Source organism: Campylobacter concisus (assembly GCF_003048985.1).
GTDB classification, from domain to species: Bacteria; Campylobacterota; Campylobacteria; order Campylobacterales; family Campylobacteraceae; genus Campylobacter_A; species Campylobacter_A concisus_AY.
This window is the reverse complement of record NZ_PIRS01000005.1, coordinates 1-115343: the sequence shown is the minus strand read 5'-3', so window position 1 is coordinate 115343 and position 115343 is coordinate 1. Positions and strand designations below refer to the sequence as shown.

The 115343-nt window shown below is 39.2% G+C and carries 106 protein-coding genes, 2 tRNA genes and 1 pseudogene (1 of these 109 running past the window's edge); 58 read left to right on the top strand and 51 right to left on the bottom strand.

The annotated features are described in order from the left end of the window. Positions 1 to 608, bottom strand: partial view of a 3-oxoacyl-ACP reductase FabG gene (gene fabG / locus CVS91_RS04905; protein WP_107830695.1) — the 5' portion only. The gene continues 136 nt to the left of window position 1, outside the view; the window shows 608 of its 744 coding nt (coding positions 1-608); the start codon lies at positions 606 to 608; its stop codon lies off the left edge, out of view. A 36-nt stretch (positions 609 to 644) separates the two neighbouring features. Further along, the gene (gpmI, locus tag CVS91_RS04900; RefSeq protein WP_107830693.1) at positions 645 to 2108 is read right to left on the bottom strand and encodes a 2,3-bisphosphoglycerate-independent phosphoglycerate mutase; all 1464 of its coding nucleotides are present in this window, start codon (positions 2106 to 2108) and stop codon (positions 645 to 647) included. Between the two features lie 79 nt (positions 2109 to 2187). On the opposite strand from gpmI, the gene mraY reads away from it, so the two are divergent. The 12 genes from mraY to CVS91_RS04840 all read left to right on the top strand — a co-directional run bounded on the left by mraY (position 2188) and on the right by CVS91_RS04840 (position 22014). Continuing rightward, positions 2188 to 3252: a phospho-N-acetylmuramoyl-pentapeptide-transferase gene (gene mraY / locus CVS91_RS04895; RefSeq protein WP_107830692.1), complete on the top strand. Its 1065-nt coding sequence runs from the start codon at positions 2188 to 2190 to the stop codon at positions 3250 to 3252. A gap of 3 nt (positions 3253 to 3255) precedes the next feature. Beyond that, entirely contained in the window at positions 3256 to 3771 is a 516-nt protein-coding gene (locus CVS91_RS04890; protein ID WP_107830690.1) for a hypothetical protein, read from the top strand. A 4-nt stretch (positions 3772 to 3775) separates the two neighbouring features. Further along, positions 3776 to 4993, top strand: a complete 1218-nt coding sequence (murD, locus tag CVS91_RS04885; protein WP_107830688.1) for a UDP-N-acetylmuramoyl-L-alanine--D-glutamate ligase — start codon at positions 3776 to 3778, stop codon at positions 4991 to 4993. Positions 4994 to 5116: 123 nt separating this feature from the next. Further along, complete coding sequence (locus CVS91_RS04880) at positions 5117 to 10417, top strand: hypothetical protein (RefSeq protein ID WP_107830686.1); 5301 nt, start codon at positions 5117 to 5119, stop codon at positions 10415 to 10417. Between the two features lie 373 nt (positions 10418 to 10790). Next, entirely contained in the window at positions 10791 to 15473 is a 4683-nt protein-coding gene (locus CVS91_RS04875; RefSeq protein WP_107830684.1) for a hypothetical protein, read from the top strand. Positions 15474 to 15589: 116 nt separating this feature from the next. Further along, positions 15590 to 15665, top strand: a tRNA-Phe gene (locus CVS91_RS04870). Between the two features lie 31 nt (positions 15666 to 15696). Then, a tRNA-Ser gene (locus CVS91_RS04865) sits at positions 15697 to 15787 on the top strand. Between the two features lie 147 nt (positions 15788 to 15934). Then, entirely contained in the window at positions 15935 to 17218 is a 1284-nt protein-coding gene (locus CVS91_RS04860; protein WP_199906233.1) for a tyrosine-type recombinase/integrase, read from the top strand. A 66-nt stretch (positions 17219 to 17284) separates the two neighbouring features. Beyond that, positions 17285 to 18919 (top strand): phage integrase SAM-like domain-containing protein, encoded by a 1635-nt coding sequence (locus CVS91_RS04855; protein WP_107830682.1) that lies wholly within the window; start codon positions 17285 to 17287, stop codon positions 18917 to 18919. Continuing rightward, a complete protein-coding gene (locus CVS91_RS04850; protein ID WP_107830679.1) occupies positions 18916 to 19380 on the top strand; it encodes a hypothetical protein in 465 nt (154 codons plus the stop codon). The genes CVS91_RS04855 and CVS91_RS04850 overlap by 4 nt, the downstream gene beginning before the upstream one ends. 96 nt (positions 19381 to 19476) lie before the next feature. After that, on the top strand, positions 19477 to 20028 hold the full coding sequence (locus tag CVS91_RS04845) for a zinc ribbon domain-containing protein (protein WP_107830677.1): 552 nt from the start codon (positions 19477 to 19479) through the stop codon (positions 20026 to 20028). 12 nt (positions 20029 to 20040) lie between these two features. Further along, positions 20041 to 22014: a double zinc ribbon domain-containing protein gene (locus CVS91_RS04840; RefSeq protein WP_107830675.1), complete on the top strand. Its 1974-nt coding sequence runs from the start codon at positions 20041 to 20043 to the stop codon at positions 22012 to 22014. Positions 22015 to 22052: 38 nt separating this feature from the next. Here CVS91_RS04840 and CVS91_RS04835 read toward each other — a convergent pair whose 3' ends face one another. The 4 genes from CVS91_RS04835 to CVS91_RS04820 form a co-directional block, all read right to left on the bottom strand. Then, positions 22053 to 23606, bottom strand: coding sequence for a TraM recognition domain-containing protein (locus tag CVS91_RS04835; RefSeq protein ID WP_107830673.1), 1554 nt, complete (start codon positions 23604 to 23606; stop codon positions 22053 to 22055). A 1-nt stretch (position 23607) separates the two neighbouring features. Beyond that, positions 23608 to 24165 carry a ClpP family protease gene (locus CVS91_RS04830; RefSeq protein WP_107830671.1) on the bottom strand — a complete coding sequence of 186 codons (558 nt, stop codon included), beginning with the start codon at positions 24163 to 24165 and terminating at the stop codon, positions 23608 to 23610. 96 nt (positions 24166 to 24261) lie between these two features. Then, on the bottom strand, positions 24262 to 25548 hold the full coding sequence (locus CVS91_RS04825) for a hypothetical protein (protein ID WP_107830669.1): 1287 nt from the start codon (positions 25546 to 25548) through the stop codon (positions 24262 to 24264). Positions 25549 to 25900: 352 nt separating this feature from the next. Then, positions 25901 to 26332 (bottom strand): hypothetical protein, encoded by a 432-nt coding sequence (locus CVS91_RS04820; protein ID WP_002941319.1) that lies wholly within the window; start codon positions 26330 to 26332, stop codon positions 25901 to 25903. A 199-nt stretch (positions 26333 to 26531) separates the two neighbouring features. On the opposite strand from CVS91_RS04820, the gene CVS91_RS04815 reads away from it, so the two are divergent. The 6 genes from CVS91_RS04815 (at position 26532) to CVS91_RS04790 (ending at position 32894) form a co-directional block, all read left to right on the top strand. After that, a complete protein-coding gene (locus CVS91_RS04815; protein ID WP_103634384.1) occupies positions 26532 to 27014 on the top strand; it encodes a DUF1566 domain-containing protein in 483 nt (160 codons plus the stop codon). A gap of 29 nt (positions 27015 to 27043) precedes the next feature. After that, positions 27044 to 27496, top strand: a complete 453-nt coding sequence (locus tag CVS91_RS10680; RefSeq protein ID WP_103634383.1) for a DUF1566 domain-containing protein — start codon at positions 27044 to 27046, stop codon at positions 27494 to 27496. Positions 27497 to 27744: 248 nt separating this feature from the next. Further along, complete coding sequence (locus CVS91_RS04805; RefSeq protein WP_159071395.1) at positions 27745 to 28158, top strand: DUF1566 domain-containing protein; 414 nt, start codon at positions 27745 to 27747, stop codon at positions 28156 to 28158. A gap of 99 nt (positions 28159 to 28257) precedes the next feature. Continuing rightward, positions 28258 to 29874, top strand: coding sequence for an McrB family protein (locus CVS91_RS04800; RefSeq protein ID WP_103615036.1), 1617 nt, complete (start codon positions 28258 to 28260; stop codon positions 29872 to 29874). A 4-nt stretch (positions 29875 to 29878) separates the two neighbouring features. Continuing rightward, entirely contained in the window at positions 29879 to 31141 is a 1263-nt protein-coding gene (locus CVS91_RS04795; RefSeq protein WP_107830667.1) for a 5-methylcytosine restriction system specificity protein McrC, read from the top strand. A 514-nt stretch (positions 31142 to 31655) separates the two neighbouring features. Then, the gene (locus tag CVS91_RS04790; protein WP_107830665.1) at positions 31656 to 32894 is read left to right on the top strand and encodes a hypothetical protein; all 1239 of its coding nucleotides are present in this window, start codon (positions 31656 to 31658) and stop codon (positions 32892 to 32894) included. Between the two features lie 21 nt (positions 32895 to 32915). On the opposite strand, the gene CVS91_RS04785 is transcribed toward CVS91_RS04790, so the two are convergent. From CVS91_RS04785 to tupA, 4 genes are all read right to left on the bottom strand, one after another. Then, complete coding sequence (locus tag CVS91_RS04785) at positions 32916 to 33203, bottom strand: type II toxin-antitoxin system RelE/ParE family toxin (RefSeq protein WP_103571949.1); 288 nt, start codon at positions 33201 to 33203, stop codon at positions 32916 to 32918. Further along, positions 33204 to 33455, bottom strand: coding sequence for a hypothetical protein (locus CVS91_RS04780; protein ID WP_103571950.1), 252 nt, complete (start codon positions 33453 to 33455; stop codon positions 33204 to 33206). 775 nt (positions 33456 to 34230) lie between these two features. Beyond that, complete coding sequence (locus CVS91_RS10675) at positions 34231 to 36474, bottom strand: molybdopterin oxidoreductase family protein (RefSeq protein ID WP_413784154.1); 2244 nt, start codon at positions 36472 to 36474, stop codon at positions 34231 to 34233. A 260-nt stretch (positions 36475 to 36734) separates the two neighbouring features. Continuing rightward, a complete protein-coding gene (tupA, locus tag CVS91_RS04765) occupies positions 36735 to 37553 on the bottom strand; it encodes a tungstate ABC transporter substrate-binding protein TupA (RefSeq protein WP_002941321.1) in 819 nt (272 codons plus the stop codon). Between the two features lie 75 nt (positions 37554 to 37628). On the opposite strand from tupA, the gene tupB reads away from it, so the two are divergent. The 10 genes from tupB to CVS91_RS04715 all read left to right on the top strand — a co-directional run bounded on the left by tupB (position 37629) and on the right by CVS91_RS04715 (position 47248). Beyond that, positions 37629 to 38321: a tungstate ABC transporter permease TupB gene (gene tupB / locus CVS91_RS04760; protein ID WP_107830661.1), complete on the top strand. Its 693-nt coding sequence runs from the start codon at positions 37629 to 37631 to the stop codon at positions 38319 to 38321. 9 nt (positions 38322 to 38330) lie between these two features. Continuing rightward, positions 38331 to 39284 (top strand): tungstate ABC transporter ATP-binding protein TupC, encoded by a 954-nt coding sequence (gene tupC / locus CVS91_RS04755; RefSeq protein ID WP_107830659.1) that lies wholly within the window; start codon positions 38331 to 38333, stop codon positions 39282 to 39284. Between the two features lie 245 nt (positions 39285 to 39529). After that, entirely contained in the window at positions 39530 to 40225 is a 696-nt protein-coding gene (locus CVS91_RS04750; RefSeq protein ID WP_107796917.1) for a molecular chaperone, read from the top strand. Next, positions 40215 to 40388 (top strand): twin-arginine translocation signal domain-containing protein, encoded by a 174-nt coding sequence (locus CVS91_RS04745; protein ID WP_002941238.1) that lies wholly within the window; start codon positions 40215 to 40217, stop codon positions 40386 to 40388. Before CVS91_RS04750 ends, CVS91_RS04745 begins: the two co-directional genes overlap by 11 nt. Positions 40389 to 40418: 30 nt before the next feature. Further along, positions 40419 to 43241, top strand: coding sequence for a formate dehydrogenase subunit alpha (locus CVS91_RS04740; protein WP_107830657.1), 2823 nt, complete (start codon positions 40419 to 40421; stop codon positions 43239 to 43241). 1 nt (position 43242) lies between these two features. Beyond that, positions 43243 to 43884: a formate dehydrogenase FDH3 subunit beta gene (fdh3B, locus tag CVS91_RS04735; protein WP_021087450.1), complete on the top strand. Its 642-nt coding sequence runs from the start codon at positions 43243 to 43245 to the stop codon at positions 43882 to 43884. Positions 43885 to 44103: 219 nt separating this feature from the next. Next, entirely contained in the window at positions 44104 to 44886 is a 783-nt protein-coding gene (gene fdhD, locus CVS91_RS04730) for a formate dehydrogenase accessory sulfurtransferase FdhD (RefSeq protein ID WP_107830655.1), read from the top strand. Beyond that, complete coding sequence (locus tag CVS91_RS04725; RefSeq protein WP_107830653.1) at positions 44879 to 45634, top strand: winged helix-turn-helix domain-containing protein; 756 nt, start codon at positions 44879 to 44881, stop codon at positions 45632 to 45634. The genes fdhD and CVS91_RS04725 overlap by 8 nt, the downstream gene beginning before the upstream one ends. 12 nt (positions 45635 to 45646) lie before the next feature. Continuing rightward, positions 45647 to 45835 carry a hypothetical protein gene (locus CVS91_RS04720; protein WP_002941192.1) on the top strand — a complete coding sequence of 63 codons (189 nt, stop codon included), beginning with the start codon at positions 45647 to 45649 and terminating at the stop codon, positions 45833 to 45835. Positions 45836 to 45922: 87 nt separating this feature from the next. Further along, a complete protein-coding gene (locus CVS91_RS04715) occupies positions 45923 to 47248 on the top strand; it encodes an aminotransferase class V-fold PLP-dependent enzyme (RefSeq protein ID WP_107830651.1) in 1326 nt (441 codons plus the stop codon). A 669-nt stretch (positions 47249 to 47917) separates the two neighbouring features. Here the strand turns inward: CVS91_RS04715 and hisG are convergent. From hisG to CVS91_RS04690, 5 genes are read right to left on the bottom strand one after another with little or no spacing between them, the layout of a single operon-like run. Beyond that, the gene (gene hisG / locus CVS91_RS04710; protein WP_107830649.1) at positions 47918 to 48532 is read right to left on the bottom strand and encodes an ATP phosphoribosyltransferase; all 615 of its coding nucleotides are present in this window, start codon (positions 48530 to 48532) and stop codon (positions 47918 to 47920) included. Beyond that, positions 48529 to 49158, bottom strand: coding sequence for a type III pantothenate kinase (locus CVS91_RS04705; protein ID WP_107830647.1), 630 nt, complete (start codon positions 49156 to 49158; stop codon positions 48529 to 48531). The genes hisG and CVS91_RS04705 overlap by 4 nt, the downstream gene beginning before the upstream one ends. Further along, positions 49145 to 49477, bottom strand: a complete 333-nt coding sequence (locus CVS91_RS04700) for a hypothetical protein (RefSeq protein ID WP_107830645.1) — start codon at positions 49475 to 49477, stop codon at positions 49145 to 49147. Before CVS91_RS04700 ends, CVS91_RS04705 begins: the two co-directional genes overlap by 14 nt. After that, complete coding sequence (locus tag CVS91_RS04695) at positions 49474 to 50481, bottom strand: L-seryl-tRNA selenium transferase (protein WP_103589950.1); 1008 nt, start codon at positions 50479 to 50481, stop codon at positions 49474 to 49476. Before CVS91_RS04695 ends, CVS91_RS04700 begins: the two co-directional genes overlap by 4 nt. Continuing rightward, complete coding sequence (locus CVS91_RS04690; RefSeq protein WP_107830643.1) at positions 50481 to 51044, bottom strand: hypothetical protein; 564 nt, start codon at positions 51042 to 51044, stop codon at positions 50481 to 50483. The genes CVS91_RS04695 and CVS91_RS04690 overlap by 1 nt, the downstream gene beginning before the upstream one ends. A 124-nt stretch (positions 51045 to 51168) precedes the next feature. Here CVS91_RS04690 and gatC point away from each other — a divergent pair, with 124 nt between their 5' ends. From gatC to CVS91_RS04640, 10 genes are read left to right on the top strand one after another with little or no spacing between them, the layout of a single operon-like run. Then, positions 51169 to 51456: an Asp-tRNA(Asn)/Glu-tRNA(Gln) amidotransferase subunit GatC gene (gene gatC / locus CVS91_RS04685; RefSeq protein WP_021085025.1), complete on the top strand. Its 288-nt coding sequence runs from the start codon at positions 51169 to 51171 to the stop codon at positions 51454 to 51456. A gap of 3 nt (positions 51457 to 51459) precedes the next feature. After that, entirely contained in the window at positions 51460 to 52593 is a 1134-nt protein-coding gene (locus tag CVS91_RS04680) for a type IV pilus twitching motility protein PilT (RefSeq protein WP_107830641.1), read from the top strand. Further along, positions 52593 to 53204 (top strand): CvpA family protein, encoded by a 612-nt coding sequence (locus tag CVS91_RS04675; RefSeq protein ID WP_103642469.1) that lies wholly within the window; start codon positions 52593 to 52595, stop codon positions 53202 to 53204. Before CVS91_RS04680 ends, CVS91_RS04675 begins: the two co-directional genes overlap by 1 nt. A gap of 1 nt (position 53205) precedes the next feature. Continuing rightward, on the top strand, positions 53206 to 53673 hold the full coding sequence (locus tag CVS91_RS04670) for a Fur family transcriptional regulator (RefSeq protein WP_002941362.1): 468 nt from the start codon (positions 53206 to 53208) through the stop codon (positions 53671 to 53673). A gap of 4 nt (positions 53674 to 53677) precedes the next feature. Next, a complete protein-coding gene (lysS, locus tag CVS91_RS04665; protein ID WP_234409671.1) occupies positions 53678 to 55186 on the top strand; it encodes a lysine--tRNA ligase in 1509 nt (502 codons plus the stop codon). Continuing rightward, positions 55183 to 56427, top strand: coding sequence for a serine hydroxymethyltransferase (locus CVS91_RS04660; RefSeq protein WP_107830637.1), 1245 nt, complete (start codon positions 55183 to 55185; stop codon positions 56425 to 56427). Before lysS ends, CVS91_RS04660 begins: the two co-directional genes overlap by 4 nt. Next, positions 56427 to 56969 carry a DUF1882 domain-containing protein gene (locus tag CVS91_RS04655; protein WP_021087453.1) on the top strand — a complete coding sequence of 181 codons (543 nt, stop codon included), beginning with the start codon at positions 56427 to 56429 and terminating at the stop codon, positions 56967 to 56969. Before CVS91_RS04660 ends, CVS91_RS04655 begins: the two co-directional genes overlap by 1 nt. A 9-nt stretch (positions 56970 to 56978) precedes the next feature. Then, positions 56979 to 57872 (top strand): SPOR domain-containing protein, encoded by an 894-nt coding sequence (locus tag CVS91_RS04650; RefSeq protein ID WP_107830635.1) that lies wholly within the window; start codon positions 56979 to 56981, stop codon positions 57870 to 57872. Next, entirely contained in the window at positions 57869 to 58657 is a 789-nt protein-coding gene (locus tag CVS91_RS04645; protein WP_107830632.1) for a shikimate dehydrogenase, read from the top strand. Before CVS91_RS04650 ends, CVS91_RS04645 begins: the two co-directional genes overlap by 4 nt. Positions 58658 to 58684: 27 nt before the next feature. After that, positions 58685 to 59281, top strand: coding sequence for a hypothetical protein (locus CVS91_RS04640; RefSeq protein WP_107830630.1), 597 nt, complete (start codon positions 58685 to 58687; stop codon positions 59279 to 59281). A gap of 57 nt (positions 59282 to 59338) precedes the next feature. Here the strand turns inward: CVS91_RS04640 and CVS91_RS04635 are convergent, their stop codons facing one another. From CVS91_RS04635 to gltX, 7 genes are all read right to left on the bottom strand, one after another. Beyond that, a complete protein-coding gene (locus CVS91_RS04635; RefSeq protein WP_021087507.1) occupies positions 59339 to 61174 on the bottom strand; it encodes an aryl-sulfate sulfotransferase in 1836 nt (611 codons plus the stop codon). 285 nt (positions 61175 to 61459) lie between these two features. Next, entirely contained in the window at positions 61460 to 62134 is a 675-nt protein-coding gene (locus CVS91_RS04630; protein ID WP_103594850.1) for an MqnA/MqnD/SBP family protein, read from the bottom strand. Beyond that, on the bottom strand, positions 62131 to 62403 hold the full coding sequence (locus CVS91_RS04625) for a barstar family protein (RefSeq protein WP_103594849.1): 273 nt from the start codon (positions 62401 to 62403) through the stop codon (positions 62131 to 62133). The genes CVS91_RS04630 and CVS91_RS04625 overlap by 4 nt, the downstream gene beginning before the upstream one ends. Beyond that, positions 62400 to 62906 carry a ribonuclease domain-containing protein gene (locus CVS91_RS04620; RefSeq protein WP_004317681.1) on the bottom strand — a complete coding sequence of 169 codons (507 nt, stop codon included), beginning with the start codon at positions 62904 to 62906 and terminating at the stop codon, positions 62400 to 62402. The genes CVS91_RS04625 and CVS91_RS04620 overlap by 4 nt, the downstream gene beginning before the upstream one ends. A gap of 9 nt (positions 62907 to 62915) precedes the next feature. Continuing rightward, positions 62916 to 63542, bottom strand: coding sequence for a uracil phosphoribosyltransferase (upp, locus tag CVS91_RS04615; RefSeq protein ID WP_103592841.1), 627 nt, complete (start codon positions 63540 to 63542; stop codon positions 62916 to 62918). Between the two features lie 90 nt (positions 63543 to 63632). Further along, positions 63633 to 64886, bottom strand: coding sequence for a malic enzyme-like NAD(P)-binding protein (locus CVS91_RS04610; protein ID WP_107830628.1), 1254 nt, complete (start codon positions 64884 to 64886; stop codon positions 63633 to 63635). Then, the gene (gltX, locus tag CVS91_RS04605) at positions 64883 to 66262 is read right to left on the bottom strand and encodes a glutamate--tRNA ligase (protein ID WP_012140345.1); all 1380 of its coding nucleotides are present in this window, start codon (positions 66260 to 66262) and stop codon (positions 64883 to 64885) included. The genes CVS91_RS04610 and gltX overlap by 4 nt, the downstream gene beginning before the upstream one ends. 70 nt (positions 66263 to 66332) lie before the next feature. On the opposite strand from gltX, the gene CVS91_RS04600 reads away from it, so the two are divergent. Continuing rightward, positions 66333 to 67163 carry a peptidylprolyl isomerase gene (locus tag CVS91_RS04600; RefSeq protein WP_021088961.1) on the top strand — a complete coding sequence of 277 codons (831 nt, stop codon included), beginning with the start codon at positions 66333 to 66335 and terminating at the stop codon, positions 67161 to 67163. Positions 67164 to 67253: 90 nt separating this feature from the next. Here CVS91_RS04600 and CVS91_RS04595 read toward each other — a convergent pair whose 3' ends face one another. The 15 genes from CVS91_RS04595 to ileS form a co-directional block, all read right to left on the bottom strand. Continuing rightward, complete coding sequence (locus CVS91_RS04595) at positions 67254 to 67409, bottom strand: hypothetical protein (protein WP_234409668.1); 156 nt, start codon at positions 67407 to 67409, stop codon at positions 67254 to 67256. Between the two features lie 116 nt (positions 67410 to 67525). Continuing rightward, on the bottom strand, positions 67526 to 68617 hold the full coding sequence (gene dapE, locus CVS91_RS04590) for a succinyl-diaminopimelate desuccinylase (RefSeq protein ID WP_107830626.1): 1092 nt from the start codon (positions 68615 to 68617) through the stop codon (positions 67526 to 67528). Continuing rightward, complete coding sequence (locus CVS91_RS04585) at positions 68617 to 70527, bottom strand: EAL domain-containing protein (RefSeq protein WP_107830624.1); 1911 nt, start codon at positions 70525 to 70527, stop codon at positions 68617 to 68619. Before CVS91_RS04585 ends, dapE begins: the two co-directional genes overlap by 1 nt. A 90-nt stretch (positions 70528 to 70617) precedes the next feature. Beyond that, positions 70618 to 72822, bottom strand: a complete 2205-nt coding sequence (locus CVS91_RS04580; protein ID WP_107830622.1) for an endonuclease MutS2 — start codon at positions 72820 to 72822, stop codon at positions 70618 to 70620. After that, positions 72819 to 73163: a hypothetical protein gene (locus tag CVS91_RS04575; RefSeq protein ID WP_103594844.1), complete on the bottom strand. Its 345-nt coding sequence runs from the start codon at positions 73161 to 73163 to the stop codon at positions 72819 to 72821. Before CVS91_RS04575 ends, CVS91_RS04580 begins: the two co-directional genes overlap by 4 nt. Next, entirely contained in the window at positions 73157 to 73474 is a 318-nt protein-coding gene (locus tag CVS91_RS04570; protein WP_103575430.1) for a hypothetical protein, read from the bottom strand. The genes CVS91_RS04575 and CVS91_RS04570 overlap by 7 nt, the downstream gene beginning before the upstream one ends. Then, positions 73474 to 74781 (bottom strand): UDP-N-acetylmuramate--L-alanine ligase, encoded by a 1308-nt coding sequence (gene murC, locus CVS91_RS04565; RefSeq protein WP_103594890.1) that lies wholly within the window; start codon positions 74779 to 74781, stop codon positions 73474 to 73476. Before murC ends, CVS91_RS04570 begins: the two co-directional genes overlap by 1 nt. A gap of 86 nt (positions 74782 to 74867) precedes the next feature. Beyond that, complete coding sequence (locus CVS91_RS04560) at positions 74868 to 75221, bottom strand: MmcQ/YjbR family DNA-binding protein (RefSeq protein WP_103594843.1); 354 nt, start codon at positions 75219 to 75221, stop codon at positions 74868 to 74870. 3 nt (positions 75222 to 75224) lie between these two features. After that, on the bottom strand, positions 75225 to 75785 hold the full coding sequence (locus CVS91_RS04555) for a DNA-3-methyladenine glycosylase I (protein ID WP_107830620.1): 561 nt from the start codon (positions 75783 to 75785) through the stop codon (positions 75225 to 75227). Continuing rightward, positions 75782 to 76576 carry a carbon-nitrogen hydrolase family protein gene (locus CVS91_RS04550; protein WP_035143506.1) on the bottom strand — a complete coding sequence of 265 codons (795 nt, stop codon included), beginning with the start codon at positions 76574 to 76576 and terminating at the stop codon, positions 75782 to 75784. Before CVS91_RS04550 ends, CVS91_RS04555 begins: the two co-directional genes overlap by 4 nt. After that, positions 76569 to 76760, bottom strand: coding sequence for an exodeoxyribonuclease VII small subunit (gene xseB / locus CVS91_RS04545; RefSeq protein ID WP_004317712.1), 192 nt, complete (start codon positions 76758 to 76760; stop codon positions 76569 to 76571). Before xseB ends, CVS91_RS04550 begins: the two co-directional genes overlap by 8 nt. Positions 76761 to 76763: 3 nt before the next feature. Then, positions 76764 to 77870 carry a homoserine O-acetyltransferase MetX gene (gene metX, locus CVS91_RS04540; RefSeq protein WP_107830618.1) on the bottom strand — a complete coding sequence of 369 codons (1107 nt, stop codon included), beginning with the start codon at positions 77868 to 77870 and terminating at the stop codon, positions 76764 to 76766. Further along, positions 77870 to 79318, bottom strand: coding sequence for an IMP dehydrogenase (guaB, locus tag CVS91_RS04535; RefSeq protein WP_103611664.1), 1449 nt, complete (start codon positions 79316 to 79318; stop codon positions 77870 to 77872). Before guaB ends, metX begins: the two co-directional genes overlap by 1 nt. A 4-nt stretch (positions 79319 to 79322) precedes the next feature. After that, positions 79323 to 80681, bottom strand: coding sequence for an Asp-tRNA(Asn)/Glu-tRNA(Gln) amidotransferase subunit GatA (gene gatA, locus CVS91_RS04530; protein WP_107830616.1), 1359 nt, complete (start codon positions 80679 to 80681; stop codon positions 79323 to 79325). Positions 80682 to 80780: 99 nt separating this feature from the next. Further along, on the bottom strand, positions 80781 to 83537 hold the full coding sequence (gene ileS / locus CVS91_RS04525) for an isoleucine--tRNA ligase (protein WP_107830614.1): 2757 nt from the start codon (positions 83535 to 83537) through the stop codon (positions 80781 to 80783). A gap of 96 nt (positions 83538 to 83633) precedes the next feature. Here ileS and CVS91_RS04520 point away from each other — a divergent pair, with 96 nt between their 5' ends. The 3 genes from CVS91_RS04520 to CVS91_RS04515 all read left to right on the top strand — a co-directional run bounded on the left by CVS91_RS04520 (position 83634) and on the right by CVS91_RS04515 (position 86105). Further along, the gene (locus tag CVS91_RS04520; RefSeq protein ID WP_107830612.1) at positions 83634 to 84731 is read left to right on the top strand and encodes a CinA family protein; all 1098 of its coding nucleotides are present in this window, start codon (positions 83634 to 83636) and stop codon (positions 84729 to 84731) included. 122 nt (positions 84732 to 84853) lie between these two features. Further along, entirely contained in the window at positions 84854 to 85030 is a 177-nt protein-coding gene (locus CVS91_RS10445) for a hypothetical protein (protein ID WP_234409667.1), read from the top strand. Between the two features lie 25 nt (positions 85031 to 85055). Then, the gene (locus CVS91_RS04515; RefSeq protein ID WP_234409666.1) at positions 85056 to 86105 is read left to right on the top strand and encodes a polysaccharide lyase family 1 protein; all 1050 of its coding nucleotides are present in this window, start codon (positions 85056 to 85058) and stop codon (positions 86103 to 86105) included. A 76-nt stretch (positions 86106 to 86181) separates the two neighbouring features. On the opposite strand, the gene CVS91_RS04510 is transcribed toward CVS91_RS04515, so the two are convergent. The 5 genes from CVS91_RS04510 to CVS91_RS04490 all read right to left on the bottom strand — a co-directional run bounded on the left by CVS91_RS04510 (position 86182) and on the right by CVS91_RS04490 (position 89906). Continuing rightward, entirely contained in the window at positions 86182 to 86865 is a 684-nt protein-coding gene (locus CVS91_RS04510; RefSeq protein WP_107830610.1) for an ABC transporter substrate-binding protein, read from the bottom strand. Positions 86866 to 87571: 706 nt separating this feature from the next. Then, positions 87572 to 88408, bottom strand: a complete 837-nt coding sequence (locus CVS91_RS04505) for a TPM domain-containing protein (protein ID WP_107830608.1) — start codon at positions 88406 to 88408, stop codon at positions 87572 to 87574. After that, complete coding sequence (locus CVS91_RS04500; RefSeq protein ID WP_234409665.1) at positions 88408 to 88977, bottom strand: LemA family protein; 570 nt, start codon at positions 88975 to 88977, stop codon at positions 88408 to 88410. Before CVS91_RS04500 ends, CVS91_RS04505 begins: the two co-directional genes overlap by 1 nt. 119 nt (positions 88978 to 89096) lie before the next feature. Further along, entirely contained in the window at positions 89097 to 89537 is a 441-nt protein-coding gene (locus CVS91_RS04495) for a hypothetical protein (protein ID WP_107830604.1), read from the bottom strand. Further along, the gene (locus CVS91_RS04490) at positions 89538 to 89906 is read right to left on the bottom strand and encodes an L-arabinose ABC transporter (RefSeq protein ID WP_199906232.1); all 369 of its coding nucleotides are present in this window, start codon (positions 89904 to 89906) and stop codon (positions 89538 to 89540) included. 84 nt (positions 89907 to 89990) lie between these two features. Here CVS91_RS04490 and CVS91_RS04485 point away from each other — a divergent pair, with 84 nt between their 5' ends. Continuing rightward, positions 89991 to 90512, top strand: a complete 522-nt coding sequence (locus CVS91_RS04485) for an ATP/GTP-binding protein (RefSeq protein ID WP_107830602.1) — start codon at positions 89991 to 89993, stop codon at positions 90510 to 90512. Positions 90513 to 90531: 19 nt separating this feature from the next. Here CVS91_RS04485 and CVS91_RS04480 read toward each other — a convergent pair whose 3' ends face one another. After that, entirely contained in the window at positions 90532 to 91272 is a 741-nt protein-coding gene (locus CVS91_RS04480) for an EI24 domain-containing protein (protein ID WP_107830600.1), read from the bottom strand. After that, positions 91269 to 91964: a dUTP diphosphatase gene (locus tag CVS91_RS04475; RefSeq protein WP_009294967.1), complete on the bottom strand. Its 696-nt coding sequence runs from the start codon at positions 91962 to 91964 to the stop codon at positions 91269 to 91271. Before CVS91_RS04475 ends, CVS91_RS04480 begins: the two co-directional genes overlap by 4 nt. Before the next feature lie 129 nt (positions 91965 to 92093). On the opposite strand from CVS91_RS04475, the gene CVS91_RS04470 reads away from it, so the two are divergent. Then, complete coding sequence (locus tag CVS91_RS04470) at positions 92094 to 92282, top strand: hypothetical protein (RefSeq protein ID WP_002940779.1); 189 nt, start codon at positions 92094 to 92096, stop codon at positions 92280 to 92282. Here CVS91_RS04470 and CVS91_RS04465 read toward each other — a convergent pair. Then, positions 92279 to 94654 carry a putative bifunctional diguanylate cyclase/phosphodiesterase gene (locus tag CVS91_RS04465; protein WP_107830598.1) on the bottom strand — a complete coding sequence of 792 codons (2376 nt, stop codon included), beginning with the start codon at positions 94652 to 94654 and terminating at the stop codon, positions 92279 to 92281. The genes CVS91_RS04470 and CVS91_RS04465 overlap by 4 nt on opposite strands. A gap of 65 nt (positions 94655 to 94719) precedes the next feature. Between CVS91_RS04465 and CVS91_RS04460 the strand changes: the two genes are divergently transcribed. Further along, positions 94720 to 95259, top strand: coding sequence for a hypothetical protein (locus CVS91_RS04460; protein WP_107830596.1), 540 nt, complete (start codon positions 94720 to 94722; stop codon positions 95257 to 95259). A 139-nt stretch (positions 95260 to 95398) separates the two neighbouring features. Here CVS91_RS04460 and CVS91_RS04455 read toward each other — a convergent pair whose 3' ends face one another. Next, positions 95399 to 96934, bottom strand: coding sequence for a putative bifunctional diguanylate cyclase/phosphodiesterase (locus tag CVS91_RS04455; RefSeq protein ID WP_234409664.1), 1536 nt, complete (start codon positions 96932 to 96934; stop codon positions 95399 to 95401). Positions 96935 to 97724: 790 nt separating this feature from the next. Continuing rightward, positions 97725 to 99569, bottom strand: a complete 1845-nt coding sequence (gene ciaB / locus CVS91_RS04450; RefSeq protein WP_107830594.1) for an invasion protein CiaB — start codon at positions 99567 to 99569, stop codon at positions 97725 to 97727. Between the two features lie 90 nt (positions 99570 to 99659). Here ciaB and CVS91_RS04445 point away from each other — a divergent pair, with 90 nt between their 5' ends. Beyond that, positions 99660 to 100073, top strand: coding sequence for an acyl-CoA thioesterase (locus CVS91_RS04445; protein ID WP_012140406.1), 414 nt, complete (start codon positions 99660 to 99662; stop codon positions 100071 to 100073). A 149-nt stretch (positions 100074 to 100222) separates the two neighbouring features. Beyond that, on the top strand, positions 100223 to 100861 hold the full coding sequence (locus CVS91_RS04440; RefSeq protein ID WP_107830592.1) for a Crp/Fnr family transcriptional regulator: 639 nt from the start codon (positions 100223 to 100225) through the stop codon (positions 100859 to 100861). A 7-nt stretch (positions 100862 to 100868) separates the two neighbouring features. Here CVS91_RS04440 and CVS91_RS04435 read toward each other — a convergent pair whose 3' ends face one another. From CVS91_RS04435 to CVS91_RS04425, 3 genes are read right to left on the bottom strand one after another with little or no spacing between them, the layout of a single operon-like run. After that, on the bottom strand, positions 100869 to 101336 hold the full coding sequence (locus CVS91_RS04435; RefSeq protein WP_012140408.1) for a hypothetical protein: 468 nt from the start codon (positions 101334 to 101336) through the stop codon (positions 100869 to 100871). An 11-nt stretch (positions 101337 to 101347) separates the two neighbouring features. Beyond that, positions 101348 to 101782, bottom strand: coding sequence for a molybdopterin synthase catalytic subunit (locus tag CVS91_RS04430; RefSeq protein ID WP_012140409.1), 435 nt, complete (start codon positions 101780 to 101782; stop codon positions 101348 to 101350). 1 nt (position 101783) lies between these two features. Continuing rightward, positions 101784 to 102005, bottom strand: a complete 222-nt coding sequence (locus CVS91_RS04425) for a MoaD/ThiS family protein (protein ID WP_107830590.1) — start codon at positions 102003 to 102005, stop codon at positions 101784 to 101786. Positions 102006 to 102089: 84 nt separating this feature from the next. On the opposite strand from CVS91_RS04425, the gene nspC reads away from it, so the two are divergent. Further along, entirely contained in the window at positions 102090 to 103229 is a 1140-nt protein-coding gene (gene nspC, locus CVS91_RS04420) for a carboxynorspermidine decarboxylase (protein ID WP_107830588.1), read from the top strand. 333 nt (positions 103230 to 103562) lie between these two features. On the opposite strand, the gene CVS91_RS04415 is transcribed toward nspC, so the two are convergent. Then, a complete protein-coding gene (locus CVS91_RS04415; RefSeq protein ID WP_107830586.1) occupies positions 103563 to 104159 on the bottom strand; it encodes a DJ-1/PfpI family protein in 597 nt (198 codons plus the stop codon). Positions 104160 to 104393: 234 nt separating this feature from the next. On the opposite strand from CVS91_RS04415, the gene CVS91_RS04410 reads away from it, so the two are divergent. The 10 genes and pseudogenes from CVS91_RS04410 to CVS91_RS04365 all read left to right on the top strand — a co-directional run. Then, a complete protein-coding gene (locus CVS91_RS04410) occupies positions 104394 to 105341 on the top strand; it encodes a formate dehydrogenase subunit gamma (RefSeq protein WP_107830584.1) in 948 nt (315 codons plus the stop codon). A gap of 146 nt (positions 105342 to 105487) precedes the next feature. Continuing rightward, on the top strand, positions 105488 to 106090 hold the full coding sequence (gene yedF / locus CVS91_RS04405; protein ID WP_107830582.1) for a sulfurtransferase-like selenium metabolism protein YedF: 603 nt from the start codon (positions 105488 to 105490) through the stop codon (positions 106088 to 106090). Continuing rightward, complete coding sequence (gene selD, locus CVS91_RS04400; RefSeq protein WP_107830580.1) at positions 106087 to 107109, top strand: selenide, water dikinase SelD; 1023 nt, start codon at positions 106087 to 106089, stop codon at positions 107107 to 107109. The genes yedF and selD overlap by 4 nt, the downstream gene beginning before the upstream one ends. 111 nt (positions 107110 to 107220) lie before the next feature. Continuing rightward, entirely contained in the window at positions 107221 to 107841 is a 621-nt protein-coding gene (locus tag CVS91_RS04395; RefSeq protein ID WP_107830578.1) for an NAD(P)H-dependent oxidoreductase, read from the top strand. Positions 107842 to 107961: 120 nt separating this feature from the next. Then, on the top strand, positions 107962 to 112014 hold the full coding sequence (locus tag CVS91_RS04390; protein WP_234409663.1) for a diguanylate cyclase domain-containing protein: 4053 nt from the start codon (positions 107962 to 107964) through the stop codon (positions 112012 to 112014). Next, entirely contained in the window at positions 112007 to 112867 is an 861-nt protein-coding gene (locus tag CVS91_RS04385) for an ATP phosphoribosyltransferase regulatory subunit (protein WP_107830574.1), read from the top strand. Before CVS91_RS04390 ends, CVS91_RS04385 begins: the two co-directional genes overlap by 8 nt. A 2-nt stretch (positions 112868 to 112869) precedes the next feature. After that, positions 112870 to 114120 carry an adenylosuccinate synthase gene (locus tag CVS91_RS04380; protein WP_012140419.1) on the top strand — a complete coding sequence of 417 codons (1251 nt, stop codon included), beginning with the start codon at positions 112870 to 112872 and terminating at the stop codon, positions 114118 to 114120. Then, positions 114117 to 114539, top strand: coding sequence for a flagellar export protein FliJ (locus CVS91_RS04375; protein ID WP_021086090.1), 423 nt, complete (start codon positions 114117 to 114119; stop codon positions 114537 to 114539). Before CVS91_RS04380 ends, CVS91_RS04375 begins: the two co-directional genes overlap by 4 nt. Beyond that, a complete protein-coding gene (locus CVS91_RS04370) occupies positions 114539 to 115102 on the top strand; it encodes a MotE family protein (RefSeq protein ID WP_009295375.1) in 564 nt (187 codons plus the stop codon). Before CVS91_RS04375 ends, CVS91_RS04370 begins: the two co-directional genes overlap by 1 nt. Before the next feature lie 98 nt (positions 115103 to 115200). Continuing rightward, positions 115201 to 115343, top strand: a pseudogene (locus CVS91_RS04365) (hypothetical protein); the annotation flags it as partial.

The window sequence follows — 115343 nt, the reverse complement described above, 5'->3', positions numbered from 1 at the left end:
GTTTTTTTAACCTCATCACTTAGTCCATGCGTCATATCAGTCTCGATAAAGCCAGGAGTTACGCTGTTAAAGCGGATATTTCTACTTGCGCCCTCTTTTGCAAAGCTCTTGCTCATAGCGATTAGTCCGCCCTTGCTGGCTGAATAATTCACCTGTCCTGCATTTCCCATCTCGCCAACGATAGATGCGACATTTACGACCGCTCCAAAGCGCTTTTTACTCATCACTTTTAAAGCCTCTCTACATCCTATGAAAGCTGAAGTTAAATTTGCATTTATCACATCTGTAAATTCGCTAGTTTTCATGCGAAGCGCTAGCTTGTCATTTGTGATACCAGCGTTATTTACAAGGTAGCTTAGCTCGCCGTCGCTATCAATTATCAAATTTATACCTTTTATAAACTCATCTTCGTCTGTCGCGTCAAATTTTATCACCGCAGCCTTGCCGCCATTTTGCTCGATCTCAGCCTGCAAAGCGTCTGCTATCTCAGGCTTTGAGCGGTAGTTTATCCACACCTTTAAGCCCATATTTGCAAGTGTCTTTGCGATCTGTGCGCCAATACCTCTGCTTGCACCTGTTATTAGCACGTTTTTTCCGCTAAATTTCATAGATTCTCCTTATAAATTTTGCTTATATTATCAAATTTAAAATAACGCCTCGTCCATTTCAGCTGGAATTTCAAGCCCCATGAGCTTTAAAACACTAGGCGCGATGTTGTTTAGGCCGCCATTTTTTAGCTCCTTAACCCCATCAGCCATCACAAAGCAAAAGACGTCATAAGTTGTGTGGTTTGTCAGTAGCTCGCCGCTACTATCACGCATCTCTTCGCAGTTTCCGTGATCGCTCGTGATGATCATGGCGTAGTTTTTCTCTTTTGCTTTAGCATAAATTTCTCCAAGAGCCATATCCACTGCTTCGACTGCTTTTATAGCAGCTTCGTAGTTGCCAGTGTGCCCCACCATATCGCCATTTGCGAAATTTACCACGATAAAGTCTTGCTCATCCTCCATGCCCTTTAGCACAGCCTTGCAAACCTCCGCAGCGCTCATCTCTGGCTTTTCGTCGTAGGTTTTGACCTTTGGACTAGGGATTAGCACCCTAGTTTCGTTGCTGGCTAGCTCCTCGACGCCACCATTAAAGAAAAATGTTACGTGGGCGTATTTTTCAGTCTCAGCCGTGTGAAGTTGCCTTAGTCCAGCAGCTGCTATGACCTCGCTTAGAGTGTTTTTTATCTTTTCATTTTTAAAGAGCACTTCAAATTTAAAATTTGCGTCGTATTCGGTCATGGTGATTAAATTTTTAATAGCAAAAGGTCGCTCAAACTCGCTAAATTTCTCCTCGCCCAAAGCCTCGCAAATCTCTCTTGCTCTATCATTTCTAAAATTTATAAAGATCACACCGTCATCTTTGCCTATGCCTTTAAAGCCATTAAAGCTTGCTGGCTTTACAAACTCGTCAGTCACGCCCTCGTCGTAGCTTTTTTGCAGATACTCGCTTGGTGCTAGATCGCTTAAATTTGCCCCATTTACTAGGCTATCATAGGCCTCTTTTACGCGCTCCCAGCGTTTATCTCTATCCATCGCGTAAAATCTCCCACAAACGGTTGCTACCTTAAATTTAGCCTCCAAGCTTTTTATAAAATTTACGCCACTATTTGGGCTAACGTCGCGCCCGTCGGTGATAGCGTGGGCAAAAACTTCGCAGCCATTTTTACTAGCAAGCTCGCACATGCCATCAAAATGCTCTAAGTGAGAGTGCACGCCACCGTCGCTATATAGCCCCATGACGTGAATTTTTTTGCACTTTTTAAAAAGAGCTTTTAGCGCTTCATTTTCTGCTATTGAGCCGTCATCAAAGCTGCGTGAAATTTTGACCAAATTTTGATATAAAACTCGACCGCTTCCTATGCACATGTGCCCTACTTCGCTATTTCCCATCTGCCCCTCAGGTAGCCCCACAGCGTTTCCAGAAGTTTTTATGAGTGAGTTTGGAATTTCTTTAAAAAATTTATCGTAGTTTGGCTTTTTGGCCGCCTCAAATGCATTAAATTTGCCATTTTTGTTATATCCAATGCCATCAGTTATTATAAGTATAGTTTTTTGAGCCATTTTTAAATTTTATCCTTAAATTTAGATAATTTTTAAGGCCATTATACTAAAATTGCTTTTTTTTAAAATAAAGGCCCCTATGTTTTACTATATCTATGAAATTTTAAATTTTAATATCTTTCAATACATCACCGTTCGCGCTGGCATCGCGTTTTTCATATCATTTATCTTGACAGCTTATCTGATGCCTAAATTTATCGCTTGGGCAAAGGCAAAAAACGCCGCCCAGCCTATCTACGAGCTCGCGCCACAAACTCACCAAAAAAAGGCAAAAACGCCAACCATGGGCGGACTTATCTTTGTCTTTACAGCCGTGATCGCCACGATCATCTGCGCTAGGCTTGATAACGCTTTCGTGCTAGCCTCGCTCTTTTGCCTAGTTTGTTTCACTTTGCTTGGCTACAAGGATGATTACAGCAAAATTTTAGGTGCTAAAAACCACGCCGGCCTAAGCCCAAAGGCAAAGCTCCTTTTTCAGTTTCTAATCGCCTTTTTGCTCGCAGCGTTTTTATACATCAGCAAAGAGCTAAATACCGAGTTTTACCTGCCATTTTACAAGCAGCCGATCTTTGATATGAAAATTTTTGCCATTTTCTTTTGGACGCTTGTCATCGTCGCAGCCTCAAATGCGGTAAATTTAACAGACGGACTTGACGGGTTAGCCGCGGTGCCATCGATATTTTCACTTCTAACTCTTGGCGTTTTTGCCTACATCTGCGGTCACGCCGTCTTTAGCTCGTACCTGCTTTTACCAAAGATCGCAGGCGTTGGCGAGAGCGTCGTCGTAGCCTCTGCGCTCATTGGCTCGCTCATGGGCTTTTTGTGGTTTAACTGCCATCCGGCCGAGGTCTTTATGGGCGATAGCGGCAGCCTAAGTGTTGGTGCGTATATCGGCTTTATGGGCGTTGCGACCAAAAACGAAATTTTGCTCATCATCATCGGCCTCATCTTTGTCGTTGAGACGCTAAGCGTCATCTTGCAGGTGGGTAGCTTTAAAATTTTTAAACGCAGAATTTTCTTAATGGCGCCTATACATCACCATTTTGAGATAAAGGGCTGGGCGGAAAATAAGATCATCGTGCGCTTTTGGATCATCGCGCTTTTAGCAAATTTGATCGCACTAACGGCACTAAAGATCAGGTAGATCATGCGAGCGCAGATAGAGCCTGACTTTGAGAGTGCTAGAAAAAAATATGATGAAATTTTGGAGCAAATTTTAGCCTACACCGACTATTGCGACGAATTTGGCGATGAGGATGGCGAAGAGTACCGCAAAGTAGCCGATCGTTTAGCTAAGATAAGCGGCAAAGATATGAGTAAATTTAGCCTGCATGAGTGGTGGGAGGCCGAGGGCGCTGAAAATCTCGCCTTTGACATCGCTTTGCCAGAGCCAAAAGTAGTGCCTGATATAACAAAAGACGAGCTTAGGCAGATCATAGAGCGTATGTTGGCACCTGTGCCTGAATTTGATGATGATTTTTTAGAGGCATTTTATGTAAGAGTGACATTTGCTTGCAAGGGTGCTTATTTTGCAGAGTTTTTAAAGCTAAATTTTGCCAAAACATTTAGCTTTGAGCTCTTTGAGCGCCGCGAGATAGAGGGCGTGATGCGTGAGCTAAGTGCTAACGAGATAGTAGAAATTTTATGGGGCAAAAGAGGATAAAAGTATGAGAAAATCACTATTTGGCTATGGTGGCACGACAAAGGCGATCGCTAAAAACTTCGTAAATGACGGACTTTGGGATATCTACGATGATAAATTTAGCGAAATTTCTAAGGACGAGTTTGGCAACGCTCTTTTGCCAGTTAGCGAATTTGACCCAGCAAAAAGCGGCCTAGAGATACCAAGCCCTGGCATACCGCCTCACCACGAGCTTGTCAAAAAAGCTAAAAATTTAGTTAGCGAATATGACTATTTTTATGAAATTTATAAGGCGCATCTGCCATTTAACGTCTGGATAAGCGGCACAAACGGCAAGACGACGACCACAAAGATGATGCAGCACCTGCTAGAGAGCAAAGGCTCAGTCATGGGCGGTAACGTCGGCATCGCGCTAGCAATTTTAAACCCACACGCTAAAATTTGGATACTTGAGACTAGTTCATTTACGCTGCACTACACAAAGCACGCAACGCCTGGCATCTACGTGCTTTTGCCGATCACTCCAGATCATCTAAGCTGGCATGGCAACATGAGCGAGTACGAAAAGGCAAAGCTTAAGCCGCTTGCTAGCATGAGCGAAACAAGCGTAGCTATCGTGCCTGAAATTTACGCTAAAACGCCCACAAAAGCCAAGGTGATCACCTATAAAGATGAGAGCGACTTGGCTAAATTTTGCGGCGTAAATTTGGGCGATATAGCCTTTAAAACGCCGTTTTTACTTGACGCGCTGCTAGCACTGGCGGTGGAGAAAATTTTATTTGACCGCTGTGACGTTGAGCTTTTAAACACCTTTGTTATTGAAGCAAACAAGCTCGAAGAATTTACTGATAAGATGGGTCGAACCTGGGTAAATGACACAAAAGCGACCAACATAGACGCCAGCATTCAAGCCGTAAAACGCTATAAAGATCACTTCATGCACCTGATCTTAGGCGGCGATGACAAGGGCGTTAGCATGGATGAGCTATTTGAAAATTTAAAGGGTCTTAAAGTCAAAATTTACGCCATCGGCTCAAATAGTGACAAACTTATGAATTTAGCTGCTAAATTTAACGTGCCTGCCCTAAAATGCGACTTTTTACAAAACGCTGTAAATGAGATAAGCAAAGAGCTAAAAAATGGCGAGATAGCGCTTCTAAGCCCAGCAGCTGCGAGCCTTGATCAGTTTAAGAGCTACGCCGAACGAGGAGATAAATTTAAAGAGTTCATAAGGGCTCTTTAGCAGCTTTTAAAAAAAATCACTCTTGTTATTTTTTTAGTTTAGATAAAAATTTATTTTTTCTTATATAAAAATTTAGTAAATTTTTCCGATATTACAATACACATATTTTACAGGGATGAAAAAATGCCAAATTTTGACGCCATAAGGATCGGCGTTATCAAAAAGATCAAAGGTGAAGCCATCGCCATAAGCAGGGACGGCACTATGAGGGTGCTACACAAAGGCGATGAAATTTACCTTGGTGATGATATAAAAACGAGCGAAAACTCGAACCTTACCATTGTTTTTGATGACGGCGAAAAGGCTTATGTCGGCTTTAGTTCGGTATTTCACACTATAAATGTCTTTGCCGAGCATAAAGGCGAGCTAGTCATCCCAAAAAACGCAAACATCCTTGAAAATCACAAAGAACACGCAAATGACGATGATCAAATCTCCCATCAAGAGCCATCTTCTCACGGCTCATCACCGCACTATTTCGCCTCTGCTAGCAGTGGTGGCATCAAATTTGAACTAGGTGGTCACTACTCAAATATCTACGACTTTTACACGGGTTTGCGCGCTCTTGAAGCTAGGCATGACGAGGTCAAATGGCCAGTTGGCGAGGCTAAGATCGGCGGGGTCTCTTACGCTGGATTTGGCGCGCAAAACCTAAATTTTACACCGCCAGAGCCAAACATCGTGCTAAATTTCAACCTCACAAGCGATACTGGCGAGAAAAAGGGCTTTTTAGGAGGAGCACAGCTAAACTCACTACCAAAAACTCCTGATGGCAAGAAGATCATCACAAGCATAGGTGTTGATATCCCAGACGTTGCTAAAAATGGCGACATCATCACGATAAAGACAAACATGAAAGGCGGTGGCAAAACTAGCAACTACAAAGTAAATACGATAACAAACGAGCTAATCCCAGTTGATAGCACCGGCACGCCCACTGGAGCGCCTCCTATACCTATCGTAAATGGCAAAGCAGAGATCACTGGGGTTGAAATTTTAAACCATGGCAAAACAACCGTGACAAGCTCATACACCACTGGTGGCAAGACATTTACCGCGCCGCCAACTACTTATGAGTTAAATGACACACCAGCCACCTCAAAAGTGACAGCCACGCTTGATCTTGATAAAAATGGCGACGGCGTGATAGATGCGACCGAGCTAGGATATGGCAGCGGCACGCAAACTAGCGGTATGAAATTTGTAGTGCCTGATGAGCTTAGCACTGGAGATAAGATCACGTTTAAGCTAAATGAGCCGGGCAAGCCGCCAGTTGAAAAGAAATTTACGCTAGATAAAGAAAATGGCACGGCAACTGACGAGGATGGCAACACCTATACATTTACGACCGATGAAAATGGCACAGTTAGCTTTAGCGTGCCAAACATCGCAAACATCACAGCAGGAAGCAGCATAGAAACTGGCGTAGTTGATAAATTTGGCAACGTCTCAGCCACAAGCACTACGCCAAGCAGCAATGTAAGTGACACCGTAAAAGTAACGCTAACAGCCGATAAAAACGGCGATGGGCTGATAAGTAGCGACGAGATAGGAGATGGCACTTCAAAGGTTGAGATAAATTTACCTCGCACTATAAAGCCAAAAGAGAGCGTCACTATAAATATAGGTGGCTCGCCAAAAGAATTTGTCGTAAGCGATGATGGCACAAGCGTTTATGATAAAAATAACCCAAGCGTAGTAGTGCCAATAGTTAATGGCAAATTTGAAGTGCCGGGCGTAAGCGTACCAGTAGCACCTGGCTCAAGTGTATCTATAAATACAACGGTTAATGACGAGCATGGCACGCCAAAACCAAATGGCGCAAGCAACCAAACCACCCCAAGCGTCGTAGTAGCTCCTCCTGTAAAATCAGCCAAGATAAGCTTTGATAGTGACTTGGGCTCTAGCAATAGAACACCAGATGGCAAGATAGACACTTCAGAAAACAGATACAATGACGGCGATCCAACAAAAACTGAGGCATCTATAAAAATCCCAAGCGTGATAAAAGAAGGCGATAAGATAGCCATCGATGTCACCAACCCAGACGGCAGTAAAACGCACAAGGTCTACACATACACTAATGGCAAGATAATCGCCCCTGATCACAATGAAGTGCCACTAAATGATGGTAAATTTAAGATCACAGTGCCAATAGAGCATGGCAAAACCACAAGCATAACGACGACCATGATGGACAAGGCTGGCAACAAAGGCGAGAGCGATACAAATGAGATAAAATTTAGCGACAGCCCAGTGGCTAAATTTGTCAAAGACGCTGACGGAGATGGGCTCATAGATGACACCACCGGAGCTATAACGACCTCTGATGTAAAGGTCTATCTCCCAAGTAGCGCAGTGCCAAAAGACGAGCTAAAGATAAGCATCCTAAACCCACTTACTAACAAACAATCAACCGTAAGCTACATCTTAGACGATGATGGCGTACATATGATAAATAAAAAAGATCCAAGCGATATAAAAGTGATAAGTGACGGCGCCATCACCATACCAGACGTGACGGTAAGTAGCAAGCGCCCGACCTTAGTCGATGCGACCCTTATAAAAGATGATGGAAGCGCAATATCAGGCACTTCAAGTGGTAGGCTATTTGCCTTTGGTGTGCTTGACTATATAGACGATGTAAAGCTTGTTACAAAGATAGATAATGCCGATATCCACTCTGCAAAATACCTAAACGAAGAGGACTACGAGCATATCATCTCGACAAGCCAGTATGAGTCAAATTCTACCCAAAAGATAAACTATAGCATCGCTCTTACTAATGACGAACAGCCATACATTAAATTTGGTATAAATAAGCCTGACACCACAAGTGACGGTAAAGGCTACGTGCTAATCGAGATAAAAGACGAAAATGGAAATATAAGTGATAGCTTTATAGCCAAGATCGAAAACAATACCGTCATAGCAGACTTTGAAAAGGTTGGCAAAAAGCTAGATAGAACGCACCATATCATAGACGCCACCTACGTGGGGACTGACGGCGTGCCTCAAAGAGATGATAACCTAACTATCACGGTCGATCTTGACTCAAAGCCTGACAAACTAATAGAATCTGACTTTGACAATATAAAAAACAGCTCCGGTAGCTACGCTATAAATTTTAGCGGCAAAGGCGAAGCTGCAAACAATCCAAACGATGAAAAATCAAAAGATGTAGAGGTCATAGACGCTGAGACATCTGAGAAGACGACACTTACACTTGATAGAAATTTAAGCTACTCTGGAAGCTTTAACGTAGCGCAAAATACTGGCAGCAAAAACTACATAGTAGAAAGACTAGATGATGCAGGAAATTTAGCCGTTCAAACCGTGACTATGGTGGCAAACAAAGGGCTTGACGTTGATATGTGGTTTTTTGACTGCACAAATACAGAATTTTGGTCATACGATCCAGCAGTTACGACTGGTCCAAGAGCGGATAATATCTCCCCAGGAGGGTATGGATACCACGTAGCAAATCACTACGAGGCATGGACCAAATGGGCAGGAACTGGCGTAAGTGCAACTACAACTTATAATGAGCTTTCTTTTCAAGGAGGCAAAGACTGGAAGCTAAAATCAACAAGACCACACGCAGGTGAGCTAAACACAAACGATATAGCAAAAGTAGGACACTCTCCAGAAGCAAGCGATACCGATCACACTGGGGCGCATTATAATCTAAACAAGACAGGAAACTACGTCCTTGAGGAGGCGGAGCCTATAGGAACTGATCTGATCATGAAAATGAAAGGTTGGATATACATAAAAGAAGATGGCCAATACAACATAGCAGCAAAGCACTTTCAAGATATGGTAGATGTAAAAATAGCAGATGAAAGTTTTGGAAAGTGGGCATATTGGTTTGGCTCAGGAGACAATGGCCCTCACGGAGGCAATCATATTTATAATCTAAAAAAAGGATTTTATAGGATAGAGGTTGATTATGTTGATAGGACGCAAGATACATTTTTAGACATAATGATAAAGAAAAGGTCACAAAATGCTAGCGACTATAAAATCATAGGCTCACAAGGAAGCGGCACGCACCTTTTTAGTGATAGCTATGTAAAAGCCCTACATGATAAAGGATATGTTAGCGATGAAAAAGATGGTCTTATAGCTGGTAAAAAGGGATATAGAAGTTTAGTAAATCAAGAAAAAGATAGTAGCAAGCCAGCAAAATATTTTGGTGATGATACTGATGATTTTAACAGAGTGATACATCTCAAACACAATAACGATAGCCTTGAAGGTAGCAACCTAAACGATGTATTTATCTATAATGGCAAGAATATAGACGCAAAAGGTGGCGTTGATAAGCTGATATTTGTTGAAGATACAAAATTAGAAAAGGTGAGTAATCTAAACGATAATCTAAAAAGCTTCGAACGCTTGCAACTAGGCACAGAAAACCAAGCTGTTTCAATATCATTTAACACAAAAAATGTTCTTGACATAATAGACTCTAGAACAACAAAGATAACAGAAGGCGAATACTCAACCCTAACAACCGTATCTGGCACTGAAAGCATAAATACAGTTTTAAAGATACTAGGAGATAGCAACGATATCGTAAAACTAATAAACGATGGCACAAATAAATTTGAATTAGCAACAAACGAAGAGGTGACTTTACTAAACTGGAAGCATAGCAAAGCTATAGGTGGTAGCTACAACAAAGTAGAAACTAACGGTAACGGACATGTAAGAGAATTTCAGCCAGATCCGGCACATAACCCAGATGTATGGAAAACATATAAAGATGCAAGCGGTAAGCCGATCATCGACTCCTACGACACTCCGGTAAATCACGTCTATAAAGGCACATACACTGATGGAGCTAGCACAAAAACATTTTTCGTTGAGATAGATAAAAATATCAAGATCACTCACGAGGGAGATGATCAAGACAATACATTTACCTACGAAGGCAACAAGATAGATGCAAAAGGTGGCGTTGATACGCTCATCTTTACTGAAAATATCGATCTTAGCAGGGTGGCTGATCTAAACGATAAACTAAAGAGCTTTGAAACTTTACAGCTTGGTAGCAAGAGCACTCAGGCGGTCTCGATAGGACTAGACGCCAAAAGCGTGCTTGATATCATAGACGCACAAGTAACAGATGGCGGGCTAAAAAGCATAAATACCGTGCTAAAGATCAAAGGTGACAATAACGACAAAGTAGCACTAGATGGCAAAGGCACTATCTTCGCGCAAGCTACAGACAGCGAAGTAGCGGCACTAAATTTAAAGCATAGCGCTTTAGGCGATACACACAACCAAGTAGCAGTTGATGGTAGTGGTCACGCAGTAAATCAAGTCTATAAAGGCGTATATGGCAGCGGAGCTGGCGCACAAACATTTTTTATCGAGATAGATAAAGATGTAAGTGTAGTAAATTTGGTGCATTAGATCTTTTAAATTTAAAGAAATTTCTGTTACTCCTTAGCTTAATGGACTTTTAAGCTAAAATCATAAATTTTAATTTTTATACTCTAAAATCCTCTTTTTTGTGCTATTTAGCTTAAATTTCATAAACATCCCTAGAAATAATGCTTCACACATAATAATTTTTATCACATACTAAAATAAATTTTTACTATAAAAAATATCTATAAATAACCTAAAATAAGGCAAATAAAACTAAATTTAATCAATTATAAATATATCAAAGCCTTTATATAAAACTTAAATAAAATAATTAATCTTAAAACTATAAACTTTTAAAGGAATTTGTCGATATAAAATAAACTTTAAAAATTTAGAAATATCACAAAGGGATAAAATGCATATCGTAGCCTTAAAAATAGCCATCGTCAAACAAATAGTAGGCGAAGTCATAGCCATCTCGCCAGACGGGAGCACAAGAGTGCTTCACAAAGGCGATGAGATATTTTTAGGCGATATCATAAAAACAGCAATCGATGCCAAAGTAAGGATAGTTTTTGATGATGGCGAGGTTGCGAACATCGGCTTTAACTCTACTTTTAGGACAACAAATGTCTTTGCCGAGCAAAACGGCGAGCTTGTCATCCCTGGCTTACAAAAAGATGAAAAAGATGCAAAACATGAAGATAGCGAACATGAGAGCAACATCCACCACGGCGGATCAAATTTATCTAGCCAAGCATCGCTAAATAACGCAGGTTTTAGCAAAAGCGGTCACTATACAAATATCTTTGACAACGTAAAGCACGCACTACGTGAGATCATAAATTCTGAAAAGTTTTTTAACGCCCCAGTCTCAACCATAAAAGGTGCGCCAGCACAAGCCACAAAACCAAGTGTGCCATTTATCGATAATGTCCCTAAATTTTTCCTCGATGCCGATACAAACAAAGATGGCCTTTTAGATAAAAACGAAATTTTAGCTTCGCCTGAAACTACAAAAAATAACAATAAATTTTACACTCCTGTGGTTGTCACTTTGCCACCAGCTGCTAAAGATGGCGACATCATAAAGATAAAAAGTGGCTCGCAAACTCTAAAATACAAGATCGATCTTACAAGTAGCGAACTCATTCAAGTAGATGATAACGGATCTCCAGTGCCAGCGCCCACTTCAACCCCAACAGCACCTACCTTCATCTCAGTGCCACTTACTAATGGCAAAGCAAAGATCCCAGATGTCGAGATACCAAATGGCAAACCTATAGATATCGCTGTAAATTTAGTTGATAAAAACGGACACGAAAGTGGTTCAAATTTAAAGGTTGAAACAAACGACGTCCCACCAGCATCAAAAGTAAGCGCGACACTTAGCATAGACAAAAATGGCGACGGCGTGATAGATGCTACCGAAATGGGCGTAGGAGAGGACTCTGTAAAAACTGACGTGAAATTTCTAGTGCCTGACGATATGAAAAGTGGCGACAAGATCAAGTCTATAGTCACAGACGCAAACGGAGACACGGTTACTAAAATTTATACCATAAACAAAGAAAACAACACTGCCACTGACGAAGCTGGCAATGTTTATCCACTAAAACCAAATGGCAAAGGAGCTATGGAATTTGACGTGCCAAATGGTGCCACTATCACGCCAGGCACTGAGATCAAAACTCAGTTTATAGACCGCTTTGGCAACGAAGGCGTGATCAAACAAAAGCCAAACACCATAAGCAACAAAGCCGAAGCGACACTAAGCGCTGATACCAATAACGATGGCGTTATCAGCAAGTCCGAGCTAAAAAATAGCGAATCAAGCGTAGATATCCACTTGCCAAACACTATGAAGCCAGGCGAGAGCGTAACAGTCACCATAGATACAGGCAGTGGCACACCAACACCAAAAAAATTTATCCTAAGCCCTGATAAAAAAAGCGTCTATGACCCAAATGATCCAAGCCATACACTTATACCTATCCAAAATGGTAAATTTGAAGTCCCAGATGTAAAGATACCTATCAGCGAGGGCACAAATGCCACTATAAAAACTGAAATCACCAAAAACAATGGCTCAGTAGAATCCAACGAAAATACCGCAGCTACCGACATCACACCACCTGCAAGATCAGCCAAGATAGAATTTAGCAAAAACCTCCCAAACGTAGATGGCAAGAGCGATAACAAGCTTGATACATTTGAAAATGGCTACGGCAACGACAGCGATAAAACTGAAGTAACCATAAGTATCCCAACTCAAAGCAAACCAAACGAAAAGATAAGAGTAGCCATCACAAATCCAGATGGAAAGATAGAAACAAAAGAATTTACTATCGGCGAAAATGGCAAAATCATCGCACCTGATGGCAACGAGATAGACGCAAGCAGTGGGAAATTTAAGATCAACGTGCCTATCAAAAATGGTGCAAAAACTAGCATAGACACAACAGTTATCGATCAGTTTGGTAACGAAGGCGCAACTGACAGCCAGTTTATAGTATTTGACGACAAGCCAAAGGCTAAATTTATAAAAGACATAGATGGCGACGGACTGATAGACGGCACAAACGGCGTCACCATCACAGGTTCAGATGTCCTAGCCTCTATCCCAAGCACAGCTAAAGTAGGCGACGAGCTAAAAGTCTCTGTGCTAAATCCAAATACAAACAAACAAGAGATAAAAACCTACATCATAAAAGAGGCAAAACCAGGCGAAACTCTAACCACATACGAGAAAAAGCCAGACCCAGACATCGAGTATGAAGCCAAAACCAAAACACTTACAGATGAATACATCAAAGTAGTAAATAAAGATGACCCAACAGATACTCAGCTAGTAAATGGCAGTCGTTTCTTGCTCAAAGACGTGCCAGTAAATACCAGCAAGCCAACCCTTGTTGATATAGACCTTGTAAGAGATGGCACCAAAATTTTCACTGGCTCTTCTAGTGGTAGATTGTTTAAATTTGGCATTCTTGACTATGTAGATGACGTTAAGCTAGTTACCTCAGTAGATGGCGGATCGAGTAACCCAGCCAAATACCTACTCGAAAAAGACTTCGAGCACATCATCTCAACAAGTAAATTTGACGATACATTTAACGAGCGCATAAACTACAAGATCGCCCTTACAAACGACGAAAGTCCGATGATCAAATTTGGTATCGCGCAAAAAGATACAGACACAGCCACAGGCGGAGATGGTGGCAAGGTGCTTATAGAAGTAAAAGATGAAAGTGGAGCAGTAAAAAGCAAATTTTATGCCGACATCAAAGACAATGTTGTAGTAGCTGACTTTGAAGCAGCTGGCGTAAAGCTAGACAGGACGCACCACATCATAGACGCTACCTATGTAGATAAAAATGGTGTAGAAAAACGCAGTGAAAATTTGACCATCACAGTCGATCTTGATGCGACGCCAGATGGACTAAAAGAGCCAAGCTTTGGTGGCTCAAAGACTGGCTCAGGGCAAAGTTACAAAGTGATCTTTAGCGGAGAAGCAGAAGATCCGAGCAGACCTGACGACAAAACATCCATAAAAGTAGATGTCGTCGATGTAAATAACTCATCTAAACAAATTTTGCCACTAACTGACCTAAAATATGAGGGCGAATTTCTAACGACACTAACCAGCGGTAGTAAAAATTTCATCGTCAAAAGACTAGATGACGCTGGCAATATGTCAGTCCAAACCGTCTCAATGATCTCAAACAGCGGTCTTGATGTGGATATGTGGTTTTATGATTGTGCGAATAATAACTTTAATGTCTACTGCAGAGACAAAAGTTTGATAAAAACAGGAGATGTTCCTACTTATAATGGTGGCTGGGGACTTCACGTAAAAAATCACTATAACCACTGGGCAGACTGGACAAACGTAAGTGCCACCACAACTTTTAATGAAGTGACATTTAGATCAGGTAAAGACTGGCAACTCTCAGAAACAAGACCTAGACCAGGTGAGCTAAATATGAAAGATATGGCAAGGGTCGGCCACTCACCAAACGCAAGCGACACCGATCACAATGGCACAAAATATAATGTAAATCACACTGGAAACTACATGCTACTAGAGGCCGAGCCAGTAGGAACCGACCTCATAATGAGAATGCAGGGCTGGATATATATAAAAGAGACAGGCACATACACCATAAAAGCTAGTCAATACGAGTCAGCATTTAGTATAGATATAGCTGGTCAAGGTTTTAAAAACAATTCATGGGGTAGTGATCACAACAAAAGTAAAAATTTTACCCTAGAAAAAGGCTTTCATAAAATAAACATCCAATATGTTGATGACAATGAAAACGTAAATTTAGATGTAGCTATCAAAAAAGCTGGAGAGAGCGACGCTAACTATAAGATCATAGGCTCTGCTGGCAGTGGCACACATCTTTTTAGCGATAACTACGTAAAAGCACTAGAGCAAAATGGCTTTATAGATCATGAAGCCAATAAATTTCACAAGATCCTCCAAAGAGATGGCAAATACTACGGAGATGATACAAATGACTTTAATAGCATCGTTCAGCTAAGGCACGACTCGACAGAAACTGTTGGAAGCAACCTAAATGATGCCTTTGTCTATAATGGCAAGCCAATGGACGGCAAAGGTGGCATAGATACACTTATATTTGTAGATGATGTCGATCTTAGTAAAGTAGCCAATCTTGATAAAAATTTAGAAAGCTTTGAGCGCATACAGCTAGGCACAAGCGATCAAGCAGTCTCTATAGGACTAGACGCCAAAAGCGTTCTTGACATAGTCGACTCAAGGGTTACAAAGATAACAGGCAAAGCTGGCACAGAAAATATCAACACAGTGCTAAAAATCTTTGGCGACAGCGATGACATAGTAGCCCTAAAAGGCAAAGGAACTACCTTTACACAAGCAACAGATAGTGAAGTAACGATGCTAAATTCAAAACATAGCGTTATCGGAGATGAATATAACAAAGTAGCAGTTGATGCAAGTGGTCACGCTGTAAATCAAGTCTATAAAGGCACTTATGGCAGTGGAGCAAGCGCACAAACATTTTTTATCGAGATAGATAAAGATGTAAGTGTGGTAGATTTACATTAAATTTAACGTTATTAGGCTATAAATTTATAGCCTAATTTTAAAAATAAAGCATTTTTTAGATTTTTAAACTTAGTTTAAATATTTAAAATGTATAATCCAATTTCTTTTATCAACGTGGTTGGATAGCTCAGTCGGTAGAGCAGCAGACTGAAAATCTGCGTGTCGGCAGTTCGATTCTGCCTCTAACCACCATTTCTTTTTCATAAACTTTTTTCATGGACACGGACAGATGGGTGAGCGGCTGAAACCACACCCCTGCTAAGGGTGCAGCTCTTAATCGGGGCTCGAGGGTTCAAATCCCTCTCTGTCCGCCACCAACACAATATTTTTCTTTCTAGCTTCCCTAAATTTCGGTGTTTTAACTGCATTTATTAGCAGATATTTTTGTCCTAAATTTCAGACAAATCAGTTTTGTTACAGAAAATTTGCACTTTTGTTACAGAAACTATTAGGATCATTCTATGAGTTCTAGATTGATCACAAAGGTTCCCAACAGACCAAATTTCTACTTTTTTGATACTGCTCTTAAAGATGGCAAAAAGCTAACTGTTAAATTTTGCCTTTTCACAAAAGATCTAGATGAGGCGGCAAGACTGGCAAATTCTATAAAAGCTGCAGCCAACGAAGCTCTTTCTAAAAAGATAACCACAACACATACAAACTCTAAAAGCCTAAGAGCCTTAATAAACATTAAAAGACAAAATGAGCGGTGCATTAAACAAAATGGCATATTTTTAGATGTTAGCGAATATAAAGAGCTCTCACAAGAGGTGATAGCTAAATTTTATAATCTAGTAGTGCCAGAAGAAAAGTTTGAAAAAGAGTTCAAAATATTATTGGATGCATCTTTAAGCCCAAAAGAAACTTCGCCGCTATCTTTTGAAGCAGTAGCTAAAAGATATGTGGCGACCGAGTGTTTAAAACTAAAATCCAGTGATAAGACAAAGAGCTATTATGTTAAGACTGGCAAGCTCTTGGATGAGTTTTTTAAAAATCATCAAGGTAAAGAGTTTAGCTACAGCGATGCTGAAAATTTTCAAACAACTCTAGCAAGCAAAAATCTCAATAAAAAGACCATCAACAACTACACATCTTACTCAAAAAGGCTCTTTGACTATGCCATAAAGATGGGCAAGCTCACGACCAATCCATTTAAAATGCTTACATCTTTTAAAATTTCAGCTGATGAGAAGTCACCGAAAGACAACTTTAGTCTAGATGAACTAAAAATAGTTTTTGCTACAAAAAGGCTTGATCTACGAAACTATATGATGTTTGCTCTTCATACTGGGCTAAGGTTTAATGAAATTTGGCAACTTGATAGCAAAAGTGTAGGCGAAGAAGATGGTATAAAATTTATAAATGTTAAGACTGCCAAGCAAAAAGGAGGCGTTAGCAAATATAGGCAAATTCCGCTACATAAGAATATTGAGCATTTGGCTGACTTAAAGTGGCTAGAGCAAATCAAGAAAGGAAAAGAGAGTAGTGATTATTTCGGAAAGCGCCTAAATAGACACATTCATAAATCTATCCCAAGTGCGAATGTCAGCTTTCATAGACTGCGTGGCAATTTTGCAAAAGCTATTAAAGACTATTGTTTGGAAAATTCTCTAGCAGATCTTACTTCTGTTCTTTTGGGACATAGCACAGACCTAGCAACTGATACATATGCAAAAGGAGTGTCTTTGAAGGCTAAAAAAGAGGCATTAAAGGGGCTTGATATTTTTTATTTACTAATTATTTAAAAATACCCTAAAATATTTAACTTGATAGGTATAATTATATATAAACATTCCATTAAAGGATTTTTCATGACAAAAGACATTAAACAGGAACTTGAAGTCGATGATTTTAATGAGTTAAATCATCTAGGAATAAAGTTTTATTATCAAGACAAGATAAAAGAACTATCTGATGATATAAAATATTGTCTCACAAAGGGATATGAGAGAGCCACAACTGATAAGAGTAAAGATTGCTGGCTAAAGATATGCTTTAATCTTTTTGGCCTATTTCCATACTCTGTCCATTTGCCTGGAGCTAAAAAGCTTGATAATATAATAGATGAGCGACTTAGTGCCTTAAAATTCAAGGCCGATACTACCCAAAGACCTGCCGTCCCGATAGATGATGATCTGCCTGTAAAGGAGATAATAAATAGTTTTTGTCCAGCTGTACCAGAGAAAAAACCAGCCCATAAGAAAAAGAATGCTAAAGAAATTCCTAGTGACAATACAGTAGAGGTAAAAGATGGGCTTATTGTTTTTGGTGTTTTTGTGCCACATTATACTGTGTCAGAGATATTAAACTATACCGAAAAGAAAAAGAAAACCAAAATAAAGCCAATCAAACCTAACAAAGATTCACTAAATATAACAACGATAGAAGATTTAGTTGAAAACTATTTAGAAAGTGTTGGATCAAGACAAAAGTTTAGCGAAAGCACAAAAAAAGAATACAGATTTGTATCAAAACTACTTCAAGAATTTCTTGATAGTAAAAGCATTGGGATAAATGATATAGATTTAATTGTAGCTGAAAATTTTCAAGATAGTCTTTTAGATTCTAAAGATGAAACACGAAAACGTGGCGAAAAAAGAGTGAATAATATAGTTGGCTTTCTTTCAAAAATTTTTGAAAGAGCTGTAAATTTAGGCCTTATTGAAACTAATTATTTTAGCATGATATCACTTGTACGTTTTCGCATTAATAAAAAAACTACTAAGCGAAATTTTACTGTGGATGAATTAGGATTATTATTTTCAGGACAACATGGTATCGAAAAAGAAATATTAGACTATTTTCGGTTCAAACTACATGTTGGACTTCGTATGGAAGAATTCTTTAGATTAAATGAAAATAGTTTCATAACAGAGACAATAGATGAGCAAGCATATAATTGTGTCATTATAGATACAGCAAAAGGCAAATACAGTAGTGAATCCAAAAGAGTAATTGTCCTACATGAAAATATCAAAGACTTACATAATTATAAATGGGTTAAAGCCATAAAAGAAAAATACCCTACAATAAAGTCTTTTAATAAGAAAGTCAATGGTTGCATAAGAAAAGTTATAAGTGATAAAAAAGTTAGTGATCATCGCTTGAGAGGCAACTTTGCTAAGAAATTAGTAGAATATGATCATATAAACAACATAAGTGACTCCATTGTAAATGTTGCAGATGAATTAGGCCACAATACAAATAAAAACAATAGAAAGAATCTTGAAGAATATAATGACCTAGTTAGGGGAATGATGGGCTATAATCTCTCCGACGCTCTTGACATATACGCCCAATCTCAACTTTTGAAACCTAAACTAAGAGACATAAAAGCATTTGATGAATATTCAGGTATTTTCAAATACTTAGATATACCAAGTAATAAAATACCACACATTAAATCAAATAAAAATAATAAAAATAATAAAAAGGACAAAAAATGATAATCATTCATAACAATGAACTTTTGTTCAGACCTGCTTACTCAGACGAACTTTATATATTTGATGATCCGTTTGAGACTGTTAATGATTGGCTTGATGCGATGATCATTGGCTTAAAACAAGAATGCCCTTTTGTTTTAAGCGGTTCATCTCTTGGCGAATTTACTACAGAAACGAGTGATTTCACAATAGGTGGCGAACAAGGCGAGGCATTGACTTACCAAAATGTATTAGATTTTTGTAAAGAGCTATACGATGAAGTCTTTAAGATCAGGGGCAAGCTAGTTGGGCTCTTTTGTCAGTCCATAGGCTGCACAGACAAAGAGGAATTTGACGAAATTTATCAAAAATTCAATAAAAAACTTGATGAGTTTAAAAAAATTCTAGACAAGTTTAAAATACCACAAGGCTTAGATATGCAATATGGCTTCAAGCAGTCCATGCCTTCTTATATTTATTAAAGCTATGCTTATTTTTAAGAATGAGCTTAGTAAAAGTTAAATAGAATTATTCACTTTGAATAGTTCTATTCTTTAAAAATAAAAAAGGAATGTAGTATGGAGACTAAATTTTGTCCATTTTGTGGTGAGACAATTAACAAAGATGCTATTAAATGCAGATTTTGTGGTAGCTTCTTAAATGAGGAAGCCAAAAATCAAGCAAGAGAACAAATGAATAGCCAAAAAAATATGGCGAATAATTTCCCATATCAAAACCAAGCAAATAGTAATGAAATCCCGCTTGGTTTTATAAAAACGTGGGATGGAGAAATAATCCTAAAGCCACAAGGCTTCAACTTTTGGGCATTTATATTTGGACCTCTATACTATACCGGATATGATAACCTGCTATATATATCTCTAGCAACTATATCAACAGTTTTATTATACTTCTTGATTAGTATAGGCATAAAAAATGATAGTATGGAAATGATTAATATTGTTTATGTGGTTTATTCAATCGGTTTGACCGTGGCACAAATCATAGCGGGTGCAATAGCAAATAAGGTTCTTCCAGTAAAAACAGTTAAATTTAATTATGGCTGGGCAATTGGTGCATTTTTAGTATTGCTTATTGCACAATTGATATCTCTAAGACTATTTTTTTAGTAGGATTTGAGCATGAATAACAATCTAGTCAAATGTCCTTTTTGTGCTGAAGAAATAGAAAAAGACTTGGAGTTTTGTCCTATCTGCGATACACAGCTAAAAACACAGTGCCCTTTTTGCAAAGAAGAAGTAAAGACAAATGCTACCAAGTGCAGATTTTGTGGTGAAACCTTGCACTTTATGCCAAAAACCAAAAAAGAGATCATTAAAGAGCAAGAAGAGAATGAAAGAAAAAGGCTGCGAAAGTTAGAAGAAGAAGCAAGAGAGGAGCAGCTAAGAAAAGAAAAAGAAGAAGAGGCAATTCGCTTGAGAGAGCAAAGACAGCGTGAGTTAGAAGAAGCTAGACTTGCTGAGGAAGCCAAAAAAAGAGAAAACAAAGAGCAACTAAAAAAGCATATAAAAAACTATAAATTTATATATGCTATATCTATTTTTATACTTGCTGTAGCGGTAGCTTCTGCATTTATATTCTTAGGAAATCCAAGTAGATATGAAATTTATAGCCTAGAAAATGAATGCGAAAATCAAAATGGTGATAGTTGTATGAAGTTGGCATACTTTTATAACAAGGAGCATGACACTGCATCAAAGCTGTATGCAGACAAAGCGATAAGTCTTCTAAAAGAGAAGTGTAAATCTGACTCTAAAGCCTGCTATCAACTAGGCCTGCTTTATGAACATGGCGACTATCAAACTAGTAGTTTTACTTTAGAGAAGATAAAAAATATAGATTATAAAGAGGCTTATGAATATTACAAAACATCTTGCAAATCAGATAATACGCAAGCTTGCGATAAGCAAAAAGCACTTGAAGACGATGCAAAAATTGCTTGCGAGATAGGGATAAGCGATGGCTGCATAAAACTGGCTAAAGATTATGAACAAAAAAACGACCTAGAGCATGCAAACGAGATCTATACAAAGCTTTGTAACAATAACGACAAAGAAGCTTGCAAGGCTTTAGCTGGCAATCTATTAAAAGGTAATCCCTCTGAAAAAAATATAAAAGTAGCTTATGAGATATATAAAAAAGTTGATGCCTCTAAAGCAAATACAGTTTTTAACGGCGAACATGGATGCCTTCTAAACAATAGTCTTGCTTGCTTTGAATTGGGATTAGAATATAGCAACAAGGGTGATTACAAGAAAGCGAATGAATATTATGAAATGGGGTGTAATTTAGGAAATGGCGAATCTTGCACTAATTTAGGCGTTAATTACCAAATGGGAAAAGGAGTCTCAATGGATATAGACAAAGCAAAAGAGTTTTACCAAAAAGCTTGTGATATTAAAGATGGTTTTGCTTGCCAAAACCTAGCTTTTGTATATTATATAGTTGAAGAAAAGATAGATAGTGCTGCTATAAATTTTGAAAAAGCTTGTAATCTTGGTATGGCTAAATCTTGTGGGTATGCAAGCGAACTTTTTAAGGATGACGCAAACATCTTTAAGGATCTAAAAAAAGCTATCGAATTTGCTAAAAAAGGGTGCGATCTAAAAGATGGCAAGAGCTGCTTTATCCTTGGTGCTGGATACGGGGAAGGTGAAGGTATAAAAAAAGATCTTAAAGAGGCAAATAAATACTATCAAAAAGCTTGCGATCTAAATAACGATGCTGATGGATGTGCAAGTCTTGGCTATAACTATAAATATGGCTATGGGATAACTAAAGATCTAACTTTGGCTAATAAATATAATCAAAAAGCTTGTGATGCAGGAAGTGGTAGAGGTTGTAACTATCTTGGCGTAAATTATAGAGATGGCGCTGGCTTTGAAAAAAATATGCAAAACGCATACTCTTACTTCAAAAAATCTTGTTATGACTACAACTATGCTAGGGGATGCACAAATTTAGGCGAAATATTATGCAAATATGGCAATTATACCAATGCAAAACAAGAAGCACAAGACGCGCTAAATAAAGCATACTATAAACTAGGCGACAAGAAAGCACTAGATATACTTAATCAATATTTTAGCTACTAAAAACTCATGGGAAGCTCTCCCATGAGTAAATTTACATCTTATAAAACCCCCTGCCAAAGATCTTTATCTTCATCATTTGCTTCGTTTGCTTCTTGAACTAAAACATTTAGTCTTTTAAGCAGTGCGTCGAGCTTTTGATTTAGCACTGGCACTTCAGACTTCTTCTTTGTCACTATGTCTTGCTTTATGAGTAAAGAGCGCCTTTTAAATAGCTGCTCGTTATATACCAAAATTTCATTATCCCCAAGAGTTACATTAGTAAAACTACTACCGATGCCAAGCTCTTTTTGGTAGCTTAGCTCAGCCTTTAAAAGATCCTTTTCATCTATAAATATAGGTGAAGCTTTATAAATTTTACCATCGTGGTAATACTCAAATTTTTTTAACTTGCTAAAGTCTTTATCCTCTCCGCTGGCGTATTGTCTGACCGAGTTTTTAAAGAAGTATTGATTGGTTAAATTTCCCACCAGCTCTTTATATCTTGAGTCGCTACCAAGGCTACTTTTTAGCACATCTTCATTTTGAAAGGCGAGTATGAGTTCGACCCTAGCCTCTCTTAGCACGTCAGCGTGCAGGTCCGTTGATGGATTTAGCACACGCTGCGCTTCATCTATAAAGATACTAACTGGCACCTTCTCTTCATTTGCTATGCGTTGCGCCATATTTGAAAGGGTGGAATTTAACATAAGCTCAACCGCACTATCCTTTAGTCCTTGAGAATTTACAACGACTATCTTTCCTTCATTTAGTAGCTTGCTTATGCTATTGCCATGATAGTTTAGCATCTCATCGTCAGCTATGCTTTGCAAGGCAAAAAGCATAAATGTGTAGTTTGAGAAAAGCCTTGCTTTTTGTGACTCTTCATCATTTCTTACACCTTCATACTCCTTAAAAGCTTGTATGAAATTTTCAGATTTTTCATTAAACTCGCCTAATGCCCAAATTTTCTCATTTAAAGAGCTAGCCAAATGTCTTCTTTTGCTTATGCCTTTTGCAAATGCCGTGTCGCTTTTTACATGATCATCTACCAGTTTAACTAAGGCATAAAATTTTTTAAAGTCACCTAGCTGCTGGGTTGATTTACATAAATTTGCAAAGCTTGGCTTTATATCTTTTGCTCTGTTTTCTATATATGGGGTGCAAAAACCTTGCTCTGTAAGGTCACATATCGCCTTCATCGTTGAAAGAGACTTTGTAGCGATATTTGCCGCTAAATTTCCCCAAAAAGGATCACGCTTTGTGCCAAATGTCTTTTGAAAGAAATTCATCAATAAACTCTCACTTGCATCATCCATTATGTTTATTTTGTTCCCCCATGGCACATTTATCATTACGACATCTTTTAGTCTGCCATGCTTCTTGGCTAGAAATTTAACCTTTTTATGCTCAACTCCTTTATAGTCAAAGACAAGCATCCCATGCCCTACTTTTATACGCTCATCCATCGCTGGCAGGATCGCTGAAGTGGTCTTGCCACAACCTGTTTGCCCTGTTATCATCGCATGCGTAAAGCTAATAGGTATGCTAAGAGCATTTGAAGCAGCACAGAGGGCTGCACCTTTTGTATTATTAATTAGTGAAAAAACTGACATATTATTCTCCTTTATTAGTTGATATTATTTCATTGGCTAGGCCATAAGCAATGGCTGATGATGCGTCTATATAGCAGTCCCTATCTGTGAGTTGCTCTATCTTTGCTATTTTTAGGTTGCTGTTAGCCTTTATCATCTCATTGACTTTTGATTTGATTTTTAAAATTTGATTTGCGATTAGTTCGATGTCGCTTGCTTGACCAGATGCACCACCAAGAGGCTGATGAAGCATGAGGCTTGAGTTTGGCAACATATAGCGCTTATCTCCGTTTAAAAATATGAGTGCAGACATAGAGGCAGCTAGCCCCACGCAAAATGTATTTATTGGTGATTTTACGGTCTTCATAAAGTCGATTAGTCCAAAGCCATCATATATCGAGCCTCCAGGGCCACTTATATATATGTTTATGTCGCTTTGATCTAAGCTGTCAAGATACAAAAGTGTCTTTTGTGTAGTCAGGCAAATTTCTTGATCGATCTGCCCATATAAAAAGATATTTCTATCAGCTAGCAAGCTCATGTGAATGTCGGCGAAATTTAACTTGTCAAACTCTGCCATCTTCTCTCCTTGTTTTGATTTTTGTGAGAGAAGTTTAAGATAGTAGATGAGTCTTTAAATTCCACCTATTGCTTCTAGAGCCGGTGGCTTGGTAGTTTATAAAAGCTCTATATCGTTTATGTGATGTCCTAAAGCAGGAGATCTTTTTTCATCGATGAATAAGTTTAAACTCTTTCCAAGGAGATCTTCAAAGTAAATTTTAGCTAGCTCTTTAGAGTTTTTATATTTAAACGTAGCATGCACAGCAAGGTATAGTCCGTAGATATCATCTATAAGCCACTGCCTTGCGTATCTATCTTTGTTTAATTCAAAATTTTTGTAAGAAAGATCATTTTTTAGATTATCTAGCTCCTTTTTAAATTTGCTTAATACAAAAATATTTTCATCTTTAATGGATTTATATATAAGCTCAGGATCTAAAAGCAAGCTATCATCTAAAGATCTTAAGCGCTTTTTAGTAGGGGTGGTTTTTATTTTTATCACATTTTGCTTTATTTTCCAAATTTCATCATAAATTTGATCAAAGTTACCAAAAAATGCGGGTGAAAATATAACCAAGGCATCATCTTCTCTAAAACTTATATATCTATCTTTAAAAATTTCAAGCTCAAAAATTTCTGATCCCATATTGCTAAAAACTAGCGTTTGATTGTCCCTATCTAGCCCCATCACAAAGCCTCTTTTTATGATCAAAACATTCATGCATTTTAAAAATCTCTGAACTTTTGCCTCGTCATAAACATAGCTTAAAAGATAAAGCGTCATATCATCTGGCTGACTACTTGAAAAGTCTTTGTATTCGCAATCCCAAAGGTAATTTCCTGGTCTTAAACACATCATTATAAAAGCAGCGTCTTGCATATATGCAAATTTTTTATCATCGCCTATTGATCTATTTTTTAGAGATTTTACATGCTTTTCTAGGTATTCGTTTGGAGCTAGGATGTAACTATTTTTATCGTTTATATGCTGTTTTTGGCTCAGTGATAAATTTCGATCTAGCTTTATAAGTGCATACTCTTCACATACTTTTTTTAGCTTTATATTTATTTGCCTTCTTTTGCTGTCTGTTTTTTCATCAAAATTTTTAATGTAGCCACGAAGTCTTGGCACATTTACTATTAGATCTTCGTCTTTACCACAAACTTTGCAAACTTTATCCATAAATTTTTCAGTCTGCTTATCTCTTTCTTTATCAACCAACTTTTTAAGTATAGGTAGATCATTTTCTTTACTAAAATCATAAAATTTACCAACAAAAAGAGAGAGCGCATATGTATTTACAATAGAGTTTAAAATAGGTGTTTGATTTATTTTTAGGCTATTATTTGGTTGCCTTTTACTTCCATCATTAAAAAGATCATATTCAACCTCGAATGACATATTTTATCCTTGTAGTTTTTTTGATATTGCCTGTAGTGTTTTGACAGACTGTATCCACCAAAATTCTATCTATATTTTTATTAGTTTTCCAAAAAACAAAGCAATAATATTGCTGAAATGATAAGTCTCATAGCCGTCTGTTCTATTTTGAAGCACATAGGTTGATTGAACACCTGTATCTATAATGTATTTGAAATTGCTAGTAGCACCTCTTTCTAATCCATATGCCATGCCTTTTTCTATAAGTAAAAATTTGCAAGTATATTATTCATTACGAACTTTATTTAATATAAAATTTATTCTAACTACATAGTTTCTAGGTATGGTTGTCTTTATGGCGAGTAGAAGGTGGTTATAGAAGAGAAATATCCCTCATATGTCTTAGCGTTTGCTCTTTGTTTTTCTCTAGAATTTCTATTAGCCTTGATAAGAGTGGTTCTGAAGCATATTGACAAAGATCTATGATACGACTTATGTTTTGTAAATTTTCATATTCTTTATCATTGTAATTACATTTATTGACCATATCTTTTAAAAAGCTTGAGATATTAAGGTCGTCTATGAAAAGTTCTTGCTCGCTTACTTCAAGGGCTTTTGCTATATAAGGTATAAGCTCGGCCTTGATCTCTCTATTTCCATTGAGATAGTTATATATAGATGGCAGAGACGGCACTTCGCCTGTGCTTTTTAGCCTAGGTTCAAGATCTATAAATTTTTGGACAAAGTCCTTTTTCTTTAACTTTTTACTTCTTAGGATCGCATTTATTCTTTCATAAATTTGCATTTTACACTCTTTGAAATTGCTCTAAATTTAAGAAGTATAGTTGATAAAAAAATACTATATGAATTAAGTATTCAATAAGAATAATTCTAATAAAATTATCCGTATAGTAAATTTATTCTTAATAGTGATAGTTTTTATGAACCAACATACGTAATCAAGTTAATAGGTCTAATTTCAAGAAAAACAAGAAAGGATAAAGATGAAAAAGATAGCTTTTATGTTTGCTCTTTTGCTGTGTTGTGGCTCTGCGTTTGCGTTTGACCCAGTTGTGGGCGATATAACTACTGGATTTAGCAGAGATGACCGTTTGGGAGTTGTCAAAGACGATATATATAAACTGATGTGGCAAGATGGTGATTTGTCGCCACATGAGATGACTCACGACGAAGCCGTTCACTACTGCGAAAATTTAAATTCTGCTGGCTTTAATGACTGGCGTTTGCCTACGATAAAAGAGCTTTTAAGCATCACGGATGATACTAGATTTGAGCCTGCTATAAACAAAGCTTTTAAAAACGTCGCATACGAGACGACGGACCATAGAGGCGAGAGATGGTACTGGAGCCAAACTAAAAGTGCCGGCGCCTCGTCTAGTGTGTGGGTCGTGAATTCCAATGATGGCTTCGTTGGCTGGCGCGACGTTTCCTCTCGCCGCTTCGTGCGGTGCGTCCGGGACTATTGATTTTTGAAAATTTAGATAAAGGAAAAAGTATGAAAAGATATATAGCCGCTTCTTTGCTGCTTTGCGGTTTACTTCACGCAGAAGCTCTAAGCCCTACGTGCTACCGAGATAACGATAAAAACGTAGTGATATGTAACGACAAAAAGCTAGGAAGACTAATGTGGCAGGATGAAAAGCAAGGCTTTAAAGTAACGTGGGATGAGGCGCAAAAGTACTGCAAAACATTAAGCCTAGCCGGATACAAAGACTGGAGGCTACCAACAAAAGTGGAGCTACTAAGTATAGCGGATCATAGTAGGTATAACCCCGCTCTAAATACCGCTTTTAAATACATAGCAGACCCTAAATATTCAGATTACTGGAGCCAAACTAAATACGCCGTCAACTCGTCTTATCCGTGGTTCGTGGGTTTCAGTCTTGGCTACGCTGGCTTGAACTGCGTTTATTGTCGCCCCTTCGTGCGGTGTGTCCGACAGTATTGATTTTTGAAAGGATTTGAAAGAGTTGCGATATAAAAATTTGTCTATATTTAGAGCTTCTATGAGATTTTACGTCTATTTAGAAAACAGTGTGATGAAAAACTTATAAATTTAAAAAGCTTCGTTTCTAACTCATATAAAATGGGCTAAGTAAAAGGTGGCTTTGATAAATGAAAGTCTGGAAAATATCCAAGCGATATATAACTTTAAAAAGTAAAGGAAGATGGATGAAAAAATACATAATTATATCTTTGCTGCTTTGCGGACTGCTTCACGCAGAGGAGTTAAGCACTGCGTGCTACCGAGATAACGATAAAAACGTAGTGATATGTAGCGAAAAGAAACTGGGAAGACTAATGTGGCAGGATGAAAAACAAAGCTTTCAAGGAACGTGGGAGCAGGCGCAAGAATACTGCAAGATAGTAAACCTAGCCGGATACAGAGACTGGAGGCTGCCGACCGAGACAGAGCTGCTAAGTATAACGGAAAGATCCAACCCCACTCTAAATACCATTTTTAAATACATAGCAGACTCCCCATGGTACTGGAGCTCTAACTATAACGCCAACTCGTCTAGTGCGATAATTATGCGTTTCTGGGACGGCATCTCTGGCTGGGAAAACGTTTCTCGTCGCTTCTACGTGCGGTGCGTCCGACAGGATTGATTTTTAAAATTTCTTTTTTAAGAATTTTAGACTTAATGGAGGCGCTTTGAAAAGCCTTTTGCTCCCTTTACGGGAGCTTTTTAAATTTTGGAGAATGAAATGACAAATTTTACGGCAGAACAGATAATAAAAATAAACGAAATTTTTAGCAGAGTTGTCGACTGCAAGGGAAATTTGAAAGTGTTTAAGGATTTTGATTGGGATGCTTGCAAGGGGGACATTATATTATATACAAAAAAAGAAAACCAAAAAGCAACCAATAAAAGATCTTTTTCTGGTAATAATTTTTCTGACAAATTTGAAACTACACTAGAAAAATGCTACAAGGAAACAAATAAAATGTTTCATCTATGCAAAAGCGGTGAAATTGAAAATTTTAGTAACTATATACCAAATATTGAGAAACTTAAAATAGATAGTGATTTTGGGTTAAAAGACCAGTTCAATACAATTGTCTCTATTTTACTATACAAATTTCAAGAGCTTAAAAAAGAGGATTTTGAAATTTTATATGAAGCGTTTTGCGAAATTTTGGAAATTTGCAGTTTTAAATTAAAAGATGCCGACAATAAAACTATCATATATATGAATATATTTAAAAAATTACTTGACTATTTCTGCGGTAATTTTTTAACCAATAAATCCTGGGAATTATCGTACAATCATGATCAAAAATGTATAGATATAGATGATGTCTTAGCCGAAAAACTAAAAGAATGTTATGAAATAAATAAATTCGTTTGTAAGATTAAACTTTTTATAAAAGAAAATTATACACCGCTAAAAAGTCTTGAAATAGACTGGGATAAATTTAAAAATAACCTAGACGATATCAATAAAGAGTTATTTGATAGGAACTCTGGTATTTGGAGGCAGGTTGGCAAAATAGCAGGAGCTTTTTATGGCTTAACTAAAAATGACTTAAAAAACATCATCTACTACGGTGCACCTGGAACCGGCAAAACGAAATTCGTAAAAGACTGCCTTGATATTTTAGATCCGAACCGCGCTAGAACCGAGTGGGTACAGTTTCATAGCGGTTTTGAATACGAGGATTTTATAGACGGCATAAAACCGATCGACATACAAAACGGAAATTTAAAATTGGACTTGACAAACGGCATATTTAAAGAATTTTGCTTAAAAGCAGCACAAAATACTGATGAAAATTTCTTTTTTATAGTCGATGAGATAAATAGAGCCGATATAGCGGCGGTATTTGGCGAGACGTTATCGCTTTTAGAGGAAAATTACCGAGGAGAAAACATAAAGACCAAAAACTTTTCGTTAAACAATCAAGAGTTTTTTATACCTGCAAATATCTATTTCATCGGTATGATGAACGACGTGGATAAGAGCATAGACTGCTTTGATTTGGCTCTTAGAAGGCGCTTTGCGTGGGTTTTGATGGAGTGTAATTATGAGGTTGTAGAGAATGCGACGGATAAAGCCTACAAGACAAAATGTGAAAATTTAAATAACTACATCACTAAAGAAGAGTACCGGCTAAAGGGTAGCAAAAAAACAGATGGCTTAAATTTAGGTAGAGCTTACGAGATAGGGCATTCGTATTTTCTCAAAAAGGAAGCAATGAGTGAGCAACAAATTTGGAATAGGCATATCGAACCGATTTTGCGTGAATATATCAGAACGCAGTTTGGTGACCGTGACGCGGAAGATAAGCTAAATATAGCTAGGGAAATTTTTGTAGGCTAATGCGATGTTTAAAGATAATAGCCTCTGCAGCCAAGAAGATTATAAAAAAGAAATCACCTTTGACAAGCTGGCAAAAGGTAAGACGGACGTCATTTTTTTAAACGGACGACACGATAAATTTAAATCCAAGATAAAAGACGACAAAGATGCGCACTATATTTTAAGAGAGTACAAGAATGGCGGTTTTAAATTCGGCAACTATATAGGTCGTTTTACCTTTGAGGGGCAAGAGTATGTCATAAACTCTCGTTTTGGCAAAGAACTAGAAGCCGAGCTTTTTAAAACTATCGACTCGTCGTTTTTTAACTCTGGCGGTAGCGTCGCGGGCGCAAGCGGCGACATCCCTATGGACTACGTCCTTTACGCCTCGTTTATCAGTCGCTTAAAGCTAGCCAAGCTAAGCGGCTTTCCAAGCGTTTATAAAAAGATTCTTTTTAGAGACTACGCCCTGCACGGAAGCCTTGACGTTAAAAATTTCATCAAAAAAGATCAGCCCTTTACGGGTAAAATTTCAAGCCGAAAAAGCTCGCGAGTGCCTGACGAAGTAGTCGCAAGGGTGCTTTTAAAAGCTTACGATATCTTGGTTAGAAAAAACCCTAAATTCGCACTTTACGACAAAGAAATAAGGAATTTTTTGCTAGCCAATGCTAACGGCGAGATGAAAAGCATCAGAGATATAGATGCGGCTTTGAACTCAAAATCCGTGATGAACGAGCTTTACAAAGACTACAAAATTGCCCTTCAAATCGCTAGGATTATCATTTTGCAAGATTCTAGATATACGAACGAAAGCGCCGTCAAAAATCTAAATTTTGGTTATTTACTGTATGCGCCCAACCTTTTTGAACTTTATGTCGAGAGGCTCATAAGAAGTGTATTAGGCGAATTTGGCGGTAAATTTAGCCTAGAGACTCAGTATAAAATTCCAGGCTTGGATTTGAGACCTGATTTTGCGATAAAAGATGAAGAAGGGAAAATTTTAGCTGTTTTGGATGCTAAATATAGGCATTTTTATAATGCCTATATAGGTGAAACTGATTGCAAGAATTTGCTACAAATAAAACAATACGTGGAGAAAGCCGGTTCAAACACTGGAATTCTAATCTATGCCAAAAGTAACGTCTTTAATGAGCCAAAAAACATAAGACATAGTTCTGAAAACAAAATTTTTATACTCAGTGTATTAACAAATGATAATAAAACATCTGCTGACGAATTTAAAAAGTACCTTAAGAAGATTTTAGAAACTATAAAAGAAAAAAGATAATGTGAAAACATTATAAAGGTTGCAGCGTTTATGGCCATAAGATTGTTGGATACAAAAGCTGTTTTATCCATAGAAGGATATATGGTAAAGATGTTCTTTTAAAAGAAAAAAGATAGTATCGCTGTCTATGTGGATATAAGATAAAAGGCACTATATCATCAAGTGATCCGCTAGTAGTCGAAGTGCTAAGCGGAGAAACATACTGTAAAGATATGCTTTAAAGATAAAAAATAAAATACGTAAAATATGCGATTAGAAAAATGCCTATGTAGCAGATGATGCACAAACAAGCTAGCAGGGGTAGGCATAAAGGACTCATTTAGTCTAGCTCTAGAATATGACTTATATTTTAAAAGAATGTAGGTCAAATCTCTCTTTTACATTAAAAAGCCTCGCAGAGCCCAAAGGTTTAGAGCTCTCTAAACCAATTTGGGCAATAAAATGGTTTAGGCTAATGATTTTTGCCCAAACACATATAATTACTATAAATAGATATTAAATTTAAAGAGGCAATATGTTTAAAAACCAACAAGCAAATATAACATTTGAGCTAGCTAGTAACCGCACAAATGCTCACAATAGCAGAGAAGAAAAACCTGGCTACCTAATGCCAAGATACTATCTAAATGAAAAATATGGCATCTTGAAAAAGCCTGTGAGGCACGTAAGATTAAATAAGCTTAGCTTTGATGACTTATGGCAAAAAAGAAGAGATGAGATGAAGTATGAAATATCACATCTTGGCAAGATAAAGCTGATAGATAAGCATAAGGGCAAAAAACCACTAAAACAAAACTGTCACTATGAATGCGTCATAGGACTAAACGAGCATACGCAACTATCAAGCTTACTAAAATCCATAAAAGCTGTAAGCAAAATTTTAAATATTGAACCCATAAATTTATACATTCATAATGATGAGGGGCACCTTTTGAGAAAGAGCGATAACAAGGAGATATTTCCACTATTTCATGATGAAAATGGCAAACTAGGTGGCACATACATTACAGATAAGGATGGCAGGGCTTATTATATTCATATAAAAGAGAGCATAAATGGCAAGCAATACTATGAAAAAGGGGCTGAACTGGAATATGAAAAATTTGAACCAATATTTCAAAAGCATGCTCATGTAGAATGGAATAGCCTAGTAAATGGCAGAAACCAAATGCAAAGATTCAAAAAGAATACAACTGATCCAAATTTGGACTACAAAACCGTTTTTAAAACTGTATATAACACAAATGCTGAAATTCTGGGAATGATAAAAGGAGATGGTGGCAGTAAGCATAAGAAACTAAAAGCTTTTAGAGTGGCTAGCGAAAATGATAAGCTTATGAAAAAACTAGAAGAGCTAGAGGCTGTCATTGAAAAAGATGAAGCATATATAGAGATCATTACTGGATATAGTGAAGAGCAAAAAGTAAAGGTAGAAGAGCTAGAGCATGAAAATCAAACACTAAGAACAAGGCTTAGCGATCAAGAAAGCTTATATAAAGCTCAAGAGACGAAGCTACAAACTACTAAAAATGAGCTTTGCAAGGCTAATCAAGAGCTTATCAAAAAGAATAGTGAAATAGAGCTTGCAAGAGAAGAGACAAGGCAAGTAAAAGAAGAAATTTATAATCTAGTCATAACTCATGCAAATACAAATATCAAGCTAAAAAGAGAGCTTGAACACTTTGGTATAGCCTTTCCTGTGGAGATTAAGATGCAAGAGCTAAATAGTAATTTAGAGCTACAGCCTTTATAAATTTAAGCTAATAGCGTATTTCTATGAGTAAGGAGTAAGATTATGCTTATATATTGCAAGTATTTTTATGTGATCTTGTTCTATACGAAAGACCACCACATATCCTTTAAAGATAAGATCTCTCGTGTCTTCTCTATTGATTGTTTTATTTTTTCTAAATCTGTAAGGCATATAAGAGATGCTTTTTAACCTTTCTAATAGCTCACAATAAAAAATCCAAGCAGTCTCAATGCTATCCTTAGAGTAAAAATCCAAAATCGCATCAAGTTGGCTTAGAAATTCCTTGCTTAAATAAGGAATTTGCTGCATTTAGGCACCGTATTTTTTAAAAAGAGAATTTACATGAGCATTCATTTCGTCCATTGAGACACACTCTAGCTCTCCTTTATCATCCATATCAGAAATCCTCTTTAGATGCTCTTCGTCCTCTTTGCTAAGATAGTTTTGATGCTCGCCATAGGTTTCAAAAATAGCAGCTGGATCTATTTTAAAAAGTAGAGCCTTTATCGCTTCAAGGGTAGTATTATCTGCAGTTGTTTGAATGTTTATCATGGTAGTCATAAAAGTCCTTTTAAATTTGGGTAGATTATAGCACTTTAGAGTCTTTGATTTTATTAAAATAAAAATTTCTATAGCAAAAATTTTAGAAAAAGTTGTCCTGATAATTGGACAAGTTTTTTATTAAAAATACTCTAAAAGCCTCTTAAAATCACAGAATACTTGTTACAGAGAATTTGAGACTTTGTTACAGAAAATAAGCAAAAATAAAGCTTTAAAATATATAATCTCCATATCAATAAAAAGTCGCATATATCGGGCTTTTGAAAGGTTAAAAAGTGATAAAAGTTATAAAATTGGCGGAGTGTCCCTCTCTGTCCGCCACCACTTATAAACAATCACAAATTTTTACCAACTTTTGCAAACATTGAGCCACGATTTTAACGTTATTTTAAAACTTTATTCAAAAAATTACAAACAATAGCAAACTATTATTATCACAACTTTTTAGCTGACTATTTGGCTGACAATTCAAAAATAGCCAAACTTTTGCCTTAGTCAGCTAAAAGAAAAACAATACCTATACTCTCACACCAATTAGTGATCACAGAATTTAAAAGTTAAAGCCAATAAAAGCTTTTAGCCGGCGCATACAAGCTTTAAAAGTCTAAGAGCCTTGATAGATGTAAAAAATAGAGATAGCACTTCATAGCAATTTTATAAAAACAACCTATTCTTACTATGAGATTTCATCTAAAACAATAGAAAATTTTAGTTAATAAAAGTTGATTTGCTATGAAATTTGAATTAAAAATTCAAGGGCATTGCGCCCTTGAAATTATGACCTAACAGGTGAAAGATAAGGTTTTTCAGAGTGCATAGACATCTCGTTTTGTTGTCTAAATGCTATATACTCGTCTTCACTTAACCTTTTTATGTTAGCTATAGTGATCTTAAGAGGTGTGATACCTGAGAGTGGGTCGTGGTCTTGTGCGTTTGCAAGCTCGTTACCGTCAGCCTCACTATAGTGGAAAGTCGTAAATATCGTACTTTCTCTAAGGTCAGGATTTACGCGAAGTTTAGCTGCTATCCTACCACGTTTATTCTCTACCATTGCATAGCAGCCATCCTCTAGCCCTCTCTCTCTTGCGATATCAGGGCTTACTTCGATTAGCGGACCTTCGATGCCAGCACCATACTCTAGCGGTGGGCACTCTCTTGTCATCGTACCAGTGTGGTAGTGATAAACTTTTCTACCTGTTGTAAATAAGCAAGGATAGACCTCATCAGGTACTTCGCTCATCGCACCTGAGCCTACTGGATAGCCATCAGGTATATGCATTTTAGCTTTAAATTCAGCCTCCATGCTCGCACGCTTATCTTTATCGTCAGCGTAAAGTACTGGAGCTAGGCGGAATTTACCATCAGGTAGCATTGATTTGTGATCGGTATAAAGATCAGGTGTGCCTGGATGATCTTCATCAGGGCATGGCCAGCTGATACCACCTAGTTTTTCAAGTCTATAGTAGCTGATACCGCCAAAGAATTTAGGCATTAGTTTTCTAAGCTCATCCCAAACCTCTTCTGCACTTAAGAAGTCAAATCCCTCAAGTCCCATAGCTTTTGCGATGTTGCAAACTACTTTCCAGTCAGGCTCTACGCCACCTACTGGTTCGCTTGCTTTTCTAGTCCTTTGAACGCGGCGAGATGTGTTGATAAATGTTCCATCTTTCTCGCCCCAACCAGCTGCAGGTAGGACAACGTCAGCCTTTTGAGCACTTTCAGTGAAGAATAGATCTTGCACGATAAAGCAGTCTAGGTGATGTGTAGCATGCACAAAGTGCTCTGTCCAAGGGTCACTCATAACAGGGTTTTCGCCGTAAACGTAAAGCACTTTTAGCTCGCCGCTATCCATCTTATCAGGTGCGTATGTTAGTTTAAAGCCAGGCACTGGATTAAGCTCGAAGTGCCAAACTTTGCGAGCTTGCTCTTGTGCATAAGCGCTATTTACTGGACCTGCTGGGATGACGTTAGGTAGTGCGCCCATATCGCATGAGCCTTGAACGTTGTTTTGTCCACGAAGTGGATTTACTCCAGCGCCTTTTTTGCCTAAATTTCCTGTTAGGATCGCTAAATTTGAAAGCGAGAATACATTTGATGTGCCGTCGCTAAACTGAGTGATACCCATAGTGTAGCAAATAGCAGCACTGCCAGCTTTTGCATACATCCTAGCAGCCTCGGTGATAAGCTCTTTTTTGACGCCAGTCTCACGCTCAAATCTCTCAGGAGTGAAGTCTTTTACGGCTTCTTTTAGGTACTCAAAACCCTCTGCATATTTTTCGATAAATTCTGTATCTTGTAAATTTTCAGAGATGATGACGTTCATCATTGTGTTTAGTGTTTTGATGTTTGAGCCAACTGGAATTTGCAAGAATATATCGGCTTTTTTAGCCATATCGGTGCGTTTTGGATCCACAACGATCATTTTTGCACCACGCTCTAAGCCTCTTTGCATCTGCATAGCGATGATCGGGTGGCATTCGCTTGTGTTTGTGCCTATTAGTAAAAATACATCTGTATCAGTCGCAAATTCAACAAGATCGTTTGTCATTGTTCCGTTTCCAAGGGTGCTGGCAAGACCTGCCACTGTTGGAGCATGTCAAAGACGAGCGCAGTGATCTACGTTGTTACTTCCTAAAGCACGAAAGAATTTTTGAAATACATAGTTGTCTTCGTTGTTTGAACGAGCTGAACTAAAGCCCATGATAGAGCTTGGACCATATTTTTCAACGCTATTTTTAAAAGTTTTTCCTAAAAATTCATAAACCTCTTCAAAGCTAACCTCTTCAAGTTTGCCCTCTTTGTTAAACTCTCCGTTTAGTTTTCTCATCATTGGTTTAGTTAAACGTTTTGGAGAATTTACAAATTCCCAACCAAACATACCTTTTAAGCACAACTCGCCATCATTTACATGGTGGTTCTCAGTCGGCTTTGCATCGACTATCCTACCGTTTTCTACGATAAGGTCTATGCCGCAACCAGTTCCGCAATACGGACAGGTTGTTTGAACAATCTTTTGCATAGATTTCCTTTCAAGTAATATTTCTAATAACTCGGTTATTATATACCTTAGAATATAAAATTATTTTTAAAACTAATATTTTTTTTTAATTTTCTTTTAAGTAAATATGCAAAATTTGCATATTTCTTTGACGCTGAATTTACGGAGCTTTTTGCCGTTTTTGTCTTATTTTGAATTTGGTTTTTTAGTTTAAGTGATAAAAAATAAATTTAAAAAATATGAAAATTTATAAAAAGATGGGCGATTGCTCGCCCATTGAATTAGTTTTTGCGTGTGTTTGCGTCTGGAGTGAAAAGTGGCTTATCAAGAAGTTTGAAGTCACCTATAAATTTCTGACCCTCTTCGCTTGTCGCCCATTTTATAAATTTCTCTGCATTTTCGATGTCAGTTTTAGGGCAGTGTTTTGGATTTACTGCGATTAGAGAGTAGAAGTTTTTAAGGTCGTTGTCGCCCTCATTGATGATGACCATCTCAGGATGACCTTTTTGGTTTGCTTCATATTTAATGTAAGTACCGCGATCAGTAAATGTAACGCCTTTTTGCTCAGCAGCAGCATTTATCGTAGCTAGCATGCCTTGACCTGTTTGCATATACCAGCTATCTTTTTCAGGGACTTCGCCAGCGATCTTTTTCCAGATGCCTTTTTCTTTATTGTCTGTGCCTGATTTGTCGCCACGTGAGAAGAATTTGATACCATCTTTTTTGATAAGCTCAAAGCTTTGTTTGATATCTTTACCTTTAAATTTATCAGCGATTGATTTATCAGCGATAACGACGAAGTCATTATACATTACGGCATTTCTCTTTAAGCCAAAGCCTTTTTCTACAAATTCTTTCTCAACTTTTGGTGAGTGAACAAAAAGTATGTCAGCGTTGCAGTCTTCGCCAAGCTTTAGAGCTGCGCCTGTACCAACAGCTGTCCATTTTATATCAACACCTGTTTTTGCTTTATAAGCTGGATAGATCGCATCAAGCAAGCCAGTGTTGTCTGTACTTGTTGTAGTCGCCATGATTAGTTCATTGTCAGCGCCAAACGCCAAAACTGCGGCTGCTAGTGAGCCTAAAATAATCTTTTTCATTTTTCTCCTTTAAAAAAAATTGTGATATTATAGCACATTTAAAATAATCTTAAGAAATATGCTAGGAAAGAATAATTGGATTTTTTACTTAATGGCTTTACAGAAGCCTTTAATCTACTTTTAAACGGCAACCTTGAAACATATTCAGCTATCAAGGCTACTCTTTACACATCAAGCGTGTCGATACTTCTTGCTGTTGTTGTGGGCTTTCCACTTGGTTTCATGCTTGGCTTTTATGACTTTAGGGGCCGAAAAATTTTACGCCTTCTAAGTGACACGGCTCTTGCCATGCCAACAGTTGCGATCGGTCTTATCTTATACGCATTTATCACTAGAAACGGCCCACTTGGCAGCTTAAATTTACTCTTTACGCTAAAAGCGGTCATGTTAGGTCAGTTTGTGCTTGCCCTTCCTATCATCATCTCGCTTACCGCAAGCGTGGTTGAAAATATGGAGAAAAAGCACTATCTAACTATTCTAAATTTACGCCTAGCGCCGGCAAAGCTAGTTTGCTGTGTGCTTTACGAGCTGCGCTATGCTCTCATGGTAGTTATCGCCACCGCATACGGCAGGATCGTGGCTGAAGTGGGTGTTGCGATGATGATAGGTGGCAACATCAAGTACTTTACTAGAACGATCACCACAGCCGTTTCGCTTGAGACAAACAAGGGCGAATTTGCCATGGGTATAGCGCTTGCCATGGTTTTGATATTCATCGCATTTTTAGTAAATTTAGCGATCTTTGCGCTAAGAAAACTCGACAAATAGGAGCAAATTTTGATAAAGATAAGAAATTTACACCTAAGCTACGGCAAAAGCGAGATCCTAAATATCCCAAGCCTTGATATAAATACTAAAAAGATAACCGCTCTAATGGGTAGCAACGGCAGCGGCAAAAGCACGCTAATACGAGTGCTCTCACGCTTGCAAAGCCCAAATAGCGGCGAAATTTCACTCTGGGGAGAGAGCAAACCAAGCCTTGAAATGTTGCGTAAAATTTCAGTTTTACTGCCTGAACCTGCCCTTTTAAAAAGAAGTGTGAGAGAAAATTTCAAAGCTATTTTAAAAAGTAGAAATTTACTAAGCGAATTTGAGGAGCGAACCAGTGAAGCTCTGGCACTTGTAGGACTTGATGAGAAGTTTTTAAACAAGCGCCACTTTGAGCTAAGCTCTGGACAAACGCAGCGCATCGCATTTGCTTTGGCACTTTCTTTAAGAGTGCCATTTTATCTGCTTGATGAGCCGACAAATAGCGTTGATATCGGCACTTCAAAGCTCTTTAGCAAGGCTATAAATTTGATGCACGAGAAATATGGCTGCGGCTTTGTCATCGCAAGTCACGACGAGAAGTGGCTTAGCATGCTAGCAAACGAGTGCGTCTTCTTACACAAGGGCAAAGTCTGCGAGTTTGAATACAAAAATATCTTTGAGATAGAGGATAGCGTGCTAAGCTTTGGCGATAATGCGAAGCTAAATTTGCCTTCAAATTTTAAAGGTAAAAGCAAGATCACGATCAATCCAAGCAAGATAAAAATTTCTAAAACAGGTGGTGAGGGTCAAATTTCAGGGATTTTGCACTCGGCCTCGCTCTACATGGGCGATGAAAAGCTTTTGAAGGTCAAAGTTGGCGACTTTTTGATCAAAATTTTTAGCCACGATGATGAAATTACAAAGATCGGCGAGCGAGTATTTTTAAAATTTGAAGATGGCTCGATGCTAGCTTTGGAGTAAAATTTAATCCCACTCTTTAAATTTAGCCCAAAAATAAAAATGGATATCAAAAAAGAGCTAAATTTTAATAATCCTGCTAAAAAATCATATCTTACATAAATCCCTAAAAATGGCGTTTTTAAATATGCAATTAAGGCATATTTAAGCTTTTTTTAACTTTTCTAATTTATTTTATTTTAAGCCACATTAATAAGGCAATTAATTGTATAGTTTCAGTGTCGTTAAAAAACTGTTTAAGGAAAAAGGTGAGCACAAAAGAGGAATTTGCAGCTGGCAGAAAACTTTACTACGCTACTTTCTCTAAATTCTTCGTATTTAGTGAAGATGAAAAGAGATTTGATGGCCTTAGTAAAATGCTTGATCTTATCAAAGAATATAGCCTAAACGATGAAGTCTCGCAAGCTGCCACTAATATAAAAAGTAAATTTAATGAAAAAAATCCAGAGAATTTGATCACCGAATTTGATGACATTTTTCACACTCCGCCAAGTCCGCTTCGAAATTCGCTCTCTTTTTACGATGAGGGATATGAAGTGGGTCATGCTTGCGCTGATGTGCGTAAAATTTTGGCTAAGACAAACATCAGAAGAGATGAGAGCAAATTTAAAGAGAATGAAGATAACGTGGGCTTTGTCTTTACGCTTATGAACGAGTTTATCGGTAAATTTGACGAGTGCGAAGAGGAGCTTTTTAAAAATATTATAAATCCAAACATTGATGAGTTTATAGAGAATTTATATGAGCATAAAAATAGTGAAATTTACAAGGATGTGGCCGTTTTGCTAAACGAATTTATCGCGTTTGAGCGCGTGGCACTAAACTCACCAAAACCAGTCAAGATAGACCACAAAAAGAGCGATGGTCTTTCAAGATCTGAAAGCATAAGAAGAGAAAAAAATAGGATAAGAAAACTAAGAACGGAGGGTACATATGCAAAATAGACGCGAATTTCTAAAAAAAGTCGGTCTAGTTGGCGCTGTGGCAGCAAGTGGTGCGGTAGCAGCAAATGCTAATGAAAATTTAAAATCAGGAAAGAGTAAAAAGACCGAAGTGCTTTATAAAAGAAGCAAAAACTGGGAACTTTACTACAAACAAGCAAAATAAAATTTGATAGAAATTTAAGAAAGGATGAAAATGTCTGAAGCTAGATTAAACGCTACGCCAAACAACATCGGCCGTAGATCGTTTTTAAAAATGGCTGCATTAGCAAGTACTTGTGGCGCGGCCGGCTTTGCAGCAAGCAATGTCACAAGAGAAGCAACAGCTCAAGAGATGGCAAACCCATTTCCAGACTCAAAAATAGTAAAAACTGTCTGCACAGTTTGCTCTGTAGGATGCGGAGTGCTAGCAGAGGTAGAAAACGGTGTATGGGTGCGTCAAGAAGTAGCACAAGATCACCCAGTAAGTGCTGGTGGTCACTGCTGTAAAGGAGCAGACGTTATCGATATGGTGCGCTCACACTGCCGTGTAAAATACCCGATGAAAAAAGTTGGTGGCAAGTGGCAACGCATCTCTATGACGCAAGCACTTGACGAGATCGGTGCAAAACTAAAAGCTTACCGCGAGAAAAATCCAGAGCAAGTAATGTTTTTAGGATCAGCAAAAGACTGCAACGAGCAAAGCTACTATATAAGCAAATTCGTTGCGATGTTTGGGACAAACAACCTAGATCACCAAGCACGTCTTTGACACAGCTCTACAGTCGCCGGTGTGGCGAATACTTGGGGTTATGGAGCTATGACAAATCACCTTGGAGATATCCAAAACGCGAAGTCTATTTTTATAATCGGATCAAACCCAGCGGTCAATCACCCAGTTGGCTTTAGACACTTTTTAAAAGCAAAAGAAAAGGGCGCTAAGCTAATAGTAATCGATCCAAGATATACAAGAACAGCGGCAAAGGCTGATTATTTCGCACAAATTCGCCCAGGAACGGATATACCTTTTGTATATGGCATGATGAATCTCATCTTTGAAAATGGCTGGGAGGATAAGAAATTTATTGATGACCGTGTTTATGGTATGGATCTGATTCGTGAAGAGGCTGCAAAATGGACACCAGAAGTCGTTGAAGACGTGACTGGAGTGAGCGCTGCAACTCTTAAAGAGATCACAGAAGTCTATGCTAAAAACCGCCCTGGCTCAGTCGTTTGGGCGATGGGTCTAACTCAGCACACAATAGGTAGCTCAAACACTCGTATAGCTCCGATCTTGCAACTAGTGCTTGGCAACATGGGCGTAAGTGGTGGCGGATGTAACATCCTAAGAGGCCACGACAACGTTCAAGGTGCAACTGATATGGCAAATTTACCAGATAACCTACCTGGTTATTACCCTAAAAATGAAGGAAGCTGGAAATATTTTGCAAAAATGTGGAAGGTTGATTTCGAGTGGCTGCAAAAGAATTTTATCAAGCCTGAGTGGATGTTTAAGCCAGGATTTTCACTTGCACGCTGGTGGGCTGGTACGCTCAATGGTAAAGATGGTAATGATGCGATCGATAATGCAGGAGATAGCCTAAAAGCTCTTGTAGTTATAGGTAACGGCATAACATCTACTGCACAGCAAGCAAAGGTTCAAGAGGGTCTTGATGCACTTGAGTTACTTGTTTGTGTAGATCCGTTTGTAAATGACGCTGCCGTTATAACAAATAAAAAAGATAATGTATATATCATACCTGCTTCAACTCAGTATGAAACTAGCGGCACAGTCGTAGCTACAAACAGAAGTGGTCAATGGAGAAGCCAAGTATGCAAACCACTTTATGAGAGCATACCTGATCATGAATTGTTATTTGAACTAGCTAAACGCATAGGCTTTTATGATGAGCTAACTCGCACTATAAGGGACGCTGACGGCAAGATAGAGTGGCCAGAAGCTGCTACTCACGAGATAGCAAATATTATAAAAACTATAGGTATGACTGGCTGGACACCTGAGCGCCTAAAACGCCACCAAGAGAACTGGGATAAATTTGATGAAGTAACATCTCTTGGCAAGCCTGGCACTCCTGTTGAGGGCGAATACTACGGACTTCCATGGCCATGCTGGACAGAAAATCACCCAGGTAGCCCAATACTTTATGATACACATAAATCAGTTCGCGAAGGCGGAATGGGCTTTAGAAACCGCTTTGGTTTAGAGCACAACGGTGTTAGTCAGCTAGCAGCTGAAGGCTCAGCGCCAGTTGGTTCATCTATAAATGGCGGATATCCTGAGATCAAAAAAGACAATATCGAGAAAATTTTAGGCATCATACTAACTGATGATGAAAAAGCAAGGATCGGAGCTAGCTGGTCAACTGATGATAGTAATATCATAGCAACAAAATGCTTGGAGAAAAACATAGCTCCATATGGCAATGCACGTGCTAGAACTATCGTTTGGACATTTGCTGATCAGATCCCTCAACACAGAGAGCCGATCCACTCACCAAGACCAGATCTAGCCAAGAAGTATCCAAGCTTTAAAGATAAAGCAAAACAATACCGCGTTGATACTAAATTTGAAAGCTTGCAACAAAGTAAAGACTTCTCAAAAGAATTCCCTATCAACCTTATTACAGCTCGTCTCGTAAATTTCAGTGGTGCTGGTATGGAGACGCGTGCTAGTAAGTATCTATCACGCATTACGCCTGAGATGTTTGCTGACATCCACCCAGAGCTAGCGGCTAAACATGGCATTAAAAATTGGGATTTTGTTTGGGTTCATTCACCTGAGGGTACCAAGATCAAGGTTCGTGCAAGGATAGTGCCATCAGTCAAGCCTAATATGATCTTCTTACCATTCCACTGGGCTGGATATATGCAAGGTGTTGATATGACTGGAAATTTCCCAGAAGGAACTTTGCCATTTGCGGTTGGTGAGAGTGCAAATACCGTAACAAACTACGGATATGACATAGTCACTCAAATTCCAGAAACAAAAGGCGGTCTTTGCCGCATAGAAAGGGCATAATATGAGCGCATTTAACGATAACAATAGACTTAAATTTTACTGCGACACAGATAGATGCATTGATTGCAACGGTTGCGCAGTAGCATGTGATGAAGCTCATGAGTTGCCTATCGGCGTTAGAAGACGCCGCGTCGTCACACTAAATGAAGGTATGCCTGGTAAAGAAATTTCAACATCAATCGCATGTATGCACTGCGAAGATGCACCTTGTTCGCTTGTTTGTCCAGTTGATTGCTTTTACATCAGAGCTGATGGCATCGTGCTTCACGATAAAGATATCTGCATAGGCTGCGGATACTGCTTGTATGCTTGCCCATTTGGTGCTCCACAATTCCCTAAAGATGGTGCCTTTGGTGCAAGGGGCGTAATGGATAAATGCACCATGTGTGCAGGCGGTCCGCTACCAACTAATAGCGAAGAAGAGCGCGAAGTATATGGACAAGATAGAATTTCTGAGGGCAAGGTGCCAGTTTGTGCTGCGATGTGCTCTACAAAAGCTCTACTAGTTGGCGAGTCAGATGTGATCGAGAAAATCTACAACGACAGAGTTGCTGCAAGAGGTTATGGCGAAAAAGACCTAAAACAAACTACTGTTTGGAAGATCGCTTACTACGCTGGCGACAGACTAAAACTAAAAGCGTAAATTTATAGGTGCTTTTTGCACCTATAAAATTTGTTATTTTCTCTAATTTTATACTTTAAGAAATATGCCTATTTTGCATATCAAATTTTAATTACAATAACGTTTATTTCGTATCAAAATGCGTTTAAGCTTTTTGCTTTGTTTAAGCAAGTTTTTACTACAATCCAAAATTAAATTTAGCTTTTTGGGCTATCATTTGTGAAAACTTCAAGGAGCAAGATGGAACCGATTTATAAAACGCAGATCATCAAATATAAAGGCGAGCAAAAAGCACAGGTTGATGATATTTTGGTGCGTGAGATCAAGCTTGAAATTTACATAAATGACAAAAAATTTGGTGCCGTTATGGCAACGCCAACGGATCAAAAGGCGCTTGCTGTGGGCTATTTGATCAGCGAAAACGTCATCACAAAGCCAGGAGACATAACAGAAGTTAGGCTCTCAAGCGACGAGCTAAGCGTCTATGTAAGCGCCAAAGTGAACGAAAAGCGCCTAGAGCAGTTTGACGAAGAGAAGGTCATAATAAGTGGCTGCGGCAGAAGCTCAACGGCAAATATCGACCCACAGGCGATGGCGGCAAGAGCCGTAAAGAGCGGGGCTAAATTTAACAAAGATATGATCCTTGCTCAAATGAAGGAGTTCTACACGCAGTGCGAGCTTTATGAGATGACTGGCTGCGTGCATACGGCAAAGCTTTTTGTGAGCGAAGATAAATTTTACATAGGCGAGGATATCGCTCAGCACAACACGATTGACAAAGCCGTTGGCAAGGCCGTTTTAGACGGAGCTAACTTAGCAAATTCATTTTTGATGGTGAGTGGCAGGCTGAGTTCTGAGATGGTCGCAAAGGCTGTTATGCACGGCGTCCCAGCGCTTATCTCAAGGACAGCGCCAACTAGCCTTGGCGTGGTGATCGCTCGTAAATTTGAGCTCACGCTTTGCGGCTTTGCAAGGGGCGAGAATATCAACGTTTATAGTGGTGAAGAGAGAATTTATGAGTAAAAATTTAGAAGAGCTAATAAAACAAACGCTAAATAAAAGCGGCAAACTTGACTGCGGAACGGCTTTTAAGATCGCAAATAAGCTTGGCATAGAAGTCGGCGAAGTAAGCGACGAGGCAACTAGACTTGGCATCAAGATAGACAACTGTGAGCTTGGGCAGTTTGGTGGCTTGGATAAAGACCGCGGTAAATTTACATTGTCACTAAAACTAAAAGAAGTGAGCGACGAAAAGGGCAGAGTTTTTTGCAAAGATGCAAGAGAGATGGCGGCGGCTAACGGCGGGCTAAAGACCATGCGCTCGACACTTAGAGACTACGGCTTTGACGTGAAGTACTGTCAGCTAGGCTGTTTTAAGGAAAAGAAAGGCAAAAAGATGAGAGTAAAGACGAAGACTTGGATAGAAAACGACGAGGGCGAGCTTATATTTGGCAAGGGCAAAACCGAAGTTTTAGACGTTATAGCCGAGGTTGGCTCGATATCAAAGGCAGCTGAAATTTTAGGTATGAACTATAAAAAATGCTGGTCGCATCTGCAAATTTTGCAAAAAAATTTAAAAGAAGATCTCTTTACAACCAAGCAAGGTGGCGGAGATAACGCTGGCACTACGCTAAATGATAGGGCTCATGAGCTCATAAACGCCTATAAACAGCTTCAAAATGACATCGAAGACTACGCAAATAAGCGCTTTAAAGAGCTATTTTTAAAAGAAGACGAGAAGAAAAAGATAAAAAATAAACCAAATTTTTAAAAGGAGAAAAACATGTATGTAAAACTAAACGACAGGACTTATCTAAACAAAGATAAGATCACTAGAATCAAGATCGATAGCGTTCAAGACGGCATTCGTATCCGTTTTTATGAGGGTGCAAACCAAGTTGCTAAGAGCCAAAGATTTGAGAGTGAAGCAAAAGCTAACGAGTGGTTAGAGAAAAACTTCTTAAACAAATAAACAGACGCGAGTGGGCGCCCTGCCCGCTTGTAACCTCACTTTATACAAAATTTCATTATAATCGCGCTTTCAACCAAAAGGAAAATCGTGCCAACTATAGATGAAGTAAGAAAAAATATCATTTTAAAAGATGGAATTTACTATTTTGACTACACGGCCTCAGGCCTTGCCTATGCGCCTATCGAAGATGAAATTTCAAAATTTCTAAAAACCTACGCAAACACTCACTCAGACAGCAGTTCAAGCGCCGTGCTAACACAAAAACGCTACGAAAACGCAAGGGCTGAGCTAAAGGAGCTTTTGGGGCTTGATGAGAGCTTTTATCTAATAGCAACAGGCCAAGGGGCAACGGCTGCGATAAAGAAATTTCAGGAGATAATGGGAATTTATCTGCCACCAACGACAAGAGCCTTGATCGGCGAAGCAAATTTAAGAAGCGTAAATTTACCACTAGTGCTTGTTGGGCCCTATGAGCACCACTCAAACGAGATCAGCTTTCGTGAAGGGCTTTGCGACTGCGAGCGCACCTTGCTTGATGAAAACGGCGAGATAGACTACGTGATGCTTGAGAGGACGCTAAAACTAAACGCAAAAAGAAAGATCATCGCCTGCTTTAGCGCCGCCTCAAACGTCACAGGTGTGAAAACCGACTACAAGAGAATTTACTCGCTCGTTAAGAAATTTGGCGGAGTGGTGGCATTTGACTGCGCAGCGACAAGCTCTCATGAAATTTTAGACGCAGCATACTTTGACGCAGCCTTTTTCTCGCCTCACAAGCTACTTGGTGGAGTTGGGAGTTGTGGGCTTTTGGCGATCAAAAAAGAGCTTTATACAAGCGATATCCCAAGCTTTGCAGGTGGCGGCACCATCGCGCTTGCTACGCCATCAAAGCACCTTTTTATAAAAAATGTCGAGCAGCTTGAAGAGGCTGGCACGCCATCTATCTTGGGGCTGGTGCGAGCAAGCCTAGCTTACAGCCTGCAAGCAAGTGTCGGAGTTGAAAATATCAAAGCACGCGAAGAGGAGCTGGCAAATTTCTTTGAAAAAGAGCTTAGCAGTATCGAAGATATCACCATTTATGGTCCTAAAAATGCAGAAAAACTGCCTATTTTTTCATTTAATGTGCGCGACATTTCGCCTTATGACTTTGCTGCAACGCTTAGTAACAACCACGGCATACAAAGCCGCGCTGGCGTGATGTGTGCTGGACCTTATGCTTTTGATCTGCTTGGGCTTAAAGAGAATAAAATCTTAGAGAAAAAGCCAGGTTTTGTAAGAGTGAGCATGCACTACACGCACACAAAAGAGGATGTGCTCTATCTCATAAACGCTATCAAATCATCTATCAAAAAGCACCGCGAGCTTTGGGGCGAAGAAAAAGCGATGTATGAGATGTTTGGCGGTAAAATTTAGGTTAAATTTATTAGGCTTTGAAATGCTTTTAAACAGCCTCTGCGAAACCAGTTATGTTTTCTAAATTTAAACTGGCTTTACCTATATAAAATTTAGTCGGTCTTAAATAAATTTTAAAAATTTATCATAGCGATGCACAAACCCAACCAAAAACGCACACCCAACCAAACACCTTTGAATTTAACTTGTAACTTTAGTGGTGGTTACAACGTTTGATTTGCCCAAATTTTAATAGCAAGTTTTTTAAAAAATAGGTTTTGAAATTTAAATGCTTTGCTTTAAGTAGCTTATGTAAAATTAGTTTTTAAATTTAAACCTGCCTCATCTACATCAAATTTCATCACTCCAAAATAAAATTTGACTATAAAACCAAAACCTATCATAGCAACACACAAACCCAACCAAATAACTTTAAATTTAACTTGTAAATTTAGTGGTAGATACTATTTTTTGTTAAATCCTGATTTGATCAAATTTTATTAGCAACTTTTTATTATGCGAACACAAAACGCAACCTTTTTTAAATTTAACCAACTTTGCAGAGCAGAGAGTTTTAAAATTTTAAATGAGGCTAGTTATGTAAATTTAATATCCTATGCACTTAAATTTACTAGCTTCAGAGTGGATAAATTTAAGGATTTTTAAATTTAAAAGCCGAAATTTCAAAATTTACTTTGAAATTTCATCTTTTATCTTTTGATAAAGCTCCAAAATTTCATCTTTTTTGATGATAAAACTATTTTTATTTGCGATCAGATAGGCTGAGCTTTGCATGATATCACCAGCTACTTTTAGCCCATTTTGCTTCATGGTTGAGCCAGTCTCGACCACATCGACGATTGCGTCACTTAGCCCAACAAGCGGTGCAAGCTCGATCGAGCCATAAAGCTTGATGATCTTCACGCCAACGGCAAGCTTTGCAAAGTAATTTCTAGTGATATTTGGCATCTTAGTAGCGATCTTTAGCTCAGACCTTGAAAAATCAAGCTCCTCTTCGTTTTTTATGCCGATACAGACCTTGCACTTGCCTATTTGTAGATCAAGCAGCCTCACTACATTTGGTTTATGCTCTTCAAGCACGTCAAGGCCGACCACACCGATATCCGCAGCGCCTTCGGTGACGTATGTTGGTATATCTTGGTTGCGAACCATTAAAAATCTAAAATTTCCCTCTTCAAGGATAAGCTTTCTATCCTCAAACAAAAAACTAGAGCCAAAAATTTTTCTAAAAATTTCAAGTGTATCTTCCGCGATCCTGCCTTTTGGCAAGGCTACTGTTATCATTTTAAAATTTCCTTTTTCTCATCGATTATTTTTTGCATGGCGCGAAAGATCAGCATCTTGTCGCAAATGGCATTTTTAAAAAATTTAGATAAAAAGTCGCCATCTCCGCCAGTAAAATATACTTTTTTGCTGCCTGCAAGCTTTGAAATGAGCGTGATAATGGGCTTTATGATGCCATAACTCACAGCATCGCTCGTCTTTTGAGGCAATGCATCGATGTCGATTTGCGAATTTAGTGTCACATCAAGGCGTGGTGAGATGCTTTTATAGGCATTTAACATGGTTGAGATGCCTGGCAAGATGTAGCCGCCAAGATGAAGTGAGTTTGCCATTATATCAACAGTGATAGCACTTCCAGCATCTACTATAACGCCATCATTTATCATATAGCACCCTGCTTTTCTATCTACTCCAAGACCTTGATAGATCGTATCTATCTCGAAGTAAGGCTCTAAATTTACAAACATTTCGTCACTATCTATCATGCGCAAAATTTCTTCATTTACACAGATGAAATAGACCTTTTCGTTTGGTTTGTAGTTTTTAAATTCACTAACTTTTATGTGTGTGATCTTGCCATTTTGCAAAAAAGAGGCGTTGGTGTTGCCGATATCACACAAAATCATAACAGCTCCAGCCTTGCTCTTTGAAGTAGTTTAGGGACTTTGAGCAAATTTGAGAGTTGTAAAAGATCACACGTTTTTTGATCTTGGTTTGAAATTTATCCTCAAATTTAGTGCAAATTTCATTTATCTCGCCGGCTTCTTTAAGTAAAAGCCTGCTCTTTGCATTTCTTAAAAAAACGATCTCGTAGAAATTTTTTGTATCGACACCAAAAAACGCCTCAAGCGAGCGTTTCTTGGTAAATTCGCTAAGATCAAGCCTTTTTAGATCCCTTAGCAAGATCTTTTTAGCTTCAAAAAGCTCCCAAATTTTCTGGCTCATTGTCCTAGATTAACATACTCGTTATCGTAGTAAAATGCGCCATTACCCATGAAGCTTTTATCTTTTATCTCGTCGCTAAACTCATAAATTTCAGCTCCGCTAAGGTCTAAATTTGTCTTTATAACATAACCTGTTTTTTCGATGACATAGAGCTTATTGTTGATGATAGTTGCCGCTGAGAAGATAGCAAATTTGAAATTTACCTTATTTTGCTCTTTTAGCATGAGGTCTGTTCTTACGATCGTGCCATCTTTTTTAAAGATGTAAATTTCATCGTTATGAACTAGCACGTCTTTGATCTCACCGTCATAATATACTGTCTGGCTTGGGTTGATGACGATTAGTTTTTTGGCTGTTGCTGCGATTAGGTTATCGCCCTCAACGCCTAAAAATATGATGTTGTTAAAGAAATTTTCAGAGCTTACGACAACATCGCGCAAAATTCTACCAGTATCTTTTTGCACGATGTAAATTTTGCCATCAAGTGCTGGATAGACGATGAGTGAGCTCATAAAGTAAGGTGCCACAACTCTTGAATCAACCGCTGCGATATCAGATGAGCTATACTCCATTAGTGTCGTAGCTGTGTTGATATCGATTAGATAGATGTGGTTTGATGCGCTGATGGCTGCAAGTTGGTTTTGATCAAGTGAGGCTGCTACGATCGCAGTTGGAAATTTACCACTATAAACGCTGTGACCGCTAGGATCAGTCACGTTTAGATCGCCATTTATGCTAGCTGAGATGACAAAGCCGTTGTTTTCGTTTAAGAAGTTGAAATTTTCAGGCAAAGTAACACTTTTATTTAGCCCATTTTTCGTGATGATGTTGCCATTATCAAGCGTTGCGCCGTTTGCATTTGCTGATTTGATGTAAGAAGGAAGATCTTTTGATAAAGATATCTCGCCAGAAGTTTGCGCAGGCTCAAAATATTGTCTTTTTGTGCCGCATCCGCTTAGAACTAAAGCCAAGGCAAAAGCCAAGAATAGTGTAAGTTTTTTCATTATTTTATTCCCTGATAGTGTTTTAAATTTTTAACTAAAGTTTGTAGTTGTGAGTCAAGTGCGATCTTGTCAAATTCTACATTTGCCTCTTTGATTTTATTTTGTTTTAAAAGCTCAAAACCTTTTAAAAGCGCGTTATATTCGCTTAAAATTTGAGTATTAGCGTCGCCAGTTTGTGAAAGAATGATATCTTTTACGATCGGATTTATTTTTAAATTTGCAAGCTCGCTAATGCCCTTTGTATCGTTTTTATCAAGCATTTGTCCAAGTGAAAAAAGCGCATATAAGCTTGGCTCTTTCTCCTTTAAAACATTTAAAGCGCTTGCGTCATTTGGATTTAAGATAAGCTTTGAATAGGCTAAATTTGCCTCCTCAACTCTGTTGTCGTTTAAAACCTTACTAGCGTAAAATCCGATGAGTGCGACGATAGCTGCCACGCATAGCACGATCAACAAAGTTTTGTATTTCCTAAAAAAACGCTCTCCCTTGATCATACTCTCAAGAAACTGCTCCTGGGCGTCGATCTCTTTTTTTATCTCGGTTAAGTCTTCTTTTATAGCCAACGTTTTTCCTTGCTTTTGAAAAATTTTAATTCGCAGATTTTAGCATAATTAAATTAAAAGTAGCCCAAAATTAAAGCTTGAATGTGATATAATGCCTCAAAATCAATTAAAAGGTTGCTTAATAATGCAAATAGACGACACTCTCTTAAATAAACTAGAAAAACTCTCAGCATTACAAATTAATGATGAAAAAAGAGAAGAGATCAAGAAGCAATTAAGTGAAATCGTATCTTTTGTCGATGTTTTAAACGAGCTTGATCTAAGCAGCGATGAGGCTGTAGTTAGCTCTATAAAAGGTGGCACTCCATTAAGAGAAGATGAGCCACATTTAAGTGATGTTGTCGATGAAATTTTAAAGCACGCCCCTTCACGCGAGGGACACTTCTTTGCCGTGCCAAAGATCATAGAGTAAAATATGGATCTAATTGAACAACTAAGAGCGCAAAACTCGGACGCTCAAGCCAAAGCATCAGAGAGCAATCTCTCTGGTGATATCCAAACGCTTCTAAAAACCGTTGTTTTTAATAAAGCCAGTGACCTCCACCTGGTCTCAAGGTCTGAACCTCAGATAAGGATAGATGGCACTTTAAGGCCACTTGAATTTGGCGTGCTAAGCGGCAAAGATATAGAAAATTTATGCTACGCTCTAATCACAGACGCCCAAAAGAGCGAGCTTGAAAACAATAAAGAGCTTGACTTTGCTATTGAGCTTCCAAATATCGGACGCTTTCGTGGTAACTACTACTACACGATGAATGGTGATCTAGCCGCAGCTTTTCGTATCATACCTATCGACATCCCTTCGCTTGATGATCTAAATGCACCACAAATTTTTAAATATATCATCAAACGAGAAAAAGGCCTTATCCTGGTTACTGGACCAACAGGCAGTGGTAAATCAACAACGCTTGCTGCGATGCTTAATGAGATAAATTTAAATTATAGAAAGCACATCATCACCGTTGAGGACCCAGTCGAGTTTGTACATAACAACAAAAAAGCCCTATTTTCACATAGAAATATCGGCACCGACACACACTCTTACTCAAAGGCGCTAAAATTTGCACTTCGTGAAGACCCAGATATCATACTTGTGGGCGAGATGAGGGATAGAGAGACGATCTCTACGGCTATTACAGCAGCTGAGACTGGACACCTAGTCTTTGGCACTCTTCACACAAACTCAGCCATACAAACTATAAATAGGATCGTTGATAGCTTCGATGGAAGCGAGCAGCTTCAAGTAAGAAATATGCTTAGCGTTTCCCTAACTGCTGTCATCTCACAAAGTCTGATACCAAAAATAGGCGGCGGAAGGTGCGCTGTGCATGAAATTTTGATAAATAACATGGCGATATCAAACTTGATACGCGAAAACAAAGTGCATCAAATTTACTCTCAAATGCAGCTAAATCAGCAACAAACTGGCATGAGCACGCAGACTCAAGCCCTGATGAAAGCGCTAAAAGAGGGCATGATCACAAAAGAAAACGCGCTAGCCTACTCAACTAGCCAGCAAGAACTTCAAAATTTAATAGGAACTGTATGATGGATTTAGTAACTTGGTTTGACATTATCGTCATCGCCCTTGTCCTGATACTTGGTGTAAAAGGCATAATAAACGGGCTTATAAAAGAGACTTTTGGACTTATCGGGCTAATAGGTGGTCTAGTTGTCGCTAGTAGATTTTCAGATGTAGCTGAAAGCTTCATAAGCAAAAATATCTATAAATTTGAAAATCCTTCATTTTTACAATTTGTCGCATTTATCGGACTTTGGCTAGTTTTTTGGCTAGTTTGTCTGCTAGTTGGCAAATTTTTATCAAAGATAGTTTCAGTAAGCGGACTTGGGTTTTTAGACAGGCTTGGTGGATTTGTCATGGGAAGTGGCAAAATTTTCCTCACATTTTCAGCAGTCGTTGCCGTAATGTCAGGCACTTCGCTAAATAAAATGATCGAGCCATACTTTACAAACAGCAAGGTCTATCCGCTTCTACTTGAAACTGGTAGATGGATAACAAATATCGATGTGAAAAACATCAAAAATGAGCTAGATGAGATGGTAGTAAGACCAAAGGATACAAACAAGAGTGATGCATTTATTTCAATGGATGCAAATGCGAGCACAAACACCGACACAAACGTCACTAAAGGGGAGTGAGATGATAGAGAATTTAGAATACGATGCCTTGCTTGAGAAATTTAAAAGAGTTCTTCGCGACAACGGTTTAAAATATACAAAACAGCGTGAAATTTTACTAAAAACGCTTTATAACAACGACGAACACTTTACGCCAGAGAGGCTATATCTTTTTATAAAAGAGACCTACCCTGAGCTAAATATCGGCATCGCAACTGTTTATAGGACGCTAAATTTACTTGAAGAATCAGAGATGGTAACATCTATCAGCTTTGGCTCACAAGGCAAGAAATTTGAGCTTGCCACAAAGCCACACCACGACCACATGATATGCAGAAAGTGCGGTCTTATCATAGAATTTGAAGATCCTATGATAGAAAAAAGGCAGATAAGCATCGCAAAAGAGCATGGCTTTAAACTAACTGGTCACATGATGCAGCTTTATGGAATTTGCGAAAAATGTTCAAAAAATAATATAAAGGGAAAGTAAGGTGATATTTGACAACCAACACGAAATTCAAAGATTAGAAAGCATAGATGAGCTTAGAAATTTAGGCATAAATCCATATCCACATTTTCTTAGAAGAGATATGAATATCTCTAAATTTAGACTTAAATTTAACTATATAAAAGATACAGAAGAGAAAAAAGCAGAGGGGCAGCTAGTTGGCCTTGCAGGCAGGATAAAGCTGATCCGCGACGCCGGTAAAGCGGTCTTTGCAAACATCGAAGACGAAAATGGAAATTTACAAATTTATTTTAGCAACAAGACGCTTGATCCAGAGTGGTTTAAAATCGTTAAAAAATATGTAGAAATAGGCGATATCGTCTATGTTAGAGGCTACGCTTTTATAACAAAAACTGGCGAATTTTCAATGCATGTAAATGAGCTTAGCTTAGCTACAAAATCGATAAGTCCGCTTCCAGAGAAGTACCACGGGCTAGTTGATGTTGAGACAAGATACCGCCAAAGATATCTTGATATGATAATGAACCCTGAAGTTAGGGCTGATTTTAAAAAGCGCTCGGTGATTATAAGCACGATTAGAAGATTTTTTGAAGAAAAGGGCTTTTTAGAGGTTGAAACTCCGATGCTGCACCCAATAGCTGGTGGCGCAAATGCAAAACCATTTGTGACATTTCACAACGCCCTTGGAGTTGAGAGATACCTAAGAATCGCTCCTGAGCTATATCTAAAACGCCTTGTAGTTGGTGGTTTTGAAGCTGTTTATGAAATGAATAGAAACTTTAGAAACGAGGGCATGGATCTAACTCACAACCCTGAATTTACAAGCATAGAGTTTTACTGGGCATATCACAACTACCACGATCTAATGGGCATCACAGAGGATTTATTTAATGTCATTTTAGAAAAACTTGGCATGGAGAAAGTGATAAATTTTGATGGCATGGAAATTGATTTTAGCAAGCCATTTAAACGCATAAGCTATAAAAAAGCCTTAGTTGAGATAGGCGGACTTGCTGAAGATGTCGTAAGCGATAAAGATAAAATTTTAGCAAAACTAAGAGCTGATGGCTTTGAGGCAAACGAGAAGCTTGACCTTGGCCACTTACAGGCTGAACTCTTTGACAACTACGTGGAGAGCAAGCTCATCCACCCAACTTTTGTCATCGACTATCCGATCTCTATTAGTCCACTTTCAAGAAGAAGCGACACAAATCCTGATGTGGCAGAGAGATTTGAGCTATTTATCGCTGGTCGTGAGCTAGCAAATGGCTTTAACGAGCTAAATGATCCAATTGATCAATACAACCGCTTTAAAGCGCAAATCGACGCTAAAAACGCAGGCGATGACGAGGCTCACGAGATGGATGAAGACTATGTAAAAGCCCTAGGATACGGCATGCCACCAGTTGCAGGCGAAGGCATAGGCATAGATAGACTTGTGATGCTTCTAACAGATAAAAAATCAATCCGCGACGTTGTTCTCTTCCCAGCGATGAGACCACTAAAAACTGAGACAAAGGAGAATGAAAAATGAGTTTGCAAAGCTACGATAAAGAAATTTTTGACCTAGTAAATTTAGAGCTAAAACGCCAGTGCGACCACCTAGAGATGATCGCTAGTGAAAATTTCACATATCCAGATGTTATGGAGGTGATGGGCTCAATCCTAACAAACAAATACGCTGAGGGCTACCCTGGTAAGAGATATTATGGTGGCTGTGAATTTGTCGATGAGATCGAGCAAATCGCGATCGATAGATGTAAAGAGCTCTTTGGATGCGAATTTGCAAACGTTCAACCAAACTCAGGCTCTCAGGCAAACCAAGGCGTTTATGGTGCTTTGCTTAATCCAGGCGATAAAATTTTAGGTATGGATCTAAGTCACGGCGGACACCTAACTCACGGCGCAAAGGTAAGCAGCTCTGGCAAGATGTATGAGAGCTTTTTCTACGGCGTAGAGCTTGATGGTCGCATAAACTACGATAGAGTTATGGATATCGCAAAGATAGTAAAACCAAAAATGATCGTTTGTGGCGCTAGCGCATACACAAGAGAGATTGAATTTAAGAAATTTAGAGAGATAGCTGACGCTGTTGGCGCGATACTCTTTGCAGACGTTGCTCACATCGCTGGTCTTGTAGTAGCCGGTGAGCATCAAAATCCTTTCCCACACTGCGACGTCGTAAGTTCAACTACGCATAAAACCCTAAGAGGCCCAAGAGGTGGCATCATCATGACAAACAACGAAGAGTACGCTAAAAAGATAAACTCTTCTATCTTCCCAGGCATCCAGGGCGGCCCACTAGTTCATGTCATCGCTGCAAAGGCAGTTGGCTTTAAGCACAACCTTAGCCCTGAGTGGAAAATTTACGCTAAACAAGTAAAAGCAAACGCTAAAAAACTTGGCGAAGTGCTAATAAGCAGAGGCTTTGAACTAGTAAGTGGCGGCACTGATAACCACCTGATATTAATGAGCTTCCTAAACCGCGAATTTAGCGGAAAAGACGCTGATATCGCTCTTGGAAATGCTGGTATAACTGTAAATAAAAACACAGTTCCAGGCGAGACAAGAAGTCCGTTTATAACAAGCGGCATACGTGTAGGCAGCCCAGCTCTTACAGCTCGTGGTATGAAAGAGGCTGAGTTTGAGCTAATAGCAAACAAGATCGCTGACGTTCTAAGTGACATCAACAACACCTCTTTGCAAGAGAAGATAAAAGCCAAACTAGTCGATCTTGCTCATAAATTTATAATCTACGATAAAGCGACATTTTGATGCAAAGTATTGATACATCTCTTATAAAGATAATAACGACCCACTACTACATCAAACGTGACACGATCGTCAATAAGATAGAGTACAAGGGTAAAATTTTCTTTGATAAATTTGAAAAGATCAACGAACCACTAACTTATAGTGTCATGAAAGAGCATGAGGAGGGAAAAGCTATAATCGCCCACTCGCTAATCAATGCAAGTGACAAGGTCGAAAATATAGTCTTTGACTACAACGGCAGAACTCCGGATAGGTTTTGGCATAGAGCGCAGCTTCTTTTAAGAGAAGAAGGCTTTATAAATTTCACAGCCTACGAGACCAAGACGCCGGGACATTTGCACCTTTATGTGCATAAAGGTCACACTACGCTAAATGAAGCTTGCATGCTTGCAAATATGCTAAGCACAAAGCTCTCACAAAAGTTAGCCAAAGAGTGGAGAATGTTCCCAAATCAAGATATGCCAAAAGAATTTAACATCCTAACTTTGCCATATAACCTCTATCAAAAAGAGCGTGGAGCAAGTTGGTCAAAATATATGTAAGGAGAAATAATGGAAAACGAAGAGTTAAAAGATATACTTTTAGAAAAAGATGATGATGCAAAGGGCGCAAAACTAAAGAAACTTCTTATGTTTATAGCGGCACTAGTTGTGCTTTTTATAGTTATTATCGTAGCCATGAAGCTTATAAACTCAAGCGACTCAGCACAAGCACAAAATGAAGCCGACTCAAGACTAGTTCTGCCTCCAGTGCCAGCAGAGCAGCCAGTCGATACGCAGGTACCTGCACAAGATACAAATTCAGATGTTAAAAAAGGCGATACACAGCTTTTCGAGCAAGTGCCTATCGTGCCTGAAAACAAGCAACAAGATGATTTTGAAGATATGATCAAAAAGCTAAAAGATAAAGAAGGCGCAAAATCAGCTCCTAAAACTGAAGAGCCAAAAGAGGTAGTAAAAGCTGTTGAAAAACCAGCTGAAGCACCTAAAAAAGCTGAGACAAAGGTAGAGGCTCCAGCTAAAAAAGCTGAAACAAAAAGCGAAGCTAAAGCAGATAAAAAGCCTGAAACAAAGCCAGCTAAAACTGAGGCAAAAACTGAGAAGAAAGCTGAAACTAAAGCTGAGAAAAAACCTGAAACAAAGGTAGAGAAAAAGACTGAAACTCCTGCAAAAGCAGAAAAAGCTGAGAAAAAAGCTGAAGCTCCAGCAAAAGCTGAGAGCGTCGCAAAAGGCTCTTATGTTCAAGTATTTGCAACTAGCAAATTTAACCCAAATGCCGAATATATGAAAAAAATAGCAGCCAAAGGATATAGCTACAAGACTATAAAAGCTGGCGAGCTAACTAAAATTTTAGTTGGTCCATTTGATGAAAAATCACTTCAAAAAGCTATAAACGATATCAGAAAAGATGTCAATAAAGACGCTTTTGTCTTTAGAGCAAAATGAAAACATTTGCAGTTTTTGGAGATCCGATAGCTCACTCGGTATCTCCAAGACTACACAACAAAGCCCTTCGTGATCTAGGCTTAGACGCCCTTTACACGAGGGTTTTGCTAAAAGACGGCAACGAGCTAATCAACAAATTTAGATCCCTAAAACTAAACGGCGCAAATGTCACACTCCCACATAAAGAATTTGCTCTAAATTTAGCCGATGAGGCCTCAGAGGTAGCCCAAAAAATAGGCTCTGCAAACACTTTGGTGCTAAAAAATGAGAAAATTTATGCCTACAACACTGACGCGCCTGGCTTTTTAAAAGCGATATCAAATTTTAAAGAGGCAAAAAGCGCCATCATCCTTGGAGCTGGAGGCACCGCAAATGCCCTAGCCTACGCACTTAGATCGCAAAACATAGATGTTTGCATACTAAATAGAAGCAAGGCAAGACTTGATAAATTTAAAGATCGCTACGAGTGCTTTAGCTGGGATGATTATAAAGAGCATAAATTTGATCTAGTGGTAAACTCGACCTCGGCAGGGCTAAAAGATGATCTTTTGCCAGCACCAAAAGAGATTTTAGATGGCATTTTAAAAAGCTCTAAATTTGCATTTGATGTTATTTACGGCAAGCAAACGCCATTTTTAAAAGAGGCAAAAAGGCAAAATCTAGCATGTAAAGACGGAGCTGATATGCTCTTGTATCAAGCGGTTTTAGCGTTAAATTTATTTTATAATGGCAGCCTCGATGAGAAAAAGATAGAAATTTCTATGCGAGAGGCTCTTAGTTTATAGAGCTCTTGCAAGAGTGCATTAAACAAAATGGATAAATCATCAAACTTGATAAATAAGGCTCTAAAGCTTAGCGATATAAATTTTAACTCCTTTAGCCACTCTAAAAACTGGATCGGCTTTTTTGAGATAGAGGATGAAAGCTGGGCTTCTGGTGTAGATACCGCACTAAAGCTATTTGATAAATATTTTTATAAATTTAAAAAAGAGGTATTTGCCATAAGCGCCTTAAACTACGACGATACTAACTTGAGCGATGAAACGCTTGAAGTAAAACATTTGCACGATAAATTTAAAAAGCTAGGCATCTTGCAAGAGCCAAATGAGCACTTTGATCTTGGTTTAGATGGTGAGATTTTGCTGCCTGCCATCTGCCTTAGGATAGATGCTCTGAGATTTGATGAGATCAAAGATCTGGCTAAACTACTCATGCTTTATACATACTCCTTAAACGAGTGGTGCTTTTTCATCTTTCCAAGCTTAAATTTAGCGCTTTATCCACATGATGAGAAGGGCTTTGGCTACACCAGACTAAACGACGATACAAAAAATGGATTAAGTTTTTTAGAGTTTTGTAAAAGAGAGAAAAATGCAAAGGTTATTTTAAAAGAGCAAAATAGCAAATAAATTTAAGATCACACAAAACTAAAAGACCTCCCTTGCCGAAGCAAAGGAGGAAAATTTTTATTTCTCAAACGCTTTTTGCAAGCTAAATGGAAACGCTTGATAGCCCATAGCATTTGTCATTTTTATCTCGATGCTAGGCTCTTTTGCACCCCACTCAAACTCATCGATGTGCGGGCTAGGAAGTCCTACTGGGCGACCTTTTGCGATGTCAAACTGCATGCCAGCAACAGCTGAATAGACCATCACGCTATCAAGGTCATCTTGATACTGCGTAAGGCTAGTAACCGAGCTATACCACTCTTTGCCGCGCTCTTTGCCGTACTCCCAGATCTGCTCAACGGTCTTTTTGTTCTCATCGATCTTATAAACGACCGCACGAGAGTACTTCATGCCAGCGATGGCTGGTTGCTCCATGCCCCTTGTGTCGCCGTTGTCAAAGACACTTAGATAAATTTCGCCTTTTTTAGACTTGCTATCTATCCTAAATGCCGTATGCTGCGTCCATTGCCAGTCAAAGCCACCTTTGTCGCTCTCGTATCCTGGGCATTTTGAGTACTCATCTTCGCAGACGATCTTGTTGCCTTTGCTATCAACTGGCTGAAGTAGTTTATCTTTAAATTTATCACTCCAGCCCTTGTGAGCGCCCATGATCCATTTTACTTGTTTGTCACGGCCGATCTTGATAACTGCGTCTTGGTGACGGCTTGAGATGATGATGCTATCATCGCTTGGGTCGTAATCCACGCTATTTACGTGTGCCCAGTTGCGTCCTGGACCAGCGCCAACTATATCGCCCCATTTATCGTGCGTATCCATAGACTGAAGCTCATCAGAGCTTGCTGTATGGCCTGCTTTTTTAGCGTCTATGTTTAAGCAAACTGCGCCTTGATCAAGCGTTTTTAGCACGATATCGCGGTAAGGATCGAGGATCTCATATAGTCTAAAGTCATCAACTACGTTACCGTCGCGGTCAAGCTCAACGATGACGTCGCGCACTGTTCTTACGTTTTTGCCATCGGCTCTTTTATAGTCGGCATTTGCCACGCGCAAGAAGTAGTGTCCGTTTTGTGCTACGTCCATCGAGTGTGAGAAGTCGTTGTAGCTAGCTGGTAGCTCGCGGTTGAAAATTTCTCTACCCATGATGTCGTATTTTGCATATCTTTGACCGTATCCCCAAGTCATCGCGCCGTCGTCATTTTGCTTAAAGCCCATCATTACGCCAGCGTGAAATGGCTGTTTTAGGTCGTAAATTTTGCTTGGCTCAAGATACCATCTAACCTCGCCTTTTGTATCAAGGATGAAGTTATTTGGGCTGTAGTTCCACTCGATCGCACCGCCAGCTGGGTTGTTCCAAACGACTTTTGTGCCCTTGCCTGTTTTATTTACAAAGTTATTTACATAGTAAAGGCGGTTTGCAAATTTAGCGCTTGCTGGCTTAGTAACCTCGATCTTGTCAAATAGCGCGCCCTTTTGATTTGGCGTGCCAGCGCTCTCTAGGTAGATAGCTGGAGCGTAAATTTTATAGCTCTCTTTTATATGCTCAGTCTTGCCCTTGTAGCTCTTGTCGTACTCGACCTCAACGGTGTTTTGATAGTCAGGATACATGCCAAAAACTGGGATGCCGCCATGTGTGCGAAGATGCTTGTCAGCCACTTTGTAGCTTATAGTTTGACCACCTTGTTTTGGCACGATGGTTACTTTTGCATTGCTTAGTGTGTAGCCGCCATTTTTGATGACTGCTGTAAGTGGCGCTGTGTCGTAAGGATTTACCACTACTTCGCCGATCTGTCCAGTGATAGCGTAGTCAAGTTTAGCCCCGCTTGGACCGCCTATCGCAAAAGCGCTCGAGCAAAGTACAGAGGCTAGTGCAACACAACTCAAAGTCTTTTTCATAACATCTCCTTTAGATAAATTTTATAAACTCTACTCATAAAGCTTATAAAATTTAGAAAAAGCCTTGGCAAAAACCAAGGCTTAAATCAGTAAAAGGAATAACAAAAATGATTTGCTTTGTGTGTAATTGTAGTAAATCTTTATAACATAAATTTCACGCTAAAGTTAATACTAGCTTAAAATTTAAAAATATATTTAAAATTTATTAAATAGCGTATCGAGCCTCATTATCTTCGCCATTTATAAGGTCAAATATAGCAAAGAAATAATACTAGTAAATTTCACTTACTTTGCCTCTCTTAAAAACCTATGTTCTTTAAAAAATTTTCGGAGTGATTTTTGCTCTTTTGGGCCTATTTTGTAGCTTATAAATTTAAGATACCACTTGATATCTTGCTCGCTTATGTCACGGCTTTTGGCATACTTGGCCAAGATATAGTTTGGAATTTTTACATTTTTTTGTAGAAATTTTGCGACTAGTCTTTTGTAAAACGAGCCATTTTTTACGTAAGAAAATCTACCAAAAACAAATGGTAAATTTGTCTTTTCGTGCCAAATTTGACCAAGGTCGTAAAAGCACTCTTTGCCCTCGCTTAAGTATGCCTTTAGCGCCCTGTCGCCTATGATCACCTCGCCATTTAGACGAAGTACCTTGGCTAGGGCGTTTGAGCTAGCTGAGGCAGGATCTGGCTTTGAGGCTGAGTTTTTGCGCACAAGCACGCTTTTTACATCTTTTTTGGCGACTATTCCAAAATTTAGCTTCTTTAAATTTGCCTTTTTACTAGCTATGCTTGAGATCACCGCAGCGTCGATCTTTCTAGCGTTTAGGGCTCTATTTAGCTTGCTTGGCACGCCCTTTTTAAACTCGATAGCCTTTTTTATCTGAGAGCTTAGTGGGGCTGATTTTAAAAATACGTGAAATGGGAGTAAATTTAGATAATCAATCTTTCCAAATATCATTTTTCATCTTTTACAAGCTCAAATTTAACTAGCTCATTTTCGTTGCAAACGTCGCGAAATAGCTGAGTTAAGCTCTCTTTTGTGGCACCATCCAAAGCACTTTCATTTTTTAGCTTTATAAGCGTTGGCTCATTTATCTCGCAAAGGCAGTCAAAGAGCGCGTCTAAATTTTTGCCGTAGTACTCTGGCAGGTCAAATTTCTTAGCAAAATACTCATGCATCTTCTCTTTTTTGAGCATCTTTTTGGCATCTAAGATCACGCTTTTCATTGCATCCTCTTCTCATAAAGCAGGTAAAAATGCTCGTAGTGATCGGGCGTGTAGTAGATAAGCCCGTCGTTTGAGTATAAAATTCTCTCAGCGCCGCGCCTGCCACCATTGTAATTCACATCACACTCAAACCACTTTCTACCATCAGCCTCAGGCAGCCTCTTTTCTCGGTTTGAAAATCTATCTCCACCGATACTTTTGCCGCCGCTTATCTGCCATAAATTTCCACTTTTTGCGTCCCAGCCAAGTTCAAGTGCCTCTTTTTTGGTTATGAAATTCTTTGGCAGCTTGTTAAATTTATAGATATAAAGTGCGACCTCATCTTTTGAGGTATATGAGCCGTTTTCTGCGAGGCTCTGGCTCTTTTGCCCCTCTTTATTTAGCTGCTCAAGTAAAATTTGAGCGTTTTTGTTTGCCTCGCCGCCCTCTTTTGAAAAAAAGAAGGTGCCAACGATGATAGCAATGACAAAGGCAACTAGAGCTGGCAAAAGTCTTTTGTTCACATTTTGCCCTTAAAGAGTGTTAAAAACTCTATCGCCAGCGTCACCAAGACCTGGAACGATGTAGTTTTTCTCATTTAGTTTCTCATCGATAGAAGCCGTATAGACCTCGACGTCTGGGTAAATTTCGCTAAATCTCTTTAGCCCCTCAGGTGCGGCGATGATAGAGATAAATTTGATCTCTTTAATGCCCTTTTCACGTAGGAATTTAACCGCGTCTATCGCCGTGCCGCCAGTTGCAAACATAGGGTCGATGATGATCGCCATGCGCTCTTTTGCGTCTTTTGGAAGCTTCGCGTAGAAAAACTCAGCCTGCGCTGTCTCTTCGTTTCGCTGAAAGCCCAAAAAGCCCACACTCGCATCTGGTATGATGGTAAAGACGCTATCAAGCATGCCAAGAGCAGCCCTTAAAATAGGGCATATCATCACCTTTGTAGTGAGCCTTTTTGCGTCTGCCACCGCAACTGGTGTTTGGACTTTGACATCTTTTACCTTTAAATTTCTAGTCGCCTCAAAGATCATAAGGTAGCTGATCTCATCAACTAGCATGCGAAACTGAAAAGGTTGGGTGTTTTTATCACGTAAGATTGTTAATTTATGCTCGATCAATGGGTGTGAGATGAGCTTCACGTTTTGCATTTTTTGTCCTTAAATTTACTGTTTTTACAAGGTTTGTCTTTTACAAAATGCCAAGAGGAGAATTTAGCCCAAAATTTGGGCTAAATTTGATTAAAAACCTTTTGCAAGTTTGGCTTTGTAAGCCTCAACATCAAAATCTTTTACTCTAGCTACGCCATCTTCAACTGCAGCTTTTGCAACTGCTGGAGCGACCGCTGTTAGCACGCGCTTGTCAAATGGTTTTGGGATAATGTACTCTTTGCCAAATTTTAGCTCGCTAACGCCACTTGCTTTTAAAACTTCAGCTGGCACTGGCTCTTTTGCAAGCTGTGCAAGCGCTTTAGCTGCAGCCATTTTCATATTTTCAGTGATCTTTTTAGCCCTAACGTCAAGCGCGCCTCTAAAGATAAACGGAAAGCCCAAAACGTTATTTACTTGGTTAGGATAGTCGCTTCTGCCTGTGCCCATCATAACGTCATCTCTTACAGCTACGACGTCCTCTGGGAAGATTTCAGGCACTGGGTTTGCCAAAGCAAAGATGATAGGCTCTTTATTCATCGACGCAACCATCTCTTTTGTCACAACACCAGGCTTAGAAAGACCTAAAAACATATCAGCACCTTTCATCGCATCAGCCAAAGTCTTATCCTCGGTCTCAAGCGCAAATTCAACCTTTTCTGGAGTTAGGTCTGTTCTTTTTGAGTGGATGACGCCTTTGCTGTCTATCATCACGATGTGTTTTGCGCCAAGTGCTTTATACATCTTTGCGCAAGCGATGCCAGCTGCACCTGCGCCGCTAACTACGATCTTTATCTTAGATATATCTTTGCCAGAAATTTCCATCGCATTTATAATGCCAGCGCTTGTTATCATCGCTGTGCCGTGCTGATCGTCGTGCATTACAGGGATATCGACTGCTTCTTGAAGCTTTCTTTCTATCTCAAAGCACTTTGGAGCGCGGATATCTTCTAAATTTATACCGCCAAATGTCGGAGCTAGAGCCTTGCAAATCTCAACGATCTTATCAGGATCATGCTCGTCTAGCTCGATGTCAAAGGCATCAACGTTTGCAAATTTCTTAAATAGCACCGCCTTGCCCTCCATAACTGGCTTACCAGCGATAGCACCGATGTCGCCAAGTCCAAGAACAGCCGTGCCATCGGTGATGACAGCTACTAAATTTGCTTTATTTGTATATTTATAAGCTAGTTCAGTGTCTGCATTTATCTCTTTACAAGGCTCAGCAACGCCTGGTGTATAGGCCATTGAAAGGTCTCTTGAAGTCTCGCAAGGTGTCTTTACCTTGATCTCGATCTTACCGCCGATGTGGTAGTTTAGTGCCTCTTCTTTAGTTACATGTGTCATTTCTCTTCCTTTAATAAATTTTGTATTCTGTTTTTGATCTCATTGCTGCCTACTACTTCAAGCACCTCAAATATACTTGGGCTCACGCTTGAGCCAGTTAGCGCTATCCTTAGGGCCTGAGCTAGGTCTTTTAGTTTTAAGCCATTTTGCTCTAAAAATTTATTAGTTAGCTCCTCGTATCCTTTAGCGTCAAGGTCGCGGTCTAAAATTTGAGCAAATTTCGCCAAAATTTCTTTGCTATTTTCATTTATAAATTTAGCCCAAGCTTTCTCGTCGTAGCTTTTTGGAGCGTTGATGATAGCATTTGCGCTGTTTGCCATTTCGATTAAGGTTTTTGATCTCTCACGGAGCGAATTTAGCAGTAGCTCACCCTTTACCAAAGCCTTAAAATCCACGCCAAATTCAAGCATATCGTGTGCTAACCTCTCGTAAGGCAAAGTTTTTATATAGTGAGAATTTAACCAGTCAAGCTTTTGAGCGTTGTAGGTGCTTGAACTTTTGTTGATATCATTTGGATTGAAGTATTTAAGCATATCCTCGATAGTAAAAATCTCATCATCGCCGTGGCTCCAGCCAAGACGAACAAGGAAATTTAAGAGCGCTTCAGGCAAGTAGCCCATCTTTTTATACTCCATAACGTCAGTTGCGCCGTGCCTTTTGCTAAGCTTTTTGCCGTCCTCGCCATTTATCATAGCGACGTGATAAAATTTTGGCACCTTAAAGCCAAGTGCCTCGTAAAGAACGATCTGTTTTGGGGTATTTGAGAGGTGGTCATCGCCGCGAATAACGTCTGTTACGCCCATTAGTGCATCGTCTATCACAACTGTGAAGTTATATGTCGGTGTGCCGTCGCTTCTTGCGATGATGAAGTCGTCTAAGATATCTTCAACCTTAAATTTAACCTCGCCCTTGATGCCATCATGTATGACGATTTCGCCGCTAAGCGGAGCCTTTATACGGATGACTGGCTCGATGCCAGCTGGAGGCGTGCCAGTAAAATCTCTATATCTATTATCATATTTTGGACGCTCTTTTCTAGCCTCTTGACTAGCTCTAAGCTCCTCAAGCTCCTCTTTGCTCATGTAGCATTTGTAAGCTTTACCCTCATCAAGCAGCTTTTTAACGTACTCTTTGTAAAGATCAAATCTCTTTGACTGATAGGTCACTTCGCCGTCGTGATCTAGCTTGCACCAAGCAAATGCCTCTTTTATCGCTTGTGTGGCTTCTTCTGAGTTTCGTTTTAAGTCAGTATCTTCGATGCGGAGCAGAAATTTTCCATTGTTAGCTCTTGCGTATAAATAATTATAAAGAGCTGTCCTAAGTCCGCCTATATGTAGGTATCCAGTAGGCGACGGAGCAAATCTAGTAACTATCATTTTGTGCCTTATTTTTATGTTATAATTGCCCAAAATTATATTTACTAAATACTTAAATAAAGGTTTCATTATGAAAAAATTGCTCTTTTTGGCTGCTGGCGTGTTAAGTGCCTTAAATTTATATTCAGCTCAGATGATAAACGGCATCGCAGCTATCGTGGAGAACGAGCCTATCACGCTTTACGAGGTTTATAGCTTGAAGGAACAGCTAAAGACAACAGAGCAGGACGCTTTAAATTTGCTTATCAGAGATAGGCTTGAAGATGCGCAGATAAAAAACTTAAATTTAAGCGTGACACCTTTTGAGCTAAACGACAGGATCGAGGCGATCGCAAAGCAAAATGGCATGACAAATTCGCAGTTTAGAAGCTCTATCCAAGCTCAAGGCATGGACTTTTTGGACTTTAAAAACAACCTAGAGCACAAGATGCTTCAAGAAAAGCTTTATAAAAGCATAGCTGCTGAGGCTGGCAAAAACATAAACGAGCAAAAAGCAAAGGCGTATTTTGACGCTAATCCAGACAAATTTAAGGTCTTTAGCACCGCTAGAGTCGTAGTTTATAGAGCAAAAGACCCTGAGCTACTTGAAGCTCAAAAGACAAGTCCAAAGCTACTAGACGGCGTGCAAACACAAGAGGTTAGTTTGGACTATCAAAGCATAGATCCAAGACTTGCTGCGATCATCTCAAGCACAAATAACGGCGACTACACACAGCCTTTGCAAGGACCTGATAGCTTTGATATGTTTTTAGTAAAAGAGAAGATCGGCTCATACACACCAAGCTTTGCTGATGTAAAAGATAACGTTATAAACGAGCTTTACCAAGGCGAGCAAGAAAAATTAATGAGTGATTACTTCGAAAAACTCCGCGCAAAAGCAAAAATTCAAATCCTAAGATAACTTCAAATTTAGCCACTTTGGTGGCTAAATTTCTCTAAAATTTAAATTTAAAATTTATAAGCAAAAACCTGCAAAAGCAGCCAAATTTAATTAAGCTTTTTTAGTGAAAAATCCAACGTAACTCGAAAATTTTGCCGATAGCTCCCACTGAGCAAAATTTACTTCTTTGCAAAATGCGCCATTTTCGCCAAGTTTTATGTCAAAAACAAGTGCTATCAAAAGTAAAATAGCAGTGATAGTTGGCAAAAATCCTATCGCCTTTGCAGTGGTTTCACTCTCAGGTAAAATGTAGCTGTTTTTTAAATTTATCTTATAAAAGCTAGAAGCGTCGGTTAAATTTAACTATTTGACGACAAATGAGATTAGTGAAAATTTTCTATCAGGTCTTTAAAAACTTCATAAAGTTTATTTACTTCATCAACGCTAACTCGTTCGTTTTTGGCGTGTATGCGGTCATTTATGACGCCAAATTCTATCGCATCTACACCAAATTCAGCAAAGTGCCTTGCATCACTTGTGCCGCCCTTTGTGTTTAAAAGTGGTGTAACGCCAGTGATCTTTGTGACAGAGGCCATTAAATTTCTTACGATCTTGCTATCTTTGTTTGTTAAAAATCTCTTCGAGCTTTGCTTTATACTAAGCTCGTAACTAAGCCCATCTAAAACGCTTCTAAGATAGCTCTCAACATCATTTACATCGGTTAAATTTGAGTTTCTAACGTTAAACATTATGCTAAGCTCGCTTGGCGTGACGTTGCAAACTTGCATGCCACCACGAATGTCCGTCACCACGATCTTGCTTGGGCTAAAAAACTCGCTCCCTCCGTCCATATCATGGTCAGCTATCTTACTTAAAAGTGGAGCTATTAAATTTACTGGATTTACGCATTTTTCTGGGTATGCCACGTGTCCTTGAATGCCCTTTATCACGATCTTACCATTTATCGAGCCACGTCTGCCGACCTTTATGCTATCGCCAAATTTCTTATCACAAGTTGGCTCAGCCACGACGCAAAATTTGGGCAAATCCCCTATCTCACGCAGATATTCAAGTGCCAAAGGCGTGCCGTAAGTGCCATCGCCCTCTTCGTCACTTGTTAAGATGAGGCTTAGCTTACCATCAAATTTAGCCTCTTTGCACGCACAAACAAAGGCAGCCACGCCGCTTTTCATATCCTGCGCGCCCCTTGCGTAGATGTAGCCATCTTTTTCTAGCGGGTTAAATGGCTCACTATCCCAGCCATCTCCTGGAGGCACGACATCGACATGCCCTGCAAAAGCTAAGTGTTCGCCGTTTCCATAAATTTTAGAAAGTATGAGATTTTTAGTGCCATTTTTCTCTATAAATTTCGCCTCAAAATCAGGCAAAAATTTAGCTATAAATTCCAAACTTCCAGCATCTTCTGGCGTGATAGAGCGAAAGCTTAAAAGCTCTTTTAAAAAGCTAACAACCACTAAAACGCCTTTTTAGAAGGAATTCCCAAGTAAAATCCCTGGAATTCGTCGATGCCTATCTCCTTACAGACGTTAAAGATTTCTTTAGAATGAACATACTCTGCGATCGTTTTTATACCAAGATCCTTTGCAAATGCCACGATCGCGCTTGCGATGGCGTATGAGTCTTTATTGATATCGATGTCTTTGATGATAGAGCCATCGATCTTCACGTAGTCTGGCTTGATCTTTATGATATAAGAGAAATTTGAGTAGCCAGAGCCAAAGTCATCGATCGCTATCATAGCGCCCATGCTCTTTGCTCGCTCGATAAATACTGAGACGCGCTCAGCACTCTTTAGCTCCTCGTCTTCAACTATCTCAAACACTATCCTGCCAGCAACATTGTGCTTGTTTAGTAAATTTAAAACCAGCGCAGAGACATCGCCATCTATCATATCTCGGCTGCTTAAATTTATAGAAAGAACCAAATTTGGATCTTCAATGAGGTGCTCAAAGCACTTTTTGATGAGCTGTTTTTCAAGGTCTGCGTAACGCTTGATACGCTTTGAGATATCTAAAAATACACTTGGCGAGATGACGTCGTCGCGGTCTAAAATTCTTATCAAGCATTCATATTTTATAGGGATCTTTTTCTCGTCAAATATCGGCTGAAAATACGGCACAATGTTATCATTTATCGTAGCGTTTTGGATCAGCTTTGAGCGCTCGATCTGATTTGCGTATTCATCTTTTTGACTTAGCCCTTTAAAGTAGCAAACATAGTCTTTATCAAGCGTCTTAGCTGATTTTAGCGCGATGGTTGCCTTTCTTAAGGTCTGGTCGCTATCAAGCGCAAAACCTATGGTGTTGTGAATTTCTATATCATCGACCTCTACGTCATTTTCATCTTTTATGCTAAGCATCCTGCCTTTAAAGATATCTAGTAAATTTTCAGCAAGCTCTTCGTATCTGTCGATAAAGTCGTTATTATCTTCAACCAAAGCAAACCTGTCCGCCTCGATACAATAAGCCTTCATATTCTCATTTTTTGCAAATTCTTTGATGAGATTTGCCATCTGTTTTAGTATCTGGTCGCAAACGTATTTGCCGTAGTAGTCGTTCATCTTGCCAAAATCATCGATATCCATAAGTATCACTTTTGGATATTTATACTCGCTCACATCTTTTATGAGTGCTGCCTTGTTAAAAAGTCCTGTCATCGGATCGATATATAGCTTCTCTTGTAGCTGGGCGATCTTAGTAGTGCTCTCTTCTTTTACTTTTAGATAGTCAAATTTGATGTTTAGATACTTAAATACAAACCAAAGACAGACCGCAAGCCCTAAAAATAGACCAATCGAGCTTAAGATCAAAGTGAGAGCCATGTTTTTCATCAGCCACTGAAAATAAAATTGGTCGCTAGTGCCAGTTATCCTTTGATCGATATGCGCTTTAAAGCCTAAAATATATTCATTTACTGCGACAAACATACATACTTTGGCGCTATTTTCTGGCAAAATTTCAGCCTTGAAATAATTCTTTTGAAAATCATGCGAGTAGATGTCGCCACAGCTCTTGTCTTCGTAGTCTTTATTTACGAGGCTTTTGTCTGACGATGCCTCTATCTTAAAGCCATTTTTACCATTTTCTTTTAGTAAAAAGACATCACCAAAGGCGGCATTGCTTATGTAATTTTGAAAATCTATAATATTAAATTTACTTATATTTTTAAAGTAATTCACATATTGATCTGTTAGATACTCAGTCTTTTTTTTGAGGTCAAGGTTGTTTGTAGAGAGCGCGTTATTGTATTTATATGAATAGACAGTTAAATTTTCAGCTACAAAGAAAGCAAAAAGCAAAACCACGACCAAAGTGACGGTTTTAACCATACTAAAGTGCTTTTTTTGCGATTCGTCGCTTGGCATAAAGTTTAAACTTCCTTTCTTAAATTTTTCTAATGGATTATATCTAAGCTAAATAAAAAATTTCTTTCATTTTTTAATTAAAAATTTAGCTCAAAGCTTAACGATCTTTGCGCCGTATCCGCCTTGATTTGCCGGTGCATCATGAAATTCTTTCACGCTTGGATGCTCTTTTAAGAAATTTTTGACTGCAAAGGCTAGTTTGCCCGTGCCAATGCCGTGAAATACGCTAACCTCATCAAATCCCATAACAAGACTATCTGAGATAAATTTATCAAGCTTAGCTATCGCCTCGTCAGCTCTCATGCCGTGCAGATCAAGCGAAAGCGAGGCCGTTTTTGGCTTATCTACGCTTAAACTTACGCCGCCTTTTTTAGGCAAGACCACTTCGTTGCCATTTTTTCTTAAAAGCTCGAGTGGCACGCGCAAATTTATGCCATTTGACTCGATCATCGCGTCATTTTTAGAGATGCTTAAAACCGTGCCTTTTATATTTTCATACTTCACTCTATCGCCCACTTTTAGGCTCTCGCGTTCAGTTTTTTTAGGCTTAACGATAGCAGCTTTTTTCTCATTTGCCACGTTTAGCGCCCTTTGCTTGTCTTTTATCTCTTTGAAATTTATAACAGCTTTTGCCGCATTTATCGCTTCATAATACTCTTTTTCAAGGCGCGAAATAGTCGCATTTAGCTTGATCTCATTTTTCTCTTTTAGCTCTTTTTGCTCTTCAAGCAAGCGCTCCAGCCGCTCCTCTTTTGCCGTGACCTCTTTTATCCCCTCATCAAGCTTGGTTTGTAAATTTAGCGTCTTTGTGATGATCTCGTTTAAATTCTCTTTATCTTCGCCATAAATTTTCTTTGCCTGAGCCACTAAATTTTGAGATATGCCGTATCTTGCCGCCGTTTCAAAGGCATAAGACTTGCCGATCGTGCCTTTTAAAAACTCAAATTTAGGCCTTTGGGCCGCCTCGTCGTAAAGTGCCGCTACTAGCTCAACCTCTGGGTTTTTAGCTAGCAACATCGCAAGGCGCTTGTGGTGGGTCGTGATGATCATTTTGATATCTTGAGTGATGAGGCGCTCTATCATGACGCCATACAAGCTCGCAGCCTCCTCAAAATCGGTGCCAAGCTCGATCTCGTCGATGCCTATGATGATCGATTTTTTAGTAAAAAGCCTTGCAAAATGCACCATCCTGCCAGCAAAGGTCGAGATGTCGTTTTTCACGCTTTGCGGATCTTCTATGATCGCGTCAAATTCTTTAAAAGAGCCGATCGTTGAGCGATTTGCGTCGATACGCATAGGCAGCAGATACTTTGCAAGTAGCGTGGCTGAGATGATTGATTTTAAGAGCATCGACTTACCGCCAGCATTTACGCCAGTAATGAGAAGCACCTTTTTGCTAAAATCCACACTCACGCTCTTTGGGTTTTTTAGCGCTGGATGGGCAAACTTTTCAAGCTTTATGACGTGCGAGCTATTTGGCAAAACAAACTCATAGTCACGTGATCTAGCCAAATTTACACGAGCTTGATATGCGTCAAACTGATCAAAAGCGTTATTTATAAATTTCAAAAAGAGCAGGCTCTTGCTCATCTGCAAGCTAAATTTCTTGCAGTGCTCAAAAATAATCTCCTCTTTTCTATCAAGTAGCTCGCTTTGCTCCTTTTTTAGGCGCTCGGTGCTTGCAGGTGCGACGTAGAAGTAGCCGCCCGAGCTTCTAGCGATCACGGTGCCTTTTAGGGCGTGATTAAAGCCGCCACGCACCAAAAGTGCCTCTTGCGAGTTGATGTAGTGCGTCTGAGTATCGACTAGATAGGGTGTGATGTGCTTTGAGTAGATGAGCTTTTTAAGCTCGGCGTCTATCTGGCGCTTTTTCTCGCTAAATGCCTGCTTTATCGCGTAAAATCTCTCATCCACGCTGTCGCTAAACTCGCCGTTTTCATCAAAGCTGTTTGCCATCTGGCTCATCGCTTCAGGGATTTCAACCTTAGCGATCCACTCGCCAAGCCTGCCTTCAAATTTTTGCTTTTTTAGATATGAAAAATATTTAATGATCTTTGCAAACTCGTAAATTTCGCTGATGTGAAGCACTGCTTGCTTGCTAAGTCTCATAAGCGCATCATCAAGCTCTTTTATCTCGTCAGGCGCCTTAAAATCATACTTTGAAAGCTCGCTAATGTTTTCAAAGTGGATCTTGCTGTCGCCTTGTAAAAATAGTGGTTTTTGCCTTGATAAAAATGAGTTAAATTTATCCAGATACTCGCCCAGATCGAGCTTTAAAAATATCTCTTCAGTCATTGCTCACAACTTTTTATCGGCACGATGACGCCTGAGAGATCGCTAAATTCTCGCTTTGGTAAAAATGACGCCGTGCCAAATTCGTAGTTAAATTTCTCAGCGCTCACGTTGTATTCGCCACATTTTAGTGTTTTACCTTGCTTAAAGTCAGTCACTAGCTTTGAGATGGCATCCTCGTTTTTTGATAAATTTTGCTCGTAAAAATAGACGCAAACAAGGATCACTACAAGCACTGCGCTAACGAGCGCTTTTATGCTTTTGCTGATCTTTTCATCTTTTATCGCCCAGATCGCTCCAAAAAGCAGCATCACTCCGGCGATTATTATCAAATTTCTTACCATTTTACGCCTTTATACTTTGCGATGAGCTCTTTGTAAAGCTCAGCATGAGGCTTGATCTTTTCTAAAATTTCAGCCCTAACCTCGCTGATATCTTGCTTTTCAACCAGCAAGCAAACGGCTAGATATGGGGCATTTGGCAGCATCTCTTTTATCTGGGCGCTACTTAGCTTTTGAGACCTTGCAAGGGCTATCAAGATATCTTTTTTGCCTAAATTTATAAGGCTTGAAATTTCTTCTTCACTAAGCTCTTTTTCTTTTATCTCTTTTAAAATTTCATTTTCATCTTGAGGCTTAAAGTTGCTTAGATCCATTAATATCCGCCTCTTAACTGCACGCTGATATCGCCCGCTCCAAAGCCAACTACGATGCCGTCACTTAGGCGGTTTTTCACGCCAAATTCATCTGTAAATTCTATCCCCTCTTCAACCCTCTCGACCTTGTCTGTAAAGATCGGGTTATACTCGCTAAATTCGCTCTTCATATCAACTTCGATCGGATTTTCTCCAGCCGCATAAACTGGCAAGATGACAAGCTCATCAACGCCCTTAAAGCACTCTTTAAAGCCAGGTAAATTTGTGCTAAGTCTTGTGTAGCGGTGCGGCTGAAATATCGCTGTGACGCTGTTTATACCTAAAATTTTGGCGTATTCAAAGACTGATTTTAGCGTCGCTTTTATCTCGGTTGGATGGTGCGCGTAGTCGTCGATTAGGACGAAATTTTTGTTTGCGCTAAGTATGTCAAAACGCTTTTTGATGCCTTTAAAATTTAGTAAATTTTCTCTTATATCTTTAAGCGGCGTCTCGTGCATAGCAGCAAGGATAGCCAAAGATGCGTCTATAGCGATGTGCTCGCCCATGCCAAAGGCTTCAAATTTGCCTAAATTTTTAAGGTTGAAGCTAGTGTATGGCTGATAGTCTCTTACCACCATCGTAAGCTCGGTGATATCAGTGCTTGGATAAAGTCTGATCGCATCAAGCTTAAGCGTGCTTAAAAACTCGTCCTCAGCGTTTATCACCCTAACTTTTGCGCGCTCCAAAAAGCCCTTGTAGGCTGCATAAAATTTAGCTAGATCGTAGTCGTAGTGCTCCATATGCTCTGGCTCTGCGTTGGTGACGATGGCTAGATATGGGTTTGAGTTTAGAAAGCTAGAATCGCTCTCATCAGCCTCAAATACGACGTTGTCGCTTTTGGCGTAGCGCATATTTGAGCCAAACTGCTTTGAGATGGCGCCAATGATGACTGAGCCTTCTATTAGGCTTGCTAACATCGCCGAAGTGGTACTCTTGCCGTGTGCGCCAGCTACTGCAAAAACGCACTTATCTTCAAGCACATAAGGCAAAATTTCTTTTCTTGAAAAGCACTTTATGCCCTTTCTTCTAGCCTCCACTAGCTCGATATTATCCTCTTTTATCGCAGCTGAATAGACCACGAAGTCTTGATCTTTTATCGCCTCTTTGCAGTGTGGCGTGATGACCTCGATGCCTTCATTTTGAAGCTCTAGCGTCGTTTTGCTCTCTTTGATGTCGCTGCCGCTTATCTTGTGGCCTTTTTCGTGTAAAAATCTAGCGATGGCCGAGATGCCAATGCCGCCGATGCCTATGAAATGGACTTTTCTTATCTCGTTGTTTAGCTCTTGCAAATTTTATCCTTAAGTTTTTCGTGATTTTAACAAAAACTACTAAATTTAAGGCTGAAAAATGGCTTTTATTTGCTTAAGACAAAGCTTTCATCTATTAGGTCAAAAACTGTTTTTTGTGAGATTTTAGAGTTTAAATTTACGCTTATCCAGTGCTTTTTATTCATGTGATATGCTTTAAAAATTTGCCTCTCATCAACTAGCACCATGGCTAGATCTGGGCTACATTTTAGATTTAAAACCTCGATCATTTCGTCACTTTCAAGGCCAAGCTTACTAGCGCTTAACTGCATAAGTAGCGCAAACCACTTCTTGTTATTCTTGTGACGAAAGACACTAAATTTTGGATATTTTGGGAAAATTTGCTCACCCAAAACGTCAAATTTCTCTTTTATATATTTTTCAATCTCACTTCGTTTCAAATTTCACTCCGAAATTCCTTTGCAAAAGCACTCATTTTCGTGATCATCGATGACGCCAACGCCTTGTAAAAACGAGTAGATGATCACAGCGCCTACAAATTTAAAGCCACGCTTTTTCATATCTTTTGAGATATGCTCTGAGAGCTCGCTACTTGCTGGCATGTCCTTGGCACTTTTTATGTCATTTATCACGCGCTTGCCATTTGTAAATTTATAGATGTAGTTATAAAACGAGCCAAACTCAGCGCAAAGCTCTAAAAAAGCCTTGGCATTTTTTGGCAGAGAGTAAATTTTAAGGCGGTTTTTAATCGCTCTATCATCGCTTAAAAGACTTTGAAGCTTTGCCTCGTCATAGCTAGCTATCTTTTTTGCGTCAAAGCCATCTAAAATTTGAGCAAGTCCAGCTCTTTTTCTTAGCACGTAGTCCCAGCTAAGACCTGCTTGAAAGCCCTCTAAAATGAGCATTTCAAAGAATTTCTTATCATCCTTGACCGCTCTGCCCCACTCACAGTCGTGATAGCTCTTGCTAAATTCGCTCTTATCCGCCCAGGCGCAGCGCTTCATCTTTTAAATTTAGCCTCTATCTGCATAAAGCCCCAGGTGCTTCTAGCCTCGCTAAGCTCCTTTTTGCTAAGCTCATCGATCATCATCTCTTCATTTTTGCCAAGTCTGTTCTTAACCTCGCCAAATGGGCTAATAAGCATCGAGTCGCCGTAAAAACTCCACTGCTCATCCTCACTTTTGTGGCTTCCCACGCGATTTACGCGAAGTACATAAACGTTGTTTGTAAAGGCTCTAACCTTTAAAAGCTCCTCCCAGCGCGCCTGCGAGAAAAACGTGCAAGCCGTTGGCACAAGCACGATATCGACCTTTTTAGCGCTCATATACGCCCAGCACACATCAAAATGCGCCTCGAAGCCAAACATGACGCCAACCTTAAATTTATCGTAGGTAAAGATAGGTAAATTTAGCTCCTCGCTTGCGTTGCTAAAAAACTTCGCCTCGTTCCAGTGTGCGTAAGGCATGAGAATTTGCTGGTCATATAGCTTTACTTGTGTTTGGCTAAATTTGGCTAGGCTCTTAAAAATCTCCTTGCCTTTTAAATTTATGATAGGTGCGATGATGTTTAGATCATACTTTTTTGCCATCGCAAAGAGCGCCTCTTTTTTGCGCTCGCTCTGCTCTTTTATGAGGCTTTTTGGCATGCTAGCAAGCTCTTTAAAAAAGCTATTTAGCACGTATTCGCCAAGAACAACCAGCCTTGCGTTTTCGTCCGCGCAAATTTTAAGGTAATAATCAAGCCTCGCCTCGCTTAAGGGCTGCGTTGGTAGCTGAAGGGCGCAAATTTTACTCATCATCCACCTGCTTTATGCTAAGTTTTGCGTTTTCTAAAATTTCTCTTGCCTCGTTTAAGAGTTTTTTGCCCTGCTCGTGCAGCTTTATGCTGTTTTCTAAGCTCACATCATCTTTGTTTAGATCGTTTAAAATTTTATCAGCTAGGGCTAATTTCTCTTCAAAACTTTGCTCTTTTTGCTCCATTTTCTATCCTTTTAATATATTTTTTATATATCCATCAAATTTTTCTATCTCGACCAAAAATGCGTCGTGGCCGTAGTTACTATCTATCTCAACAAAATTTGTCTTTGCTTCTCGCCCCATCTCGCAAAGTGCGTCATAAATTTCTCTCATGCAGCTTGGCGGAAAGAGTAGATCACCTTTGAAAGCGATTAGATGCAGATTTGCTTTGATCGGCGCAAGGGCGTCTTTTAGGCTATCGTAGTGCCTTGTGCAGTCAAAGATATTCATCATCTTTACGATATATAGGTAGCTTAGTGGGTCAAACCTCTTTGGGAAGTTGTAGCCGTTATACTCCATGTAGCGATCGACCTGAAAATGTCCAAAAAGATCGTAAAGGCCGTCAGTTTCTACGTAGTTTCGTCCAAATTTTTTATCCATGCTATCAGGGCTTAAAAAGCTGATGTGCCCTGCCATCCTGCCGTAAGCCATGCCTTTTAGCCCGTTTTTTCTTATAAATTCTGCGTCATATTCGCCGTTTTTAAAATTTTCATCATTTAAAATGGCTTCGATCGCGATTTTGTTAAACGCTATCGCCCAGGGCTTTGTTTGATATGTGCTTGCAAGCATGACGATATCTTGTGCAAATTCAGGAAACTCAATAGCGTAGCAAAGTGCCTGCATACCGCCAAGACTGCCGCCGATGACAGCCCTTGCTCTTGTGATGCCAAGCTCGCTAAATAGCCTCATCTGCGCCTTTACCACGTCGCTTATGGCAAGGACTGGGAAATTTAGCCGATACTCTTTGCCGCTACTTCTATCCACGCTTAAGGGCGAGGTCGAGCCAAAGCACGAGCCTAGGATATTTACGCAGATGACGTAAAATTTATCGGTATCAACCGCTTTTTTGCTGCCTATTAGCCCGTCCCACCAGCCAGCTTTCTCATCGCCTGCGTATGTGCCAGCAGCGTGGTGCGAGCCAGTTAAAGCGTGGCAGATCACGATAACGTTGCTTTTATCAGCATTTAGCGTGCCGTAAGTCTCGTAAATAAGCTTGAAATTTGATAGCATACGGCCACTCTCAAGATAGAGTGGCTCGTTAAATTTAATAGTTCTAGTTTGCAGGTCTAACACTAATTAACTTTGTAGTTTGGTGCCTCGTGAGTGATAACTACGTCGTGGACGTGGCTCTCTTTTAGTCCTGCGCTTGTTATCTCGACAAATTCGGCTCTTTCTTGAAGAGTTGGGATATCTTTTGCGCCGACATAACCCATAGCACTTCTTAGGCCGCCTATTAGCTGATGGATCACATCTTTTATGCTGCCAGCAAATGGCACACGACCCTCGATGCCTTCAGGCACAAGCTTGTCTTGAGCGGTACCCTCTTGGAAGTAGCGGTCCGAGCTACCCTTTGTCATAGCGCCTATTGAACCCATGCCGCGATATACTTTGTACTGGCGACCTTGGAATGTTATAAGCTCGCCTGGGCTCTCTTCGCAACCTGCAAGTAAGCTACCAGCCATAACGCAAGCAGCACCTGCTGCAAGGGCTTTTGCCACGTCACCTGAGTATTTTAGACCGCCGTCAGCGATAACTGGGATGCCGTATTTTGCTGCTTCACTTGCGCAGTCGTCAATCGCTGAAATTTGAGGCACACCAACGCCAGCAACGATCCTTGTGGTACAAATAGACCCTGGTCCGATGCCCACTTTTATGCCGTCTGCGCCTGCTTCTGCTAGGTCTTTTACGGCTGCTGGGTTTGCGATATTGCCAGCTATGACATCGACATTAAAATTTGCTTTTACCTCTTTTAAAGTGTCGATGATGCCCTTTGAGTGGCCATGAGCTGAGTCGATGACGATGACGTCTACGCCAGCATCAACTAGCGCTTTAGCGCGATCTATCTGACCCACGCCAATAGCCGCAGCCACGCGAAGTCTGCCGTAGCTATCTTTGTTTGCGTTTGGATACTCTTTACGTTTTTTTAGATCTTTTATGGTGATAAGTCCGTCAAGTCTGCCGTCTTTATCGACGATAGGTAGCTTCTCAACCCTGTTTTGAGAGAAAATTTTCTCCGCATCATCAAGCGTGCAGCCCTTTGGCGCAGTGATAAGTGGTGCTTTTGTCATGCGGTCTTTTACCAAAGTGCTCATATTTGTTTCAAATCTCAAATCGCGGTTTGTTAAAATTCCTATTAGTTTGCGGTCTTTGTCGATGACTGGAACGCCTGAAATATGAAGATCTGACATAAGGCTTAGAGCTTCAGCCACGGTCGCTTCTGGATTTATAAAGATAGGATCGATGATGACGCCACTTTCGCTTTTTTTGACGCGTTTGACCTCTTTTGCTTGACTTTCGACGTCCATATTTTTGTGAATGACGCCGATACCGCCGAGCCTTGCCATCATGATAGCAGTTCTATGCTCAGTCACCGTATCCATAGCAGCAGAGACGATCGGGATATTTAGCGTGACGTTTTTGCTGATCCTGGTTTTTACATCAACTTGCTTTGGCAAAATTTCAGAGTATTGTGGCACAAGAAGCACATCCTCAAATGTTAAAGCTCTCTTTACTATCTTCATATTTTTATCCTTTTATTAAATTTTCTAGGCTCTTAGCACCATTTATCAAGGTCTGTTCGTCCCACGCTTTTGCGATGAGCTGGGCGCTCACGTTTAAATTTTGATCATCTTTGCCAACTGGCACAGAGATAGCTGGTAGGCCTGCTAAATTTACGCTGATCGTGTAAATGTCGCTTAGATAGGCTTGAAGCGGATCACTGTGTGCTCCAAATTTATAAGCTGTACTTGGGGCAACTGGCATAAAAATAAGATCATTTTCTTCTAAAATTTTCTCATACTGAGCTTTTATATGCGCTCTTGCTTTTTGCGCTTTGATGTAGTAAGCATCGTAATATCCACTACTTAGTACGAATGTACCAAGTAAAATTCTTCTTTTTACCTCGTCACCAAAGCCCTCTGAGCGCGAATTTACATATAGCTCTTTTAAATTTTTAGCATCTGCGCGTCTGCCGTATCTTACGCCATCGTAGCGGCTTAAGTTTGCGCTTGCCTCTGCGGTTGCGATGATGTAGTAGGCTGCGACGTCATATTTTGAGTCTTCAAAATTTGTGTAAGTTACGCTGTGTCCGTGTGATTTTAGCTTCTCGATAGCTAAATTTAAAGCAGCTTTTGTCTGCTCGCTTGCGTTTTCGACGTAGTTTTTGATGACACAAATTTTTAGCTTTTTGTTGCCATCTATCTTGTCGCTAACGCTCACAAACGGCACATCTGCGCTCGTGCTATCTTTTGGGTCATGTCCAGCGATCGCGTCATATAAAATGGCTGCATCTTCTACGTTTTGAGCGATCGGCCCTATTTGATCAAGGCTGCTTGAGTAGGCGCCAAGGCCATATCTGCTCACTCTGCCATAAGTTGGCTTAAGTCCCACGCATCCGCAAAATGCCGCTGGTTGGCGGATCGAGCCACCAGTGTCGCTACCAAGTGCGGCTACTGCAAGGCCAGCTGCGACTGCTGCTGCTGAGCCACCGCTACTGCCACCTGGGACGTGAGCGTGATTTAGTGGGTTTAGTGTTTTGCCGTAAAATGAACTCTCAGTCGTGCTTCCCATCGCAAATTCGTCCATATTTGTGCGGCCAAATGGAGCTAAATTTTTGCTAAGTAGCTTCTCGATAACTGTTGCATTATAAGGTGCTACGTAGCCTTGTAAAATTTTAGAAGCACACGTGACGCTCCAGCCTTTTACTTGGATGTTATCTTTTATAGCGATAGGCACGCCCTCGCCTAGTTTTGCGATCTCTAAATTTACTAGCTGCTCGACATAAGCGCCAAGCTCTTTTTCTTTTATGATCTTTGCCTCAAGCTCGGCTCTTAAATTTTTTATCTCTTCAGCTGAAAATTTCAAAGCTTCTTTTAAAGTTACCACTATTTTTATCCTTTAAATTTATTAACCAAAAATATGCCAAACAAGCTAACAACGACCACCGCAGCGATCGTTGCGACTATGATAGTTGCGCTTACTGGCTCACTTAGCACTTATGACCTCTTCGCATCTTGGACATAGCGCGTCTTCTTTGCTAGCGTTAAATTTCCAGCATCTTGGGCATTTGTGAAGGTTGCTTGCTATGATCTTAAATTTATCGCCCTCTAGCTCAAACTCGGCTAATGGCTCGCTATCATCATAAGGCCTAACTGAGCTTACCATATAAAGATCAGCCACTTCGCGCTCGTCGTAGCTTGTGATGTTGTGATTTGTAGTCTCTAGGCTTAGCTCTAGGGTTGATTTTATCTTTTTGTCCTTCTTAAGAACGTCCACGATCTCGTTAAATTTCTCCCTGCTGGCAAAAAGCAGCTCATCTTCAAAGCTAAGGTCAAATTTGATTGGCTCATAGACTAGATCAAACGCATCTTTTGCGTCGCCTTTGATGATCTTTGGAGCGTAGTCCATCACCTCATCGACGGTGTAAGTAAGCGTTGGAGCGATGAGTGGCAAAAGCGCCTTTGTGATGATCGCCATCGCACTTTGAGCTGATCTTCTTCTTGGGGCGTCTTTTGAGTCGCAGTAGAGCCTATCTTTGCAAACGTCAAGATAAACGCCGCTAAGATCGGCTGAGAGGAAATTTAAAAGGATGTTAAAGCCCTTTGAAAAGTCATAATTTTTAAAGCAAGCGCTCGCCTCGTCAAAGACCTTTTTAGCGCGCGCTAGTATCCATTTATCAAGGATGTTAAACTCTGTGTTTAGACTCTCAAGGTCATTTACGTTTGCTAGTAAAAAGCGTATAGTGTTGCGGATTTTGCGGTATTGCTCGCTTATTTGTTTTAATATATCTTCGCTTATTTTTAGGTCGCTTGAATAATCACTCATACCAACCCAAAGGCGTAAAATTTCCACGCCGTGAGTCTTAGCCACGTCTTGTGGAGCGATAACGTTGCCCTTGCTCTTGCTCATCTTTTCGCCCTTAGCATCGACTGTGAAGCCGTGAGTTAGTATGCTCTCGTAAGGTGCGTGAGAATTTATAGCTGTGCTTACTAGAAGCGAGCTTTGAAACCAGCCGCGGTGCTGATCTGAGCCCTCTAAATACATGCTTGCAGGGTATTTGCCAGCGTCGTAGTTGTCGCTTTGTAAAACCGCGTGCCACGTCGAGCCGCTATCAAACCAAACGTCAAGGATATCCATCACTTTTTCTAAATTTTCAGCCCTGTATTTTGAGCCCTTTGGTAAAAGCTCGTCTATGCTTAGCGCCCACCACGCATCAGCGCCTTTTTCTTTAAAGATGCCTGCGATGTGGTCTAAAATTTCACTATCAAATATAACTTCTTTTGTCGCTTTATCTCTGAAAAACGCGATCGGCACGCCCCAGTCACGCTGACGAGAGATGCACCAGTCTGGGCGATTTTCTATCATAGAGCCTATTCTTTTTATGCCCACACTTGGGTAAAATTTAACCTTTTCAAGCTCTTTTAGCGCTGTTTGTCTAAGCGTTTTTCCACCTAGTTTAGCCTCGTCCATAGCTATAAACCACTGCTTTGTGGCTCTATAAATGACAGGCTTGTGCGTTCTCCAGCAAAATGGATAAGAGTGTCTAAATTTAGAGACGCTAAGTAAATTTTTGCCAAGTAGCTCTAAAATTTTCTCATTTGCTTTAAAGATGTGCATGCCGACAAACTCGTCTACCACGTCGCTTCTAAATAGTCCGTGATGTTTTATACTCTCATCGTAGCAGCCACCGTCATCAACTGGCATCAAAATTTCACTAAAGCCATATTTCAAACATACGTAGTAGTCGTCTTCGCCGTGACCTGGAGCTGTATGAACAAGTCCAGTACCCCCATCCATCATGACGTGATCGCCTAGTAAAAATTTAGACTTTCTGCCGTTTAGTGGATTTACCGCGTGAGTGTTTTCAAGCAGGCTTGATTTAAACTCTTTTTTGATCTCGCCCTTGCTTAGGCCGCTTTGCACAACGCTTTCAAGTAGTGGCTTTGCGAATATCAAATTTTCAGCCGTTAGCACATAAATTTCATCTGGTTTTAGGCTTATGGCTTGATTTGTTGGAAGTGTCCAAGGCGTGGTCGTCCAGATGACAGCGCTTGCCTCTTTTACGCCAAGCTTTTCTAGCGCGTCGCTATCAAGCTCAAATGCTACGTAAATAGAGTAGTCCTCTTTCTCCTCGTACTCGACCTCAGCTTCAGCTAGCGCCGATCTAGCTGCCCAGCTCCAATAAACTGGCTTGCTTCTTTCAACCAAAAGCCCCTTTTTAGCGATCTCGCAAAGTGCTTTGTAGATGTCAGCCTCAAACTCAAATTTCATCGTCATGTATGGATTTTCAAAGTCGCCGATGATGCCAAGGCTTTTAAATTCATTTCGCTGAATGTCTATAAATTCTCTCGCATGCTGTCTACAAAGCTCCCTGATCTCGACCTTGCTAAGCTCTTTTTTCTTATCACCAAGCTTTACTTCGACTTGCTGCTCGATCGGCAAGCCGTGGCAGTCCCAGCCTGGCACGTAGCGGACGTTTTCGCCGTAAAAATAGTGCGTTTTTGTGATGATATCTTTTAAAATTTTATTTAACGCGTGGCCGATGTGGAGGTGGCCGTTTGCATACGGAGGGCCGTCGTGAATGTTGAAGTTTTTAACCGCATTTTGGCGATTTTTCTTCATTTTTTCATAAACCTTGCGCTCTTCGTACCATGATTTTAGTCTTTGTGGTTCATTTTGTGGGAGATTTCCGCGCATCGGGAAATTTGTCTCTGGGAGTAAAAGTGTCTCTTTGTAGTCCATTTTTTACCTTGATTTTAAAATTTGCTAATTTTACACCTGTGCTGGTTAAATCACACTGAAAAATAGTATAATGAGGCAAAAAAAAGGAGCTTAAAAATGAGACAAAGTATCTTGATAATAGGCGAAGATCTTGAGATAAATAGAGAATTTCTAAACTACATTTTTCAAAGCTATGAGGATCATTTTGGCGAGCTTGGGGTGGTCAGTTTTGCTCCAAAAAACAGCAAAGAGCTACCTTTTATCATCGAAAATTTATCAAAAGATTACGACTTTGTAAGCATTTTTGGCTCAGATGAAAATTTTGCCATCGCCGCAAAGATCGTAGCTACGCTAACTGGGGGCTCGCTTGAGCTAAAAGATAGCACGACACTTGCACTTAAAGATAGCTTAGACTACTCTAAAAATAGCTTTTTAGCCAGCCTAAATAACGCCCAGATAAATCTCATAAAAGCTAATCCAAATGAAGAACTAGGCGAGTTTCTAACCGAGTATGAGCCTGATTTTAGCTACTTTCATCTAATAGACATCGACGCTGATAGCGCGAAAATCCTTATGCTGCCACTTGCTAAAACTTATGAGGTCGATATCACTCTTGCGCAGATCCTGCCAAATTTGATACTAGTAAGGGCAAAAAGCAATAAATTTGGCCAGATCGAGAGCTTTTTACAAGGGGTAAAAACGCTATTTTCGCAAAAATTTATCCCGCAAAAAGATGTGATCAAATTTGTAGCAAAAAGGCTCATGCAAAAGGGGCTTAAAATTTCATTTGCTGAGTCTTGCACGGCTGGGCTTGCGGCGGCTAAATTTGCAAGATATGGCGGCATCTCGGCTAGCTTTGATGGCTCCTTGGTAACTTATGCAAATCACATAAAACACGAGTGGCTGGGTGTTGAGGATGAGATTTTAGATACTTATGGAGCCGTGAGCGAGCCTTGCGTAAAAGCGATGGTAAAAGGCACGCTAAGCACGACAAATGCGGACTTTGCGCTTGCTGTTAGCGGTATAGCAGGGCCAGGTGGTGGCACAGCTAGCAAGCCAGTTGGCACAGTATATGTCGCAGCTGGCGATAGAAACGGCAACATCGAGGTTGAGAGGCTACTTTTAAAAGGAGAGCGCAACTACGTAAGAGAGCAAAGCGTGCTAAGCGCCTATCTATGTTTGCTTCGGCTAAAAAGCGAGATATTTTTCGCATAAATTTTGCCTTTACTGAAAATTTATAAAAGGCTTACACTAAATTTAATGAGCTAAAATAAAATCCAGCGGTGATATTTACAATAAAATATCAAGAATAAAAAGCCAAATTTAGGAGGCTAAAGATGTTTAAAAAGATATTGTTACTCGCCATTAGTGCGTTATTTGCATTTGGCGCTGAGGCACAAGCGGGCGAGATAAAAGCAAGTGACTCGCCTTTTGGCTACGCTAGCATTGGTGCGGAGCAAAATTTTGGCGGATACGCCGGCAAAGAGAGTAAAGAAGTCATAGTAAAAGCATAGACAAGAACTCGTAAAATACGCTCAAATGGGTGGTTACGTCATCTATGTGGATGGGCTCATAGACCTTAGCGAAGGCAAGATCCCGCAAAATGGCAATAGCTTGGGGCTGGATAAATTTATAAGTGAGATTAGCGGTGGCGAGTTTGACACTTATACCAAATTTATGCAGGCTTACGGCGCTTCGTGCCATGCAAATTTAGATGGTTCACAAGATCCAAAGCTAGCAGCGCTTCGCAAAAATTTAGCCAACGAATACAAAAAGCTCATCTTAGTGCCGGTAGCTAGCAATACCACGATAATCGGCCTAGGCGAAAACTCAGGCATAAAAGGTGGCTCATTTTTGCTAAAAAATGTCCAAAATATCGCGATCCGCAACATGCTGATCGAAGATGCTTTTGATCCATTTCCAGATGTACAAAAAAATGATGGCTTTAACGCGCAATATGACGGCGTTAGTATAGATTCAAGTAAAAACATCTGGGTAGATCACTGCCATTTTAAGGACACTGTGGATCTTAGCCATGTGCATTTAGCAGGCGGAGAGCTTACTAAATGGCAAACTTATGACGGACTATGCGACATCAAGGGGGATAGTGCGGCTATCACGATCTCGCACAACATCTTTGAAAACCACGACAAAACGATGCTAATAGGCTCAAGAGACTCGGACGGCAGCAGCGAAACAAGGACGATAACGGTCGCTCATAACATTTTTAATAACTGCGCGCAACGCCTACCTATGGCACGCAATGCAAAGGTGCATGTCTATAACAACTTTTACGACTCAAAAGATGGCTTTTATGACCAAAAATACGCCATTGGCGTGCGCTTTGGCTCGCTAGTATATGCTCAAAACAACTACTTTACAAATGGCGTCAAGATAAGCTACAAATGTAACAAAGGCACCATTTTTGAAAGCGGCAACATAGACCTTTCTAAAAAAGGCAGCGTTTGCGAAAAGCTAACCAAGCCGCCATTTGAGCCTCCATATAAATTTGAGCTCCTCGAAGCTTCAAACGTCCAAAACGAGGTAAATCAAAACGCTGGCACTGGCAAACTAGCCGTCATAAAATAATATCACCAAAGCCCCGAGCTAGCCAAAACGCTTGGGGCTAAATTTCTCAGCCTCAAAGCCGATAAAAAGATAAATTTCACCCCTTTTTATAGGCATTTTCAACTCTTTTTTTATACTCTTTTGTGCTTGTAAGCGCCCCTCTAAACTCGCCACTAACCGCCCTTAAAGCGTCATTTTGAAGCTCGCTCTCATCTTTAAACGATCTAATCCTTGGCGTAAAAACAACCTCATCATCTCTAAAATCAACCTCTTTTAGATCAAAATTTAAATTACTTATTTTGCTATTTAAGATATGTAAGGCGCATTTTCTTGGTCCAAAGATGAAATTTCGCTCATTTAATGGCTTTAAACTCCTTACCAAGATGCCGCCATAAAGCGCTGGCTCGCTCTTAAAAGAGATGTCAAAACCAAAGTTGTGAAAGTAAATTTCGCCTGCTTCGCACGATCTTTTGTAGGTGTTTGCATCAAAGCAGGTGTAAATTTCAAGCTCACTAAATTTATACTCCGCGCCGCTTACAACGAGGATCTTGCTTTGCATCAGCTCACGCAAAAAGCCCTGAAATTTCGCGTCAATATGCGCTTTAAAGCCTGCTATTTTAAGAAGCTCTTCTCTTTGGCTCTTATCTAAGCTTTTAAAGCCATCTCGCCTAAGTGCTTGAAATTTTTCTTTGCCAAAATGACTTTGCTCAAAAAACTCACTAAGCATCGCCGCTAGATCAAATTTAGCAAAATGGCTTTTAAGTAGATCGCCTGATAGCATTTTTGCTCCTAATTTTTGGCATATTTTAAGAAATTTAGCTTTTATATGCAAATATCTGGTCTAAAATCTTTGAAATAACTTCTCAGTTTGTAAATTTTTATCCAAAAAAGGGAGACAAGGGGACTTGAATTACGAAGCCGTCCCCTTATCTCCCTTTAGATCCCTAAATCCCCTCGCACGTTAGAAGTGCATGCGATAAGCACTATCGTGCCGCATGTGTTTTTACGCCAGATAAATTCGCGCAAATTTCAAAATTTCATGAGCGAGTAATTTCGGCTCTAAAATTTGAGCTAAGCGGTAAGCGAAGCCAAATTTTAGTAGTCAATTCTTGCGAGTGAATGGAATTTTAAAATTTGCAAAGCAATCTAATTAAATTTAAATGTTTATTTCTTTGTTAAGGGGGAAGAGGCTTGAATTACGCTCTGCTTGCAGTTGTGAGCTTGCGAAGCAAAAGAGCTCCCTTCCCCCTTAACAATCCCCTAACCCCTACAACGTTAGAGGGGCATGCAATGGTGCTTCGCACTGCATGCGTTTTATTATAGGGCAAGTGTTTGACAAATTTTAAAATTTATGAGCGAGCATATCATGCTTCTAAATTTAGTGGCGAATATTTATGAGCCCTAAATTTAGTAAGTTGCTAAGGCGAGTGAGTAAGGTTTTAAAATTTACAAAGGGTAGTAAAATTTACTTCTAAGGCAGGCAAATTTCACCAGCTGCCGCTAGCTCCGCCTCCGCCACTAAATCCGCCTCCTCTGCCACTTGAGCGACCGCCACCATTTGAGTCTGAATTATCGCGTCTAAAACCCATTGGTAAAGAGCCACCTTGGCTATTTCTCTTAAGAACGTCTTTTAAAATAAAGAAAAATACCGCGAATATAAAAGCAAAAGCGCCAAAGATGATAAAATAGTTTTGCACGCCAAATCCCTGCTCAAGTGCGGTTGATACAAGTCCAGCAAAGCACGCGCTAAAGCCAGTTCGCATAAAAAATTTGCCAAAGATCACAGAGGCAAAACAAGAGAGCATGCCAGCAAAAAAGGCAAAGACGCCAAATGGCAAGTCGCTAAGGCCGGATTTGCTACTAAATTCCTCGCCGCTAGCCACTTTTATGATCGCCAAAACGCCCTCTTTCACGCCTTCGCTCATCTTGCCATTTTTAAACTCAGGTATCATCACGCTATTTATGATCTGGCTTGCTACGGCATCAGTTAGCACACCTTCAAGCCCGTATCCAACCTCGATGCGGACCTTTTTCTCATTTGGAGCGACCACCAAAAGCACGCCGTTGTTATCTTCTTTTTGACCTAGTTTGTAGCCTCTAGCTATCTCGAGCGATAGCTCTTCGATGCTCCTGCTTTCAAGCGAATTTAAAGTCACTATGGCGATTTGCGTGGTGCTATTTTGCTCGAAATTTTGCACTAAGCTTAAAAGCTCATCTCTTTCATTTTGTGAAAAAATATGAGCCTCATCGTTGATCTGCTCATTGAAATTTAGAGCAAAACAAAAGCAAAATGCAAAGAGCAAAAGAGCAAGAGCTTTTTTCATCACTTCTCAAATGAAAATTTTGGATTTTTCATGTCTTCGCTGCTAACTTCGATGCCTTGCTTTGGCTTCATCTCTGGATGAAAGATGCTGGCTATAAATTTACCAGGAAAGCTTCTAAGAGCTACGTTATACTCTTTTACAGCCTCGATGTAGTCGCGTCTTGCTACGCTTATGCGGTTTTCTGTGCCTTCAAGCTGGCTTTGGAGTGAGAGGAAATTTTGATTTGCTTTTAGCTCTGGGTAGCTCTCGCTAACTGCCATTAGCCTGCCAAGCGCAGAGCCTAGCTGACCTTGAGCTGCCATAAATTCTTTAACCTTTGCCTCGTCGCTAAGGCTGCTTGCGTCGATGCTTACTTGCATGCTCTTGCTTCTTGCATTTGCCACGTCTTCAAAGACCTTTTGCTCGTGGGCTGCGTAGCCTTTTACGGTCTCAACTAAATTTGGCACGAGATCGGCCCTTCTTTTATATTGATTTAGCACCTGTGACCACTTTTCGTTCGTGTTTTCGTCAAGCACTACAAACGAATTTGCGTATTTAAATGCGCCAAAAACAAGTGCTGCGATGACCACAAGGATGGCTATTAATTTTTCATGTCTTCTCCTTTAACAGGGGTGATATTAGTAAAATAAGGCTTAAAAAATGATGTAAATTTGAAGTTAGGTAAGTGAAGTGAGTGCTTAAATGGCACTCACTTTTGGGGGTTATAGGTCTGTTTAGATCTATTATTTTGCCAAAAAATTTTCTTGCCAAAGCCTAGAGTATTGCTCGTAAATTTAACCTTTTCAAGGCTTATAGACCAAATTTTTGGATCCATCGCTTTTGCATAAAAAAATCTTTTAAAGTAAATTTCTCGCTCGCTTGCGCTAGCCTCTCTCATCACCCCTTGAAACTGCACACCCTCTATCTTGCCAACGATCTTCGTATCAAGAGCGATGGTGCCAGCAACGAGCTTTGAGTTTTTTAAAAATTTGATATGTGAGCTCTCGTGCGAGCTAGCCAGTAAAAGACTAAAGCTTATCTCATCAAAGGCGTAAAATGCGCTAAAAGCGTAAGGCTGCCCATCTTCATCAATGACGCAGACACTTGCAAGGTGCATCTTTTTTAGAAATTTAACTATCCGCTCGTCCATCTAAATTCCCCTAAAAATCTCTAAAATATCTTGAAATTTAAAGATAACAACAAGCAAGATAACAACCCAGATCAAAAAGATGATGAGCTCGGTAAGATTAAATTTATCCTTTGCCACTTTTTTAAAAACAAGCATCGTAAAAAATGCTCCCAAAAAGCCGCCGATGAGCGAAAAATAGTGGATCGCTTTTACTTTTACGAAGCTTGGCAAAAGCCCTTTAAAAAATAGTGAAAACATTAAAATAGCAAGCAAATTTGCAAGTATAAAGTAGTAGCCAACGACTGGCAAAACAGGCCAAAGCCTAGCAAAAACAAAGCTTAAAACAGTTATAAGCATCAGTAAAAAAACCCTAGTCCCAAAACAACACATCGCCCGTCCTTTTTTGACGCATTTTACAAAATTTTGCTTTATGAAATTAAAATTTTGCCGATTTAGCCTCAAAAGGATTTAAAAATGCAAACAAATTTTTACTCTCAAGGAAGCTACAACAACATGAGCTTTTCGATGAAAACTAGCTCAGGCGATGAGATAAGCTTTTCTATGTATGACAACAAAAGTTTGGAGTTTTCTAGCCAGAAAAATGGCACTTCAAGTCAAAAAAGCCTAACTTTAACGCACGAATACGGCTATGAGTTTTTATATAAAGGAAACGGCATAGACGAGCAGGATATGAAAGAGATCGAAGAGGCGATGAAGCAAATTCGCCCGCAAGTTGATGAATTTATGAAAAACGTCAAAGAGGGCGACAAGATCGCAGGTAGCAGCCAAAGCATAAGTGATCTTTCAAACAAGATCAAGCAGATGTTGCCTGAGCCAAAAGACCTAAATCACAAAAATTTCATAAATGACAATATGCTAAAGATGTTTGACGAACTTTTAGCTAAAAATGACGCTAATAAAAATCTACTAAGTGCGACAAAAAGGTTATTTGATACCTTGCTTGATGAGAGCAAAAAAGTATCTTATTACGCTTAAATTTAGAGCTTTTTTGGCTCTAAATTTTAACTAGCGCCTCTCTTTGATAAAAGAGGTGCGACAAGACTATCACGAAATAAAGCTGAAAAAATAATCCCACAAGCGGCACAAGCGAGATGAGATAAAATAAAAGTGTAAAAGCAATAAATTTTATCCCGCCACCTTCAAGTAGTGCTAGCTCAAATTTATCACTATCAAGCGTGTTTGAGCCGACGTCTATTAGTAAAAGCTTATAGTAGATGTAAAAAAACGGCACGTTGATGATGAAAAAATTTACAAATGGCACAAACAAAAGTGGCAAGCAAACGAGCAAGATCCCAAGAAATTTCATGATCTCAACCGTCATAACTTTTAGCACTCTAGCCGTGCTAGCCTCGCTTTTAAACACGTAGTTGTAGTGCCTTTTGTTTATCTCTTTAGCTACAACTGGCGTTAAAAATCCAGCTACGATTAGGGCGATCACGATGCTAATGATGATCGTTAAAAAGGTGCTTAAAACGTAAAAAAGTATGCTAACTATCCACTTTGTAGCGCTAAAGCTTAAAATTTTAATAGCTATAAAAGATAGCGTCGAGTTTGTCTCCAAAAAGGCAAAATTCTCGTTTTTAGCGCCATCGCTTAAAAGGTCAAATATCTCGCCGCCTCCCCAGATCGTAAGCCACGCAAGGCTTGCGATGCTAAGAAAAAGCGGCAATATAGATAGCGTTATAAATTTGGCTGTGAAAAAGTCTTTAAAGCCAAGGCGAAGAAGATTTATCATTTTACCTTTTTGTACTCACGCTCAAGTGCGGCGTAAATTTCATCTATCTTACTAACGCCATTTGATAAAATTTCGCTCATTACCTCGTTATCTTCGCGTCCGTTCCAAATTTTCTTATAACTTCCCTCTTTGTAGCCGTTATTTTGGCGGAAGCGATTTAGCACATTTTTAGCGATGTAGCACTCATAAAGCGAGTATAAATTTACGCCACATTTTAAAGACATTGAGAAATAAATTTTAAAGATATCAAAGATATCATAGTCAAAGCCGCTGCACTCATGTATGAGCATCTCAACGTCGTTCATGATCTCATAAATGCTCTCATCTTCGACCTTTAATGGCTCTTTGCAATAGTCACTAAAGCCACTTGACTGACAGATATCATCAGCTAATGTCTCAACATCGCCAAGCTGTTTTGCCTTGTAAATTTGTAGCGCTAGGCTCATTATAAAGTGCCAGATATCGACAACCTCAATGCGTAAATTTTGCTCATCAGTCTTAGCATCTATGCTCTTCCAGTGCTTCCAAGCAAAGCTATCAATGAGCTCAGCGCACTCCATATATATGCAGCGCCTCCAGCTTATGAGTTTGTTTTTATTTGTATAGCCATTTTCCCAACCAAGCCCGTTTGTCTCGTCATTTAGGCTTTGTTGCATCTTTAACATCTCTAAAACAATAGTTCTTTCATCCATTTTTAAACCTTTTAAATTTTAAATGATTATAACAAAAAACAATTAATGCTTAAGCGACAAGCTTGACCCAAATCATCTTAATGCAAGCTTACAAGATGTAAAATCACCCAAAATTTCAAAGGAGAAAAGATGAGAGAGAAAGATCTAGTAGTTTGCAACGTTTGCGGACTAAAAAGCAGCGATGATAAAAATGCAGTTTTCATCCACGCTCACAAAAACGGCGAAGAGGTTGATATCTGCACAAGCTGTATCCCAAGCGTGATACATGGCTCAGGCATGGTCGTAAAATCAAACGAAGAGATAAAGGCTGAAATTTAAATATCAGCCACCATGTGAGAATTCTGCCTTAAAGAATTCTCAAACTCCTCCGCACTCATTGGACGAGATAAGAAATATCCTTGCATTTCATTACAATTAAGCTCTTTTAAAAGCTCTTTTATCTCGTGGCTTTCCACGCCTTTTGCTGTCACTTTTAGCTTCATTGATTTTGCTATATTTATGATAGCAGCGACTACTTGCATATCTTTTTTGTTGATCACCGACTGAGCAACAAAGTCATTTGCTATCTTTATGCGATCGATCTTATACTTTCTGATATAGACAAATGACGTATATCCAGATCCAAAGTCATCTATACAAACATCTATGCTATTTTTCTCCAAAAGTGAGAAAATTTTATCAAGCGTTTCATTATCGTTTTGCCATATACTTTCACTAAATTCGAGTTCAAACTGCTTTGGATTTAAATGATGTGAATTTAAAGCAAGTATAAAGGCGCTTACAAATTTTTCAGATGTGCTTTGTATCTGATCTACATTTATACTTATCTTTGGTATCTTTATACCCTTTTGTCTCCACGATACGACTTGTTCTATTGATTTTAGGACAGCAAGAGTGCAAATTTCGTTTAAAATTTCACTATTTAAACTAGCTATCTCCATAAACTCGCCAGCCTCTTTTAAGCCAAATTCTTTTGAATGCCATCTCAAAAGTGCTTCTGCGCAAGATATCTTTTGATTTTCCATATCAACAATAGGCTGAAAGTAGATTTCAAAGTCCTCTTGCAAATTTGCTCCTTTAAGAGCTATTTCGATAGCTGAATTTCTATATGTTTCCCTATCTATATCTTTATTATAAACCATAGGGTTTAAAGCTGGATTATTCTTGGCATAATACATCGCCATATCAGCTCTTTTGATGATATCTCTAGGTTCAGTGATATTTTTTCTATTTACAACATAAATTCCTATGATACTTTTAAGATAAAAGTGATATTTATCTACTTGCATAGACTTTTCTATCGTCTCTCGTAGCTCCAAGCCAAATTTCATACGCTTAGTGTGGCTATTTTCTTCCATATTTGAAAGCACGATAAACTCGTCAGCACCTATCCTCGCTATAAATTCTTGTCTATTACACGCTTCACGTATGCGCTTTGCCACTATTTTTAAAATTTTATCGCCGATTCCGTGACCATAGGATGTGTTTATATTTTTAAAACGGCTTATATTTATATAATAAACTACAATCTCTTGTTCTTCTTCTATGGCTTTACACATCTCATCTAGCTTATTTAGTAAAGAGTCTCTATTATCAAAAGATGTGAGATAGTCCTTTTCAGATACATTTTCTAAGCTTAAATTCATGATCTCTAGCTCAACCATCTTATTACGCTTTTCTTTATTTTTTATATCATGTAAAAGACGTTCGGCCTCATATGCTTCATCACTTTCATTAGAAGCTCTACAATAATAGCCCAAAATAGCGCCAATAACAATGGTAACCAAAGCCAATAGGTCAGATGTGGCATCTATGTCGCCTTTTATCAAAAGTAAAAAAGCTGAAGTCATTGGTATCAATTTTGACACAAAACCAACACCAACATTTTCCATATTTATATCTTTGTTTTTACCTTTTAGATAAAAACTTCCAACCATTAAAATAATAAAAGGAACAAGATACAGCGAATGAAATCTAACTTTAAAGTCATTAAATAAAAAACCATTATAAAAAACATATAAATTTAGTAGTGTAAAAATCACGCTTCCCACAATGAAATAAAAGCCACTATATTTAAGTCCAAAAGTAGTGCTTGTAAAAATTTCACTAAGCGTTATAAATAAAATTAGTAAATTTATAAAAAAAGCAAGACTAAAAACGATGTTGTTTATATTTTTTGAAAGTATAAATTCTTTGAGATAGCCAATATCCCCAACCATACAATAAGTAAGAATGCAAACTAATAAAAAAACATTAAAACTATCGGATAAAATCTGTTTCCATTTTCTTTTTGGAAGCGCCTTAATCTTATTAATAAAAAATATGCCAACAGCAACCAAAAGCAAAAACATAGGGAGCAGATCAAAAAAATCAAGATAAGAAATTTGCTCTTTACTTCTTAAAAAAAAGTCTTCATTGACGCTTCTAATGGCATCAATAATAGCCCAGATAAAGACTCCAAAGCATACAGCAAGCCAGTGGATGACTTTAAGCTTCGATCTGTTCATAGAGATGTAGATGCCAAGAACCACAAAAACAAAGCCCAAAAATATCAACAAATTTTCAAAAATTTTATAGTTTAAAATGCCGGCAAACTGAGAAAATATAAAAAGAGCTATAACGGCATAGAAAATTTGTTTTTGTCTTACGATAAGTGACGAATTTGACGTAAAAAAAATGTTTCTCTCCATTGTTTATTCTGTTTCAAACCCTATTTTTAGTTATAATTTTACAATTTTTTCATTAAGGTTTATTTATGAAGCATAACATCGTCTTATCTGGAGAAAATTTAATAGACTACCAAGCATTTAATCTATTTTTCTCAAAAAAGGCTAGAAAACAGTATTTTATAAATGTTTTTATGATTTTTACGGAGGCCATTATAGCTGGATTTATCGCTGATATGCTCTTAAAAACCAAAATTTTTACTATTATTGGCACTATTTTTGCTATTTTTTGGATCATTTTTTATCCAATTTTTTTAAAAAATAGACGAATAGCGGCGCTAAAAAGCTTAGAAATTTCAGACTTTAAAAAAGAGATGATCTTTGAAGTAAATGAGAAAAATTTGGCATTTTATGAAAATGAGCCAAAAGAAAATGAAATTTTTGACATAAAAGATGTAAGTGAAATTTACGAGCTTAAAAATATCTTTATCATCTTTATAAATGAAAAAATTCATCTTGTCTTGCCAAAAAATAAAGAAACCTCAGAGCTAGTAAAAGCACTTATAAAAGAGAGCAAAAAAGAGCTACTGCTTTTTGAAAATTTAGACTACAAAAGCGTTATGAGCTAAAAACCCATACAAATTCATAAAAAATTTTCTTAAAAAGTTATTAACCTCGTGAAAAACCTGTGAAAAACTTCTGTTTTTTAGACAGAAGTTTTAGGCACTTAAATATCAATCAAATCTAACTCTAAAATTTAAATTTACATTAGTCCAATGTGCTTCTTATGAGCTCTTCAAAGTCTTTAGCGTTCATCGGCTTACCCCAGAAATAACCTTGTATCTCATCGCAGCCTAGCTCTCTTAAAATTTCAAGCTGAGTTTCATCTTCAACACCCTCAGCGATCGTTTTTAGCCCGATATTTTTAGCTAGAGTTATAACGCTCTTTACGACGTCTCTATCTATCTCGTTTGTAGCGATGTTATCAACTAACTCTTTTGCGATCTTTAGCCTATCTAGTGGATACTTTTTGATGTAGTTCATCGATGAAAAGCCAGTGCCAAAGTCATCAATGGAGATGCTCATGCCCTTATCTGAAAATTTCTTTAAGACTGTTTGCATGATCTCTTCGGCATTGACGAGACTTGCCTCTGTAAGCTCGATATCAACGCACTTTGGGTCTATGCCAAATTCTTCAACATAGCCAAAGATATCCGATGCAAAATTTACATTATCAACCTGTTTTGGCGAGATATTGATGCCAACTTTTAGGCTGATACCATACTTTTTGTTCCAGTAGCTCATCTGCCTTATGGCCTCTTTTGCCACCCATATTCCTATTGTATTTATAATTGAGCTTTGCTCGGCTACTGGGATAAATTTAGCCGGACTTACAAAGCCTTTTACTGGAGAGTTCCATCTAATTAACGCCTCAGCGCCTATTATCTTTTTACCATTTAGCAGATACTGCGGCTGGAAATTTAGGCTAAATTCCTCATCAAAATTCATAGAATTTAGCAAAATTTCTATGTAGTTTTTCTCCTGAATGATCTCTTTTATATCATCGTAAAAGACATATTTTGTATTGACATCTCTTTTGGCTGCATCAAGTGCGGCTCCAGCTTGCATGATAAGATCATCGGCTAAAATTTCGCTTGTTTGTGTTGAGCTAACGCCAACCTTTGCCCCAAGAGCTATCTTATAGTCGCCAACTGAGATTTGCTCGGCTATGATGTTTAGCAGATAGTATAAAAATTCTCTATAATGCCCTTCATTTTTTTGCTTTAAAACTATCATAAAGTCATCACCGCCAAACCTTGAGATGATAGCACCCTCTGGCAAGATCGCTTTGATATTTTTAGAAAATTTCAAAAGCACCTCATCGCCCACGTAGTGGCCGTATGAGTCGTTTATAGCCTTAAAGTGGTTGATGTCGATGCTATAAATATCTATCTTTTCGCCAAGCGCTTTGGTCTTTATCATCTCTGATAGTTTGCTTAAAAATGACTGTCTATTTAAAAGCCCAGTGAGTGAGTCAAATTCGCTAAGCTGCCTTAAGCGCTCGTTTTTCTCTTCAAGCTCTTTTAAGCTATCTTGGATCTCTATATCTAGTTTTTTTATTATTGTTTTTTCTTCAAGGGATAGTCTTTTTATCCTTTGCGAATAAGATATGTTGTAAGTTATCGCAGAGTATATTAGTAAGGTCATAAGCAAAAATACAATCCACGATGAGTATATCTGATCGGTCTTTGCAGCGCCTAATGTAATACAACAAAGTATAAGCAAAAATGCGTTTTTTTCCAATAGAACTCTTTGGGAATCTCGCCTAAATAATCTTATTTTAATATTTGCTTCATTTTCTATCAAATGTAGGCTTGCTAAAAATATAATAAAAAATGCAATTTTAAATAAACTCTCATAATGAATATCTGCACCATCAAGACCAAAATAAGGTCTAATTGAGTAATATGCATCGCAACCGCATATAAACAAAATGGCTAGTAGATACAAAAATAAGCCTCTGTGCCTTTTCCTTGATCTCAATAAAAAGAAAGTGGTAAAAACCGCACAAAGCAAAAGCGTATCTATGGATATATATGCAAGATTTAGTAAATATTTTTTATCAAAAGCCACATTAAAGCTCATATGAAAAACAGAGAACCAAAGAAAGCTTGAAACGATAAAAATAATAACTAAAGCATCAGCAATTAATTGCTGCCATGAAACTTTTTTAAGACTACCAGTAAAAAGTCCAACAAAAGATATAAAAAACATCAAAAACGGAACCAAAAATAAAATTTGCATAAATGTTCTACTAGAGACATTTTTACTAACAAAATTTAATCTATCGTAAAACATCAGCAACACATCAGCCGCTACCCAAAATCCAAGAGCAAGAAGAGCATATATCCAATACGAATTTAAAACCCCAGCTCTTTTTAATGCAATAAAAAAGAAGATAGCTATTGCCGCATCCACAGCAATAGAAGCACCACTTAAAAGCAGCTGATCTCCCAGATAAATAGCAAAAAAGTAAGCAATAATCAGGGCAAATATAAATAAAAATGAGCCGTTGTGAAAATTTGTCACTCTATCAAGCACGGCCACTCTCCGCTTCCTGGGCTAGCTTTTGCCACCTTTGCCACTCGCCACTATCATCGACGTCGTTGCCGATAGCCTCGTACCTAGCGTAAAAATGCTCAACAAATTTCTTGCACTCTTCGTCTTTTGGCAGATAGCTTTGCTCATCTTTTTGGCAAAATTTCTCCAAAAACGTGTTCGCATCATCTTTTTTGGCGTATGTTTGCGCTAGATCGAAGTAGTTTTGCAAGCAAATTTCTTTAAATTTAGCGTAAGCTTGCTCGCTCATATCCACGCTTAGTTTGTCGTCAAATTTAAGCACTCCAGCCCTAAAAAGCAAGCTAAGATGTATGAGCCCCTCGCAATAATAAGCCCTCACCTCATCGACCTTTCGCCACGCGATAAGCCCAACCGCGCGAGCTATCAGCTCATGAAAGACAGCCATTTTATACTCCGCCTCTTCGTGCAAGAAGAAATTTACTAGTCCGCCAGTCGTCGCCTTATACTCTTCTATAAATTTAAAGACGCCACTTTTATTCATACTCATCTCAGTATCAAGTCCGATAAATAAAATGTGCCCAAACTCATGGCCGATCGTTGAAATTTCATATACTTTTTTCCAAATTTTTGGCTTTAAAAATAAAATTTCCCTACCAAAATCCAAAAATTCCTTGCTAAAAATTTCAGCCCCAAGCTTCATAAAAGGCTTTGCTTTTGCACCCTCATAGACGTGATTTACAAAGGCAAAAATTTTCTTGCCACATTTTGCGCTCACGCTCTCATCATTTGGCACGACCTGAGCGCTAAAAAGCCCGTTTAGTTCAGCCCCATAATAGATCATCGGCACACTTATATAAAGCTGCGTTCTAGCGATATTTTCGCTAACTGCCTTGTTTGTCGCGGCGTTATCAAATTTGATCTTTTCGCAGACGCTCTCGTAGGTTTTTGTCACTTTTTCTTTAAATTTAAGCTCATCAATGCCCTCGCTATCAACCAGCCTGATATCCCACTCAAGTGCGACTGCGTGCGTGTAGGCATCCTCGTAGTACTCCAGCGGATGGCCTGGCTGAAGCGCGCCTTTTACATCCATCCACGCTATCTCAGCCTCTTGCCAAGCGTTTATCACCTTTGCATTATCCTCTTCGCAAAAGGCGTTTTGTAGCTTTTCAAGGTATTTTACATAAGATTTTTGCTCGTCATTTTGGGCTAAATTTCTTAAAATTTCAAGATTTTTTACAAATACTTTTTTAAGCTCTCTAACCTCATCTTTAAAGGCAAGCGCGTAAGGCAAAAAGCTAAATTTCTCGCCCTCTTTGCAAACTGCGCCATACGTTCTATCAGCTCTTACGCCATTACTATCGCACTGAAACAAGCCGTTTTTAGTGATGAACTCATTTGCCTCGCCTAAATCTTTAAATTTAGCTTCAAACTCTTTATTTGTGGTGTCTATTATCTTATCTTGCCATGAAATTTGCCACGCATTTAGACTAAGCCCAAGCTCGTGCATAGCCTCTACAAAGGCTTGATAGAACGGGTCTAAAATTTGCTCATCACGTGCCTTTTTTATAAGCTCGGCGTGTAAATTTTCATATAAATTTCTAACGTAGCCATAGATCAAATTTAGCACGCGTTTTTGCTCGTCCTCGCCTAAATTTAGCTTTTTTAGCTCATTTTGAAGCGGATCAACTTTAAGATCAACTATCCTTCTAGCAAGGGCTAGTTTTTGGCTTGGTGTGCCAGTAAGGCCGCAAATTTTCACAGCTTCAGTTATGATCTTGTCATCTAAATTTTTATAAATCGCGTTTAGCTTGGATTTTTGCTCTTTTGTAAGTTCGTTTAGTCTTTTAAAATCATTCATCTTTTCATCCCTTAAAGTTGCAGGATTTTAGCATAAAGCCATTAAAATTTGCTACAATTTACCAAAAATTTAAAATCTAAAAGGCAAAAAATGGACATTTTAAAGGACTTTGGCGAGCCACGCATCAAGCAAGTGATGCTACCAAAAGATACAAACTCAGCTGGCAATATCTTTGGCGGCTGGATAATGAGTCAGATCGACCTTGCAGGTGCTCAGGCAGCTAGAGAAATTTCACCTGAGCGAGTTGTGACAATTTCGATGAAAGAGATCATATTCAAACAACCAGTCTTTGTTGGCGACGTGCTAAGCTGCTATGCAAAGATCATCGCAGTTGGCAAAACATCGATAACAACGCAGATAGAAGTAACTGCACTTAGGCTAAATGACGGCGGTTTTAGAGAGACTATACATGTCACGAGTGCAACTGCGACCTATGTCAGTGTGACAAAAGATGGACTTAAAAAACCTATAGATGAGAAGCTAAAAAAGCTCCACGGCTTTTAAAATTTGGTTGCGATTTATGCAACCAAACCCCTAAATTTATCACTATTTTTAAAAGAGTTTGAAAAAAAGTAACTTCAAAAAAGAGAAATTTCAACTTATTTAAATGCTTTATAAAGTAAAATCAGCCCTTACACTTTTTTGGGAGAAAGATGAAAAAATCACGCTTAGGGCTTTTACAAACGCATATTTTAGATATCTTGACACAAGATGAGCTGGAGAAATTTGAGTTTAAAGAGCTGTCAAAAACAAGCACGATCTACACCGAAGATATCGAGATCATCATCTTAAAAAGCGGCTCAGCAAAGCTCTCATTTTTTGAAGATGGTGAGGAATTTATCCTTTATCATTTAGAAAAAAACAACATCGCCATACTCGATGACAACTGCGCCTTTGAAGTGCTTGAAGATGCCCAAATTTACGTCATTAGGCTGGATAAAATAGGTGAAATTTTACACAATCAAAAAGCTGCAAGCGAGATCCTAACAACCACTCTAAACACCATCATAGTGCAGCGCCAGATCACAAAGTCGATACTCTTTGAGGACGCAAAGGGCAGGATCGCAAATTTCTTGATCGAGCTTGCAAATGAGCAAGATCTAAAACAAAATGGCTACCGATATGTATTTTTGCCGTTTTCTCTAAAAGTGCTCTCAAGCTTTGTTGGTCTCAAGCGCCAAAGCGCCTCAACAGCCTTTAATGAGCTTATCAAAGACGACATCATCAGAAAGATCACACCGCACGAATTTCTCATCATCGACCACGAAAAACTTGAAAGTTACACGAATTAAAAAGCTTTTACGCCCTATCCTTAAATTTAGCTAGCCTATCTCGAAGCTCTTTTGAAAGTGTGAATTGCGAAAGCTCATATCTGTCAAAAATAACGATCATATCATCACCAAGTGCCTGCACTAGGCCAAAACACGCATCTCTATCGAGGCGATTTTTTCTAAATTTAACACTTAACGCATCGACCTTTTTCTTATCGCCAAAGCTCTTAATGGCGATCTCATCGATATCTTTGAAGAAAAATTTGATATTTTTTGAGCCTTTTGTGATGACAAATCCATCATCATCTATCTCAAAAAAGTTGTTTTGCAATATCTTTCTCACGCAAAAAAAGGTTGAAATGGCGCCAACGATGATACCAAAAAGAGAGGGCGTGCCAAGATCAAGATAAAAGTAGCTAGCGACGCTAAAAACAAATAGCCCAAGCCCAAAGGCTAGCGCCCAAAAAACATCTTTTTTACTCTCTTTGGTTATCATTTTTGCCCTTTTTATGCCAAAAGTCCAGCGCCATTTATCGCTTGGCTGCGCTCTTTGGCGTAAATTCTCTCGCCATTTATCACGTCATATTTCCAGATCGGTGCATTTGCCTTAAAGTCCTCGACAAACTCGTTTATAAGCCTTAGCGCGACCTTTCTTTGAGGACTAACAACACCTGCTACATAAGAGCTCGTATGCACTGGCACATCGCCTTTTGAGTGAGCAAAGAGCACGTAGGCATTTTCTTTTTTGGCTCGTTCCTGCCAAGCATCTAGCCATTTTTTAAGGATCGGCTCATAGATATCAAAGCTAAGCGCCGAAATACCGCCCTCTTCTCTTACTATGCCCACAAAAGTGATGAGCGCGCCGCAGTTTTTGTCTTTAAATTTCTCATACCACTCATTTGTGATGTTTTGAACATCCAAGCTTCCATTATAAATTTGCATCTTAGCCTCCACAAACTGGCGGTAAAATAGAAATTTTATCGCCTGATTTTAGAGCGAAATTTATATCGCTTACGATCTCGTCATTTACAGCCACAGCGCAGATATTTAGCCACTTTTTAAGCTCTTCTTTCTCGCTTAAAGCCGCTTTTACCTCGCCTAAATTTTTTGCTTCTACTTTTAAGCTCTCAAGCCCGATAGGCCCAAGAAATTCGATCTCTACCACATTTTATCCTTTGAAATTTTTGCTGATTTTACTTAAAAATAAATTTAGATATACTTATTTGAAAATTTACAAAAGAGAAAGAAAATGAACGAAATTTTAAAAAGCATAAAAACCCCAGCCTACGTCTGCGAAGAGGCAAAAGTACGTAAAAATTTAGAGCTTTTAAAGTATGTAAAGGAGCAAAGTGGGGCTAAAATTTTAGTAGCGCTCAAAGGCTTTGCATTTAGCGGAGTGATGGACTTGGTGGGCTCATACCTTGACGGAGCGACTTGCAGTGGGCTTCACGAGGCAAAATTTGCAAGCGAATACGTAAAAGGCGAGATCCACACATATAGCCCAGCCTTTAAAGATGAGGACTTTGATGAAATTTTAAAAATTTCAAAGCACATCACATTTAACTCTTTTGCTCAGTGGCAAAAATTTAAAGGTATTGCCCTTCAAAACGGCATCATCTGCGGCCTGCGCGTAAATCCAGAGGTCTCACTAGCGCCAACTGATAGCTACAACCCATGCGGTAAATTTAGCAGGCTTGGCATCACGAGGGCAAATTTTAAGCCAGAGCTTCTTGATGGCATTAGCGGGCTTCATTTTCACGCGCTTTGCGAGGAGAGTGCGAGCAGTTTGCAGGTCGTACTGGAGGCATTTGAGGAGAAATTTGGCGAGTTTATCCCAAAGATGAAGTGGATAAATATGGGCGGCGGCCACCACATCACGAGGGCTGATTACGACGTGGAGCTGCTTATAAATATCATTAGGCGCTTCCGCGAAAAATACGGCGTAGAGGTCTATCTGGAGCCTGGCGAGGCTGTGGGCTGGCAGACTGGCTTTTTGATAAGTAGTGTGCTTGACATCGTGCACAACGAGAAAGATATCGCCATCCTTGACACATCAGCCGAGGCGCACATGCCAGATACCGTGCTCATGCCTTACCGCCCAGCCGTTAGAGGCGAGAGTGAAAATGGCAAATTTGCTTATAGATTTGGCGGCAATACCTGCCTAGCTGGCGACATAGTGGGACTTGAAGCGGGCGATGCGGAGTATAAATTTGATAGCGAGCTTAAAATCGGCGACCGCGTCATATTTGAAGATCAAATTCACTATACCATCGTCAAAAACACGACATTTAACGGCATAAAACTGCCTGATCTTCTGCTTTTAAAAGAAAATGGCGAGGTTAAAATGATCCGTGAATTTGGATACGAAGAGTATAGGCGCAGAAACTAGTTTAAAATTCGTTTCTGAAGGTAAATTTGGCTTTTAAAATTTAGGTTAAATTTATCTAGCTTGTAAATTTCGAAAAACAGCTTTGAACTGCTTAAATTTAAAAATTTATCTTGAATGTATTTTTGTTTTCAAAATTTAAACTTATTAAATTTGACAAATTTAAAGCCAGACTGCAAACTCCAAAATGATTTAAATTTATTATCTACAAATTTTATCTTGACACTTTTTGTTAAAGCTATCTTAGCTTGCTATCCTTTTAAATTTAAATCAAAATTTGATCGTTAAATTTAGTAGATTTCTGACTTTATCAAAAGGTCACAAGCTATTTTAAATTTAATACCCGTAAATTTTGGCAAATTTATCTATCTTTGAGCTTTTTTGCCAGTTGTATTCGGTCTCATTTGCGATCTTTTGGGCTAGCTCCTTGCTAAAATGATCGCTGATAAAGCCAAGCGCCATATCCATGCCGGCAGCCACGCCTGAGGCTGTATAAAATTTACCAGCTCTTACCCACCTAGCGCGCTCTTGCCATTTTACTGCCTCGCCGCAACCTTTTACCCACTCAAGCGACCTTTTATTTGAGGTAGCCTTTAGTCCGTCAAGCTCTCCTGTGCGAGCGATGAGCGCCGAGCCAGTGCATACGCTTAGGCAAAATTGTGAAGCCAAAACGCACTCTTTAAGCTTAGAAATAAACTCGCTATCATTTACAAGTACCCTTGTGCCCTGACCTCCAGGAACTAGCAAAACGCTCTCTTTTGGTATCTTGTTAAGCTTTTTGGTCTTTATAAAAAAGCCCTGTTTGCTTCTTTTTGCTCCGCCCTCAAACGAAACATATCTAACTCTTAGCTCGCCAACTCTTGATAAAAACTCCACCGGGCCCATGAGATCAAGCGTCTCGTACTCATCAAATATAAGGCAAAAAAGATGCATAGTGCGGTCCTTTTTTGGCTAAAATTTGGCTTTATTTTAGCTAAATTTTCAGATCAAAAACGATAAAAATTAACAAAACTTAAATGTTTTTTATAAAATTTTTAGTAATCTTTTTTGCTAAGGTTTGCTTGTGATTAGCTCTGATATAATAGCCGCAAAACGGCATAGCTGTGTGATTTTAGCATATTTAACCAAAGCTTAAATCATTTAAGCTTTAGCAAATAAAGGAATAAAATGACGAGAATTCTTACTCTACTTTTTACATTGTCTGTTGCGGCAATGGCCATTGAGGGACCAACTGGCGTCAATCAATATGACAGCACCATTTGGGCAGCACAGAGGATAGAAAATATCAAGCCTTATGAGCATGGCTGGGGCCCGATATTTACTTTTATACAAGGCAACGATTACTTCGCGATAGCTGCACTTTCTATCATTTTAGCTGTTATCGGCGCGTTCGTGCTACACTTCTTGATCATCGGACCAAAACACTTTAGTCACGAGGGCAAAAAAGTACTTGCTTTTTCAGTATTTATACGTATAGCTCACGCTCTAGCTGCGATCTCTTGGGTCATCTTGGTGCCAACTGGTATCATCATCATGTGGGGTGCAGAACTAGGTGGTGGCACATTTGTGCGTTTCTGTAGATACTTGCACGAGATAGCAACTGTGATCTTTGCTATATCTGTGCTACCGATGCTCTTTAGCTGGACAAAAAGAATGCTCCCAGCAGTATACGACATCAGATGGATGATGATAGTTGGTGGTTATCTATCAAAGAAGAAAAGACCAGTCCCAGCTGGTAAATTTAACGCAGGACAAAAAGCATGGTATTGGATCGCTATCCCTGGTGGTATCGTGATGATCATCACTGGTGCTATCATGTACTTCATGGATTTTAAAGAGCCAGCAGTTGCTAGTTGGTTTGGTATCTCTCAAATCGATCTTTTAAGATACAGCGTAGTTATCCACAACTGCCTTGGCATCGTCTGTGCAGTATTTTTCCTAGTTCATATCTATATGGCTGCAATCGCTATACATGGCGCTATCTGGTCGATGATCACTGGATACAAAGAAGAAGAAGAGGTCTATGTACTTCACCACTACTGGTATCAAGAGCTTGTTAAAGAAAACAAGATCCCAGTATCTGACTACGAAAAATCTTACACAAATTTAAAATAACTAGCCTTGACCTTGCGACTTACGCAGGGTCAAACTCTCTTTTATAGCAAATTTCACAGCACAAATCCTTTTAAAAAATTAATATTTTTTAGCTATAATCCAAAATCAGTTTCAAGGTTTGAAATACTAATCACAAAGGAAAAACAATGACAAGAACAATTGATTGCAGAAATTTAGAGTGCCCAAAACCAGTCATCATGACTAAAAACGCACTTGAGGGCTTAAACGAGGGCGAAAGCTTAGAGATCATCGTAAATGCTTTGGCGCCAAAAGAGAATATCTCAAGATTTTTGAAAAATCAAAATATAGAATTTAGCCTAGAAAGCAACGGCAATGAGACTAAAATTTTAGCCATCAAGGGCAAAAGCGCACTTGAGCTTACAAATTTTGATGAATTTGTCTGCGACATAACACCAAAAAATGAAAAAGTGCTCTATCTAAACGAAGAGCGCGCAGGTAGCGGCGAAGTTGGCATAAATTTGCTATCAAAATTCCTAGGCGCACTTCTTCAAGTAGAGAAAAAACCAAAGATGATCATCTGCGTAAATAACGCCGTTAAGATGACGACAAACCGCTCACATCCAAGCTTTAAGCCACTTAAAGATCTTGAAGCTACTGGCGTTCAAATTTTAAGCTGCGGAAGCTGCTTGGAGGCTTATAAACTAGTAAGCGATCTTGCAGTTGGAGAAATTTCAAACGCTTATGAGATCATCGACATACTCTCAACTCACGAGCAAATCAAACTATGATCTATCACGACAAAAAGCTTACGCAGTTCGTTAAAGCCGCTGGTTGAGCTGCTAAGCTTGACCCGTCGGGTCTTCACAAAACGATTAGTAGTTTAAATTTATCTCATCCAAACCTGCTCTCAAGCATCGGCTCAAACGAAGATGCGAGCGTTTTCAAGCTCTCAGACGATCTTGCGCTCGTTCAGACGCTTGACTTTATCACGCCAGTAGTCAATGACCCATTTATCTACGGTCAGATCGCTGCTGCAAATAGCCTAAGCGACGTCTTTGCAATGGGTGGCGAGGTGATAAACGCCCTAAACATCGTGGGCTTTGATAGCTGCAACCTTGCACCTGAAATTTTAGGTGAAATTTTGCAAGGTGGAGCCGATAAAGTAAGAGAGTGTGGCGGCGTCATCGTTGGCGGACATACGATAGAGACGCAGCAGATGTATTATGGACTAAGCGCGACTGGCAAGGTGAGTCCACAAAATTTCTGGGCAAACAACACTGCAGAAGTTGGTAACGTTTTGATCCTTACAAAGCCTCTTGGCAGTGGCATCTTAAGCACAGCGATCAAGGCTGATCTGTTAAGTTTGGAGCAAATAAACGAGGCCGCAGGCATCATGGCACAGCTAAATTTCTACGCTCTAAAAGCACTAAGTGGCATCAAAGTTTATGCCGCTACCGATGTGACTGGATTTGGATTTTTAGGGCATTTAAGCGAGATGTTAAACGACAAGATCAGCTTTAATGTCTTTGAAAAAGATGTGCCAGTGATCGCAAGCGCGAAAGAATTTGCCGATATGGGCATCATCCCAGAGGGAAGCTATAAAAACCGCGAATTCGCAAAGCATTTTGTGAGCAAAGAAGCTGATATCGTGCTTTTTGATGCGCAAACCTCTGGCGGACTTTTGCTAGCTGTTAGTGAAAATGAGGCAAATTTAGCTCTATCACGCCTAAAAGAGGCTGGCTATGAGCACTCAGCTATCATCGCAGAAACGATCCAAAAAGGCGAGTTTGATATATTTTTAAACTAACTCTAGGCTAAATTTAGCCTAGTTTTCATGCACTAGATGATAAAATTTCTAAATTTCTTTTAATTTACCTAACCGCTTTATAATGTCAAGAAATTCAACAAAGGAGATATGATGAACTATCTTGAAATTTTAAAATTTCGTCACGCTTGCAAAATTTTTGACGAGAGCAAAAAGATCAGTGCGGGCGAGTTTGACTTTATCCTAGAGGCTGGCAGGCTAAGCCCAAGCTCGACTGGGCTTGAGCAGTGGGACTTTTTGGTCGTGCAAAACAAGGAGCTTAGAGAAAAGATCAAAGCCGTTTCGTGGAACCAAGTGCAAATCACATCTTGCTCGCATTTGGTTGTCATCTTAGCAAAGATTAAAGAGGTAAAAGTTGGCAGTAGCTATATCGATAAAATGATCGCTAGAAGAGCCGACAAAAATATTGAAGCTATCGCTGCAAGGCAGAAATTTTTTCTACTATCAAATTTTAAAAATGACGATGAGCTAACCTTTCAGTGGTCACACGAGCAGTGCATGATAGCTGCGACAAATATGATGAACGCAGCTGCAAGCCTTGGCATAGATAGCTGCCCGATCGAAGGCTTTGACAGACACGCTTTAAATGAAATTTTAGGCCTTGATGAGAGCGAAAAAAGAGTGGCTATCGTAGTGCCATTTGGCTACCGCCTAAACCCACAACCTGAAAAACTACGCAGACAAAGAGCTGAAGTAGTTACTTGGATCTACTAACTCACGGGGCAAAACGCCCTGTGATCTCTTTAAATTTAAACAAAAAGGCATTTTATAAGCTAAAAAAAGTAAATTTGCGTTAAAATCATGGCTAGTTTTAAAAAGCGAGGCTTAAATTTAATGCAAAAAAATAGCGCTAAACCAGTTTTGCAGATTTTTAAGAGGTTCTATGTAAAGATAGCACTACTTCTTTTTGCCTTCATCTTTCTTGCACTTTTTGTCATATTTGCTGGCATAAACGATATAAAATATGAAATTTCAACGCTAAATTTAATCACTAGAAACAATATCGTGAGTACATTTGTAGAGGTAAAAGACAATATCACCACAAAGGCAAGACTCATAGCAAACGGCGTAGAGCCATTTTATGAAGATACTGTTGTAAGTAAATTCTACGCCGCTTTTTACGTGATAGCAAAAGACAACTCCTTGCTTTATGAGCGTAAATTTGATGATGCCTTTGAGCTTCATAGCTACGATATTTCGTGGTTTTCAGATATCAAAGCAGGCGAGTTTAGGCTCTCTGATAGATTTTATAAAAATAGACGCTTTAAAGATATCTACATAGCTTACGGGCTAAAAAATGGCAATAAAATTCTCGTTCAGCTAAATCCAAATCTTTTAAAAAACAAGGTCGATACAGGCTACAATAAAAACCTTGCCGCATACGTCTTTTTGGTCGATAAAGATGGAAACCTCTCAAGAGATGAGTTTTATAGAAAATTTATAAAAGAGGACTTTAACAAATACATCTCGCAAGGTGGCGAGTTTAAAGCTGACAAGATCATTTTTATACTAAAGGATATGAATTTTTACAAGATCAGCTACCTAGAAGAGCAAAAGCTATTTGTCATAACAGGCTCTAGCAGGCAAGCACAGATCTTTATCCAGCTAGTTCTAGTCGTGCTTTCGTTCTTGTGTTTTGTCGCATTTAGCATACTTTGGCTACGTGATAACTCATATATAAAAGATAAAATTCTCTCTCCATTTATTAGAATCACTCTTTTTGCGGCAGATAAAAGTAGGCTGGCTGATGAAGAATTTGACATAAAAGAATTTACCTCGCTAAATAACAGCATCAAAAAACTCTACGAAGATAGAGATAAAGCTTACGAGACGGCACAAAGCTACGAGAGTAGATTTGGCTATGTATTTGAAAAGAGCTTTTTAAAGATCGTGGTCTATGACGCTTATACTGGCGTCATCACGGACATTAGCAACGCTCTTTTAGAAAATCTAGGCTACAAAAAAGATGACGTAGCAGATCTAAATATCAAAGAGCTACTTGAAGATGAGTCTAAAAATTTAGCAGAAGATAGAGAAAACGCTATCAATAATGATCTATCTTATGAAGCTAAGCTAAGGCGTAAAAACGGCGAAATAATCGACGTTTTAGCGACCCAAAGTAGCTTTGAGCTAGAAAACACAAGGCTAAATTTCATACTCATAAAAGATATCACTCAAGAAAAGATGACGCAAAGAAATGACGATATCATCAAAAGCTACGTCTTTTTATCGCCAAATGTCATCGCCATCGCTTCGGCACAAGAGCCATTTTTGATCATCCAAAGCACAAACAATGTCGAGAGAATTTTTAATGTCCAAAGCCAAGGTCTCATAAATTTAGAAGATATCATCGCAAGCGAGGACTTTGATAGCTTTAAAGCTGCCGTGCTAGCAAGTAAAAAGGCCTTTTTGCAAGCAAGCTTTAAAAATGAAGAGCTAAATTTCATAGCAAATATGACAAACGCTTACGGCAAGAAAATTCCATTTAAGATAAAGGCTAAATTTATCGATGCAGACGAGCAAAAGGTCATCTACTCATTTACCGATCTTAGCGACATGCTAAAGCTTCAAGAGAGATTTGAAAAACAAAGCAAAGAGAGCAAGGCACTGCTTTGGGCTAGTGAGGCAAATGTCTTTACTTGGGATAAAAGAAGCGATATGCTCAACATCTCAGACGAGCTAAGTAAAATTCTTGGCACGCAAAGCACTCTAAATTTCGAGCAAGCAAAGTCGGTCTTTGTCGATGAGTTTGATAGTTTTTATAGCTTTTTTGAGAGCTTAAGAGATGCTCAAACATACATAAAAGATATCAAGCTTTACAGCATAGATAAAGAAATTTTACACTTTAGACTAAGGGCAAAAGCGCTTGAATACGACGAATTTGGCGAAGTAAGCTTGATAAAAGGCACGTTAAGAGACCTTAGCCTAGAAGATAGCTTCTTTGTCTGCCAAGACCTACTTGCAAAAATTTTCTCATTTAGCAAAGAAGAGGTCATCTTGCTTGATGAGGAGCTAAAGGTCATTGATGCAAATGATACATTTTTTGAAAGTGCTGGCTCAAAAGATAGTGTATATCTAAAAGATATCACCTTTATAAAGCAAGGCTTAAGCGATATAAAGCACCAGATCATAGATACTATAAACAGCGGTGGCTCGTGGAGTGGCAAGGTCTGGAGCGAAAATAATAAAAACAAAAGCAAGCTTGAAGTCATAGAAATTTTACCGCTTATCGATGCGAACGAGAAAAAAACTGGCTACATCATGCTAGCAATGCTTGCAAATAACGAAGCACAAAATGAGAAATATCTAGAATTTATCGCATATCACGACCCGCTCACAAAGCTACCAAATAGATTTTTACTCTACAACAAGCTAAATTCTCTCATACAAAAAAATGAACAAAAAATAGCCGTCATCTACCTTGATATGGATGATTTTAAGAGCATAAATGACAACTTCGGTCACCAAATAGGCGATAAATTTCTAGTAGCTATCTCTGAAAAGATAGGCGCTATGTTTAATGGCAAAAATATCTTTGCAAGGATAGGTGGAGATGAGTTTGTAGGCGTCATAAACTACGAAAATTTAGGCGAAGTCTATGAGATAGCGCAAAATATGCTAAGGCTGGCTTCAGATGAAGTAAAGATAGACGAGCTAAAACTAAAAGCAAGCGCTAGCGTAGGCATAGCCTTGGCTGATAGTGAGCTTGGAGCTGATGATGTGCTACAAAGAGCCGACTGGGCGATGTATCAAGCCAAGATAAGTGGCAAAAACAGAAGCTATACATTTGATGCGAAAAAAGATGTCTATTTTAAGAGCCAGTATGAAGACGGCTCAAAAATTTTAAAAGCGCTTGACGCTGGCGAGATGTTTTTAGAATTTCAACCTGAGATCAGCTTTAGCACGGGCGAGACTTTAAGTTTTGAAGCGCTTATTAGATGGAGAAAAGATGGCGAGATCATCTATCCAAGCGACTTTTTGCCACTCATAAAGACAAGTAGCGCATCGAGCAATATCGCTTTATTTACGATAAAAGAGGCGCTTTTAGCAAGAAAAATGTGGCTAGAAAATGGCATAAGCGCAAAGGTTCGCGTAAATTTAAGCGTTAAAAAGCTCTTTACGGAGGAATTTTGGCATAAATTTAAAGCGATATTTGATGAGGATAAAAGCCTTGATCCAACTGGGCTTATCATCGATGTTATCGACGCTGCAACAGCTACAAATTTAGAAGTTTTAGAAATTTATGTGAGAAAATATAAAGAGCTTGGCATACACTTCTCGCTTGACGACTTTGCCTCATACTCAAGCTCGATAGAAGCTCTTGGCATGCTAAAGACAAACCGCTTTAATATAGATAATAAATTTTGCAAGCATATCTTTAACTCAAAAGAGGCACTTGAGAGCATAAATATGATAAGGTTTGTGGCTGATAAATTTGGACTAAATGCGACTATAAAAAATATCGATGACAAAAGAACGCTTGAGTTTTTACTTGGTCTTGGTTTTGATAAATTTCAAGGTAACATTTTCTCATTGGCGCTTTTGGCAAAAGATGCTGCTTCGTTTAAATTTGAGAGACCATATCTGCACATAAAAGACTATAAAAATAGTGAAAATTTCGAGCTTTTCAAAGGCTTAGTCGTGCTAAAAGAGCTTGCAAATGAAGTGATAGCAAATTTAAATCAAGACGACAAACTAGCACAAAGCCTAAAGCAAAAAATAGAAGATGAGATAAAAAATATAGGTAAATTTAATCAAGAAATTTCCATAAATTTAAGCAAACTAGCAAGCAGTAGTGACAGCGGCGAACTCTATAATCTAGCCATGTCCATCATCAAAGAGTGCGATATAAATTTAGGTTTTAGTAAGGAGATAAGAGTTGAGTGATGTAAATGTTTATGAGCACGAGATCCCAAACGGAAGCAAACTTTACTTTGCAAAAAGTGCGAAGTTAAAGAGAAAAATCGAGCAAAAAGCGAGTGAAATTTTAGAAGATGAAGGTTTTAGCGAGATCGTAACGCCGTTTTTTTCGTATCATCAACATCTAAGCGTAGATGCGACAAATCTTCTGCGCTTTAGCGACAGTCTAAACCACGAGATAAGCCTAAGGGCTGATAGCACGGTTGATACCGTTAGGATCGTGCTTAGAAGACTTAAGGCAAATGAGCCAAAGAGGTGGTTTTACATCCAGCCAGTCTTTCGCTACCCAAGCCAAGAAATTTATCAAATAGGCGCTGAGCTTATCGGCGAAAACGACATTTTAAAGAGCATAAACATCGTTGCAAAGCTCTTTAGCGAGCTTGAGATCGGCGCTTGTTTGCAGCTTAGCAACATGCAAATCCCAAGGATAATTTGCGAAATTTTAAACTTAGAGATAGAAATTTTTGAAAATTCATGGCTAGAAAAGATACTAGCCCAAAATGTGCCGTGGCTTAGCAAACTAGCCCTTTTAAAGGACGCTAGTGAGCTTGATGAGATAGTAAATTTAGTCCCTGATAAGCTAAAAGAGGCGCTAAGAAATTTACAAAACGTAGCCAAATCACTAGAATATAAAAATTTAAGAATAGTTCCGCTATATTATTCAAAAATGAGATATTATGATAGTTTATTTTTTAGATTTTTAAAAAACAACGCCATCTTAGCAAGTGGCGGAAACTATGAAATAGACGATATTTCAAGCAGCGGGTTCGCTGTTTATACTGATGCATTGATAGAAGAAAAAATTAATTTAAGGAAGTAAGAATGAGAAAGGCTGATTTAGTAGTTGGTGTTCAATGGGGTGATGAGGGCAAAGGCAAGATAGTTGATATGCTAGGACTAAACTATGACATGATTTGTCGCTCTCAAGGTGGCCACAACGCTGGTCATACGATCTGGGTCGATGGCGTAAGATACGCACTTCACCTTGTCCCAAGCGGAATTTTACACAAAAATATCATAAATATCATCGGCAACGGCGTCGTTGTCTCTCCAGAGGTGCTTATCACTGAGATGGCGCAATTTGACAACTTAGAGGGCAGACTTTATATAAGCGACAAAGCACACTTAAATTTAAGCTACCACAGCCAAGTCGATCAAGCAAAAGAGCGCTTAAAAGGTGAAAAAGCGATCGGAACGACTGGCAAAGGCATCGGACCAACATACGCAGACAAGATAAGTAGAAGCGGCCACAGAGTTGGCGAGCTACTTGAGCCAGAGCGCTTGTGCGATGCTTTGATGCATGATTTTGAAACAAATAAACCCGTATTTGACGCTCTTGGCGTAAAGATACCTGAAGAAAATGAGCTGCTTGAAGAGCTAAAAAGATATAAAGAGGTACTTGCTCCATTTATCGCAAATACTACAAATTTAGTTTGGAAAGCGCTTGATGAAGACAAAAAAGTCCTACTTGAAGGCGCTCAAGGCACACTTTTAGACATCGATCACGGCACATATCCTTATGTAACTAGCTCAAATACCATAAGCGCTGGCGCTTGCACAGGCCTTGGACTAAATCCAAAAGAGATAGGCAAGGTAATAGGTGTCATCAAAGCATATACAACTCGCGTAGGACACGGACCTTTCCCAACTGAAGATAAAGGCACGAACGGCGATAAGATGTGTGAGATCGGTAAAGAATTTGGCACAACAACAGGCCGCCGCAGACGTTGTGGTTGGTTTGACGCAGTAAGCGTAAAATACGCTTCAAGGCTTGATGGCGTAGATACTTATGCGCTTATGAAGCTTGACGTACTTGATGGCTTTGAGGTGGTAAAAATTTGCAAAGCGTATCAATATAACGGCGAGACCATAGACTACGTGCCAACAGATCTTGAAAATGCAACGCCTATCTATGAAGAGCTTGCGGGCTGGGACAGCGTAAAAGGCATCAGCAGGTATGAAGACCTGCCAGCAAACGCAAGAGCATATATCGAGCGTATCGAGGAGCTAACTGGTGTGAAGGTCGGCTACATCTCAACAAGCCCTGAGAGAAGCGATACGATCATTAGATGAAAAGCAAATTTACCTCCGTCGTCCGCGTCAAAAAGCAGGAGATGGATAAGGTAGAGGCTAAGCTCGTCGTTGCTAGGCTAAATGTAAGAAATGCTGAAGAAAAAATAGCACTCTTAAGGGCCAAGCTTAATGAGTTTAGCCTGCCAAAAAGTGGCAACATAGGCGAGCTAAGAGAAAATTTAGAGCTCATAAATATAGCAAGAGCCGAGCTGAGTGCCTGCAAAGAGAGCTTAGAGATAGCAAAAAAAGAGGTCTTGCACTACGAGCACAAATATAAAAATGCAAATTTAGAGTATGAAAAGATGAAATATCTAGAAAAAGAAGAATTTAAAAAAGAGATAAAACGCATACAAAAGGCTGAAGCACTCGCTCTTGATGAGTTTGCGGTTATGAAATTTGCAGCCAAAAGCGAGGCGTAATGAGGGCTGTTTTACTCTTTTTTATGGTCATAAATTTTGCATTTTGCTTTGAAGTGCCAGTTGATTGCACTCAGATCTTCGAAGCTAGAAAAGAGGAAATTTCAAAGGAACTTGAGGTCATCGATGAGCAGCGCCAAGCCCTAGAAGTCTTTCGAGCAAGCTCAGCTGCAGCTTATGAAGAGAACAACAAAAAGCTTGCCAAAAAAGAGGCTGATCTAAATGCGACGATGAAGGTGATCGAGCAAAAACGCAAAGAGATCGACGAAGTTGTCGCTAAAAATGAGAAAATTTTAAAAGAGCTTCGCACGATGACAACTGATAAAGTCAATGAATCCTACGCCAAAATGAAAGATGGCGCAGCAGCCGAAGTGCTCTCGCAAATGCCAAGGTCAAACGCTGCTACCATACTTTACGCCCTTGATGCAAAAAAGATATCAACCATCATGGCTAAGATGGATCCAAAGGTTGCCTCTGAAGTGACAGCACTACTTCAAAAAGGCCCTCCATTTGTAGATGAAAAAGGTGATATGCCAGCTCCAGCTGGAAGCATAAATATGCAGTAAAATTAACTTACTGCAGCTCTATAAAAGCCAAATTTAACTAATAAATTTAACCTATTTGCTCACCCGTCTCTTATTTTTACTCCTGCTCTTGTTTTATAAAATTTAGTGGCGACTTACTTTTTACACATAGAGGCATAAGTGGCCCAGCGATACTAAACGCTTCACTTTTTTGGCAAAAGGGGCGAATTTGCATAAATTTTTTGCCTAAATTTAGTGAGAAAAACTTAGTAAATGGTAAAAA

Coding starts and splice junctions, on each gene's coding strand:
- CVS91_RS04720 (WP_002941192.1), top strand. CDS start 45,647: ATGTATGTAAAACTAAACGACAGGACTTATCTAAACAAAGATAAGATC.
- CVS91_RS04790 (WP_107830665.1), top strand. CDS start 31,656: ATGTTTAAAAACCAACAAGCAAATATAACATTTGAGCTAGCTAGTAAC.
- CVS91_RS04490 (WP_199906232.1), bottom strand. CDS start 89,906: ATGTGTTGTTTTGGGACTAGGGTTTTTTTACTGATGCTTATAACTGTT.
- ciaB (WP_107830594.1), bottom strand. CDS start 99,569: ATGAATGATTTTAAAAGACTAAACGAACTTACAAAAGAGCAAAAATCC.
- CVS91_RS04880 (WP_107830686.1), top strand. CDS start 5,117: ATGCCAAATTTTGACGCCATAAGGATCGGCGTTATCAAAAAGATCAAA.
- CVS91_RS04610 (WP_107830628.1), bottom strand. CDS start 64,886: ATGACACATGTAACTAAAGAAGAGGCACTAAACTACCACATCGGCGGT.
- CVS91_RS04550 (WP_035143506.1), bottom strand. CDS start 76,576: ATGAGTAAAATTTGCGCCCTTCAGCTACCAACGCAGCCCTTAAGCGAG.
- CVS91_RS04655 (WP_021087453.1), top strand. CDS start 56,427: ATGCAAAGTATTGATACATCTCTTATAAAGATAATAACGACCCACTAC.
- CVS91_RS04645 (WP_107830632.1), top strand. CDS start 57,869: ATGAAAACATTTGCAGTTTTTGGAGATCCGATAGCTCACTCGGTATCT.
- CVS91_RS04485 (WP_107830602.1), top strand. CDS start 89,991: ATGCAAACAAATTTTTACTCTCAAGGAAGCTACAACAACATGAGCTTT.
- CVS91_RS04630 (WP_103594850.1), bottom strand. CDS start 62,134: ATGATATTTGGAAAGATTGATTATCTAAATTTACTCCCATTTCACGTA.
- CVS91_RS04580 (WP_107830622.1), bottom strand. CDS start 72,822: ATGACTGAAGAGATATTTTTAAAGCTCGATCTGGGCGAGTATCTGGAT.
- CVS91_RS04470 (WP_002940779.1), top strand. CDS start 92,094: ATGAGAGAGAAAGATCTAGTAGTTTGCAACGTTTGCGGACTAAAAAGC.
- CVS91_RS10445 (WP_234409667.1), top strand. CDS start 84,854: ATGTTTAAAAAGATATTGTTACTCGCCATTAGTGCGTTATTTGCATTT.
- CVS91_RS04795 (WP_107830667.1), top strand. CDS start 29,879: ATGTTTAAAGATAATAGCCTCTGCAGCCAAGAAGATTATAAAAAAGAA.
- CVS91_RS04850 (WP_107830679.1), top strand. CDS start 18,916: ATGATAATCATTCATAACAATGAACTTTTGTTCAGACCTGCTTACTCA.
- CVS91_RS04840 (WP_107830675.1), top strand. CDS start 20,041: ATGAATAACAATCTAGTCAAATGTCCTTTTTGTGCTGAAGAAATAGAA.
- murD (WP_107830688.1), top strand. CDS start 3,776: ATGAGAAAATCACTATTTGGCTATGGTGGCACGACAAAGGCGATCGCT.
- CVS91_RS04475 (WP_009294967.1), bottom strand. CDS start 91,964: ATGGATGAAAGAACTATTGTTTTAGAGATGTTAAAGATGCAACAAAGC.
- CVS91_RS04725 (WP_107830653.1), top strand. CDS start 44,879: ATGAGTAAAAATTTAGAAGAGCTAATAAAACAAACGCTAAATAAAAGC.
- CVS91_RS04820 (WP_002941319.1), bottom strand. CDS start 26,332: ATGCAAATTTATGAAAGAATAAATGCGATCCTAAGAAGTAAAAAGTTA.
- CVS91_RS04830 (WP_107830671.1), bottom strand. CDS start 24,165: ATGGCAGAGTTTGACAAGTTAAATTTCGCCGACATTCACATGAGCTTG.
- nspC (WP_107830588.1), top strand. CDS start 102,090: ATGAACGAAATTTTAAAAAGCATAAAAACCCCAGCCTACGTCTGCGAA.
- CVS91_RS04600 (WP_021088961.1), top strand. CDS start 66,333: ATGAAAAAATTGCTCTTTTTGGCTGCTGGCGTGTTAAGTGCCTTAAAT.
- hisG (WP_107830649.1), bottom strand. CDS start 48,532: ATGATAACAGTAGCCTTGCCAAAAGGCAGGATCGCGGAAGATACACTT.
- CVS91_RS04800 (WP_103615036.1), top strand. CDS start 28,258: ATGACAAATTTTACGGCAGAACAGATAATAAAAATAAACGAAATTTTT.
- CVS91_RS04555 (WP_107830620.1), bottom strand. CDS start 75,785: ATGAAGCGCTGCGCCTGGGCGGATAAGAGCGAATTTAGCAAGAGCTAT.
- upp (WP_103592841.1), bottom strand. CDS start 63,542: ATGCAAAACGTGAAGCTCATCTCACACCCATTGATCGAGCATAAATTA.
- CVS91_RS04415 (WP_107830586.1), bottom strand. CDS start 104,159: ATGCATCTTTTTTGCCTTATATTTGATGAGTACGAGACGCTTGATCTC.
- CVS91_RS04825 (WP_107830669.1), bottom strand. CDS start 25,548: ATGTCATTCGAGGTTGAATATGATCTTTTTAATGATGGAAGTAAAAGG.
- fdh3B (WP_021087450.1), top strand. CDS start 43,243: ATGAGCGCATTTAACGATAACAATAGACTTAAATTTTACTGCGACACA.
- CVS91_RS04640 (WP_107830630.1), top strand. CDS start 58,685: ATGGATAAATCATCAAACTTGATAAATAAGGCTCTAAAGCTTAGCGAT.
- CVS91_RS04890 (WP_107830690.1), top strand. CDS start 3,256: ATGCGAGCGCAGATAGAGCCTGACTTTGAGAGTGCTAGAAAAAAATAT.
- CVS91_RS04495 (WP_107830604.1), bottom strand. CDS start 89,537: ATGGACGAGCGGATAGTTAAATTTCTAAAAAAGATGCACCTTGCAAGT.
- CVS91_RS04695 (WP_103589950.1), bottom strand. CDS start 50,481: ATGAAAAAACTTACACTATTCTTGGCTTTTGCCTTGGCTTTAGTTCTA.
- CVS91_RS04680 (WP_107830641.1), top strand. CDS start 51,460: ATGGATCTAATTGAACAACTAAGAGCGCAAAACTCGGACGCTCAAGCC.
- CVS91_RS04370 (WP_009295375.1), top strand. CDS start 114,539: ATGAGGGCTGTTTTACTCTTTTTTATGGTCATAAATTTTGCATTTTGC.
- ileS (WP_107830614.1), bottom strand. CDS start 83,537: ATGGACTACAAAGAGACACTTTTACTCCCAGAGACAAATTTCCCGATG.
- CVS91_RS04650 (WP_107830635.1), top strand. CDS start 56,979: ATGGAAAACGAAGAGTTAAAAGATATACTTTTAGAAAAAGATGATGAT.
- yedF (WP_107830582.1), top strand. CDS start 105,488: ATGACAAGAACAATTGATTGCAGAAATTTAGAGTGCCCAAAACCAGTC.
- CVS91_RS04660 (WP_107830637.1), top strand. CDS start 55,183: ATGAGTTTGCAAAGCTACGATAAAGAAATTTTTGACCTAGTAAATTTA.
- CVS91_RS04705 (WP_107830647.1), bottom strand. CDS start 49,158: ATGATTTTGTGTGATATCGGCAACACCAACGCCTCTTTTTTGCAAAAT.
- CVS91_RS04435 (WP_012140408.1), bottom strand. CDS start 101,336: ATGATAACCAAAGAGAGTAAAAAAGATGTTTTTTGGGCGCTAGCCTTT.
- CVS91_RS04700 (WP_107830645.1), bottom strand. CDS start 49,477: ATGAGCCAGAAAATTTGGGAGCTTTTTGAAGCTAAAAAGATCTTGCTA.
- CVS91_RS04515 (WP_234409666.1), top strand. CDS start 85,056: ATGGGTGGTTACGTCATCTATGTGGATGGGCTCATAGACCTTAGCGAA.
- CVS91_RS04570 (WP_103575430.1), bottom strand. CDS start 73,474: ATGGATCTAAGCAACTTTAAGCCTCAAGATGAAAATGAAATTTTAAAA.
- CVS91_RS04815 (WP_103634384.1), top strand. CDS start 26,532: ATGAAAAAGATAGCTTTTATGTTTGCTCTTTTGCTGTGTTGTGGCTCT.
- CVS91_RS04835 (WP_107830673.1), bottom strand. CDS start 23,606: ATGTCAGTTTTTTCACTAATTAATAATACAAAAGGTGCAGCCCTCTGT.
- CVS91_RS04585 (WP_107830624.1), bottom strand. CDS start 70,527: ATGCCAAGCGACGAATCGCAAAAAAAGCACTTTAGTATGGTTAAAACC.
- CVS91_RS04410 (WP_107830584.1), top strand. CDS start 104,394: ATGACGAGAATTCTTACTCTACTTTTTACATTGTCTGTTGCGGCAATG.
- gltX (WP_012140345.1), bottom strand. CDS start 66,262: ATGATAGTTACTAGATTTGCTCCGTCGCCTACTGGATACCTACATATA.
- CVS91_RS04440 (WP_107830592.1), top strand. CDS start 100,223: ATGAAAAAATCACGCTTAGGGCTTTTACAAACGCATATTTTAGATATC.
- CVS91_RS04510 (WP_107830610.1), bottom strand. CDS start 86,865: ATGCTATCAGGCGATCTACTTAAAAGCCATTTTGCTAAATTTGATCTA.
- CVS91_RS04845 (WP_107830677.1), top strand. CDS start 19,477: ATGGAGACTAAATTTTGTCCATTTTGTGGTGAGACAATTAACAAAGAT.
- CVS91_RS04670 (WP_002941362.1), top strand. CDS start 53,206: ATGATAGAGAATTTAGAATACGATGCCTTGCTTGAGAAATTTAAAAGA.
- CVS91_RS04480 (WP_107830600.1), bottom strand. CDS start 91,272: ATGATAAATCTTCTTCGCCTTGGCTTTAAAGACTTTTTCACAGCCAAA.
- CVS91_RS04785 (WP_103571949.1), bottom strand. CDS start 33,203: ATGCAGCAAATTCCTTATTTAAGCAAGGAATTTCTAAGCCAACTTGAT.
- CVS91_RS04505 (WP_107830608.1), bottom strand. CDS start 88,408: ATGAAAAAAGCTCTTGCTCTTTTGCTCTTTGCATTTTGCTTTTGTTTT.
- CVS91_RS04745 (WP_002941238.1), top strand. CDS start 40,215: ATGCAAAATAGACGCGAATTTCTAAAAAAAGTCGGTCTAGTTGGCGCT.
- tupA (WP_002941321.1), bottom strand. CDS start 37,553: ATGAAAAAGATTATTTTAGGCTCACTAGCAGCCGCAGTTTTGGCGTTT.
- CVS91_RS04445 (WP_012140406.1), top strand. CDS start 99,660: ATGGACATTTTAAAGGACTTTGGCGAGCCACGCATCAAGCAAGTGATG.
- CVS91_RS04520 (WP_107830612.1), top strand. CDS start 83,634: ATGAGACAAAGTATCTTGATAATAGGCGAAGATCTTGAGATAAATAGA.
- CVS91_RS04375 (WP_021086090.1), top strand. CDS start 114,117: ATGAAAAGCAAATTTACCTCCGTCGTCCGCGTCAAAAAGCAGGAGATG.
- CVS91_RS04860 (WP_199906233.1), top strand. CDS start 15,935: ATGAGTTCTAGATTGATCACAAAGGTTCCCAACAGACCAAATTTCTAC.
- guaB (WP_103611664.1), bottom strand. CDS start 79,318: ATGAAGATAGTAAAGAGAGCTTTAACATTTGAGGATGTGCTTCTTGTG.
- CVS91_RS04395 (WP_107830578.1), top strand. CDS start 107,221: ATGAACTATCTTGAAATTTTAAAATTTCGTCACGCTTGCAAAATTTTT.
- CVS91_RS04625 (WP_103594849.1), bottom strand. CDS start 62,403: ATGAAAAGCGTGATCTTAGATGCCAAAAAGATGCTCAAAAAAGAGAAG.
- CVS91_RS04380 (WP_012140419.1), top strand. CDS start 112,870: ATGAGAAAGGCTGATTTAGTAGTTGGTGTTCAATGGGGTGATGAGGGC.
- fdhD (WP_107830655.1), top strand. CDS start 44,104: ATGGAACCGATTTATAAAACGCAGATCATCAAATATAAAGGCGAGCAA.
- CVS91_RS04465 (WP_107830598.1), bottom strand. CDS start 94,654: ATGGAGAGAAACATTTTTTTTACGTCAAATTCGTCACTTATCGTAAGA.
- CVS91_RS04430 (WP_012140409.1), bottom strand. CDS start 101,782: ATGCAAATTTATAATGGAAGCTTGGATGTTCAAAACATCACAAATGAG.
- CVS91_RS04855 (WP_107830682.1), top strand. CDS start 17,285: ATGACAAAAGACATTAAACAGGAACTTGAAGTCGATGATTTTAATGAG.
- mraY (WP_107830692.1), top strand. CDS start 2,188: ATGTTTTACTATATCTATGAAATTTTAAATTTTAATATCTTTCAATAC.
- CVS91_RS04575 (WP_103594844.1), bottom strand. CDS start 73,163: ATGGTAAGAAATTTGATAATAATCGCCGGAGTGATGCTGCTTTTTGGA.
- CVS91_RS04390 (WP_234409663.1), top strand. CDS start 107,962: ATGCAAAAAAATAGCGCTAAACCAGTTTTGCAGATTTTTAAGAGGTTC.
- CVS91_RS04675 (WP_103642469.1), top strand. CDS start 52,593: ATGGATTTAGTAACTTGGTTTGACATTATCGTCATCGCCCTTGTCCTG.
- CVS91_RS10680 (WP_103634383.1), top strand. CDS start 27,044: ATGAAAAGATATATAGCCGCTTCTTTGCTGCTTTGCGGTTTACTTCAC.
- CVS91_RS04635 (WP_021087507.1), bottom strand. CDS start 61,174: ATGAAAAAGACTTTGAGTTGTGTTGCACTAGCCTCTGTACTTTGCTCG.
- CVS91_RS04875 (WP_107830684.1), top strand. CDS start 10,791: ATGCATATCGTAGCCTTAAAAATAGCCATCGTCAAACAAATAGTAGGC.
- gpmI (WP_107830693.1), bottom strand. CDS start 2,108: ATGGCTCAAAAAACTATACTTATAATAACTGATGGCATTGGATATAAC.
- xseB (WP_004317712.1), bottom strand. CDS start 76,760: ATGGAGCAAAAAGAGCAAAGTTTTGAAGAGAAATTAGCCCTAGCTGAT.
- CVS91_RS04460 (WP_107830596.1), top strand. CDS start 94,720: ATGAAGCATAACATCGTCTTATCTGGAGAAAATTTAATAGACTACCAA.
- gatC (WP_021085025.1), top strand. CDS start 51,169: ATGCAAATAGACGACACTCTCTTAAATAAACTAGAAAAACTCTCAGCA.
- CVS91_RS04780 (WP_103571950.1), bottom strand. CDS start 33,455: ATGACTACCATGATAAACATTCAAACAACTGCAGATAATACTACCCTT.